This is a genomic window from Microbacterium sp. SLBN-111, from assembly GCF_049739645.1.
Classification (GTDB): domain Bacteria; phylum Actinomycetota; class Actinomycetes; order Actinomycetales; family Microbacteriaceae; genus Microbacterium.
In genome coordinates this window covers 401,065-515,489 of sequence record NZ_JBMGQH010000001.1, presented here as the reverse complement: position 1 = coordinate 515,489, position 114,425 = coordinate 401,065, and the positions used below count along the sequence as shown (strand labels likewise).

103 protein-coding genes, 4 pseudogenes and 1 riboswitch (2 of these 108 only partly in view) are annotated in these 114,425 nt (G+C 70.6%); of the genes and pseudogenes, 73 read left to right on the top strand and 34 right to left on the bottom strand.

Annotated elements, in window-relative coordinates; genetic code table 11:
- Positions 1-1,041, top strand: partial view of an O-antigen ligase family protein gene (locus tag RKD05_RS02380; protein WP_424707812.1) — the 3' portion only. 711 nt of this gene lie to the left of the window's left edge; the window shows 1,041 of its 1,752 coding nt (coding positions 712-1,752); its start codon lies beyond the left edge, outside the window; the stop codon is at positions 1,039-1,041.
- Positions 1,042-1,260: 219 nt separating this feature from the next.
- A complete protein-coding gene (gene ligD, locus RKD05_RS02375; RefSeq protein ID WP_424707810.1) occupies positions 1,261-2,286 on the top strand; it encodes a non-homologous end-joining DNA ligase in 1,026 nt (341 codons plus the stop codon).
- A gap of 11 nt (positions 2,287-2,297) precedes the next feature.
- Here the strand turns inward: ligD and RKD05_RS02370 are convergent, their stop codons facing one another.
- The 3 genes and pseudogenes from RKD05_RS02370 to RKD05_RS02360 all read right to left on the bottom strand — a co-directional run bounded on the left by RKD05_RS02370 (position 2,298) and on the right by RKD05_RS02360 (position 5,857).
- Positions 2,298-3,341, bottom strand: a complete 1,044-nt coding sequence (locus tag RKD05_RS02370; RefSeq protein ID WP_424707809.1) for an ATP-dependent DNA ligase — start codon at positions 3,339-3,341, stop codon at positions 2,298-2,300.
- A gap of 4 nt (positions 3,342-3,345) precedes the next feature.
- Positions 3,346-4,525 (bottom strand): annotated as a pseudogene (locus RKD05_RS02365) (AI-2E family transporter).
- Between the two features lie 90 nt (positions 4,526-4,615).
- On the bottom strand, positions 4,616-5,857 hold the full coding sequence (locus tag RKD05_RS02360) for an acyl-CoA dehydrogenase family protein (RefSeq protein ID WP_424707808.1): 1,242 nt from the start codon (positions 5,855-5,857) through the stop codon (positions 4,616-4,618).
- A 198-nt stretch (positions 5,858-6,055) separates the two neighbouring features.
- Between RKD05_RS02360 and RKD05_RS02355 the strand changes: the two genes are divergently transcribed.
- A complete protein-coding gene (locus tag RKD05_RS02355; protein WP_424707807.1) occupies positions 6,056-9,235 on the top strand; it encodes an Ig-like domain-containing protein in 3,180 nt (1,059 codons plus the stop codon).
- Between the two features lie 60 nt (positions 9,236-9,295).
- Here the strand turns inward: RKD05_RS02355 and RKD05_RS02350 are convergent, their stop codons facing one another.
- Genes RKD05_RS02350 through RKD05_RS02335 form a run of 4 tightly spaced genes read right to left on the bottom strand, consistent with a single transcriptional unit; the run spans position 9,296 to position 12,646 of the window.
- Entirely contained in the window at positions 9,296-10,246 is a 951-nt protein-coding gene (locus RKD05_RS02350) for a sugar kinase (protein WP_424707806.1), read from the bottom strand.
- On the bottom strand, positions 10,243-10,869 hold the full coding sequence (locus tag RKD05_RS02345; protein WP_424707805.1) for a bifunctional 4-hydroxy-2-oxoglutarate aldolase/2-dehydro-3-deoxy-phosphogluconate aldolase: 627 nt from the start codon (positions 10,867-10,869) through the stop codon (positions 10,243-10,245). Before RKD05_RS02345 ends, RKD05_RS02350 begins: the two co-directional genes overlap by 4 nt.
- Entirely contained in the window at positions 10,866-11,627 is a 762-nt protein-coding gene (locus tag RKD05_RS02340; RefSeq protein WP_424707803.1) for an SDR family oxidoreductase, read from the bottom strand. Before RKD05_RS02340 ends, RKD05_RS02345 begins: the two co-directional genes overlap by 4 nt.
- On the bottom strand, positions 11,624-12,646 hold the full coding sequence (locus tag RKD05_RS02335; protein WP_424707801.1) for a zinc-dependent alcohol dehydrogenase: 1,023 nt from the start codon (positions 12,644-12,646) through the stop codon (positions 11,624-11,626). The genes RKD05_RS02340 and RKD05_RS02335 overlap by 4 nt, the downstream gene beginning before the upstream one ends.
- Before the next feature lie 148 nt (positions 12,647-12,794).
- Here RKD05_RS02335 and RKD05_RS02330 point away from each other — a divergent pair, with 148 nt between their 5' ends.
- From RKD05_RS02330 to RKD05_RS02315, 4 genes are all read left to right on the top strand, one after another.
- Positions 12,795-14,162, top strand: coding sequence for an ABC transporter substrate-binding protein (locus tag RKD05_RS02330; protein WP_424707799.1), 1,368 nt, complete (start codon positions 12,795-12,797; stop codon positions 14,160-14,162).
- A gap of 128 nt (positions 14,163-14,290) precedes the next feature.
- A complete protein-coding gene (locus tag RKD05_RS02325) occupies positions 14,291-15,133 on the top strand; it encodes a carbohydrate ABC transporter permease (RefSeq protein WP_424707798.1) in 843 nt (280 codons plus the stop codon).
- The gene (locus tag RKD05_RS02320; protein ID WP_424707797.1) at positions 15,120-16,064 is read left to right on the top strand and encodes a carbohydrate ABC transporter permease; all 945 of its coding nucleotides are present in this window, start codon (positions 15,120-15,122) and stop codon (positions 16,062-16,064) included. The genes RKD05_RS02325 and RKD05_RS02320 overlap by 14 nt, the downstream gene beginning before the upstream one ends.
- Before the next feature lie 2 nt (positions 16,065-16,066).
- Positions 16,067-16,390, top strand: a complete 324-nt coding sequence (locus RKD05_RS02315) for an L-rhamnose mutarotase (RefSeq protein ID WP_424707796.1) — start codon at positions 16,067-16,069, stop codon at positions 16,388-16,390.
- 50 nt (positions 16,391-16,440) lie between these two features.
- On the opposite strand, the gene RKD05_RS02310 is transcribed toward RKD05_RS02315, so the two are convergent.
- Positions 16,441-17,205 (bottom strand): FadR/GntR family transcriptional regulator, encoded by a 765-nt coding sequence (locus RKD05_RS02310; protein WP_424707795.1) that lies wholly within the window; start codon positions 17,203-17,205, stop codon positions 16,441-16,443.
- A 4-nt stretch (positions 17,206-17,209) separates the two neighbouring features.
- Complete coding sequence (locus tag RKD05_RS02305) at positions 17,210-18,400, bottom strand: mandelate racemase/muconate lactonizing enzyme family protein (protein WP_424707794.1); 1,191 nt, start codon at positions 18,398-18,400, stop codon at positions 17,210-17,212.
- A gap of 114 nt (positions 18,401-18,514) precedes the next feature.
- Here RKD05_RS02305 and RKD05_RS02300 point away from each other — a divergent pair, with 114 nt between their 5' ends.
- The 4 genes from RKD05_RS02300 to RKD05_RS02285 are packed head-to-tail and all read left to right on the top strand — an operon-like array spanning position 18,515 to position 21,981.
- Positions 18,515-19,483, top strand: coding sequence for an aldo/keto reductase (locus tag RKD05_RS02300; RefSeq protein ID WP_424707792.1), 969 nt, complete (start codon positions 18,515-18,517; stop codon positions 19,481-19,483).
- A gap of 49 nt (positions 19,484-19,532) precedes the next feature.
- A complete protein-coding gene (locus tag RKD05_RS02295; protein ID WP_424707790.1) occupies positions 19,533-20,381 on the top strand; it encodes a fumarylacetoacetate hydrolase family protein in 849 nt (282 codons plus the stop codon).
- A complete protein-coding gene (locus RKD05_RS02290) occupies positions 20,378-21,136 on the top strand; it encodes an SDR family NAD(P)-dependent oxidoreductase (RefSeq protein WP_424707789.1) in 759 nt (252 codons plus the stop codon). Before RKD05_RS02295 ends, RKD05_RS02290 begins: the two co-directional genes overlap by 4 nt.
- Complete coding sequence (locus tag RKD05_RS02285; protein WP_424707788.1) at positions 21,133-21,981, top strand: amidohydrolase family protein; 849 nt, start codon at positions 21,133-21,135, stop codon at positions 21,979-21,981. The genes RKD05_RS02290 and RKD05_RS02285 overlap by 4 nt, the downstream gene beginning before the upstream one ends.
- A gap of 535 nt (positions 21,982-22,516) precedes the next feature.
- Here the strand turns inward: RKD05_RS02285 and RKD05_RS02280 are convergent.
- A complete protein-coding gene (locus RKD05_RS02280) occupies positions 22,517-23,185 on the bottom strand; it encodes a TetR/AcrR family transcriptional regulator (protein ID WP_022880416.1) in 669 nt (222 codons plus the stop codon).
- 95 nt (positions 23,186-23,280) lie between these two features.
- On the opposite strand from RKD05_RS02280, the pseudogene RKD05_RS02275 reads away from it, so the two are divergent.
- The 3 genes and pseudogenes from RKD05_RS02275 to RKD05_RS02265 all read left to right on the top strand — a co-directional run.
- Positions 23,281-23,424 (top strand): annotated as a pseudogene (locus RKD05_RS02275) (MFS transporter); the annotation flags it as partial.
- Positions 23,411-23,923, top strand: a pseudogene (locus RKD05_RS02270) (MFS transporter); the annotation flags it as partial. The pseudogenes RKD05_RS02275 and RKD05_RS02270, both read left to right, overlap by 14 nt.
- 85 nt (positions 23,924-24,008) lie before the next feature.
- A complete protein-coding gene (locus tag RKD05_RS02265; protein WP_424707787.1) occupies positions 24,009-24,884 on the top strand; it encodes an MFS transporter in 876 nt (291 codons plus the stop codon).
- On the opposite strand, the gene RKD05_RS02260 is transcribed toward RKD05_RS02265, so the two are convergent.
- From RKD05_RS02260 to RKD05_RS02245, 4 genes are all read right to left on the bottom strand, one after another.
- Positions 24,885-25,109, bottom strand: coding sequence for a hypothetical protein (locus tag RKD05_RS02260; RefSeq protein WP_424707786.1), 225 nt, complete (start codon positions 25,107-25,109; stop codon positions 24,885-24,887).
- Between the two features lie 127 nt (positions 25,110-25,236).
- Positions 25,237-26,793 carry an FAD-dependent oxidoreductase gene (locus tag RKD05_RS02255; RefSeq protein WP_424707785.1) on the bottom strand — a complete coding sequence of 519 codons (1,557 nt, stop codon included), beginning with the start codon at positions 26,791-26,793 and terminating at the stop codon, positions 25,237-25,239.
- Positions 26,786-28,849, bottom strand: coding sequence for a molybdopterin oxidoreductase family protein (locus RKD05_RS02250; protein WP_424707783.1), 2,064 nt, complete (start codon positions 28,847-28,849; stop codon positions 26,786-26,788). Before RKD05_RS02250 ends, RKD05_RS02255 begins: the two co-directional genes overlap by 8 nt.
- A gap of 8 nt (positions 28,850-28,857) precedes the next feature.
- Positions 28,858-30,246: an MFS transporter gene (locus RKD05_RS02245; RefSeq protein WP_424707781.1), complete on the bottom strand. Its 1,389-nt coding sequence runs from the start codon at positions 30,244-30,246 to the stop codon at positions 28,858-28,860.
- Between the two features lie 480 nt (positions 30,247-30,726).
- Here RKD05_RS02245 and RKD05_RS02240 point away from each other — a divergent pair, with 480 nt between their 5' ends.
- From RKD05_RS02240 to RKD05_RS02220, 5 genes are all read left to right on the top strand, one after another.
- Positions 30,727-31,275 carry a DUF6932 family protein gene (locus RKD05_RS02240; protein WP_424707779.1) on the top strand — a complete coding sequence of 183 codons (549 nt, stop codon included), beginning with the start codon at positions 30,727-30,729 and terminating at the stop codon, positions 31,273-31,275.
- Positions 31,265-32,245, top strand: coding sequence for a hypothetical protein (locus RKD05_RS02235; protein WP_424707778.1), 981 nt, complete (start codon positions 31,265-31,267; stop codon positions 32,243-32,245). The genes RKD05_RS02240 and RKD05_RS02235 overlap by 11 nt, the downstream gene beginning before the upstream one ends.
- Before the next feature lie 723 nt (positions 32,246-32,968).
- Complete coding sequence (locus RKD05_RS02230) at positions 32,969-33,355, top strand: hypothetical protein (protein WP_424707776.1); 387 nt, start codon at positions 32,969-32,971, stop codon at positions 33,353-33,355.
- Positions 33,352-34,413 carry a protein kinase domain-containing protein gene (locus RKD05_RS02225; protein ID WP_424707775.1) on the top strand — a complete coding sequence of 354 codons (1,062 nt, stop codon included), beginning with the start codon at positions 33,352-33,354 and terminating at the stop codon, positions 34,411-34,413. Before RKD05_RS02230 ends, RKD05_RS02225 begins: the two co-directional genes overlap by 4 nt.
- A 412-nt stretch (positions 34,414-34,825) precedes the next feature.
- Complete coding sequence (locus tag RKD05_RS02220) at positions 34,826-35,062, top strand: hypothetical protein (RefSeq protein WP_424707773.1); 237 nt, start codon at positions 34,826-34,828, stop codon at positions 35,060-35,062.
- A 140-nt stretch (positions 35,063-35,202) separates the two neighbouring features.
- Here the strand turns inward: RKD05_RS02220 and RKD05_RS02215 are convergent, their stop codons facing one another.
- On the bottom strand, positions 35,203-35,412 hold the full coding sequence (locus RKD05_RS02215; RefSeq protein WP_424707772.1) for a DUF1653 domain-containing protein: 210 nt from the start codon (positions 35,410-35,412) through the stop codon (positions 35,203-35,205).
- 1,283 nt (positions 35,413-36,695) lie between these two features.
- Here RKD05_RS02215 and RKD05_RS02210 point away from each other — a divergent pair.
- Positions 36,696-36,908: a hypothetical protein gene (locus RKD05_RS02210; protein WP_424707770.1), complete on the top strand. Its 213-nt coding sequence runs from the start codon at positions 36,696-36,698 to the stop codon at positions 36,906-36,908.
- A 294-nt stretch (positions 36,909-37,202) separates the two neighbouring features.
- Here RKD05_RS02210 and RKD05_RS02205 read toward each other — a convergent pair whose 3' ends face one another.
- A complete protein-coding gene (locus tag RKD05_RS02205) occupies positions 37,203-37,976 on the bottom strand; it encodes a hypothetical protein (RefSeq protein ID WP_424707768.1) in 774 nt (257 codons plus the stop codon).
- 262 nt (positions 37,977-38,238) lie between these two features.
- On the opposite strand from RKD05_RS02205, the gene RKD05_RS02200 reads away from it, so the two are divergent.
- A complete protein-coding gene (locus tag RKD05_RS02200; protein ID WP_424707766.1) occupies positions 38,239-38,406 on the top strand; it encodes a hypothetical protein in 168 nt (55 codons plus the stop codon).
- 11 nt (positions 38,407-38,417) lie between these two features.
- Here the strand turns inward: RKD05_RS02200 and RKD05_RS02195 are convergent, their stop codons facing one another.
- On the bottom strand, positions 38,418-38,786 hold the full coding sequence (locus tag RKD05_RS02195) for a hypothetical protein (protein ID WP_424707765.1): 369 nt from the start codon (positions 38,784-38,786) through the stop codon (positions 38,418-38,420).
- A gap of 77 nt (positions 38,787-38,863) precedes the next feature.
- On the bottom strand, positions 38,864-39,364 hold the full coding sequence (locus RKD05_RS02190) for a small multidrug efflux protein (RefSeq protein WP_424707763.1): 501 nt from the start codon (positions 39,362-39,364) through the stop codon (positions 38,864-38,866).
- Positions 39,365-39,514: 150 nt separating this feature from the next.
- On the opposite strand from RKD05_RS02190, the gene RKD05_RS02185 reads away from it, so the two are divergent.
- Positions 39,515-40,678, top strand: coding sequence for a sensor histidine kinase (locus tag RKD05_RS02185; protein WP_424707762.1), 1,164 nt, complete (start codon positions 39,515-39,517; stop codon positions 40,676-40,678).
- Positions 40,675-41,277 (top strand): response regulator transcription factor, encoded by a 603-nt coding sequence (locus RKD05_RS02180; protein WP_424707760.1) that lies wholly within the window; start codon positions 40,675-40,677, stop codon positions 41,275-41,277. The genes RKD05_RS02185 and RKD05_RS02180 overlap by 4 nt, the downstream gene beginning before the upstream one ends.
- A 4-nt stretch (positions 41,278-41,281) precedes the next feature.
- Here the strand turns inward: RKD05_RS02180 and RKD05_RS02175 are convergent, their stop codons facing one another.
- Both RKD05_RS02175 and RKD05_RS02170 read right to left on the bottom strand, forming a co-directional pair.
- Positions 41,282-42,115: an ADP-dependent NAD(P)H-hydrate dehydratase gene (locus RKD05_RS02175; RefSeq protein ID WP_424707758.1), complete on the bottom strand. Its 834-nt coding sequence runs from the start codon at positions 42,113-42,115 to the stop codon at positions 41,282-41,284.
- Positions 42,099-42,824 (bottom strand): histidine phosphatase family protein, encoded by a 726-nt coding sequence (locus tag RKD05_RS02170; protein ID WP_424707756.1) that lies wholly within the window; start codon positions 42,822-42,824, stop codon positions 42,099-42,101. Before RKD05_RS02170 ends, RKD05_RS02175 begins: the two co-directional genes overlap by 17 nt.
- 129 nt (positions 42,825-42,953) lie before the next feature.
- Between RKD05_RS02170 and RKD05_RS02165 the strand changes: the two genes are divergently transcribed.
- The 4 genes from RKD05_RS02165 to RKD05_RS02150 are packed head-to-tail and all read left to right on the top strand — an operon-like array spanning position 42,954 to position 44,755.
- Positions 42,954-43,580, top strand: a complete 627-nt coding sequence (locus RKD05_RS02165) for a GyrI-like domain-containing protein (protein WP_424707754.1) — start codon at positions 42,954-42,956, stop codon at positions 43,578-43,580.
- 29 nt (positions 43,581-43,609) lie between these two features.
- Positions 43,610-44,092, top strand: a complete 483-nt coding sequence (locus RKD05_RS02160) for a nucleoside deaminase (RefSeq protein WP_424707752.1) — start codon at positions 43,610-43,612, stop codon at positions 44,090-44,092.
- Positions 44,089-44,409: a putative quinol monooxygenase gene (locus tag RKD05_RS02155; protein WP_424707750.1), complete on the top strand. Its 321-nt coding sequence runs from the start codon at positions 44,089-44,091 to the stop codon at positions 44,407-44,409. Before RKD05_RS02160 ends, RKD05_RS02155 begins: the two co-directional genes overlap by 4 nt.
- Positions 44,410-44,428: 19 nt before the next feature.
- A complete protein-coding gene (locus RKD05_RS02150; protein WP_424707748.1) occupies positions 44,429-44,755 on the top strand; it encodes a hypothetical protein in 327 nt (108 codons plus the stop codon).
- A gap of 16 nt (positions 44,756-44,771) precedes the next feature.
- Here RKD05_RS02150 and RKD05_RS02145 read toward each other — a convergent pair whose 3' ends face one another.
- Together RKD05_RS02145 and RKD05_RS02140 are read right to left on the bottom strand one after the other, a co-directional pair.
- The gene (locus RKD05_RS02145; RefSeq protein WP_424707746.1) at positions 44,772-49,235 is read right to left on the bottom strand and encodes a polysaccharide pyruvyl transferase family protein; all 4,464 of its coding nucleotides are present in this window, start codon (positions 49,233-49,235) and stop codon (positions 44,772-44,774) included.
- Positions 49,216-51,783, bottom strand: a complete 2,568-nt coding sequence (locus RKD05_RS02140; protein ID WP_424707745.1) for an ATP-binding protein — start codon at positions 51,781-51,783, stop codon at positions 49,216-49,218. Before RKD05_RS02140 ends, RKD05_RS02145 begins: the two co-directional genes overlap by 20 nt.
- A 203-nt stretch (positions 51,784-51,986) precedes the next feature.
- Here RKD05_RS02140 and RKD05_RS02135 point away from each other — a divergent pair, with 203 nt between their 5' ends.
- The 11 genes from RKD05_RS02135 to sucD all read left to right on the top strand — a co-directional run bounded on the left by RKD05_RS02135 (position 51,987) and on the right by sucD (position 61,273).
- The gene (locus RKD05_RS02135; RefSeq protein WP_424707743.1) at positions 51,987-53,165 is read left to right on the top strand and encodes a glycosyltransferase; all 1,179 of its coding nucleotides are present in this window, start codon (positions 51,987-51,989) and stop codon (positions 53,163-53,165) included.
- Positions 53,162-54,448 (top strand): oligosaccharide flippase family protein, encoded by a 1,287-nt coding sequence (locus tag RKD05_RS02130; RefSeq protein WP_424707741.1) that lies wholly within the window; start codon positions 53,162-53,164, stop codon positions 54,446-54,448. Before RKD05_RS02135 ends, RKD05_RS02130 begins: the two co-directional genes overlap by 4 nt.
- Complete coding sequence (locus RKD05_RS02125) at positions 54,445-55,278, top strand: dolichyl-phosphate beta-glucosyltransferase (protein WP_424707739.1); 834 nt, start codon at positions 54,445-54,447, stop codon at positions 55,276-55,278. The genes RKD05_RS02130 and RKD05_RS02125 overlap by 4 nt, the downstream gene beginning before the upstream one ends.
- Entirely contained in the window at positions 55,275-55,598 is a 324-nt protein-coding gene (locus RKD05_RS02120; RefSeq protein ID WP_424707737.1) for an STAS domain-containing protein, read from the top strand. Before RKD05_RS02125 ends, RKD05_RS02120 begins: the two co-directional genes overlap by 4 nt.
- Positions 55,595-56,962, top strand: a complete 1,368-nt coding sequence (locus RKD05_RS02115; RefSeq protein WP_424707735.1) for a PP2C family protein-serine/threonine phosphatase — start codon at positions 55,595-55,597, stop codon at positions 56,960-56,962. The genes RKD05_RS02120 and RKD05_RS02115 overlap by 4 nt, the downstream gene beginning before the upstream one ends.
- Positions 56,959-57,390 carry an ATP-binding protein gene (locus RKD05_RS02110; protein WP_424707734.1) on the top strand — a complete coding sequence of 144 codons (432 nt, stop codon included), beginning with the start codon at positions 56,959-56,961 and terminating at the stop codon, positions 57,388-57,390. The genes RKD05_RS02115 and RKD05_RS02110 overlap by 4 nt, the downstream gene beginning before the upstream one ends.
- On the top strand, positions 57,377-57,742 hold the full coding sequence (locus tag RKD05_RS02105; protein WP_424707732.1) for an STAS domain-containing protein: 366 nt from the start codon (positions 57,377-57,379) through the stop codon (positions 57,740-57,742). The genes RKD05_RS02110 and RKD05_RS02105 overlap by 14 nt, the downstream gene beginning before the upstream one ends.
- A complete protein-coding gene (locus RKD05_RS02100; protein ID WP_424707731.1) occupies positions 57,739-58,104 on the top strand; it encodes a response regulator in 366 nt (121 codons plus the stop codon). The genes RKD05_RS02105 and RKD05_RS02100 overlap by 4 nt, the downstream gene beginning before the upstream one ends.
- Positions 58,101-59,111 carry an endonuclease/exonuclease/phosphatase family protein gene (locus tag RKD05_RS02095; RefSeq protein ID WP_424707730.1) on the top strand — a complete coding sequence of 337 codons (1,011 nt, stop codon included), beginning with the start codon at positions 58,101-58,103 and terminating at the stop codon, positions 59,109-59,111. Before RKD05_RS02100 ends, RKD05_RS02095 begins: the two co-directional genes overlap by 4 nt.
- 83 nt (positions 59,112-59,194) lie before the next feature.
- Entirely contained in the window at positions 59,195-60,358 is a 1,164-nt protein-coding gene (gene sucC, locus RKD05_RS02090) for an ADP-forming succinate--CoA ligase subunit beta (RefSeq protein WP_063256432.1), read from the top strand.
- Positions 60,359-60,370: 12 nt separating this feature from the next.
- Entirely contained in the window at positions 60,371-61,273 is a 903-nt protein-coding gene (gene sucD, locus RKD05_RS02085; protein WP_022880382.1) for a succinate--CoA ligase subunit alpha, read from the top strand.
- A gap of 393 nt (positions 61,274-61,666) precedes the next feature.
- Here the strand turns inward: sucD and RKD05_RS02080 are convergent, their stop codons facing one another.
- A complete protein-coding gene (locus RKD05_RS02080) occupies positions 61,667-63,118 on the bottom strand; it encodes an NCS2 family permease (RefSeq protein ID WP_424707729.1) in 1,452 nt (483 codons plus the stop codon).
- A 65-nt stretch (positions 63,119-63,183) separates the two neighbouring features.
- Between RKD05_RS02080 and RKD05_RS02075 the strand changes: the two genes are divergently transcribed.
- The 9 genes from RKD05_RS02075 to purH all read left to right on the top strand — a co-directional run bounded on the left by RKD05_RS02075 (position 63,184) and on the right by purH (position 73,634).
- Positions 63,184-63,621 carry a nitroreductase family deazaflavin-dependent oxidoreductase gene (locus RKD05_RS02075; RefSeq protein WP_424707727.1) on the top strand — a complete coding sequence of 146 codons (438 nt, stop codon included), beginning with the start codon at positions 63,184-63,186 and terminating at the stop codon, positions 63,619-63,621.
- Positions 63,622-63,721: 100 nt separating this feature from the next.
- On the top strand, positions 63,722-66,379 hold the full coding sequence (gene nirB / locus RKD05_RS02070; protein ID WP_424707725.1) for a nitrite reductase large subunit NirB: 2,658 nt from the start codon (positions 63,722-63,724) through the stop codon (positions 66,377-66,379).
- A complete protein-coding gene (nirD, locus tag RKD05_RS02065) occupies positions 66,376-66,774 on the top strand; it encodes a nitrite reductase small subunit NirD (RefSeq protein ID WP_424707723.1) in 399 nt (132 codons plus the stop codon). The genes nirB and nirD overlap by 4 nt, the downstream gene beginning before the upstream one ends.
- A complete protein-coding gene (gene cobA, locus RKD05_RS02060; protein ID WP_424707722.1) occupies positions 66,771-68,003 on the top strand; it encodes a uroporphyrinogen-III C-methyltransferase in 1,233 nt (410 codons plus the stop codon). The genes nirD and cobA overlap by 4 nt, the downstream gene beginning before the upstream one ends.
- On the top strand, positions 68,000-69,139 hold the full coding sequence (locus RKD05_RS02055; RefSeq protein ID WP_424707721.1) for a uroporphyrinogen-III synthase: 1,140 nt from the start codon (positions 68,000-68,002) through the stop codon (positions 69,137-69,139). The genes cobA and RKD05_RS02055 overlap by 4 nt, the downstream gene beginning before the upstream one ends.
- Positions 69,136-69,819 carry a sirohydrochlorin chelatase gene (locus tag RKD05_RS02050; protein ID WP_424707719.1) on the top strand — a complete coding sequence of 228 codons (684 nt, stop codon included), beginning with the start codon at positions 69,136-69,138 and terminating at the stop codon, positions 69,817-69,819. The genes RKD05_RS02055 and RKD05_RS02050 overlap by 4 nt, the downstream gene beginning before the upstream one ends.
- Before the next feature lie 69 nt (positions 69,820-69,888).
- Positions 69,889-71,361, top strand: a complete 1,473-nt coding sequence (locus RKD05_RS02045; protein ID WP_424707718.1) for a DUF6350 family protein — start codon at positions 69,889-69,891, stop codon at positions 71,359-71,361.
- Positions 71,362-71,366: 5 nt separating this feature from the next.
- Positions 71,367-71,966, top strand: a complete 600-nt coding sequence (gene purN / locus RKD05_RS02040) for a phosphoribosylglycinamide formyltransferase (RefSeq protein WP_424707716.1) — start codon at positions 71,367-71,369, stop codon at positions 71,964-71,966.
- A gap of 57 nt (positions 71,967-72,023) precedes the next feature.
- Positions 72,024-73,634 carry a bifunctional phosphoribosylaminoimidazolecarboxamide formyltransferase/IMP cyclohydrolase gene (gene purH, locus RKD05_RS02035; RefSeq protein WP_424707715.1) on the top strand — a complete coding sequence of 537 codons (1,611 nt, stop codon included), beginning with the start codon at positions 72,024-72,026 and terminating at the stop codon, positions 73,632-73,634.
- A gap of 380 nt (positions 73,635-74,014) precedes the next feature.
- Here the strand turns inward: purH and RKD05_RS02030 are convergent, their stop codons facing one another.
- Positions 74,015-74,530, bottom strand: coding sequence for a DUF1697 domain-containing protein (locus tag RKD05_RS02030; protein WP_424707714.1), 516 nt, complete (start codon positions 74,528-74,530; stop codon positions 74,015-74,017).
- A gap of 18 nt (positions 74,531-74,548) precedes the next feature.
- The gene (locus RKD05_RS02025; RefSeq protein WP_424707712.1) at positions 74,549-75,976 is read right to left on the bottom strand and encodes a dihydrolipoyl dehydrogenase family protein; all 1,428 of its coding nucleotides are present in this window, start codon (positions 75,974-75,976) and stop codon (positions 74,549-74,551) included.
- A 258-nt stretch (positions 75,977-76,234) separates the two neighbouring features.
- Here RKD05_RS02025 and RKD05_RS02020 point away from each other — a divergent pair, with 258 nt between their 5' ends.
- The 6 genes from RKD05_RS02020 (at position 76,235) to RKD05_RS01995 (ending at position 83,604) form a co-directional block, all read left to right on the top strand.
- On the top strand, positions 76,235-77,260 hold the full coding sequence (locus tag RKD05_RS02020) for a LacI family DNA-binding transcriptional regulator (protein ID WP_063258642.1): 1,026 nt from the start codon (positions 76,235-76,237) through the stop codon (positions 77,258-77,260).
- A 38-nt stretch (positions 77,261-77,298) separates the two neighbouring features.
- A complete protein-coding gene (locus tag RKD05_RS02015) occupies positions 77,299-78,582 on the top strand; it encodes an extracellular solute-binding protein (protein WP_424707710.1) in 1,284 nt (427 codons plus the stop codon).
- Position 78,583: 1 nt separating this feature from the next.
- Positions 78,584-79,558: a carbohydrate ABC transporter permease gene (locus RKD05_RS02010; RefSeq protein ID WP_424707709.1), complete on the top strand. Its 975-nt coding sequence runs from the start codon at positions 78,584-78,586 to the stop codon at positions 79,556-79,558.
- Complete coding sequence (locus tag RKD05_RS02005) at positions 79,555-80,382, top strand: carbohydrate ABC transporter permease (protein WP_424707707.1); 828 nt, start codon at positions 79,555-79,557, stop codon at positions 80,380-80,382. The genes RKD05_RS02010 and RKD05_RS02005 overlap by 4 nt, the downstream gene beginning before the upstream one ends.
- Before the next feature lie 2 nt (positions 80,383-80,384).
- Positions 80,385-81,452 carry a glycosidase gene (locus tag RKD05_RS02000; RefSeq protein WP_424707705.1) on the top strand — a complete coding sequence of 356 codons (1,068 nt, stop codon included), beginning with the start codon at positions 80,385-80,387 and terminating at the stop codon, positions 81,450-81,452.
- Positions 81,453-81,594: 142 nt separating this feature from the next.
- Positions 81,595-83,604 carry a hypothetical protein gene (locus RKD05_RS01995; protein ID WP_424707703.1) on the top strand — a complete coding sequence of 670 codons (2,010 nt, stop codon included), beginning with the start codon at positions 81,595-81,597 and terminating at the stop codon, positions 83,602-83,604.
- A gap of 67 nt (positions 83,605-83,671) precedes the next feature.
- Here the strand turns inward: RKD05_RS01995 and RKD05_RS01990 are convergent, their stop codons facing one another.
- Positions 83,672-84,544 (bottom strand): LysR family transcriptional regulator, encoded by an 873-nt coding sequence (locus tag RKD05_RS01990; RefSeq protein WP_063258636.1) that lies wholly within the window; start codon positions 84,542-84,544, stop codon positions 83,672-83,674.
- Between the two features lie 81 nt (positions 84,545-84,625).
- On the opposite strand from RKD05_RS01990, the gene RKD05_RS01985 reads away from it, so the two are divergent.
- The 16 genes and pseudogenes from RKD05_RS01985 to RKD05_RS01910 all read left to right on the top strand — a co-directional run bounded on the left by RKD05_RS01985 (position 84,626) and on the right by RKD05_RS01910 (position 101,547).
- Positions 84,626-85,858 carry an MFS transporter gene (locus RKD05_RS01985; protein WP_424707702.1) on the top strand — a complete coding sequence of 411 codons (1,233 nt, stop codon included), beginning with the start codon at positions 84,626-84,628 and terminating at the stop codon, positions 85,856-85,858.
- 277 nt (positions 85,859-86,135) lie between these two features.
- Positions 86,136-87,653, top strand: a complete 1,518-nt coding sequence (locus tag RKD05_RS01980; RefSeq protein WP_424707700.1) for a DNA-3-methyladenine glycosylase 2 family protein — start codon at positions 86,136-86,138, stop codon at positions 87,651-87,653.
- On the top strand, positions 87,650-88,147 hold the full coding sequence (locus tag RKD05_RS01975; protein ID WP_424707699.1) for a methylated-DNA--[protein]-cysteine S-methyltransferase: 498 nt from the start codon (positions 87,650-87,652) through the stop codon (positions 88,145-88,147). Before RKD05_RS01980 ends, RKD05_RS01975 begins: the two co-directional genes overlap by 4 nt.
- A gap of 747 nt (positions 88,148-88,894) precedes the next feature.
- Positions 88,895-90,784, top strand: a complete 1,890-nt coding sequence (locus tag RKD05_RS01970; protein WP_424707697.1) for an ABC transporter ATP-binding protein — start codon at positions 88,895-88,897, stop codon at positions 90,782-90,784.
- Positions 90,781-92,599 (top strand): annotated as a pseudogene (locus RKD05_RS01965) (ABC transporter ATP-binding protein). Before RKD05_RS01970 ends, RKD05_RS01965 begins: the two are co-directional and overlap by 4 nt.
- A 240-nt stretch (positions 92,600-92,839) precedes the next feature.
- Entirely contained in the window at positions 92,840-93,877 is a 1,038-nt protein-coding gene (gene mpaB, locus RKD05_RS01960; RefSeq protein WP_424707695.1) for a daptide biosynthesis RiPP recognition protein, read from the top strand.
- Positions 93,874-95,121 carry a daptide-type RiPP biosynthesis aminotransferase gene (mpaD, locus tag RKD05_RS01955; RefSeq protein WP_424707693.1) on the top strand — a complete coding sequence of 416 codons (1,248 nt, stop codon included), beginning with the start codon at positions 93,874-93,876 and terminating at the stop codon, positions 95,119-95,121. Before mpaB ends, mpaD begins: the two co-directional genes overlap by 4 nt.
- Entirely contained in the window at positions 95,118-96,320 is a 1,203-nt protein-coding gene (locus RKD05_RS01950; protein ID WP_424707691.1) for an iron-containing alcohol dehydrogenase, read from the top strand. Before mpaD ends, RKD05_RS01950 begins: the two co-directional genes overlap by 4 nt.
- The gene (mpaA1, locus tag RKD05_RS01945) at positions 96,317-96,454 is read left to right on the top strand and encodes an MpaA1 family daptide-type RiPP (RefSeq protein ID WP_022878247.1); all 138 of its coding nucleotides are present in this window, start codon (positions 96,317-96,319) and stop codon (positions 96,452-96,454) included. The genes RKD05_RS01950 and mpaA1 overlap by 4 nt, the downstream gene beginning before the upstream one ends.
- Before the next feature lie 56 nt (positions 96,455-96,510).
- Positions 96,511-96,633, top strand: a complete 123-nt coding sequence (gene mpaA2, locus RKD05_RS01940) for an MpaA2 family daptide-type RiPP (RefSeq protein ID WP_022878248.1) — start codon at positions 96,511-96,513, stop codon at positions 96,631-96,633.
- Between the two features lie 61 nt (positions 96,634-96,694).
- Positions 96,695-96,817, top strand: a complete 123-nt coding sequence (gene mpaA3, locus RKD05_RS01935) for an MpaA3 family daptide-type RiPP (RefSeq protein ID WP_022878249.1) — start codon at positions 96,695-96,697, stop codon at positions 96,815-96,817.
- A 67-nt stretch (positions 96,818-96,884) separates the two neighbouring features.
- Entirely contained in the window at positions 96,885-97,688 is an 804-nt protein-coding gene (mpaM, locus tag RKD05_RS01930) for a daptide-type RiPP biosynthesis methyltransferase (RefSeq protein WP_424707690.1), read from the top strand.
- Entirely contained in the window at positions 97,678-99,348 is a 1,671-nt protein-coding gene (mpaP, locus tag RKD05_RS01925; RefSeq protein WP_424707688.1) for a daptide biosynthesis intramembrane metalloprotease, read from the top strand. Before mpaM ends, mpaP begins: the two co-directional genes overlap by 11 nt.
- The gene (locus tag RKD05_RS01920) at positions 99,345-100,064 is read left to right on the top strand and encodes an ABC transporter ATP-binding protein (protein ID WP_424707686.1); all 720 of its coding nucleotides are present in this window, start codon (positions 99,345-99,347) and stop codon (positions 100,062-100,064) included. The genes mpaP and RKD05_RS01920 overlap by 4 nt, the downstream gene beginning before the upstream one ends.
- A complete protein-coding gene (locus RKD05_RS01915; protein WP_424707684.1) occupies positions 100,061-100,789 on the top strand; it encodes an ABC transporter permease in 729 nt (242 codons plus the stop codon). The genes RKD05_RS01920 and RKD05_RS01915 overlap by 4 nt, the downstream gene beginning before the upstream one ends.
- Positions 100,786-101,547 (top strand): hypothetical protein, encoded by a 762-nt coding sequence (locus RKD05_RS01910; protein WP_424707683.1) that lies wholly within the window; start codon positions 100,786-100,788, stop codon positions 101,545-101,547. Before RKD05_RS01915 ends, RKD05_RS01910 begins: the two co-directional genes overlap by 4 nt.
- A gap of 133 nt (positions 101,548-101,680) precedes the next feature.
- Here RKD05_RS01910 and RKD05_RS01905 read toward each other — a convergent pair whose 3' ends face one another.
- Positions 101,681-102,523 carry an endonuclease domain-containing protein gene (locus RKD05_RS01905; RefSeq protein WP_424707681.1) on the bottom strand — a complete coding sequence of 281 codons (843 nt, stop codon included), beginning with the start codon at positions 102,521-102,523 and terminating at the stop codon, positions 101,681-101,683.
- A 213-nt stretch (positions 102,524-102,736) separates the two neighbouring features.
- Positions 102,737-103,189, bottom strand: a complete 453-nt coding sequence (locus tag RKD05_RS01900; protein ID WP_424707680.1) for a GNAT family N-acetyltransferase — start codon at positions 103,187-103,189, stop codon at positions 102,737-102,739.
- 229 nt (positions 103,190-103,418) lie between these two features.
- Here RKD05_RS01900 and RKD05_RS01895 point away from each other — a divergent pair, with 229 nt between their 5' ends.
- Positions 103,419-105,638 carry an NADP-dependent isocitrate dehydrogenase gene (locus RKD05_RS01895; protein WP_424707679.1) on the top strand — a complete coding sequence of 740 codons (2,220 nt, stop codon included), beginning with the start codon at positions 103,419-103,421 and terminating at the stop codon, positions 105,636-105,638.
- A 351-nt stretch (positions 105,639-105,989) separates the two neighbouring features.
- Here the strand turns inward: RKD05_RS01895 and RKD05_RS01890 are convergent, their stop codons facing one another.
- Positions 105,990-107,390, bottom strand: a complete 1,401-nt coding sequence (locus RKD05_RS01890; RefSeq protein WP_424707678.1) for a L,D-transpeptidase family protein — start codon at positions 107,388-107,390, stop codon at positions 105,990-105,992.
- Positions 107,391-107,535: 145 nt separating this feature from the next.
- Positions 107,536-107,922 (bottom strand): YrdB family protein, encoded by a 387-nt coding sequence (locus tag RKD05_RS01885; protein WP_022877718.1) that lies wholly within the window; start codon positions 107,920-107,922, stop codon positions 107,536-107,538.
- Positions 107,923-108,016: 94 nt separating this feature from the next.
- Positions 108,017-108,102, top strand: a riboswitch (ZMP/ZTP riboswitch).
- A 58-nt stretch (positions 108,103-108,160) separates the two neighbouring features.
- Between RKD05_RS01885 and glyA the strand changes: the two genes are divergently transcribed.
- The 3 genes from glyA (at position 108,161) to RKD05_RS01870 (ending at position 111,223) form a co-directional block, all read left to right on the top strand.
- Positions 108,161-109,435 (top strand): serine hydroxymethyltransferase, encoded by a 1,275-nt coding sequence (gene glyA / locus RKD05_RS01880; RefSeq protein WP_424707676.1) that lies wholly within the window; start codon positions 108,161-108,163, stop codon positions 109,433-109,435.
- Positions 109,436-109,650: 215 nt separating this feature from the next.
- Positions 109,651-110,535, top strand: coding sequence for a bifunctional methylenetetrahydrofolate dehydrogenase/methenyltetrahydrofolate cyclohydrolase (locus tag RKD05_RS01875; RefSeq protein ID WP_424707674.1), 885 nt, complete (start codon positions 109,651-109,653; stop codon positions 110,533-110,535).
- Positions 110,536-110,734: 199 nt separating this feature from the next.
- On the top strand, positions 110,735-111,223 hold the full coding sequence (locus RKD05_RS01870; protein ID WP_424707672.1) for a cytochrome C5: 489 nt from the start codon (positions 110,735-110,737) through the stop codon (positions 111,221-111,223).
- 50 nt (positions 111,224-111,273) lie between these two features.
- Here RKD05_RS01870 and RKD05_RS01865 read toward each other — a convergent pair whose 3' ends face one another.
- The 4 genes from RKD05_RS01865 to hpaE all read right to left on the bottom strand — a co-directional run.
- Positions 111,274-112,074, bottom strand: a complete 801-nt coding sequence (locus RKD05_RS01865; RefSeq protein WP_424707671.1) for an HpcH/HpaI aldolase family protein — start codon at positions 112,072-112,074, stop codon at positions 111,274-111,276.
- Entirely contained in the window at positions 112,059-112,844 is a 786-nt protein-coding gene (locus RKD05_RS01860; RefSeq protein ID WP_424707669.1) for a fumarylacetoacetate hydrolase family protein, read from the bottom strand. Before RKD05_RS01860 ends, RKD05_RS01865 begins: the two co-directional genes overlap by 16 nt.
- Before the next feature lie 122 nt (positions 112,845-112,966).
- Entirely contained in the window at positions 112,967-114,112 is a 1,146-nt protein-coding gene (hpaD, locus tag RKD05_RS01855; RefSeq protein ID WP_424707667.1) for a 3,4-dihydroxyphenylacetate 2,3-dioxygenase, read from the bottom strand.
- 1 nt (position 114,113) lies between these two features.
- Positions 114,114-114,425, bottom strand: partial view of a 5-carboxymethyl-2-hydroxymuconate semialdehyde dehydrogenase gene (hpaE, locus tag RKD05_RS01850; protein ID WP_424707666.1) — the final stretch only. 1,185 nt of this gene lie beyond the right edge of the window; 312 of the gene's 1,497 nt are visible here — the last part of the coding sequence; its start codon lies off the right edge, out of view; the stop codon is at positions 114,114-114,116.

The window sequence follows — 114,425 nt, the reverse complement described above, 5'->3', positions numbered from 1 at the left end:
GCGGTGCCGTTCACCCGCGACCGGCTCCTGGGCGCCGACGGGTTCGCCCGAAAGACGATCGGCGACCGGCTCGTGATCTGGCGCGATGCGCTCGATCTGGCGTGGGCCCACCCGTGGACGGGGGTGGGACTGAACGGATACATGGATGCCATCACCTCGCACTTCGATGACGCGTGGTACTCCAATGTCACCCCCGATCACGTGCTCGACTCCCCGCATGATCTGCTCGTTCAGGCGGCGGTGGTCGCCGGCATCCCGGGTGTCGTGCTCGTCCTCGTGGTTGCGGCGCTCGTGTCCGTCAGCGGTGTCCGCGCCGTTCGCCGAGCGAGGGGCGCGCGACGTGATGCCCTGATCGGAGCGATGACCGTCCTTGCGGGCGCATCGATCGGTCTCCTCGCGAGCCCGACCTCGCCGAAGACGCTCCTGCCCCTGGCTGTCGCACTCGGCGTGCTCGTCGCTCAGGAACCGTGGTCGCGCGAGTGGCCGACCCTACGCACGCTGGGTACCGTCGCGGTCGCTGCGTGGATGGTCGCGTTGCTGGCATGGACGGTGGGCGACGCGTTCGTGTTGAGGGGCGTTTCCGCGGCTGTCCGGGGCGACGCGGTCGCGGCGGACTCCGCCTTCTCGTCGGCCACGTCCTTACGCCCGTGGGACGTCGACATTCCGCTCGTCGCGGCGCAGATCACGGGCGGTGCGCTCGAGCAGGGGATGGTCGGGGCGAGCGACAGCGCAAGCCGATGGAGCACGGAGGCCGCGTCGCGACTTCCGTCCTCGGCTGCGGCGCAGGAGGCAGCCGGGATGGTGGCTCTGCAACGCGGCGAACTCGCCGCGGCGGGGGCGCATCTGCGTGCCGCTCGCGCGTTGTCGCCCGCGAACCCCCGTATCGCCCACGAAGAGGGACTCGCCGAGCTGGCCGTCGGCGACTACGCCTCAGCGCGGGATGCCTTCGAGCGTGTGTTGCAGCTTCAGCCTGACCGCGAAGAGTCCCGGCACGCTTTGGCGGAGGCATGCCGTCGACTTCCTGCGGGTTCCTGTCCGTGAGGTGTCCGTGTCCGGAACCGCGTGCTCAAGCGGGGATGGGCCTCCCGAGGGGCGGGCTGGACACGGCGTCCCGGCGTGCTGGACAGTGCGTGAGGTGCCATGATTTGTCGCCTCGCCGCGCCCGGAGGCGACAGATGTTGGCGCCTCACGCAGCAAGGCGAGACCTCAGGGGCGGGCAACGGGGCAGACATGGCCCGCCCCGACCGTTAGCGTCGGGGCATGGCATCCCCGCGTATCACGCTCACCGTTCCCGGGCCCGACGGCGATCGCGAGATCGGCGTCTCCAACCCCGACCGCGTGCTGTGGCCCGAGATGGGCATCACGAAGCGCGAGCTCGCGGAGTACCTCATCGCCGTCGCCGAGCCGTTCCTCGCGGCCAACGGCAACCGCCCGGTCTCACTCGAGCGCTTCCCGGACGGCGTGGGCGGAGAGAGCTTCTTCTCGAAGAACCCGCCGAAGGGGTCGCCGTCGTTCGTCGAAGCCGTGACCGTGACGTACAACAGCGGGCGGCGGCATCCACAGCTCGTCCTGACGGAGATCGGCTCGGCGGTCTGGGCGGCGCAGATGAACACGATCGTGTTCCACCCGTGGGCCTCGCTCGCGAGCGACCCCGACCATCCCGTCGAGCTGCGGATCGACCTCGACCCGCAGCCCGGCACCGGGTTCGCCGAGGCGGTCGTCGCCGCGCACGAGCTTCGCAAGGTGCTGCGCGAGGCCGGTCTCGAAGCGTGGGCCAAGACGAGCGGCAACCGTGGTCTGCACGTCTTCTGCCCCATCGAGCCGACGCACGAGTTCCTCGATGTCCGGCACGCGGTGATCGCCGCGGCGCGCGAGCTGGAACGACGGATGCCGGATGCCGTCACCACCCACTGGTGGAAGGAGGAGCGCGGCGAGCGGATCTTCGTCGACTTCAACCAGGCCAACCGCGACCGGACGATGGCCGGGGCGTACTCACCGCGAGCGCTCCCCGCCGCGACGGTGTCGACACCGGTGACCTGGGACGAACTGGATGCCGTGGATCCCACGGCCTTGACGGTCCGCTCGGTGCCCGAGAGGTTGGCATCCGTCGGCGATCCGTGGGCGGACTTCGGCGCCGCACCCGGCCGCATCGACACGTTGCTCGAATGGTGGCAGCGCGACCTCGACGCGGGGCTCGGCGAGCTGCCGTTCCCGCCGGAGTTCCCCAAGATGCCGGGGGAGCCGCCGCGCGTGCAGCCGTCGCGCGCGAAGAACCCGGCGGAGTAGCCGCGTCGGCGTCAGTCCAGGACGTCGCCCAGGTCGTACGCCCCGACGGTCTCGAGCTGTTCGAAGGTGCACGAGGTCGCGTCGCGGTCGGGACGCCAGCGTTCGAACTGCACCGTGTGGCGGAAGCGCATGCCCTCGAGCTGGTCGTAGCGCACCTCGAGCACGCGTTCGGGGCGGAGCCGGACGAACGACACATCCTTGGATGCCGAGAACCTCGAGCGATCGGTCTCGCCGACGACCGCTTCGCCCTCGGCATCCCGCTCGACGAGCGGCGCGAGCTCGTCGATGAGTTCGAGGCGGCGCTTGTCGGTCCACGCGGAGACGCCGCCCACACCGTGCAGACGCCCGGCTCCGTCGAACAGCCCGACGAGCAGCGACCCGACGCCCTGACCCGACTTGTGGATCCGGTATCCCAGCGCGACGACGTCGGCCGTGCGGGCGTGCTTGATCTTGAACATCGTGCGCTTGTTCGGTGCGTACGGCTGCGCGAGTGGCTTCGCGACGACGCCGTCGAGTCCGGCGCCCTCGAACTCGGCGAGCCAGCGGCGCGCGAGGTCGGGATCGTCGGTGGTGCGGGTCACGTGCACGGGGTGCGGCACGGATCCGAGGAGGTCGACGAGCTGCGCCCGGCGCTCGGCGAACGGCTCAGGGGCCAGGTCGCGGTCGCCGCGGGCGAGGAGGTCGAACGCGATGAACATCGCCGGAGTCTCCTCCGACAGCAGCTTCACGCGCGAGGCGGCGGGGTGGATGCGCTGCGAGAGCGCCTCCCAGTCGAGGCGCTGCGCGCCGGACTCGCCGCGGGCCACGACCACCTCGCCGTCGATGAGGCACGGCTCCGGCAGGAGCCGGGCGAACGCCTCGACGAGCTCGGGGAAGTAGCGGGTCAGCGGCTTCGCGCCGCGGCTGCCGATCTCGACGTCGGTGCCGTCCCACGACACGAGCGCGCGGAACCCGTCCCACTTCGGCTCGTACGACAGTCCGCCGGCGACCTTGCCCGGTTCGGGCACGTCGGGCACGGCCTTCGCGAGCATCGGCGCGGGGATGTCGTACGGCATGGCCTCAGCCCTCGCTCTCGTCCCCGGCCAGCGGCACGGGGTTGCGGCGCCTCTTGCGCCTTGCCCACTCGGCGGGCTGGTCATCACCGTTCCAGACGGTGATGATGCCCCACGCGACGGCGGTGAGCGGCACGGCGAGGAGGGGTCCCGAGGATGCCGCCGATCGCGGTTCCACCGGCCAGGACGACGAGCACCACGAAGGAGTGCAGCTTCATCGAGCGGCCCATGAGCACCGGCTGCAGGAAATTGCCCTCGAGCTGGTTCACGAGCACGACGATGCCGACGACGATCAGCGCGACGACCCACCCGTTCGTCACGAGGGCGACGAGGGCGGCGAGGATGCCGGCGGTCACGGCCCCGACGATGGGGATGAACGCGAGCAGGAACACGAGCACCGCGAGGGGCAGCGCGAGCGGGACCTGAAGAATGAGCAGCCCGATACCGATACCGATCGCGTCGACGGCGGCGACGGAGGCCGTACCGCGCATGTACGACCCGAGGACGGTGACCGTCTTGTCGCCGATACGGCGCGCGCGGTCGTAGTCCGAACCGTGGAAGGGGCGGAGGACGAACTCCCACATGCGCGGGCCGTCCTTGAGGAAGAAGAACAGGATGACGACCATCAGCACCAAACCGGTCACGAACGACGCGACCGCGCTGACACCCGCGAGGGCACCGTTGCCGAACTGGGCGCTCGTGACGAAGTCGCCGATCGCCTTGACCGCCTGGTCGACCTGCTCCTGCGAGATGGCGAACGGCAGCGTGTGGTACCAATCCTGGGCCTGCTGGAAGCCCTGCGTCGCCTGCGTACTGAGCTTGGGCCACTGGTCGATGACGGCGCTCACCACGAGCCACCCGAGGAGCCCGAGGACGACGACCACCGCGAGGAGCGTCAGCAGGGTGGCGATCACCGCGGGGACGCCCTTGCGGCGCAGCCACATGGTCACCGGCCCGAACGCCGAGGCGAAGATCAGCGCGAGGATCAGCGGGATGATGACGAGCGTCAGCTGCTGGATGCCCCAGATCAGCCCGGCGGCCAGCAGCACGACGACGATGATCTGCACGGCACGCACGGCCAGGCGGCCGAACCCGTCGGCCCAGAGGCTGCGGGGTGGCGTCTGCACCGCCTGGGCGACGGTGGTCGCGACGTCACGAGCGGCGGGATGGCGAGAGAACAGACCCATGGTCAGAAGGTAGCGAACACCGCCGACATGGAGCCGCCGGTTGCGCACGACCCCGGCGGTGGTTACGCGCCGGGGGCGTGGCATCCGGGATCAGACGAAGGCGCTCATCCCGGTGATGTCGCGGCCGAGCAGCAGCGCCTGCACGCTCTCGGTGCCCTCGTACGTGTGGATCGCTTCGATGTCGGCCATGTGCTGCATGACGCCGTTCTCGAGCAGGATGCCGTTGCCACCCAGGAGGTCGCGCGCGATCGCCGCGATCCGGCGGGCGGCGCGGGTGTTGTGGTACTTCGCGAGCGAGGCCTGGGTGGGACGCAGCCCGCCGGAGGTCTCGAGGTCGGCGAGCCGACGGCAGAAGAGCTGCATGGCGGTGAGTTCGTCGAGCATCTGCGTGAGGCGTTCCTGCACCATCTGGAACTTCGCGAGGGGCTTGCCGAACTGCATGCGCTCGGTGGCATATGTCCGCGCGGCCTCGTAGCAGGCGGTCGCGTGGCCCAGCGCCGACCACGCGACGCCCGAACGCGTGGCGAAGAGCACGGTCGACGCGTCCTTGAAGGTGTGGGTGCCCGGGAGTACGGCATCCGCGGGAAGACGCACGTCGTCGAGCGCGATGTGGGCCTGGTGGATGCCACGCAGCGACACCTTGCCGGTGATGACGGTGCCCGTGTAGCCCGGGGTGTCCTGCTCGACGAGGAAGCAGCGGACCTGATCGTGGTCGGCGTCGCCCTCGGCATCCACTCGCGCCCAGACGAACGTGATGCCGCCGGAGGCGCCGTTGCCGATCCACTTCTTGGTGCCCGAGAGCGACCAGCCATCATCGGTGCGGGTCGCGGTGGTCTCGAGCGAGACGGAGTCGGAGCCGTGATCCGGCTCGGTGAGTGCGAAGGCGCCGAGCACCGTGCCCTCGGCGAGGGGTTTCAGCCACCGGGCCTGCTGCTCGGGGGAGCCGAACAGCGCGAGCGTGCGGAGCGCCAGGCCACCCTGCACGGCGAGGGCCGTCGCGAGCGAGCCATCACCCCGCGAGACCTCCATGTTCACCAGGCCCGCCGCCAGGGGAGTGGATGCCGGGAGCTCGGGGTGCTCGATGCCGTCGGTGAACAGCTCGAGCTCGCCCATGCGCCGGAGCAGCTCGACCGGGTAGGTCGCGGCATCCCATTCGCCCTGCATGCGGGTCCCGACCTCGTCGACGAAGGTCTTGGCGCGATCCCACGCGTCGCGGTCGGCGTCGGGGATGTCGGCGAACACGGCGTAGTAGTCGGTGTCGCGGCGGCCGAGGAGGTCGTACGAGGCGATGCGCTCGCCGGGGAGCGCGCGGGTCTGGGCGTCGGTGCTCATGAACTCAGTATCGCTCATGGTGGTACTGAGTGTCACGCGCCGCGTACGCGCGGGGAGAGCGCGTTCAGACAAGCTCTTGCATTCTCATACGTCATTCATATGATGTTTAGCGTGCAGCCGCACACCCCGTTCACAAGGCCGTGATCGAAACCGCGAGTCGCGCGTCCGGGACATCCCCTTCCTCGACAGGACCCCCCCGTGAAGACAAGCCACCTCCGTGGCGGCGCACTGGCGGTGATCGGAGCCCTCGCGGCCTCCCTCGCCCTCGCCAGTCCCGCCGTCGCCGCTCAATCTCGAACTCTCCACGTCTCGCCGGACGGCTCGGGTTCCGTCTGCTCGCCAGGCAAGCCCTGCGACCTGCCGACGGCGAAGGACCGTGTTCGCGACCTCGTCGCCGACGGCCGTTCCGACGTCGTCGTCGAGCTCGCCGACGGGGAGTACCGGATCGACGAGCCGCTGCAGTTCCGCCCCGAAGACGCCGGCGGCGACGGCGGTTCCGTGCGGTGGACCGCCGCCGCCGGCGCCCACCCCGTGATCTCGGGCGCCGACCGGGTGTCGGGCTGGCGCGTGCACGACGGCGACGCCGGCATCTGGGTGGCCGACACTCCGCAAGGTGTCGACACCCGCCAGCTCTACGTCAACGGCGTCTACGCCCAGCGCGCGCAGCGCCAGGTCGCCGGCGCCGATCTCGCGCTCGACGAGTCCGGGATCACGCTGAAGAACCCCGACCTCGCGTTCCTGAACGACGTCCCGCAGCCCGACCGAATCGAGTTCGAGGCGAAGGGCGACTTCACCTACCGGTATTCGCCGGTGGCAAGCATCGCGAACTCGAAGCTGACGATGGTCCAGCCGGCGTGGGAGAACAACACCTGGGGATGGGACACCCCGCAGTTCGCCCTCCTGGGCGGCTCCACCTACTGGCTCTCGAACTCCCTGGCGTTCATCGACCAGATGAACGAGTGGTACATCGACCCCGATGGCGGGAAGCTCTACTACAAGCCGGGCGCCGGGGTGGACCCCAACACCCTCGACATCGAACTGCCGCGGGTCGAGGTGCTCCTGAGCATTGGCGGCACGTACGACCAGCCCCTGAAGAACCTCGCGTTCCAGGGCATCACGTTCACGGGCACGTCGTGGCTCGGACCGAGCACCGACGGGTACGCGACGCAGCAGAACGGCTCCTACATCAAGGGCCACTACGACTACCGACCGGCCGACGCGTTCACCAGCTGCTCGCGCGGATGCGAGCAGTTCGAACGCGCACGGACCGGGTGGTACCAGCAACCGGCTGCGGTGCAGGTGTCCGCGGCATCCGGTGTCCGGTTCGAGGACAACCTGTTCGTCGGGCTCGGGTCGTCGGCGCTCGGTATCGGCAACGACACCAACGCCGCGCTGAGCGGCGTGGGTCTCGGTGCGCAGAACATCCAGGTCATCGGCAACCGCTTCACCGAGGTGGGCGGTCACGGCGTGTTCGTGGGCGGAAACCGTCCCGAGGCGCACCACCCCGACGACGCGCGGATGATCAACCGCGACATCACGGTCGAGCAGAACACCGTGACGCGCGCGGCCGTGGAGTACAAGGACAACTCCGGCATCCTCAGCACGTACGTGACCAACGCGCGCATCCAGAACAACGAGGTCGCCAACGTCGCGTACGACGGCATCGACACCGGTTACGGCTGGGGCATGAACGACGCCGGCGGATCGGGGGAGTACACCAAGCGCGGGTACTACAACTGGAACACGCGCTATGAGACGCCCACGACGCTGAAGGACAACCTCGTCGCCGGCAACCTCGTGCACAACACGAAGTCGCAGTTCGCCGACGGCGGGTCGATCTACAACCTGTCGGCCAGCCCCGGATCGGTGACGGAGCGGAACTACCTCTACAACGTCTCCGGCGTCGGGCTCTACCTCGACGAGGGCACGCGCTCGACGATCTACCGGCAGAACGTGCTCCAGGGCACGAACCCGTGGGTGTTCACCAACGCCTATAACGCCACGAACACGAGCGACAACCTCATCACGCAGAACTGGTACAACTCCGGCGGCACCCAGACGCCGAACCTCGAGGCCAACCGCAACCGGCTCGTCGACAACGTGCAGGTGTCGGGACTGAACTGGCCGGATGCCGCGCGCCAGGTCATCTGCCAGGCCGGGGTCGCTCCCGAGCGGCGGACCGCACTGAATGCCACCTTGTTCACCGAGGACGCCGCGTGCGGTGACACGGGCGAGCAGGTGGGTGCGCCGTTCACGACCACGGCGGCGTCGGCGAGCAGCTCGCACTTCGCCCAGTCGGACGGCCACTTCGCCATCCGCGCGCAGGGCGCGGACGTGTGGGGCGGCGGCGGTCAGCGCGACGACGCGTACGGCTCCATCTTCCAGAAGGACGCGGTGAACGCGGCGTCCAGCGTCTCCGCGCGCGTCGACACCGTCGGCGACGCGAACGCCTGGGCGAAGTCGGGCGTGATGATCCGCAACGACATCGATCAGCCGGGGGCGTCCGCCGGGTACGCGCTCGTGGCCGTGACTCCGCGCAACGGCGTCGTCTTCCACTGGGATGCCAGCGGCGACGGCTTCGTCGAGAGCTCGGCCGCGGCGAACGTGAACACGTTCCGCCCGGTGTGGGTGAAGCTCGACCGCAGCGGTGACCGGGTGAGTGCCTGGTACTCGTTCGACGGGACCAATTACGCGCAGATCGGCTCGACGGTCACCTTGACGGGGGCAGCCGCGGTCCAGGACGCCGGGATCTTCTCGTCGTCGCACGATGCGGGCCGCTCGGCTCTCAACGTGTTCAGCGACCTGCGGATCGACCGCGACGACGTGAAGCCCACGGCGACCCTCGTCGCGCCGACCGCGGCGGGTCCGTCCCGCACGCTCGACCTCCGGGTCGACGCGACCGACGACCGCGGTCTGTCCCAGATCGTGGCCAACGTCTACCAGGGCGGCACGCTCGTGCAGAGCACGCAGACGGCGGTCGACGGCGCGCGTACGGCGACGCACACGGCGTCGGTGTCGCTGCCGGACGGGCAGTACGAGCTGAAGTACAACGCGCACGATCGTGCGGGCAACGTCTCGGCGACGGGAACGTTCGCGTTCACGATCGACGCGACCGCGCCCACGGTAACCGTGAAGGACGGCAAGAACTTCACCGTCGCCACCGGGGAGTCGTACGACCGGGTGAGCTTCAAGCTCTACGACGCCGGCCGCATCGACCGGGTCGAACTCAACGGCGTCGTGAAGGATCTGGCGAACGCGCCCTGGTCCGACGTGAACTTCGTGGCACCCGGCGTCTTCGGCGCGGTCCGCGGAGAGAACACGCTCGTCGTGTTCGACGTCGCCGGCAACAGCCAGACGACGGTGTTCACGCTGAACTGACGAACGACCGTGCCCCCTCGTTCCGCGGAGCGAGGGGGCACGGTCGTGTCCGGCGGCGAGTCAGCGTACGACGGGGTCGCCGTCTCCCGCCGCGAGGAGCTCCAGTTGGCGGCGGTGCGGAAGGCTCTCCCAGTCGCCGCGGCCGAGGCACGCGAATGCGCCCGCCGCCACCGCCGTGTCGATGCGGCCCTCGAGAGGGGCGCCGCGCAGGCTCTCCGCGAGGTATCCCGCCACGAAGGCGTCTCCCGCGCCGACCGTGTCGACGGGGTGGATGGGCCACGCCGGTCGGTGCAGCAGCCGTCCCTCGGCGAGGACCGTGGCCCCCTCCGCGCCGCGCTTGAGCGCCACCGTCGACGGACCCAGGGCCGCAATGGCATCCACGAGCCCGTCGTCGGGCATCTCGCCGACGAGGAGCGCCGCCTCCTCGCGGCCGGCGAACACCATGTCGGACTGCGCCGCGAGCCGCCGGTAGACCGCGGACGCATCGCGTTCACGCCACAGCGAAGGCCGATGGTTGACGTCGAACGAGACCGTGGCGCCGGTCGCGCGCGCGGTTGACATCGCCGCGTCGACGGCGGCGGACGCGGATGCCGAGAGCGCGGGGGTGATCCCGGTCACATGCAGGACCGTCGCGGGGGTGAGCGCCGCGAGGTCGAGGTCGTCGGGGTGCAGTCGGCTGCCGGCACTGCCCGCTCGCCAGTACTGCACGCCGACCCGCCCCGGAGCGATCTCGGTCTTCATCATCGAGCCCGTGGATGCCTCGGCGTCGACGGTGACGCGGAGCTCGACGCCCTCGGCCCGCAGTTCCCTGCGGATCCGCCGCCCCGCGACGTCGTCACCCAGGCGTCCCATCCACACCGCGCGACCGCCGAGCCGCGCGACGCCCACGGCCACGTTGCTCTCGGCGCCGCCGAACGACAGGCGGTAGTCGGTGGCGTTCTCGCCCTCGGCGGGGTCGGCCGGGCGGAACAGCGCCATGGTCTCGCCGAACGTGACGACCGCGGCGTTCACGATGCCGCCCGCAGCTGCATCGCCGCTCGGCTCCGCTCGGCGACGCGCGACAGGTCTCCTGCCGCGATCTCGGCGCGCGGGGCGAGCCAACTGCCGCTCACCGACGGCACCGCGGGGTGCGCGAGGTAGTCGGCGGCGTTGTGCGGTCCGACGCCGCCGCTCGGCACGAAGCCGGTGCCGGCGAACACCGCCGCGAGGGCGTCGACGGCGGCCCGACCCCCGAGGAGGTCGGCCGGGAAGAGCTTCACCGCGGACAGGCCCGCGCGTCGGGCGCGCTGCACCTCGGTCGCCGACGCCACACCGGGCAGGACGTGGAGTCCCCGCGTCCGCGCGTGGTCGACGACGTCGTCGTCGAATCCGGGGCTCACGACGAACGTCGCGCCGGCGTCGGCGACGCGGTCGACCTGCGCGACCTCGAGCACGGTGCCGGCCCCCACGGCGAACCCCGGCGGAGCCGCCGCGGTCATCGCGGCGAGCACGTCCAGCGCACGCGGCGTCCGCAGCGTGATCTCGGCGCAGTCGACTCCGCCGTCGTGCAGGGCGTGCGCGAGGTCGACCGCGAGCTCGGGACGGTCGCACACGATCACCGGGACGATGGGGAACGCGCGTAGCCAGTCGCTCATCGGCCGAGCCACCCGCCGTCGACGGGGAGCACGATGCCGTTCACGTAGTCCGAGGCGGCGGATGCCAGGAACACCGTGGCCCCGGCGAGATCCGAGCCCTCGCCCCAGCGTCCCGCCGGAATCCGCTCCAGGATGCTGCGCGAACGGTCGGCATCCGCGCGCAGCGGAGCGGTGTTGTCGGTCGCGATGTAGCCGGGGGCGATCGCGTTGACGTTGACGCCCCGCGCGGCCCACTCGTTGGACAGGGCCTTGGTGAGTCCCGCGATACCCGACTTCGCCGCCGCGTAGCCGGGGACGTTGATGCCGCCCTGGAAGCTCAGCAGGGAGGCCGTGAACACGATCTTGCCGGACCCGCGCTCGAGCATGCCCGCGGCGACCGCCTGGGTCAGCAGGAACGGGCTCGTGAGGTCGACCTCGATCACGCGCTCCCACAGAGCGGTCGGATGTTCGACCGCGGGGGCGCGCTCGATCGTGCCCGCGTTGTTGACGAGGATGTCGATCCGGCGACCGCGCAGGTCGTCGATGAGCGCGAGCACCGCGGTCCGGTCGGAGAAGTCGCATGCGAACGACGTGAACGTCCGTCCGCGGTCGCGTACCGCGGTCGCGACGGCGCTGTCCTCTCCGGCCTCCTTCGTGCTGACGGCGATGACGTCGGCGCCCGCCTCCGCGAGCGCGGATGCCATGGCCAGGCCGATGCCGCGGCTCGCGCCGGTGACGAGGGCGGTGCGACCGGTCAGGTCGAACAGGGCGGCGCTCACCGGTCGCCGCCCACCGCGACGAGCAGCTTCAGTGCCTGACCGGCTTCCAGCGCGGCGAACGCGTCGGCGGTCTTCTCCAACGGCACCACATCGGTGATCAGCGTGTCGGTGGGGATCGCGCCGTCCGCCAGGAGCTCGACGGCGGTCTCGAAGTCGCGGCGCTGGTAGACGCGCGCGCCGAGCAGGCGCAGCTCGCGCCAGAACACGCGTTGCAGGTCGATCTCGCGGGGCTGCGAGTGGATGGCGACCACGACGATCGTGCCCCGGACCTTCGCCAGCGCGGTCATCCCCCGCACGGCGGCGGCCGCACCCGACACCTCGAACACCACGTCCGCGCCGGCCCCGCCGGTCCACTCCTCGACCCAGGCGACCTGGTCGGTCGCGCGGGGGTCGAGCGTGCGGAACCCGAGGTCCTCGATCGTTCCTCGGCGCCCGGCATCCGGCTCGATGACGACGACATCGGCTCCGGCGTGCCGGGCGACGCTCGCGATGAGCACGCCGATGGGGCCGCCGCCGATGACGACCGCGGTGTCTCCCGCGGATAGCTCGGAGCGGCGCACGTCGTGGACGGCGACGGCCACCGGCTCCACGAGCGCTCCCTCGCGCAGGTCGAGGTCGTCGGGCAGGCGGACGACGGTGGATGCCGGGACGTTCCAGAGCTCCTGCAGAGCGCCGGGGGAGTCGATCCCGATGAAGTCGAGGTTCTGGCAGATGTGCTCGTTGCCCGCGCGGCAGGCGGGGCACGTGCCGTCCCAGTCCAGCGGCATCACGGTGACGCGGTCTCCTGGCATCCATTCGTCCACCCCGTCGCCGACGGCGGTGACGACGCCGCTCATCTCGTGGCCGAAGACGAGCGGTCGCTGGACGCGGGCGTCCATGTCGCCGTGGAAGACGTGCAGGTCGGTGCCGCAGAGGCCGGTGTAGGCCACGCGGATCTGGACCTGCCCCGGGACAGGTGCCTCCGGCGGAATGTCTACGGGGTCGACGGTTCGAGCCGAGATGTAGTGAAGTGCGCGCACGGCGGGTCCTCTCCAGTGAGAGCGGATGGAATCGGCATCCGCTCCTTCACTGTACGGGGGTTTTCCTCATAGGTCACATGTATGATCTAATGAGAGCGCGCCGCATCGCGGTGAGTCGTCAACGACGTCGACCATGTGAGGACTGGAAATGGCAACACAGCACCGTCGCTTCATCCGTTTCGCCCGATTCGGAGCCTTGGCCCTGGCGGGGGTGACCGCGGTCGCGCTGAGCGCCTGCAGCCCCGGTGCCGGTGGCGGAGACACCTCCCTCGGCTTCACGCAGGCCGAGCAGGAGGCCGGCAGCCCCATCACGGTATGGGTGGATGCCACTCGCGAGCCGATCATCGATGCCTTCAAGAAGGCGCACCCCGACGTCCAGATCAACGCCGAGACGTACGACGGCAACGCCAGCGGTTCGGCGAGCCTCCAGACGCGCATCGCGCTGTTCGACCAGGCCGGTGAGGGCTGGCCCGACGTGGTGTTCTCGACGCAGAACAACGACGCGTCGTGGGCCTCGAAGGAGTCCAACGGCCAGCAGGCGTTCGCCGCCCCGGTGAACAAGGGCTGGTTCGACGACGACTTCCTCGCCGGGTTCACGCCGGGATCCCTCGACCCCCTGACCATCGACGGCACCACCTACGGGCTGCGCAACGACCTCGCCCAGGTCGTGTTCTGGTACGACAAGTCGCTGTTCGACCAGTTCGGCTACCAGGTGCCCACCACGTGGGAGGAGTACGAGCAGCTGAGCGACCGCGTCGCCCAGGAGCACCCCGGCTACCTGCTGGGCTCGGTCGGTGACGGCTTCCTCGGGTCGTACGTCTACTACTGGGGTGCGCAGGCGCCGATCTTCCAGCTCGACGGCAACGACTTCACGTCCGACTTCGGGGCCGAGAACTCGAAGAAGATGACGGACCTGCTCGACCACATGGTGGCGAACAAGACACTGTCGACCGCCTCGGTGTTCGGTTCCGACTTCATCCAGCAGGCGCAGGGCAAGGTCCTCGGCATGCCGGGACCCGTGTGGTTCACGGGCGCGCTGTTCCAGAACCCGGACAGCCTCAACGTCCCCGCTGGCCAGCTCGGGGCGGGCACCCCGCTGCACTGGGAGGGCGAGGACGTCGGGACCGGCAACGTCGGCGGCGGCACGTGGCTCGCATCGAGCCACTCGAAGAACCTGGATGCCGTGAAGACCTTCATGGAGTTCGCCACCAGTTCCGACGAGTACCAGGTCGACCTCGCGCCCGGATACCCGGCGTACGCTGCGGCGGGCGAGAAGTGGATCGCCAAGCAGGCCGCGGACGGCTACTTCGTCGGCGACTTCGAGAAGAACGTGATCGACGCCGCCGGTCAGGTGTGGAGCGGATGGGGCTTCCCGAGCTTCAGCGCCGAAACCGCCTACAGCAAGGTCGTGCTGCCGGCGCTCGCCGCGGGCAAGTCCATCGGTGACGTCACCGCCGACTGGCAGGCCGAGATCCTGAACGAAGCCCAGGTGCAGGGCTACACCGTCACTCGCTGACCCTGCTCGATCCCACGAAAGGCCAGGCCATCGTCACTTCCACGATGACGCCCCTCTCCGCCGGCGCGGAAACGCGCCGGCGGGGAGGCGAGCAACGGCGTCGAAACCCGAACCGTTCCCAGTCGGCGATGGCGTACGCCTTCAGCTCGGGGTACGGCATCCTGCTGCTGCTGTTCGGCCTCGGCCCGGCCCTGTACGCGGTGTATCTCGCGTTCACCAAGGCGGGGAGCTTCGCCGGCTTCGACAACTTCGCCCGCGTCTTCGGCGACTACCGCTTCTGGCCGGCGGTCCAGCACGTGTCGGCGTACCTGGTGATCTGGTTGATCTTCCAGATCGTGTTCGTCGTGCTGCTCGCGCTGATCGTGCACAACTTCGCGTCGCGGTGGCTCTCCACCTCGGTGAGGTTCGTCTACTACATCCCGGGAGCGCTCGCGGGAGCGTCCAGCGTCCTGCTGTGGCTGTTCCTGCTCGATCCCAGCGTGAGCCCGGTGTCCGGCATCCTGCGAGGCCTCGGTTTCGACTCCTTCGTGGCCACCGTCTCGCTCGACAACCTGCCCGTGATCTTCACGATCGTCTCGTTCTGGACGGGCGCCGGCCAGTGGATCGTCATCATGTACGGCGCCCTGAACAACATCAGCCCCGAGATCATGGAGGCGTCCCGCATCGACGGCGCCGGGCCGATCCAGACCGCCTGGTACATCCAGCTGCCGCTGCTGCGGAAGTGGATCTCGTACATGGTCGTGATGTCGATCGCCGCGGGAAGTCAGCTCTTCGTCGAGCCGCGCGTGCTCTCGCAGGCGAGCAAGGGCGTCGTCCCGCAGGACTACTCGCTGAACCAGCTCGCCTACCTCTACGCCTTCCGGCAGAACGACTTCAACGGTTCGGCCGCGATCTCCCTCATCCTTCTGGCCGTCGCCCTGATCCTGGCTGCCTTCTTCGTCTTCCGAGGAGGACTCTTTGAGCGCGACTGAAACCGCGACCCTGCTGCGCGCCGACGAGCGCGCCCTGGCCGCCCGTACGCGTCGCCGGCGCTTGACGCCCGGCGAATGGCTCGGTCGAGCCCTCGTCGTCGCGATCGCCCTGTTCTTCGTCGTGTTCTTCCTGCTGCCGCTCGTCTGGCTGCTGCTGGCGCCGACGAAGACCCCGCGCGAGCTCCTCCTGAACGGCCCCTTCGATTTCGGGGCCTTCTCGACCCTCGCCGACAACTGGAATGCCCTGATGGCCTTCCAGAACGGCATCGTCTGGACGTGGCTCGGCAACGCCGCGCTGTACACCGGCGGCGCGCTGATCCTGACGCTGCTCGTGACCATTCCCGCCGGTTACGCCCTCGCGATGATCGACTTCCGGCTGCGGCGCACGCTGCTGGCGGTGACCCTCGTGGTCATGCTCATCCCGAGCACGGCCCTCGTGCTGCCGACCTTCCTCGAGTTGAGCGCGGTGCGGCTGATCGGCAATCCGCTCGCCGTGATCCTGCCCTTCTCGTTCTTCCCCTTCGGCGTGTACCTGACGTACATCTACTTCTCCACGAGCATCTCGAAGGACCTCCTGGATGCCGCCCGCATCGACGGCGCGGGGGAGTGGCGGGTCTTCTGGCGCGTCGCCATGCCGCTGGCGACCCCGGTCATCGCGCTCGTCGGCTTTTTCAACGTCGTGGGGAACTGGAACAACTACTTCCTGCCGTTCGTCATGGTGCCGGGGCGTCGCGCTCCGATCCAGGTCGGCCTGGCCGAGCTGCTCTCCAACGTGCCGCTGTTCAACCCGACGTCGGCGGGGTCGGTGACGATCGAGCTCCCCGTGCTCGCGCTCGCGACGCTGGTGTCGGTGCTGCCGGTGCTGATCATCTTCCTGTTCTCGCAGCGCTTCCTCGTGACCGGCATGACCGCCGGCGGGACGAAGGAGTGAGCGTGCTGCGGGTGGGGATGATCTGCCGCATGGTGCCGGAGAAGCGCGAGGAGTACCTCGCCCTCCACCGCGCGGTGTGGCCCGGCGTGGAGCAGACACTCCGCGAGGGGAACATCCGCAACTTCACGATCTTCGTCCGCGGGGACGTGCTGTTCGGCTCCTACGAGTACGTCGGCGACGATCTCGCCGCCGACGACGCGAAGATGGCCGCCGACCCGGTGACGCAGGAGTGGTGGGCCCTCACCGGTCCCTGTCAGGTGCCGTTCGACGACGACGGGTCGGAGCCGAACTGGCAGATCATGACCGAGGCGTGGCACCTGGACTGACCCCGATGCCGGTGCGCTGAGCGCTCCCGAGCGGTGACCGTCGGGTGCGCTCAGCGCTCGCGCGCGGTCGGGAAGCGGCGGCGTTGCCACGCGTCGAGGATGTGCGCCCGCATCGCGGCTTCGGCCGCGACCGGGTCGCCGGCCGCGATGGCGTCGTGGACGCGCCGGTGCTCCTCGAGCGTGATGTGGAACGCGTCGGTGGACTGGTTGCCGACGAAGCGCGCGGACTGGCGCGCGCGCGAGAACAGGATCTTCGTGATGCTGCTCGCCAGCTCGTTGCCGGACAGCGTCATGACGAGGAAGTGGAAGTCGAGGTCGGCGTCGGGGAAGACCTCGGGGTCTTCGACCGACTCCTCCATACGCGCCAGGGATGCCGTGATCTGAGCGATCTGCTCCGGCGTGCCGTGCTGGGCGGTCGCCGCGGACATCGACCCTTCGAGGGCGGCGCGGATCACCGAGATCTCGTCGAGCACGCCGAGCGAGGAATCGTTCTCCAGCAGCACGGCGAGGACCACGGGATCGAGGACGTTCCACGACGTCTTGGGCTGCACGGTCGTGCCGCGACCGGGGGCGACGCTGATGAGCCCCTTCTCCTCGACTCGCTTCACCGACTCGCGGATGACCGTCCGGCTGACGGCGAAATGCTGGGCCAGCTTCTCCTCGGGCGGCAGCGTGTCGCCGGGGGGAACGTCACCCTTGACGATCGCCTCGACCAGGTCGTGCACCACGGCGACCCCGAGCCGGGCGGTCGGCGTGCGCGGCGTCGAGCTGCGCAGGGCCGACGTGATGCCGGTGGGCGCGGTCTCCTCACTCATGCGGTCAGCCTAGTCGCGCGTGATCTGGCCTTCGGGCCGCTCGTCGCGGTCGGCTTCGGGCACGAGCCGGAGTCCCGCGCGGTCGGGGCGCACGTGCGGCCCGGCGCCGACGAGCCAGCTCGCCCCGCGGTCGCCGCCCTCGGCGATGAGGGCCTCGTCGACGCTCACGCCGTGTCCGGGAGTGTCGCCGAGGACGATGCCGCCGTCGGCGAAGTGCTGGTCGATCCGCAGACCGAACGGTGCTCCGAGGTCCTGCACCTCGGCGCTCAGGTGGTTCGGGGACCGCGAGAGCGGCGTGGGCCACGGCCTGGTTCGCGGTCACCCCGACGGGGCTGATCGGAAGGTCGCGCCCGTGCGCGAGGATGGCGACGCGGAGGAAGTGCGTCACGCCCCACGTGCACCCCACCTGCACGACGTCGACGCCCCCGGCATCCATGATCGGACGGAACTGCTCGAGGCCCGAGAGGTTCTCGCCCGTGGCGACGGCGGCGCGGATGCTGCGGGAGAGCCGTGCGTGACCCTCGGCGTCCCACCGCCGCAGGGGCTCCTCGACCCACGTCAGGTCGATGTCGCGCTCGAGCTCGCTGATGTAGCGAACGGCCTGCTTGAGGTTCCACGACTCGTTCGCGTCGAACATCACCGCCGGTCGGCGGGAGTTGCGGCCCATGGCGTCGCGCACGATGTGCAGGCGACGACGGTCGGCGTCGAGGTCGCGCCCGCCCTTGAGCTTGCCGCTGCTGAAGCCGAGGTCGGCCATCTGCGCGTAGAACGCGGCGAGCTCCTCGTCGGAAAGGGCGATGTCGAGGCCGGAGGCGTACCCGGTGACGAAGCGGTCGCGACCCCCGAGCAAGCGCCACAGGGGTTCGCCGGCGGCCTTGGCCTTGATGTCCCACAGCGCCATGTCGAACGCGCCGATGCTGCCGAACGTGGCGCCGGCGTGACCGGCCTTGAAGACCCGGGCGAGCATGCGGTCGTAGAGTGCGGTCACTGCACGCGGGTCCTGGCCCTCGATGGCGGGGAAGAGACGGGCGAGATCGGCGACGTGCCCCGTGCCGACACCGGTGATGCCGGCATCGGTGTCGACCAGCACGACCGCTTCCTCGGTGATGCCCGACGCGATGTGCCCGTTCACGTCGCCGATGGGGCGTCCCCATTCGCGGAACGTGCGGAGCACGCGGTAACCGGTGACCTTCATATCGCCCTTGACTTTCCTGCTGGAGGGGCTCAACACGAACCCTCAAAGAACATACATCATATGTTACTGTTTCGATCGGAGCGACAGATACGACGTTCCCTGACGGAGGCGAAGATGCAGACGCGATCGACGGCGAGGACGCCGGTCCTGACCGAGATCGGTTTCGGCGGGGCGCAGATCGGGAACCTGTCCCGCGAGGTCGACGACGCCACCGCGCGCGGAGCCGTCGACGGGGCGTGGGAGGCCGGCATCCGGTACTTCGACACGGCCCCGCACTACGGACTCGGACTTTCCGAGCGCCGGCTCGGCGCGGCTCTGCGTGATCGTCCGCGCGACGAGTACGTCCTGTCGACGAAGGTCGGCCGGCTCCTCGTCGACTCGCCCGACACCGCCGACCACCCAGACGACGACGGGTTCGCGGTGCCGGCGTCGGTCGTGCGACGGTGGGACTTCTCGCGCGACGGCATCCTGCGCTCGGTCGAGGAGAGCCTGACCCGCCTCGGGCTGGACCGCATCGACATCGCGTACCTGCACGATCCGGATGAGCACTGGGATGCCGCCTCGACCACCGGCGTCGGCGCGCTCATCGAACTGCGCGACCAGGGCGTTGTGTCGGCCATCGGCGCGGGCATGAACCAGGCGGCGATGCTCGCCGACTTCGTCGAGAGGTGCGAGGTCGACATCGTGATGGTCGCCGGCCGGTACACGCTGCTCGACGACGCGGCGGCCGATCGGCTGCTGCCCCTCGCGGCCGAACGCGGCGTCGGGGTGGTGGCGGCGGCCGTGTACAACTCCGGGCTGCTCAGCGTTGCCCGCCCCGCACCCGGCGCGAGCTACGACTACACGAGCGCCCCGGATGCGCTGATCGAACGCGCGCACCGGATCGCCGACGTCTGCGAGCGCTACGGCGTGGATCTGCCCTCGGCCGCGCTCGCGTACCCGCTGCGGCGTCCGGAGGTGGTGTCCGTCGTGGTGGGCGTGCGGTCGCGCGCGCAGGCCGAATCGACGCTCCAGCGCTCCCTCGCCACGGCACCCGAGGAGATGTGGCGAGAGCTTTCCGCGGCGGGACTCGTCGCGGCATGACGCGAGCGCGAACCGCGCACGCCACGACCGGACGGAAGGACGCTGACGCATGAGATTCGCACGACGGGGAGCCCCCGGCTCCGAGCGGGTGATCGTCGAGATCGACGGCGGGAGCTACCTCGTCCCTCCCGAGCTCGGCGACCTGAATGGCCGCTTCCTCAAGGACGGTGCGCTCGAGCGCCTGGCCGGGATGGATGCCTCGACCCTCAGCCCGTACGACCCCACCGGCGACGAGCGGTGGGCGGCTCCGATCGCCCAGCCCGGCAAGGTCGTGTGCGTGGGGCTGAACTACCGTGATCACGCGGCCGAGACCGGCGCCGCGATACCTGCGGAGCCCGTCGTGTTCATGAAGGACCCCTCGACCGTCGTCGGACCCTTCGATGACATCCTCATCCCGCGCGGCTCGGTGAAGACGGACTGGGAGGTCGAGCTCGGCGTCGTCATCGGCCGCGCCGCGCGCTACCTCGACTCGGTCGAGAGCGCCGCCGACTGCATCGCCGGGTACGTCCTCTCGCACGATGTCAGCGAGCGCGAGTTCCAGCTCGAGCGCGGCGGGCAATGGGACAAGGGCAAGAGCTGCGAGACGTTCAACCCGTGCGGACCGTGGTTCGTCCCGGCATCCGAAATCCGGGATCCGCAGGCGTTGCGGCTCTGGGCGAGCGTCAACGGCGAGACGCGTCAGGACGGCACGACGGCCGACATGGTGTTCTCCGTGCACGAGATCGTGCGGTACCTGTCGCAGTTCATGGTGCTTCGACCGGGCGACCTCATCAACACGGGTACCCCGGCCGGAGTGGGGCTCGGGATGCCGACTCCCGTCTACCTCCGCGAGGGCGACGTCGTGGAGCTCGGGATCGACGGACTCGGCACCGCCCGGCAGCGGATGGTGCAGGCATGACCGCCGGGCCGCTCGACGGACTCGTCGCCGTGGTCACCGGCGCGGGGTCGGGCATCGGCCTCGCTACCGCCGAACTGCTGCGCGATCGCGGCGCCAAGGTGTGGAGCCTCGACGCGGCGGAGGGCGATGCCGTTCCCGGCATCCCTCGCCTTCGGTGCGATGTGCGTGACGCCGCGTCGGTCGCCGCGGCGGTCGCCGAGGTGGCCGCCGCTCACGGCCGGATCGACGTGCTGGTCAACAACGCCGGGATCAGCGCCGTCGGAACCGTCGAGGCCTTCGACGAGGCCGAGTGGGCGCGCGTCCTCGACGTCAACGTCGTCGGAATGGCCCGCGTCAGTGCCGCGTGCCTGCCGTGGCTGCGGCGCTCGGAGCACGCCGCCATCGTCAACGTCTGCTCGATCGCGGCGCTGAACGGTCTGCCCGAGCGCGCCCTGTATTCGGCATCCAAGGGAGCCGTCTACGCACTCACGCTGGCCATGGCCACCGACCACGTGCGCGAAGGTATACGGGTGAACGCCGTCAGCCCCGGAACCGTCGAGACGCCGTTCGTCACGCGGATGCTGGAGGGCTTCGCCGACCCGGTCGCCGAACGTCGGGCTCTCGAAGCGCGGCAGGCGACACGGCGGCTGGTGCAGCCGGAAGAGGTCGCGCGGGCGATCGCGTACCTCGTCGACCCGGATGCCACGTCGACCACCGGCACGATCCTCGATGTCGACGGCGGCGTGACGCGTCTGCGCGTGCGAGCCGAGTCATGATCGACTCCCACGTCCACCTCTGGGACCCCGGCGTGCTGACCTACGAGTGGCTCGAGGGGTCGCAGCTGCGACGCCCGATGCTGCCCGCGGAGTACGACCGCGGGGGAGTCGGGGTCGACGGCGCGGTGTTCGTTCAGGCCGCGGACGGCCCGTCCGATCCGGTGGCCGAGGCGCGGTGGGTCGACGGGCTCGACTGGCCCGAGCTCGTGGCGATCGTCGCGAATGCCGACCTCGGGTCCCGTGCCGTGGACCTGCAGCTCGAGGCCCTCGCGGCGATTCCCCGCGTGACGGGGGTGCGGCATCTGCTGCAAGACCTGGCCGTCGACGCCTTCCCCGCGCTGGCGCCCGGACTCGCCGCGCTTGCCGCCCGCGGAGGGACGTTCGACGCGTGCCTCCGCCACGCGCAGCTGCCGGCGCTGATCGCGCTGTTGCGCGGGGTGCCGGAGCTGACGGTCGTGGTCGACCACGTCGCCAAGCCGCCGATGGGCGAGGGCATCGACAGTGCCGCCGGGGCGGCGTGGGCGCGGTCGCTCGCGCTGCTGGCGGAGCGGCCGAAAACTTTCGTGAAGCTGTCGGGACTCACCGGCGAGGCGCGCGACACCGCGGAGGTCGAGCGTCACGCCCCCGCGTTCCTCGCGCACACCGTCGAGGTCTTCGGCCCGGAGCGGGCGATGATCGCCAGCGACTGGCCCGTGAGCTCGCACTTCGGAGCCGGCGGTTCGTTCGCGGACTGGGTGGAGCTGGTGCGGGCCGTGGTCCCGGCCGAGGGCTGGGACGAGGTCGCCGAGGGCGCCGCCCGGCGCGCCTACCTGCCGGGCGGACAGCCCGCGCTCGCCCGCGGCTGACGGCGGCTGCGGGGGTTTCGGTCGCGTCGGCCTGCGGCCGCTGGGGTTTCAGTGTCCAAGACACGCGGACCGTGCCGAGTGGCATCCGCGTGTCTTGGACACTCAACTCAACGTCGCCGCCGCGAACACCGAGTGTCCAAGACACGCCGCATCGCGCGGCCGCCCAGCGGCGTGTCTTGGACACTCAACCTGACGGCGCGGGCGTGAGGGGCGCGGGGGAACCCGGGAGGCGCGCCGGCGTTCACGTGCGGCTGACGCGTGGGGTGCGGCCGCTGGGGTTTCAGTGTCCAAGACACGCGGACCGTGCCGCGTGGCATCCGCGTGTCTTGGACACTCAACTCAACGTCGCCGCCGCGAACACCGAGTGTCCAAGACACGCCGCAGCGGGACACCGCCGCAGCGCGAACGCCGAGTGTCCAAGACACGCCGCACCGCGCGGCCGCGCAGCGGCGTGTCTTGGACACTCGACGGGGGAGGACCGCCGCAGCGTGCGCGCCGGCGCTGCCACAGGCACCCGCGCAGCGACCCCGTGCCCCTACTGCGGCAGGCTCGCGCGCAAGCGCCGGGTCACCTCGGCCGCCGGCATGCGGCGGGGGAAGGCCGCGACGATGAGGTCGTCGCCGGCGGCGTCCTCGCCGTCGGGGTGCACGCCGTAGCGGCGGAGCACGTCGTCGAGGGCACGGCGGAGAGTGGATGCCGGCACCCGAGCGCCGCGCATGAGGCGGCGCAGCACGTGGTTGTGCACGGCGGTGACGAGGGCGGCGAAGCCGACGGCATCCAGGGGGTCGAGGCCGGGAAGCGACTCGCGCAGGTACTGGTCGAAGAGGCGTTCGTACTGGAACACCGTGACGATCTCGCGGTCGCGCAGCGCGGGTTCCTCGCGCACGATCGCGTACCGGCGCCGCGCGAGCTCGGGGTCGGCGGCGAAGTGCCGGAACACGCGCATCGACGCGTCGCACACCGCGGCCCACGGGTCGGGGTGCGGCTGCGACAGGAACGTGCGCGTCTCGTCGAGGAGCACCTCGTGGTCGGCGAACACGACGTCTTCCTTGCCGCCGAACTGCCGGAAGAAGGTCGACCGCGACACTCCCGCCGCCTGCGCGATCTGCTCGACTGACGTCTGGTCGTAGCCGCGCTCGGCGAAGAGCGCGATCGCGGCGGCCACGACGGCGGTGCGGCCGGGAGGGGCGGGGGCGTCGGTCATGACGGGAAGCCTAGGGGAGCCGCGGCCTCTCGACAGTTGTCGGGTGCCTCGCCGCGGAGAGTGTCGTACGTTCGGGCGGCGGGGTGGGCGGACCGATGGGAGAACGCATGGCACATCGGACCGGCGCCAGCGGTGGGGCGTGGGCGCCGTTCGCCCACCCCGCGTTCCGCAACCTGTGGCTCGCGCAGCTGGGTTCGAACATCGGCAGCTGGATGCAGTCGGTCGGTGCGCAGTGGTTCCTCCTCGAGGCGACGCACTCGTCGGCGCTCGTGGCGTGGGTGCAGACGGCATCCCTTCTTACCCGTTCTGCTGCTGTCGCTGGTCGCGGGCGTTCTCGCCGACGGCGGCGATCGGCGGCGCCTGCTGATCGTGCTGTCGGCGGCATCCACGGTCGCCGCGAGTGCCCTGTGGGTGCTCGAGGCAGTGGGCGCGCTCGCACCGTGGTCGCTGCTGCTCATGACGTTCGTGCTCGGATGCATCGCCGCGCTGTCGAACCCGGCGTGGCAGGCGATCCAGCCCGATCTCGTGCCGCGCGCCGAGATCCCGGCGGCCGCGTCGCTGTCGGGTATCACGGTCAACGGCGCGCGGGCGATCGGTCCCGCGCTCGCGGGCGTGCTGGTCAGCCTCGGCGGTCCCGCGTTGGTGTTCGGGCTCAACGCCGTTTCGTTCGTCGGCGTCGTCGCGGTGCTCGCGAGATGGAGACCGGATGCCACGCCCCCGCGCCCCGCGCGCGAGCGGTTCCTGCCGGCGGCGGCCGCGGGCATCCGCTACGTGCGGTCAGCGCCGGGGGTGCGGCGAATACCTGCTGAGGTCGGGGTTGTTCGTGATCCCCGCGTCGGTGCTCTGGGCGCTCCTCCCCGACGTCGCGAACGCGCACCTCGGCCTCGGCTCGGCCGGGTACGGTCTGCTCCTCGGCGTGCTGGGCGTGGGCGCGGTGCTCGGGGTGTTCGTGATGCCGGTGCTCCGGCGGCGCCTGTCGGACTCGTGGATCCTCGCCGGCTCCGCCGCGGTCTACGCCGTGGGCCTCGCGGTTCCCGCGACGGGGTCGCTGCCCGCGGTGGTCGTGGCGTTCGTCTTCGTGGGCACCGCGTGGATCGCCACGGTCACCAACCTCAACGCCGCGCTGCAGCTGACGCTCGCCTCGTGGGTGCGGGCGCGCGGGATGGGCATCTACCTGCTGGTGTTCATCGGCGGACAGGGCGTCGCGTCGTTCTTCTGGGGCGCGCTCGCGCAGGCGATCGGGTCGCTCGCGTGCTTCCTCATCGGTGCGGCGCTGCTGGCGCTCGTCGCCGCGAGCGTGCCCCTGTTGCCGCTGCTCCCGTCGACCGGGCGCCTCGACCGAACGGTCGTCGCGCTCGCCTCGGCGGCGCCGACGCTCGTCTTCCTCCCCGGTCCCGCGGACGGTCCGGTCGCGATCACGGTCACCTACACCGTGCAGCCGGGCGACGAGACGGAGTTCGTCGCGGCGATGGCGGCGGTGGAACGCTCACGCCGCCGCACCGGCGCGAGCGACTGGCGCCTCGACCGCAGTGGGGAGCGCGAGAACGTCTACCGCGAGGAGTTCGTCGTGCCGTCGTGGGGCGAGTTCACGCGCGCGTCGGTCGAGCGGTGGACGGGGTACGACCGGGAGGTCCTGGATGCCGCGATCGAACTGACCGTGGGGGAGCCGGTCGAGGAGCACTACTTCCCGGTCCGCTGATCACTCGCCGGGCGGCGGAGTCACGCCGAGGTCCTCATCCAACTGCTCCTCGTCGAGCGCGTCGCCGGGGACGGGCGTGCGGAACGGGGGCGTCGCCGTCGAGGCGGGAAGCGTCTCTCCCTCGGCGCCGTCGTCGAACAGCACGTCGACGTCGTGGTCGATGTCGATCTCGCGCGGGTCTTCCTCGGTCCCGTCCCGATGCACGGGCAGAAACGGATCGCTCATCGACACGGTCGTGTCCCCTCTCGGCGGTCGTGGTCCGACGCGGCTCAGCCTAGTTCCGGGGCGCCCCGAAACGCCCGGGGTCGCAACGAGTCGGAGGTGACCCCGCGTGGACCACCCTGGGACGCGCTCACACCCCCACGCCCTCCCGCGCGAGCAGCTCGCTGATCCGCCCGACGCATCCGCCGCAGCCGGTTCCCGCACGCGTGGATGCCTTGACGCAGGCGACCGTCGGCTCGCCGGCCGCGACCGCCTCGCGAATGGCGCCGGCGCTGACGCCGTTGCACCAGCACACCGTGGCATCCGCCGCGAAGGGGTCGCCGACCGCGGGCATCCCGACGTCCGGCGCGTCCAGCCGGAGGAACGACGACCGGTCGGCCGGCAGCTCGGACCCGCGTTCGAACAGCAGGGTGAGTTCGGCGCCGGTGCGTGGCATCCCGACCGCGACGAAACCGGTCAGAACGCCGTCGGCCGTCACGAGTTTGACGTACGCGCCGCGGGCCGGGTCGGCCCACAGTGTGACCTGGGGTCCGGAGCAGGAGGGGGCGTGGGGGAACGGGTCGGCGTCGACCGCGCCGCCGGCGACGACGTCGATGCCCTCGGCTTTAAGCATCACGACGCCCGGGCGTTCGGCGGCGCCGGGCCCAGCGACCCCCGTCGACAGCAGCGCGGCCAGCTGGTCGGCCTGGCGCCAGCCGGGGCCGATGAGTCCGCTCGGGCCGCCCGTGACGCGGCCCTCCGACGACGGATCCGCGACGTGCGCGCAGTCGCCGATGGCGAAGACGTCGGGGTCGGTCCACGTCCGCGAGTCGGCGTCGACGAGCACGCCGGTCGCGGTGGCGAGGCCGGCGAGGGATGCCACCTCCGTCCGCGCCGCCACCCCGCACGACAGCACGAGCAGGTCGCCCGCGAGCACCCGGCCGTCCGCGCAGACGAGGGCGTCGAACCACGCGCGTCCGTGGTCGTCGTAGCGGAAGTCGATGCTCTCGGCCCGGGCGTGGTGCTGCATCTCGACGCCCGCCGCGACGGCCGCGGCGGCGAGCACGCGCCCGCCGTTCTCATCGAGCGTGCGATTCATCGGCGCGGGGGAGTGATACGCCACGGTCACCGCCGCGCCCGCCTCGGCCGCGGCGAGGGCGAACTCCATGCCGAGCACTCCGGCGCCCAGCACGACGATCCGCTGCCCCGCCCGCACGGCCGCGCGCACCTGCTCGGCGTCGGCGAGATCGCGCAGCGCCACGACCCCGCGGGGGAGCGGCGCCGCACCGTGGTCGAGCGCGGCGGGTGCCCCGGGCGCGGCCCGGCGATCCCGGTGCGCACGTTCGAGCCCGGCCAGGGTCGGCACGTTCGCGCGGGCACCGGTGGCGAGCACGAGTCGGTCGTATGGCATCCCCTCGCCGTCGTGGAGGCGCACCGCGCGGGAGTGGCGGTCGATCCCGACCACAGCGCTGCCGAGATGGAACCGCACGCCGGCGTCTTCGGCGACGCGGCGGTCGGCGAGGTCGAGGCGCTCGCGGCCGGCGCGGCCGACGGCGTATTCGGCGAGCAGGACGCGGTTGTAGACGTCGTGCGTCTCGGCGCCGACGACGGTGAGGTCGATGCGTCCGTCGCGGACCGCGGGGAGCAGCCCCTCGACGAGTCGCGCTCCGACCGGTCCGTATCCGACCAGAACCACCCGCTCAGACATGCGCGCTCCCCTCGATCGACAGCCGCACGCGCGTGCGTTTGAACTCCGGCATCGCGGACGTCGGGTCGACGATCGCCTCGGTGAGCCGGTTGGCGCACTCGTCGCCGGCGTAGTGGAACGGCAGGAACACGGTGTCGTGCCGGATGTCGGTCGTCACGCTCGCCCGCGCCCGCACGGTGCCGCGCGCGTTCGAGACCGCGACGAGATCGCCTTCCCGGATGCCGAGCCCCGACGCCGTCGCCGGATGGATCTCGAGCCGCGCCTCGGGGCGCGCGGCGTTCAGCTCGGGCACCCGTCGCGTCTGCGTTCCGGATTGGTACTGCTGCAGGTAGCGGCCGGTGACGAGGGTCAGTTCGCCGCCGCCGTCGGTGGGCGTCGGGGGCGTGGCATCCACCGGGATGAGACGCGCACGGCCGTCGGGGTGGGCGAAGCGTTCGGTGAACGGACGCGGGGTGCTTCCGGAACGGAACGGCCAGTACGCCTCGACGCCGGTGTCGAGCAGCGCGTGCGACAGGCCCGAGTAGTCGGCGATGCCGCCCTCGGAGGCGCGAGCGAGTTCGTCGAACACCTCGGCCGGTTCGGTCGGCCACGTGGATGCCGCGCCCAGGCGCCGCGCGAGCTCGGCGAGGATCCACAGCTCGCTGCGGGCGCCGTCGGGTCCGGGCAGCGCGCGACGGCGGCGGAGCACACGGCCCTCGAGGGAGGTCATCGTGCCCTCCTCCTCGGCCCACTGCAGGACCGGCAGCACGATGTCGGCCAGCGCGGCGGTCTCGGAGAGGAAGAAGTCGCACACGATCAGCGTGTCGAGGGCCTCGAGTCCGGCGCGCACGGCCTCGACGTCGGGAGCGGACACGACGACGTTCGATCCCGCGACGAGCAGCGTCTTCACCGGCCCACCGAGTTCGCCGAGGAGGGCGGTGGCCGGGATGCCGGCATCCGGGATCTCGTCCGGGTCGATGCCCCACACCCCGGCGACGTGCCGGCGGGCGTCGGGGTCGCGGATCGAGCGGTAGCCGGGGAGCTGGTCGGCCTTCTGCCCGTGCTCGCGGCCGCCCTGGCCGTTGCCCTGCCCGGTGAGCGTGCCGTAGCCCGAGCCCGCGCGGCCGACGAGTCCGAGGACGAGCGCGAGGTTGATCGCGGCCGTGGCGGTCGCTGTGCCGTCGACGTGCTGCTCGACGCCGCGTCCGGTGAGGATGTACGCGCCGCCTTCCGCGAGCCGCCGCGCGGTCTGTCGGAGCAGCGCCACGGGGACGCCCGTCGTCGCGGACGTCCGCTCGGGCCACCACGCGGCGACGCTGCGCCGGACGGCGTCGTACCCGGTCGTGCGCGCATCTATATAGGCGTCGTCGGCCAGCCCCTCGGCGAGCACGATGTGCGTCAGGCCGAGGAGGAGCGGCAGGTCGGTGCCAGGCGCGGGCTGCAGGTGGAGGCCGGCGCCGTCCTCGGTGAGGCGCGCGGTCGCCGACCGGCGCGGGTCGACGACGATCAGTCCGCCGTTCGCGCGCGCCCCGGCGAGGTGCGCGAGGAACGGCGGCATGGTCGCCGCGACGTTGGAGCCGAGCAGCAGGATCGTCCGGGCGTCGTCGAGGTCGGTAACGGGGAAGGGCAGGCCGCGGTCCATTCCGAAGGCCCGATTGGATGCCGCTGCCGCCGACGACATGCAGAAGCGACCGTTGTAGTCGATCCGTGAGGTGCCGAGGGCGACGCGGGCGAACTTGCCGAGCAGGTACGCCTTCTCGTTCGTGAGTCCGCCGCCGCCGAAGATCGCGTTGGCGTCGGGTCCCTGGTTGGCCCGGGTGTCGCGGAACGACGAGGCCGCGGCATCCAGGGCTTCGTTCCACGTGACCTCGGCGAGGGTTCCGTCGGGGCGCCGCATGAGTGGCATCCGGAGTCGGTGGGGGGATGCCAGGAGCTCCGCCGACGTCCAGCCCTTGGCGCAGAGTCCTCCCCGGTTGGTGGGGAAGTCGCGGCCGGTGACCGCCGTCTCGCTGTCGTGGAGGACGGTCATCGCGCACTGCAGCGCGCAGTAGGGGCAGTGGGTGTCGGCGGAGCTCATGGTGTGCATCAGATGCGGACGCCGGTCTTCTTCGACATCGTCAGGTAGACGCCGGCGGTGATCGCGAGGAAGACGACGTACGCGCCGATGAACCACGTGAGCGCGGGGACGTACGAGCCGAACGAGGTCTTCGACAGGCCGAGCAGCTGGGGGATGAAGAACCCGCCGTACGCGCCGATCGCCGAGATGAGTCCGAGGGCTGCGGCGGCCTTGCGCTGCGCGCCGACGCCGTCCTTCGCGCGCAGGGCGAAGATCGTCGGGATCATGCGGTACGTCGAGCCGTTGCCGATGCCCGCGGCCGCGAACAGCACGAGGAAGCAGAGCAGGAAGATCGCGAAGTTCTGCAGCGGCAGGGTGAGGACGACGCTCAGGATGCCGAGACCCATCGCCGTGAACGCGCCGATGGTGATGCGGGTGCCGCCGAAGCGGTCGGCGAGCTTGCCGCCGTAGGGGCGGGCGAGCGATCCGACGAGGGCTCCGAGGAACGCGAGGGTCACCGTGGCCGTGCCGATGGTGAAGCCCTTGAAGTCGGGGAACGTGTCGGCGAGCAGCTTCGGGAAGACGCCCGCGAAGCCGATGAACGAGCCGAAGGTGCCGATGTAGAGGACGGCGAGGATCCACAGGTGCGGCTCTTTCAGAGCGGCGAGGGATGCCGCGATGTCGGCCTTCGCAGCCGAGAGGTTGTCCATGCGGAAGTACGCGCCCGCCATGGCGACGAGGATCAGCGGAACCCAGATGAGCCCCGCGAGAGGGAGGTTCAGCGTCGCCGCGGCACCGACGGTGATGACAATCGGCACGAGGAACTGCGCGACCGAGGCGCCGAGGTTGCCGCCGGCGGCGTTGAGTCCGAGCGCGTAGCCCTTCTGCGCGGCGGGATAGAAGAACGTGATGTTCGCCATCGAGCTGGCGAAGTTGCCGCCGCCGAAGCCCGCGAGAGCGGCGATGAGGAGGAGTACGCCGAAGGGCGTCTGGGGGTTGCTGACGGCGATGGCCAGCCCGATCGTGGGGATGAGCAGGAGACCGGCCGACACGATCGTCCAGTTACGGCCGCCGAAGCGCGGAACCATGAACGTGTAGGGGATCCGCAGAGTCGCCCCGACCAGGCTCGGCATCGAGATGAGCCAGAAGATCTCACCCGTCGACAGCTGGAAGCCTGCCGCAGGCAGCGACACGACCACGACCGACCACAGCTGCCACACCACGAACCCGAGGAACTCGGCGAAGATCGACCACCGCAGGTTGCGGGCGGCGATGGCCTTGCCCACGGTGTTCCACTGCGCGGGGTTCTCGGGGTTCCAGTTGTCGATCCAGCGGCCGGGGCGGTGTTGTAGCTCTTGCGCTGGCGTTGCTGCCGGGGGCGGCGTTGCGGTTTCGGGGCGCGGGTCGGTGACGGTCACGGGGGATCCTCCGGTCGGCAGTGGGGGAGGTGCAGCGCCCCGCATCGACGAGGCGTGCCGTCAGCGTAGGAAGGGGGCGTTACCCCGGACCGCGTCGGGTGGGGCGGCGGGGTAACGATGTGCTCACCGTGGGAGGGAGCGGGGGAGAGGGGGAGTTTACGTGGGCGTTACATGAGTGAGATGCGTCCATCCATTGCGCTTGCCACAGGGCGGCGAGCAGACCGGACCGCCGGAGATCGCACGCCGGAAACAAATCGCACGGCGTCTCCGCTCGTCGCCGAACGCGCGGGCGGGACCGCCGGATGGGTGTACACCGTCGATGCGACTCGACGCCACTTGGAGCTTGCGGCCTCTCGGACCTGATCGCGCACTCGGTTGGTTCATTGTCGGGGGTAACGCCTACAGTCAGTTTCTATGGCGAACGAGCAAGGCGACGGCGCGCGAGGGGCGTCTGCGCTCGGCGATGAGTACACTCGCAGCGTGGTGGACGAGGGAGTGAGTCGTGGTGAGCGACTGCCGCCTCTTGATCCCTTCCTGGGTTACCTACCCCCGCAGCAGCAGCCCTACCTTCTGACCTGGGGCGAGGTGCATGAGATGTTCGTGGTGAAGGCGCCGTACCGCGAACGACGACAACGAATTTTTGCAGCGCTTCAGCTCTTCGCGGAGTCTGTCTGGGAGATCGTGCCGGACGCTCGCTTGTGGATAAACGGCGGTTTCACAACGCACAAGGACTGGGGCGCTCCCGAGGATGTCGATGTCGTGATTCTGGGCAACGCCCTCTCGCCTCAAACGAAAGCGGCGCTCCTTCACCAGGGCCTGCTGACAATGGAACAACTCGGTTTCCAAGTCAACTCAAAGACAATGCACATCCCTTCCCTCAAGCCCTTTGGTGGGCTGGTTGACGCGTACCTCGCGGATGTCAAGTTCGAGGATGTTTGGCGTGCTCAGTGGTCGCGCGTGAAAGGCCCCGACGGGAAGATCATCGATGGGCTCAAGAAGGGTTTCGTGGAGGTGATTCGTGGACTCTGACGTCGAAATGACTCGGGCGCTTCGTCGTTCCATCCGTGAGTTGCTAGCCGAACCGGATGGTGACCTTGAGATCTCGTCACTGCTTCGCGCAATCGCAGACAGTCCGGACCTATGGGATGTCGCGCAGCAGGAGCTTGCGCCGCGTACTGGCCATCTCGACTTGCATATCGAGGGCGCCGGGACAGATCAGCACCGAACGGTAGCAAAATCCTTTGGTACTTTCGTGTCCGCGATGGCCGATGCTGTCAAGTACACCATGCGCGAGATCTCGAACATTTCGCGCTCGCCGGACGAGCTGCTGATTGAGCCTGGGCCGGGCTCAGTTCGGGCTGTTTTCATTGCGCCGACACGCGTTCATTCTGGTGCAATCGAGATCAGGGAAACGTTAGATGAGGTCCTTCCGGAAGAGGATTCCTACTCCGAATCCCTCCGTCGCACTGCCGTCGTTCTAGCAAACGCCGCAATAGCCGGCGTTGACTCGGAGGCCGTCGATGGCGCTCTCGCCGCGATCCCGGCGCCCGCTCGTCCTGAGTTGCGCCGCGCACTGTCCGAAGTAGTGTCAGAGGGATGGGCGCTGAGCGGTTCATTCAGTCAACGTGGTCTGCCTACCATGCCGTTATCTTTGTCGCCTGGAAGCGCGAAGTATCTTCGCGATCGTTTGGAGGAAGCGGTTACGCAGACAGAGCAGTGGGAAACGACTGGCGTGCTCGACGGGCATACATGGTCGTCCAACACAATGCGCTTCATTCCTTCAGATCGCTCGATTCCCATTACTGCCTCTTTCGACAGCGCGCGAGTGCAACTCGAAGTTGCTCGCTTGGATGCGGAGCCGGGCAAGAGGGTCCGCGCTCTTTTCCGTGTGTTGGTTACAAAGTCTCAGGCCAGGCCATCAGGGCGCCGGAGCTACGCGCTGATTGATATCGAAGAAATTGCTGGCGAGCCAGTGGCTATGGAGTTGGACGGCATCTAGACGAGGTGCTCTCGTAACGCATGACGCGACGCGGAACCTTTCCGTATTTCGCGCGCTACTGTGCGTTCTCCATGGCGGGCCGCGAACCGTAGAACGCCGAGGATGTCGATCGGTCACAACCGGACTTCGAAGCGCGCACTCCATCATCGATCAACCCGGCTCGTCCCCGCTTCCCAAGAGGAGTTTGCGACTGCACGTCCGGCGATGAAGGTCGTACGAAGGTGACGGAGTGCTGATTCCGCACCCAGCGAGACGCTCGTCGCGCCGACCAGGTTGCGCGGCAGAGTAGGGGGCAGCCCTGGCGAAGTTGTGTCTGCGGTTGCGGTCATAGGGAACTGTTCCGCGATGGTTTGCGCGAGCGTCGCGCGGAACGCCTGTGCAAGCGGGGCGTCGGACACGCGCGTGCGATTTGCGGGCGACGTCCGTTGAGCTCCTGCTCGAGGCTCTGAAAGATAGGCAGTTTGCGAGCCGACTTGGCCGGGGTTCCCCGGACAGCCCCTACGCAGCGTGGCGCGAGCGCTACGGCCGTCAAGCTTCTCCGGTGACGGACTCAGCCCAGGCGACCAGCGTGAAATCGAATAACCGCAGCCGTTCAAGGTCGCCAACTCGGCGGCAAAATGCGACGATCAACTGGTGAGATACATCGGCGTGTGCATCAGAGGTAGCGAACTCAACTTGGCGGTTGTCGATCGTCAGTCGGGCGAGGATGGGTATGGTCGGGCTGTGCCAGAAGCTTTCACTCGAGAGACCTACCCAGGAGACGTGTCAGACCCAGCAGCGCTGCTCGAGCTGACGTTGAGGATTAGACAGGATCTCCGTGACTGGAGCGTTCATGGAATAGTACTGCTCGAAACGACTAAGTATGCAAATTGGTCGTATAGTCAGGCGCAGCAGCGCGTGCTTTGTGTCGCGGCGGTCATGTTAGCCGCAGCCGAAGAGGGGATTCATTACGAAGTGAGTAGGGCTGCGATTGCAGGTGCTCATGTATTGAGCCCAAAACTAGAAAACTTCTCGCCAGATGTCATTGGTCTTGGTTCGGCTCCGAAATACTGGACAACGGGTGCGCGAGAGGCTTACGCCGCCGCCGCCTTTGCCGCGCGCGACCGATGACGTACCGGCGACTATCGCTCGATTTCGAATCAATTGCTAGCATGCCGGAGGGGAGCAACGAGGTCAGACTGGTTCACGATGAGATTCTCGATACCTTCAGAGTGGCCAAGCGATTGGATCGTTCCATGGTTGAAGCGAGCGTTCTCCCTGAGGCAAGCACTTTGCAAGCTATCGATCATTCAAACGTCGTCAAAGTGGTGTCCGCGGCTCGAGTTGACGGATACGACCCGACCATGGACGTGATCGAGATACACACGCCGTATTATCCTCGCGGCAGCATCGCGGACGCCCTGATGCGTGGAGAGGGCTTTCCGGGTCAGTCGTCGCTGAACATAGTACAGGCGGCGTTGCGGGGTTTGCGTGAACTGCACATGACTCATCTGGTCTTGCACAGGGACATCAAGAGTGGAAACGTCCTTCTTGACGACGCGCCAGTGCACGGGCTTATCGCGGACATTGGTGTTGCGGGGAGGATGGACGACGCCGGATGCGCTCCGGCAGTCAACAATCCAACGCTCTACAGCCCTCCGGAATGGCGTGGCGGCGTCCTGGGTGTCAGTGCAGACCTTTATTCGCTGGCGTTGGTTCTCCGGGAACTCGTTGGTGGCCGCTTCGATTACGGTGCCTACAGCAGGGGCGACGTTCTTGCTCGGTTGGAGCGAGGCATGCGAGCTCTTCCTGATAGTGCTCTCTCCCTTCCTGTGTGGGCGCCCTTGCGATTGCGACGCATTTATGGCAAGGCCATCGCGCTCGATCCGCGGAAGCGCCACGGGAGCGCGCGTGAGTTGGCCGAGGACCTTGCGAAGTTGACGCTCTCAATCTGGGTGGAGGCGGAGCCGAATCGTTGGACTGTTCGCGGCAGCAGCCGCTCCGGGTCTCGACTTTATGCCGTCACCGCAAATACCCGACCTGACGGAGTCATGCTTAGCATGACCCGGCAGAGTGGATCTCAATGGCGTCGGGTGGCCGGATACCCAGATAAGTTAGTTCCCGCGTTGACACATAAAGATGCCGTGGGGTTCTTTACGCGTGTCGGTTCTCTCGCCGAGACGAAGTAAGCCTACCTGCACCGTTCGCCGAGTCGGTGAGGTGCTCCTTATCTCGCGATGGTGAGTGCTGGTTTTCGTTAGCGGTTTCGGCACTCGGCCACGTCGGTTCGCTGGAACCTCGCAAAGTTGGCCGATGCCGTGACCCGCAAGATCTTGGTGGCTCACTCGATTCGATGCGCCATGGCGGGGTCCAGCTCACGCGCACACCCGGCTACGACCCCTTCCTTGCGTCCAGCGGCGATTGGGGTGGGCCAATCCCCATCGTGCTTGGCGTTCAGCTTTCGGCGCGCATCATCGACACCCACGGAACGACCCCGATCACGCCGCCTGTGCTGAGCCGTGACGCGCTCGATACCACCGAGCGGCGGTGGATCGAACACACCCACGCGTCCGAGGGGAACCTTCTCGCCTGCGCGAGGTCATGGCGACCGCGCCGCAGATGATCGGGTACTCGCTGGTCGATCCGCCAGCCTGGCTCCCCACGTGGGTCCTCGAGAAGTTCTTCGAATATGTGGACATCCCCAGCATGCTGCTCGTGACCCTGTTGATTGTGATCGTGGGGTTCTTCGCGCTGCCGACCTCCGGAGTGTTAGCGATTCTGTTGGCTCCTGATGGGGGCGCTGCGATCGTGCAGCGTGGCTCCATTCGGGGAGTTTGAACCCCGGCTGCCGTCCGTCCCGCCGCGCCCGTGTTCAAGGAGGGCCCATAGTCCCTTGGTCTCACGGACCGCCTCGAATGGGTCGGTCGCGAACCCGCGCCGCGTTGGGCCTGCCATTGTCGGACCCTGCCTTCGAGGATTCACACGACCCGCCGAAACCGCGGCCCCGCATACCCGTCCCGCTCGACATCCCCGACGAACATCTCCACCGGCCGCAGCCAGAACGAGTAGTCGTCGTAGAGCTTCCGGTACGACACGAAGACCTCTTCGGTCTCCGAGTGCCGCGCGATTCCGAACACCTCGTACCGCTGGCCTTTGAAGTGCTCGTAGATGCCGGGTTCGATCTCCATCACGCCTTCTCCCTCGCTCAACGCGAACTGCACCGAGTCTGTCAGCCGGGCGAACCTTGGCACTGCGCCCACCGCCTGTCGAGGCTCTCGGTGACCCCGAAGGGTCGTCATACGTTCTCGCGCGGACCGCAGGGAGGACACGATCGTGGTGGATCGCATCGAGCACATCTGGGGCACGCGCACACCGTTCGCGCGAGGGCGCGGTGGCCGGTCCGCGTCGACCTGAAGTTCGCCGACGGCCTCACCGAGGGCGACGTGGACTGCTGGGTGCAGTCGGCGTGCGTCCTCGGCAGCAACGGGTGCGGCACCGATATCGCTGTGAAGGACGGGCAGATGGTCGGCGTCGGCGGACGCGCAGTCGACATCGCCAATCACGGGCGCCTCGGACCCGGGGGCCTTTTCGGCAGCTGGCAGGGCGTCGCTAACGCCGACCGACTGACACGCCCGCTGATCCGGGAGAACGGCGAGCTGGTCGAGACCGACTGGACACCGCGATGTCGCGCATCGTCGGAGGCATTCGACTCCGTACTCGGCGCTTCGCCGGGGGCTTCCGGGGTCTCGCCCACGTCCAGATGCCCACGCTTCACGACAATCCGGCCCGCTGACATGATCCTGGGCGCCACCACGAACCCCGCGGTGTCGCCCCTCGGCTCGCACGCGACGTTTGTCACAGTAGTCGGAGCCATCGCGGCGATCAGCGTCGCCCTGTCGAATAGCCGCGGTGAGGGTGCGGAGCATCGGCAGCTCCAGGCAATCAATGAGGCGATATCGGGCCTTGCGAGCGGAAGGGCGGCCGATGCGATTGCCCGAGGAGCTCACGTGAGGGTGACACAGAGGATCCGCAGCGCCCGCGTGCCGAGGTAGGGCGTGGACCTTCGTTCGCCGGATATTGACAATGGCAGCGCTCGGCGGAGTTGGCATCCTGGTCGCGCCAACGCTGCCGACGTGGTTAACTCCTGAATCTCTTGTTGCCGTATCGTCCTCATCGCCGCGTTGATTGGCGGCGAGACTTCAACCTTCTCACGACGTGATGAGGCACGCTTCAGCCGGCACGATTGAGTCCTCCCGCAGAGGGCGAGGAAGCGTAGACGTCCGCGAACGGGAGGTGCTCGCGGAGTCGTACGTGGCTGACAGCTCACGACGTTCTCTTCGTCCTGCGCTTGAGGGCGGCCTCAGCTCGACGGTAGGAGCGGTGGCCCTGCCAGCTCGATGCTGGGGCTGCTCACTGCGATGTGCTCCGGCGGCTCTAGGCGTCCCGCGAGCGAGCCTGTAGCGTTCGGCGCATGGCCGAGGACTTCACGAAGAAGATCATGCGCGGGATCAGCGACGCGATGCACGAGCAGATGGCGCAAGCCGTCGCCAATGCCGTGCGCGAAGAAGGTCTGACCTCCGCCGACCAGGTCGAGATAAGCACCGAAACGGACGACCCGAGCATGCCGGTCGACGTCGCGCGTGTGCGGCGCCGCGCCAATCAACTGCTCGGCCTGAACCGGTAGCGGCAAGGTTCCCGGCGCGACACCGCAGCTGAGCATTCCGGCCCCTCACGTCTGCGCCTCACACAGCTGCAATCGACCGCCGAGGGATGCCAGAGGATCAGAGCGAGCGAAGGCCTGTCCCGTCGGAACGAGATGTGCGTGCGTCGTACAGGTGCGAGACGAGGTCTCACCTGCTCACCAAGCGAGAACAAAGCGCATCCAGACACGACCAAAGCCCGCCGACCCGGTCGGACTTCAATCGATAGCGCCGGTGCCCGGCATTCCTCACGCTAGGAGCGGAAGCGCCTGAAAGGCTCAGCGGTGCGGTGTGTCCTCGGTCGGCCAGTGCTCCGCGCGTGGTTCAAGGTACCTCCGCAGGAGCGTCGCTGGCGGGTCAACCGCCAAGGCATGACCAGTGTTCGTCACCTTCGCCCCGAGTTCCGCCACATAAAGCCCCATCGCGCTCAGGGCAGCATCCACTGCGACGTTTGGGATGACGAGCGTCTCGCCCTCACGTACCCCCCATGCTTCTGGGGCCTGCTTCACGAAGCGGGGTGTCGGCCGCGGTCCGCTGTGCGCGAGCGAGTTTCGCAAAGCCGAGACATGCCGCAGAAGTGCTTCGTGATCTGGGTCGAGCGTGCTCTCGAAACCAAGCTCACAAAACCAACCTTCGAAAGAAGCGACGCCGTTTGGGCGTGGATCAGCCCTGAGACGATCCTTCACGCGATCTTGGATCATCTCGCGTGCATTGCGGTTGGGCACAAGTACGGCCAGTACGTCCTCTGCGAATGCCTCGAGCGCCGTCCAGTTCGCGACGAGGATCAGACGGTTGATCGAGAGGAGTGTGTCGTAGACGGCTTCTACCGTGGCGTGTCGGAACTCGGCGATGTACTCCGGCAGATCCGCTCCATCGGCTGGAGTGACAACTAGATCTCCGTTGGCTACGTCGAGAGCCAACCGTGCACCGTACCGCGCGAACGCGCGTGCGCGCATTGCCCTGATCGAATCTTCGATGAAGGCGTCGATCCGCGCGTGAACCCCGACCATCTGAAGGATCGTTTCGATGTTCTCGCTGCTCGCCTCAACCACGCCAAGAGGCTACCGACGCCGGACGCGATGTCGCGCCTTTCGGTCGCCGCGTGAAGAGTCGTGTCGCGGCCTTCCATTGTGGCGGGGTCGCGCGCACGATCGCGAGATGCCCCGGCGTTGATGATCTGCACCCACTTCGCTCAGACCGCGGTGATCTCGATGAGTTCGGCGCAGCTATTGTTCGTCGTTCTCGGCCAGCGGCTGGAAGATTTCTCGAGCAGCTCACGACACGCGCAACTCACCGCGGCCCGGTCGAGCCGTCGTGCTGACGCTGCTGAAGACCCCGCACCCTCCGGCCGGTGCCACCACGCTGATCGTGAGTCTCGGCATCCTGACCCAGCCCGTTCAGCTGCTCGCGATGGCGGGGGCGATCGTGCTGGTGACGCTCGCCGGGTGGGCGTTGAACGCGGGACTACTCGGGGGACGGTAGCGCCTGAGCCGCTACCGCGCCCAGCTCGCGCGCGGGGGAACCTCGTCCCAGTGCCACTGGTACTCCGCGCCGGGTTCGTCGGGCTTGAAGATCGGCTGGCCGCGGATGCAGAGCCCGTAGAACCAGGTCGTCCTACAGGCCTCGCACTGCGTGAAGAGCACGATCGTGAACTTCAAGTCGGACTCGGCCAGCGCGACCATGTCGTGAAGGGGGACGTCGCCGCGGAGGACGCGCATCCGGCCGTCATCCAGGCGCTCGCCGAGGTGGGCTTCGGTCAGTCCGATGTCCAGGACGCGCTCTCCATAGCTGTCCCGGTACGCCGGGACCGTCGTGCAGACCTCGCAGTCCGGCCATGGTGTCTCGGGTGCACGCGTTGCCATGACATGAAGTCTCCCCGCGAGGGACGCGCGGCTGAACCCCTTGCGGATCGGGCGTCGAGGCGCACGAACGGAAGGCATCACACGGCGACCCGCACCACGCCGGTGACGATCAGCGTGATCAGAGTGGTCCACAACGCAACGGCCGCAGCCTGCCAGGCGAGGACGCGCATGGGCGGTACACCCGTGGCGGTCAGCGCCGCGGCGGTGAACTGCGTCGGCAGGAGCAGCGGCCCGAGCAGGCTCACGCCTGCGGTGCCGTAGCGGTGGTAGGCCCGCTCGAACTTCGCTCGGCGCCCGGACGGCTCCGCACCGCCCGCGCCGCGACGGGTGGTGAGGGCAGTGCGCACGCGCGAGCTGACGAGAATGACGACGGCGACGCACGCCAGGTTTCCGAGGGCACCCGCGATCGCGGCGGTGAGGGGGAGGATGCCGCCGACGATGCCGATCGCCGCGGCCCCCTCGCCCTCGATGAACGGCACCGCGCCGGCCAGCGCCACGACGAGGGGCTGTACGAGATCAGGCACGCGGGCCACGAGGTCTTGAAAGCCGAGAACGAGGTCGGAAACGGGGTTCGACATGACGACTCCTGGAGGTGGAGCGCGGCCTGTTCCGCGCTGATTCCACCCCATCCGCGAGACCTCGATCGCGGCAGTGTCGCGGTGTCACCGGTAGCCGGGAGGATGCGCCGAGCAGGGCGTGACATCTGTCACGGCCGTACAGTGGCCCGGGTGAGTACCCCCGCCGCCCGCACCGCGTACGCCCGCGATGTGAGCGCGACGTGGTGGTACACGGCATCCTCGATTCTGTTCTTCGTCGTCCTGGGTCTGATGCTCTGGGCGGTTCCGGTCGTCCTCGAACCCGCACCCCTCGCCGTCACCGCATACGCGCTCGGTGTCGCGGGGACGCTCGCGGCATCGGTGCTGCTCCTGGTTCGCTACCGGCGGGAACCCGTCGAAGACGACAACGCATCTCGGATGCCATGGCTCCTGGTTCTCGTCGGAATCGCATCCGCTGTGCTCCTCGGCTTCGGTGCGGGGTCAGTGATCCTCGGTACGTGCTTCGCGGCGTCGGTCGTGTGCCTGGTGCGGTGGCGCAACGGCATCCGGATCCGCCTGGTCGCGCTGCTGCTGGTCGTCATCGTCACGGTCTGGTACGTCGAGAGCGTCCATCTCTCCGGCGACCGTGGCGGTAACCAGACCTTCGGTCTCGTGCTGTTCGTCGCGGTGCACCCCGCTCTCACCGCGGCGTCGTTGTGGTGGTGGGACATCGTGCGCGAACTCGATCGCGCGCGCCGGGCCGAAGGGAAGCTCGCGGCAGCGCAGGAGCGCCTGCGCCTCGCGAGCGACCTGCACGACCTGCAGGGCCACCACCTGCAGGTGATCGCTCTGCAGCTCGAGCTCGCCGAGAAGATGATGACGCGCGACCCCGATGCCGCCGTCGCGCAGGTACGTGCCGCGCGAGCGAGCGTGGATGACGCCCGCCGCGGAACCCGTGACCTCGCCGCGCGCTTCCGAGGGGTGCCGCTCCCCGACGAACTCGCGAACGCCGCCGACCTGCTGCGCGCGGCGGGTCTCGCCGTCGACCTGTTCGTCGACAGCGAAGCCGACCGCGCGCCGGCGGACGTGCTCGGACCCGTCGTGCGCGAAGCGACGACCAATGTGCTCAAGCACGGCGGTGGGGTCTCGGCATCCCTCTCCCTCATCCGAACCGCGGAGACGTGGGTGCTCGTCGTCGAGAACGACGCGCCTGCCGAGGCCTCGCCGGGAAGCGGCGGCGCCGGTCTCTCGGGGATCGCCGAGCGCGTCGGAGCGGTGGGCGGAACGATGGATGCCACTCGCCTCGACGACCGGTTCCTCCTCAGTGTGCGCATACCCGAAGAAGGTGCCGCATGATCCGCGTGCTCATTGCCGATGATGAGGACATGATCCGCACGGCTCTCGCCGCCCTCCTACGCCTGGAGGACGACCTAAATGTCGTCGCCGAGTGCCGCGACGGGGAGACGGCGCTCGCCGAAGCCGAACGCCTGCGGCCCGACGTCTGCCTGCTCGACCTCGAGATGCCCGGGCTGGACGGCATCGACACCGCGGCACGAATCCTGCGGCGTGTGCCTTCGCGCTGCGTCATCGTCACCCGCCACGCCCGCCCCGGAGTGCTGCGTCGGGCGCTCGGGGCGGGGGTGAGTGGCTTCCTTCCGAAGTCACGACCCGCGGATGACGTGGCCGCGGTCATCCGCGAAGTCGCCGCCGGACGCCGCTACGTCGACCCGGAGATCGCGGCCGACGCGCTGAGCGACGAACGCAGCCCGCTCACCGACCGGGAGCTGGACGTGCTCCGGGCTGGCGCCCGCGGCGAGACGGTCGCCGAGATCGCGGCCGCCCTCCACCTCTCGGGCGGGACCGTGCGCAACCACGTGTCATCGGTGCTCGGCAAGCTGGGGCTCGCGAGTCGTCAGCAGGCGACGATCCACGCCCGCGAGCGCGGCTGGATCTAGACGCTCAGCTCTCGTGCACGACCGCGGTCAGCTCCGGCAGCAGGTCCCGCGCGAGGAAGCCGATGCCGACCCGCTCGGTCAGCCGGTCGCCGGCGCGGGCGTGCGTCCACCCGCCCCACACCGCGGCGCGTTCCGGCTCCATGCCGAGCGCCGCGAAGCCGGTGATCGCGCCCGACAACACGTCGCCGCTCCCGGCGGTGCCGAGGCCCGAGCTGCCCGGCTCGGCTTGCCACGTGCGTCCGTCCCGGTGCGCCACCGTGCCGAAGCAGTGCACGACGGCCTCGTAGCGTTCGGCGATCTCCCGGATGTCGGCGGCGCGGTCGTCGGTGAGGTCGCGTTCGAGAAGCAGCGCGGCCTCCTCCTCGTTGGCGTTGAGGATCAGCTCCGCGGGCAGGATGCCGCGGTCGACCGACCCCAGGATGCCGAGCGCGAACGCATCGAGCACGAGCCGGTCGATGTCGGCCTCGGCGATGGCGTGCAGGGCCGCGCGGGTGGCATCCGGATCATCGAATCCGGGGCCGAGGAGCACGGCATCCGCGGATTCGAGGGTGGCGCGCAGAGCGTCGTCGACGGACGCGGAGCCGGTGGGGAGGGAGTGGACGCCGGCCTCGGGCATCGCCGGCCCCAGGTAGGGCGCGATCTCGGCGGGGACGGCGAGGGCGGTGCGCCCCGCGCCGACGCGCAGCGTCGCCTCACCCGAGAGCAGCACGGCGCCGGGGGAGCGCGGCGATCCGCCGACGACGACCACCTGCCCGCGGGACTTCTTCGACCCGGCCGGGTCGGGGCGACCCCACTCGCGGAGCAGCGCCAGAGTGACCTCTTCAGGCGTGGTGGACATCGTCGCCTCCCGAGTGCACGGTGATGTCGGCGCCCTCGGCCGCGAGGTGGTCGACGGACGAGAACGTCACGAGCTTCCAGCCGCCGTCGGTGCGCACGAGCTCGGTGACCGAGGCGTTGCGGACCGTGTGGCTGGCGCTGAACGCGAGCAGTTCGGCCTCGGTCATCCGCAGCAGCACGTACAGCACGAGCATGATCACGGCGTCGTGCGCGACGACGAGCACGGTGGCGGGCGACGCGTCGAGGCGCTCGCCGAGGAACGACCGGAGCCGCAGCGTGACGTCGGCCCACGACTCGCCGCCCGGGGGCCGGTGGTAGAACTTGCCCAGGTGGCGCCGGCGGGCCGCTTCTTCCGGGTGCAGTTCCTGCACTCCGCGGGTGGTGAGGAGATCCAGGATGCCGAGCTCCCGGTCGCGCAACCTCTCGTCGATGAGCGTGGGGACCGACATCGGCCGATCGCCGAGCGCGAGCGCGAGCGTCTGCCGCGCGCGCCAGTAGGGCGACACCCAGTACTCGTCGACGGGCACGTCGAGGGAGTCGACCCACGCCCGCAGCGCCGTCGCCTGCTCCACGCCGACGGGGGAGAGTTCCACGTCGCTGTCGCGGGTGTCGAGCGCGATCACGGGGGAGCCGTCGCGCTCGGCCCTCGAGGCCGCGACGTTGCCTTCGCTCTCGCCGTGTCGGATGAGCCAGAGTCGTTCCACTGCCATTGCGGCACGGTAAGCCGCCGAGCGCGGTGCGCGCGCGGGCGTTGACAGGAAACGGGGCATCGACCAAGGCGCGTGCCACTACCTCGGATCGCGGTGGCCTGCCAGGCTGGCGAAGCGAGGGGAAGAACCATGACGGCCAAGATCGACTTCAAGAAGTCTCTCGACAGTTATCGGGCCAGGGTCGGCGAGTTCAGCATCGTGGAGATTCCCGACCTGCGATATCTGATGGTCGACGGGCACGGTGACCCCAACACCGCGCCGGCCTACACGCAGGCCCTGCAGGCGCTGTACCCCGTCGCGTACAAGCTGAGGTTCGCGAGCAAGCGCGAACTCGGCCGCGACTACGTGGTGCCCCCGTTGGAGGGTCTGTGGTGGGCGGACGACATGGATGCCTTCACCGTGGCGCGAGACAAGTCGCGGTGGGACTGGACGATGATGCTCCTGGTCCCCGACTGGATCGACGAGGCGATGTTCCATTCCGCCGTCGAGACCGTGCGCGCGGCAGGATCCGCCGACCGGCTGGAAGACGTGCGGATGGAGACGCTCAGCGAAGGACTGTGCGTGCAGACGCTGCACCTCGGTTCCTTCGACGATGAGGCAGACGTGCTGGACGAGCTGCACCACGCGTTCATCCCCGGTCAGGGCCTCAGCCTGAGCGGGAAGCACCACGAGATCTACCTGAGCGACGTCCGCCGAACCTCTCCCGACAAGCTCCGCACCATCCTCCGGCAACCCGTCCGCAGGACTTCGGTGTAAGCCGGGCGGCATCCTGCCATCATCGATCCATGGCCGACGACCTCGCCCCGACCGACCTCGCCCACCTCCGCCGCGCGATCGAGCTCTCGATCCTCGCGCGCGACCACGGCAACCACCCGTTCGGCGCGGTGCTCGTCACCGGTGACGGCCGCGTGCTCGAGGCCGAGAACACCGTGCTCACCGACCGTGACGTGACGGCGCACGCGGAGACGAACCTCGTCCGTCTGGCCTGGAGAGAAGTGGATGCCACCGACCTGGCGGCATCCACTCTCTATACGTCGTGCGAACCGTGCGCGATGTGCGCCGGGGCGATGTTCTGGGCGGGCATCGGGCGCATGGTCTACGCCCTCTCGGGACGCGGACTCATCGCGCTCGCCGAGTCGGAGGACGGTGGTCGCGAACTCGACCTGCCGTCGCGCGAGGTGTTCGCGCACGGTGTGCCGGTGGTCGCGGTGTCGGGGCCGCACCTCGAGGACGAGGCCGCCGAGCCGCACCGGGGGTTCTGGGGATGATCGTCCGGGTGTCGGAGGCGCACGTCCGGGAGGGCATGGAGGACGAGTTCCTCGCGGTGCTGCGCGAGCTCGTCGCAACGTTCCCCGGCCGGTATCGCGGGCTGCTCCGTCACGACGTGCTCGTCGACCTGGCCGACCCGGGCCGCGTGCAGTACGTCAGCGAATGGGCGGACGAGGCCGCGCTCGTGGCTTACGCGGGCGCGGACTGGCGGGCGCAACCGGTCACGTTCCCCGACGAGGAGCGGTTCCTGCGGCGGCCGCTCGCGCTGCGGCACTTCGCGTCGCGCCTAGGTAATCATCCGGTGTTAGAGACCTAGGCGCAGCAGCATGGGCAACATGATCGAAGCACGCCCCGCACGACGGTGGTCGGCAGTTGCGCCGGCGATAACGGTGGCGATCCTGCAAGCGGTCGTCACTGTCGTGGTTTATGTCATGTGGGCGGTCGACGCGATTCACGTCGTAGGCTGCTGCGGGTTCGCGCGGAGCGAGACCCACCGTCTCATCTTCTTGATACCGACGGCGATTGCGTGGCTGGGGACCCTGGCATCCATCCCCATCGGATATCGACTTCAGAAGTCGTCCGCGTGGGTACCCGCTGCCGGAATCGTGATCGTTGTCGGCGCTTATATCGTCTCGAGGATCGTCGGGTACGCCGGCACTTGAGTCCTGCCGGCGCCGGTCACGCGCCCTCCACCCACCCCCGGGCCCGCGCGAAGCTCGCGCGGGCCTCGGCGCGCAGCTCGGCGCTCCGGGCGTCGACCGCCGCCCCCACGGCATCCCGTCGCTCGATCAGGTCGACGAGACCGTCGGCCAGCGCTGGAACTTCGAAGGGCTGGTTGATGTCGATCGTCCGCTCATCCAGCCCGAGCGTCCTCGCGAGTTCGCGTACCTTCACGTCGTACGCGAGCACGAACGAGGGCACCCCCAGGATGGATGCCATCACGATGGCGTGCAGCCGCTCGCTGACCAGCACGTCGCTGTCGCGGATGAGGCGGGCGGCATCCACGTGGGTGCGGGGTTCGTGGCGCACGAAGGGGACGGATGCCAAGCGCCCGGCGAGGGCGTCGAGCACCTCGACGTCGTCGTGGTCCTTGAACCCGATCTGCATCGGGAGGGAATGCACTTCGATCGGATGCCGCGCGTGGACGGTCTCCAGGGCGGCGGCGAGCCGGTCGAGGAACGGCTCCCACGCGTCCGGGTTCTCGATGTCGAAGTTGAGGTTCAGAGCGACCCGCACGGCACCGTCCGGCCGGGGAGCGGGGGAGTCGTCGGCCGGCTGCAGCAGGAACTCCTCGTTGGTGGAGAACACGGCATCCGGGACGAGGGTCGCGTCGATCCCGATCTCGCGGCAGGTGTCGAACGACTTCTGGTCGCGCACCGTGATCAGGTCGACCTGCGACAGGATCCGGCGCGCCAGCCACAGACCCGTCTTCGTGCGCAGCGGGCCCACGCCGATGTTGAGCATCGCGACGGGCTTGCGGGCGATACGCCGCGCGAAGGTCACGACGCCGAGGATCATCGCGAGCGTCGAGTAGGGGTTCCGCCCGGTGGACGCGTACAGCTCCTTGATGATCGAGCCGCCGCCGAACACGAGGAGGTCGGCACCCCGCAGTGCCCGCAGCAGCCGCAGGCGGTCCGCACTGGTGTCGATCACCTCGACATCGAACCGCGGGCGCAGCTGGGTGCGCGTGAAGTCCGGGTCGTAGCTGTTGACGAGGTAGCGGTGCTCCGCGCCGAGCTGCGTCAGGAACGTCTCCAGAAGCAACTCGTCGCCGATGTTGTACTGCCCGTGGGTGCCGAGGAACACGATGCGGCGGGACGGTGCGGTCATGATCTCGGCTCCTGGGGTGGCGGGTCGGTCGGGTCGTCGTCGGGGTCGTCTTCGTCGCGATCCTCGTCCTCGTCGTCGTCGTGATGCAAGCGCGCGCGCCAGCGCACGAGGACGAGGCTTCCCGCGATGAGGAGGAGCGTCAGCGCCACGCCGACCCAGCTCGACCCGACGACACCTCCGGCGGGCGGTTCGAGGTCGGTGACATCGGCCGCAGCGAGGTTCAGCAGCTCGTCCTGCGTGAGGTTCGCGTGCTCGGGGTTGGCGGCCGGATCGACGTAGCCGTCCTTGCCACCGGCGCTCTCGGTGCGCTCCGAGCACTCCAGGGCGTTCGGGTCGGTGATCTTCTCGACGTTCGCGGGGAGGGCGAGCGACTGGTACGTCTCCTCGGGGACGAGCATGACCCCCTCGAAGAGCATCGGATTCGTGTCGGTCTTGTCGATCGCGAACGTGTGCTTTCCCGCCGCGGCATCCACGACCCCGAGGTCTTGAAAACTGAACCCCGAGTTGACCGGCACGAGCGCGTCGGGGATCTGCTGTTCGAGATCGGCGACGGACATCCCGGAGGTGTCGGCAGCCACACGGCCGGGCTTGTAGACGTCGTCGACGGGGAAGAGCTTGACGTTCTCCGGCGGTGACCTCAGCTCGAACGATTGGTCGTACGACAGCGACGGCGAGGTGATGTGCAGCGTGTTCGCAGTGTTGGCCGTGCGCATGAGCACGTGGTACTTCCCGGGCTCTTTCACCGTCACGGGCACGCTGATCTCGGTCGCTCGCGGAAGCCCGATGAACGATCCGCGCAACGTCCCGAAAACGCCGGGCGTGATCATCCCGGTGCGATTCCACTTCGTATTCGAGAACAGCAGGAACGACCGGAACATCGGCGACAGGTAGTAGTTGGATGCCACGACATCGGGGTTGAACGCGAACATCCGCGTGTCCGGGCCGGCGATGGCGTCGGGATGGTCGAGCAGCCAGAGGTCGAGGGCGGAGGTGGCCTCGTCGTCGGTGAGCAGATGGATCGGCGCTCCCGGCGGGAGAGCCGTGGGGTCGTAGTACGGGCGTGTACTCGAACGTGTAGCAGCGACTCAGATTGCGGCGATTGAAGACGAGGTTGAGGTACGTCTGCCAGCTCGAGTCCACCAGGATCGTCTCGCGATCGGCGTGCGGCTGATCGGTGATCTCGTACAGCGCGTAGCTGTCGTTCTGGAACCGGAGCTCGACGTCGCCCTGGAGCCGCGCGAGGCCGGGCTCGACGTAGCTCTCGACGTTAGGGAGGTATTCCGCGCCGACGCCGTTGTTCGAGTGGATCTTGCGATTCACGACGATGTATTTGATCTGGATGTCGCGGGCGACGTTGATCCACCAGTCCTGCTGGTAGTACAGCCCGCGGAGGATCAGGAAGAAATCGAACTTGTTCTTCACATCCCCGGTGAGGCCGTAGTAGTAGCTCGGTTTGTCGAGGTAGTAGATGAAGAACTTGTCGATGAATTTGTGGTCGATACCGTTGGCATCCTGAACGAGCTTCGCGGTCTCGGTGGGCGGGAGGACCACGGTCTTGCCCTCGGGGAGAGTGTTCAGTTCCTGCTTGAGTTCTTGCAGGTCGTGCAGCGGGAAGGGGGCGAGGAAGCCCGCCATGTTCCCCGAGCCGAACACCGACCGGTACGGATTGTTCGACCAGAACGGCGTGAAGAACACCGCCCCGATGCAGGCGGTCGCGAGCAGCGCGATGAGCAGTTCGCTGCGGGCGCGGGTCCGCGCGGGATCCTTCGGCCGCGACGACGCGGGAGCCATGGGCTTGCGCGGCCCGCGGCGCCGGCGCGGAGCGAGCCACCGACCGCTCACGACGTCGATGAACAGCGCCAGCGTCAACGACATGACCAGCGGCGCGAGCATGAACAGGATCAGCTGGAACCGGTGCGGGAAGCGCAGGATCTGCACGACCGTGCCGGCCGCGGTCACGACGAGGTTGCCGATTGCGGAGTGGCTCTCGTTCGCCGTGATCGCGATGGCCGCGAGCGTGCGGTGGAAGGTGGGGAACCACAGCGGCTCGCCGTAACCGATCGTCGCCCAGAGGGCGAAGACGATCGCGACGATGAGCACGCCGAGCAACTGCCGGTGCGGGCGGGAGCGGAAGAGCCTCCGGCGCACCCAGGGGACCGCGAGCGGCACGAACAGCAGCAGCGTGTACACGGCGTCGGGATAGCGGGGCACCTTCGCGAGGTAGTCGCCGAAGAGGATCTTGTCGGTGATCCCGGCGAGGTCCCACGAGAGTTCGTGCAGCCACGAGACCGAGGCATCCTGAATGAAGTAGAAGTCGCCCGGCACGGTGTCGGACAGATTCGACACGCCCGCGAGCGCCACGTACTTCACGAACAGCGCGTAGGGGATCAGGGTGATCAGGCCGTAGATGACGACGGCCCAGACGATGCGCCCGGTCGTCGTGAGCGACCACCGGCCAAACCAGGCGCGCAGGCGTCTCCACCGGCCCCCGTTCAGGACCAGGGTGCGGATGCGTCCGGGCAGCCGGTGCAGGCGGCGGGGACCGCCCGTGCGGATCCACTTGCCGATCTCGCCCACGAGGAGCGTCACGATGGTGATCGCGAAGAACAGGCTGAACAGCACCAGGTAGTGGATGGCCGGGTTGAACAGCGTCGCGAGCGCCGCGATCACCATCCAGCGCTTCCATTTCCGGCCGGCGAACAGCAGCGCGTACAGCATCCACAGCGACGAGATCGTCATGAGGACGAGGCCCAGCACCAGCGTGTAGAAGTGCGTGATCTTGGCGTAGACCATGATCAGGTAGATCAGCGAGACCGGAAAGAACGTCGCGAGGTAGATCGCCTGCGACGACAGCGACGTGAAGACCTTGTCCATGAACCGGGCGACGGTCAGGTACGCCGACCAGAACAGGGCCGGGATGACGATGAGGATCGCGAACGGCAGGACCGCGTAGTACCGCAGCCACGTGGTGAGGAATGCGTAGCGGACCCGGAACTCGTACCCGTTCACGAGCTCGTTGAACTGCCCGGCGGCCTGGTCGAGCAGCTGGCTGTGCCAGTTGAAGAACGGGACGAGCTCGTCGCCCGCGATGACCGCGTCGCCGCGGAGCACCGAGGGGATGGCGAACAGCACGTCGCGGAAGATCACGAGGGAGCCGACGAAGTACACCGCCCCGACGACGAGGGCGATGGTCCGCGTCGACAGGCTCCGCGCGCGTTCGGGGCGCGGGTGCTCCGCGTGCGCGTCGGGGAGCGGGTGATCCGTTTCGGGGGGAGAAACGGATGCCGCGCGCTCAGCGCGCCGAAAGGGCACGAAGCTCCCTCTCGGCGTCCTCCACGACCAGCGCCGCGGCGTCCCGGACCGCGGCGAGGCGACGGGCGTCGAGCGCCTGCTCGTCGGAGCCCCGCTCGATCCGCGCGCACGCCTCCGCGAGCGTCGTCGCGCCCAGCGCGAGGCTCGCCCCGCGCAGGCGGTGGGCGAGTGCTCGCGCCTCGTCGGCCGAGCCGCGGTGCACCGCGTCGGCGATCGCAGCCACGTCGTCGGGGTTCCGATCCACGAAGGTGCGCAGGACGTCGGCCTTGACCTCCGGGCCCAGGTCGTTGAGCAGCGTGAAGCGGTGCGGGGCCGCGGCGGCCGGTTCGACATCCTGGGCGGGGGTGTTCAGCTCCGCGGTCTCGAACGCGAAGCGGAGGTCCTTCATCGTGAAGGGTTTGGTGACGTAGCCGTTCATGCCCGCCCGGAGACAGTCGTCGCGGTCCTGTTCGGTCGCTCCCGCCGTGAGCGCGATGATGTACGGCTGCGTGATCGTGTCACCGGCGGCGCGGATCGCCCGGGTGGCCTCCAACCCGTCCATCACGGGCATGTGGATGTCCATGAGGACGATGTCGTAGGCCTCCCGCCCCACCGCGTCGACGGCATCCGCGCCCGTGCCGACGACGGCCGAGCGGTGCCCGAGTCGGCTCAGGATCTGCGTCGACAGGAGCTGCAGGGTCGGGTTGTCCTCGGCGACCAGCACGTTCAGCGAGCCGGTACCCGGAAGACCGACGGATGCCGCGACGACCGGCGCGGAGTCGTTCCGGGCCGGGCGAGACTCGACGGGCGTGCGGGGCGCGGAGGGGTCGCGGCCGACCCGGACCACGGCGCGCGGGGAGTCCGCCGGCGGGGTCGTGGCGGCCAGGGCGATCTCGAACGAGAACGTGCTGCCTTTTCCCACCGTGCTCTCGACGTGCATCCGGCCGCCCATCATGCGCACGAGCGCGTCGCAGATCGACAGTCCCAGCCCCGTGCCGCCGTGCGTGCGGGTCGTGGACTCGTCCGCCTGGGTGAACGGCTCGAAGATCCGCTGCAGAGCGTCGGACGGGATGCCGATGCCGGTGTCGGTGACCGCGAAGTGCACGGCATCCGGACCGTCGCCACGGGTGACACGGACCCGCACCCCGCCCGCGGCGGTGAACTTCACGGCGTTGCCGAGCAGGTTGACGAGCACTTGCCGCAGCCGTGTCGCGTCCCCCAACACATAGGTGGGAACGGCGGCCTCGTAATCGGCGCTGACGGTGAGGCCCTTGCTCTCGGCGGCGAACGACAGCACCGTCACCGTCGAGGACACCAGGCGGCGGAGGTCGAAAGGGGCCTCCACCAGGTCGATCGCGCCCGCCTCGATCTTCGAGAAGTCCAGGATGTCGGTGACGACGTCCAGGAGCAGGGAGCCGCTCGCGGCCGCGCGGTCCGCGTAATCGCGCTGCACGGGGTCGAGGTCGGTGCTCGCGAGGAGCTCGTTCATCCCGAGGATCGCGTTCAGCGGCGTCCGCATCTCGTGACTCATCGTCGCGAGGAACGTGCTCTTCGCCGACGTCGCCGCGAGCGCGGCATCCCGGGCGCGTTCGAGACTCACGCTGAGCTCTCGCTCGCGGCGCCGCAGACGCTCGGCCTCGACGACCGAGGCCAAGAGCCGCACGATCCCCGCGGCGAGGGTCGCGAACGCCAGGAACTCGATAATCCCGCCGCCGTCGTCCAACTCGTTGAAGACCAGGATGACCAGGGCGCCGGTCGTGAAGATCGCGGGCACGTACACGACGACCCGGAGTCCGCCGCTCGCGGCAGGTCGTCGGGTCGGGGCGCACCACGACACGAGGGCCAGCAGCAGAGCGGCGGCGGGCCAGAGCGCGTCGACTGGCGAGGGGGAGCGGGCCTGCCCCAGGGCCAGCGTCGGCCCCACGGCAAGACCGCCGACGAAGAGGAGGAGTGCGGCCGCGAGGCTCAGCCACCAGCTCGCCGACGGACGCCGGTTGAGCGCCGAGAGCAGCGCGACGAGCACGCTCACGTACAGCAGCGACGGGATCAGGTACGCCAGGCTCAGCAGGGTCGCCTGCTCCTCCACACCGGTGAGGGCAGTGAGGAAGAACGCGACGCACAGCAGGCCCAGGGTGCTGATCAGCGCGTCGAGCCACGTCGAGAGCGCCAGGCGCGCGAACCGATCACGGACCAGGAGGCCGAGGCATCCGAGGAGCGCGAGGAAGAACAGCAGGTTGAACGCGGGGACGAGCCACCGGAGAGTGCTCCCGGGCAGTCCCGCGGTCGCCTCGACGGCGTCGGCGAGCACGAGGATGCCGAGCGCGACCGCCATGACGCTCCACGCCGCGCGTTCCCGCGGCACCCGGACGACGCGCGCGATCACGAGGCCGCACGCGGTCGCCTCGACGAGGAGACGCGCCACGACGAACCACACGAGCGCGGGTCCTTCGTCCGGCAGCAGCCAGAGCGACGCGGCGTAGGCCGCCGTGACGACCAGCGCGAGCGCGAACGCGGTCCACAGCGGAGTGCCCTGTCCTGGCTCCAGACCGAGGAGGTTTCGTCGCGTCATCGTGGCATCCTGCCTGCCGCGCCGAACTTCCCAGCGGGCGCGATGGCACCACGTTGCAGGAGCGCTCTCAAGATGTCAACAAAATCGCTTGGCGGGGTGATCGTGAAGGTGACAATGGTGCCCGCCATACGAGTACTGTCATCCTCACGCGGTGGGGGGAAGCCATGGTGCCGAGACAGGGAGCAGGGTCGCTCGATAGGGCTTTGCGCCTGCGCATCGGCGTCGTCACGGCGTTCCCGCCCGGCCGGAACAGCCTCAACGAATACGGCTATCACCTGGTCCGCCACCTCAGCCGACTCGAAGAGGTCAGCGACGTCGTCGTCTATAGGGACGAAACGGATGCCGGAGAGCCCGCGCCCCTCGACCGCGTGGCGTTCGAACCGAGCTGGACGTTCAACGACGTGCGCACGGTTCCGCGCGTCGCCCGAGCCGTCGCCCGCACCCGACCGGACGCCGTGATCCTCAACCTGCAGTTCGCGACGTTCGGCGACAAGCGGGTGCCCGGCGCGCTCGGGCTGCTCCTCCCCGCGCTGCTGCGCGCCCGGGGCGTGCCGACGCTGGTGATCCTCCACAACCTGGCCGACAACGTCGACATGCAGGACGCGGGCTTCGCCGGGTCCGCCTTCACCGCGCGGCTCATGACCCTCGCGGGGCGGATTCTCACCCGTGCGCTCCTGCGCGCGGACATCGTCGCACTCACGATCCCGCGGTACGTCGAGTTCCTCCGCGACAGCTACGGCGCGACGAACGCGCTGCTCGCCCCGCACGGCAGCTTCGAGGAGATCGCGAAGCCCTCGTTCGGCGTTCCGCCGGGGCGCCGGACCATCATGGCGTTCGGCAAGTGGGGGACGTACAAGACGGTCGACCTGCTCGTCGAGGCCTACCGCATCCTGCTCGCCCGCGGATACGACGACCTGCGGCTCGTGCTCGCCGGCACCGACAGCCCGAACTCGCCGGGCTACATGGCCGAGGCCGCGGAGCGGTACGCCGACGTCCCGCACATCGAGATGCCGGGCTACATCGCCGAGGAGGAGGTCGCGCCCCTCTTCCTCTCGGCATCCGTCGTCGCCTTCCCCTACACGTCCACGACGGGAAGCTCCGGCGTGCTGCACCAGGCGGGGGAGTACGGGCGCGCCGCCGTCCTGCCGCGCATCGGCGACCTCGTCGACGTGATCGAGGAGGAGGGCTTTCAGGGCGTGTACTTCGAGCCCGGCGACGCGGGAAGCCTCGCCGACGCGCTCGCCCTGGTCCTCGACGACCCGGAACGCCGGGAGGAGCTCGGCCGACGCAACTTCGCCGCCGCGAGCGGCGTGCCGATGTCGGAGGTCGTCCAGTGGCACATCGCCCACATCGACCGGTTGCGGACGCGGAGGCGGACGTGACCGAGGAACGGCGCGCGCCGGCCGCGGGGGCCGGCCGACTGGTCGCCGGCGGGTCGATGCTCGCGGGCGCGATGCTCGTGGCCAACACCGGCAACTACGCCCTCAACCTCTTCCTCGGCCGGGTCCTGACTCCGGCGGAGTTCTCCGATGCCAACCTCATGGTGACGCTGCTGTTCACCCTGACCTCCGTCGCCCTGTGCCTCCAGATGGTCGCCGCCCGCTTCGTGGCGCGCGCGGACGCGTCCGGATTCCCCGGCGACTCCGACGCCCTCGTGCGCCGGCTGCGGCGCCTGGCGCTGTGGTCGGGGGTGGTCGCGGGGGTGGCGCTCGCCGCCGGCTCCCCGCTGTGGTCGGAGCTGTTCCGCACGGCGTCGCCGTGGCCGTTCGTCGTGCTCGCCGTCGGCGTGCCGTTCTGGCTCGTGCAGGCCGTCGGCCGCGGCACGCTGCAGGCGCGGCTCGCTTTCCCCGCCCTGGCGTTGTCGTTCCTCATCGAGATGGTCACGCGCGTGGGGCTCGGGATCGCTCTGGTGTGGGCCGGGTTCGGCGTCATCGGCGCGACGGTCGCGCTGAGCGTGTCGTTCGTCGTGACGTGCGCGGTTGTGAGCGCGGTGGCCCGTGCGAGCAACGGCCCGGTGAGCGGCGCCATCGACCCGCGCGAGGTGCGGGCCTACGCGGGAATGGTGTCGATCCTGCTGGTCGGGCAGATCATCGCGAACAACAGCGACATCCTCGTGTCCAAGGCGGTCTTCGCGCCGGCCGACGCCGGTGTGTACGCCGCGGTGGCCCTCGTCGGTCGTGCCGTGTTCTTCCTCGCCTGGTCGGTCGCGACGGTGGTCTTCCCCGTCGCCGTCCGTCGCCACGCCGCGGGCGAGGATGCCTCGAACGTGCTGCGGAACGGCATCGTCATCGTCACGGCCATCGGTCTCGTCTGCGCGGTCGGCGGCTTCTTCTGGGGCGGCCCCGTGCTCGGCGTGGTCCTGGGACCGGCGTACGCGGAACTGTCGGTGCCGATCGCGGCCTACGCGCTGACCACGACGCTCTTCGCGATCGGCAACCTCGTCGCCAGCTACCACCTGTCGCGGTCGCGGACCCGGCCCTCGTGGATCCTCCTCGGCGCGGCGGTGCTGCAGGTCGTGCTCCTCCTCGTGTGGCACGGGGACATGGCATCCCTCATCGCCGCCCAGGGAGTCGCGATGAGCGTGCTGCTGATCGTGCTGGCCGGGAACGCGCTGGTGTCGGCCGCGAGCGGGCGGCGGATCGCCGCGGAAGGGGGAAGCGCGTGAGCGAACCGACATCGGCCTACCGGGCCTACAAGACCTGGGTCCTGGAGCCGTTGACCGAGGACCCCGCGGTGAGCGTCGTGATCCCCGCCTACAACGAGGAGTGGCGGATCCTCCCCACGATCGGCGCGATCGCGACGCACATGAGCGCGCGGGGCGAGCCGTGGGAGCTCATCGTCTCGGACGACGGATCGACGGATGCCACGGCCAGCCTCGTACGCGACCTCCGCTTCGCGAACCTGCGCCTGCTGACGGCCCCGCGCAATGCGGGGAAGGGGGACGCCGTCCGCCGGGGCATGCTGGCCGCGCGCGGACGTCTCGTGCTGTTCGCCGACGCCGACCAGTCCACGCCGATCGAGCAGTTCGACCGCCTGGCCGCGCGCGTCGCCGACGGATTCGACGTCGTCGTCGGCTCCCGCGCCGTCGCGGGGGCGGCGGTGAGCAACAAGAGCTTCGCGCGCCGGGTGCTGAGCGGCGGACTGCACGTCCTGGTTTCGCGGGTGTTCGGCATCGACGTCGCCGACACCCAGTGCGGATTCAAGCTGTTCACGGCGCCCGCGGCTGAGCGCCTCTTCTCGACCCAGGTCGTCGACGGTTTCTCGTTCGACCTCGAGGTCCTCTACCTCGCGCACAAGCTCGGCTACCGTGTGACCGAAGAGCCGGTCGACTGGTACGACGCCCCCGGATCGACGGTGGATGCCATGAGGGTGACGCTGCAGTTCCTCCGGGACCTCGTCCGCATCAGGTATCTGGACCTGCGCGGGGCGTACCGCGCGGAGCGACGCCACCCGACGTCGCTCACCCCTTCGGACGTCGGAAGGACCCCGCGATGATCGTCAGGACCGAGATCGAACCCACACGCCGCACCGTGCACCTGGCGGGGCGCTTCGACGCTCACGAGGCGCCCGTGTTCCGCGCCGCGGTGCACCCGCTCGTCACCGCCGAACACCCCGTCGTGCTGATGGACCTGTCGCAGGTGGCGTTCCTCGACTCCACGGCGCTCGCCGAACTCGTGCGGCTCCAGAAGCAGGCACGCGCGTTCGGTGGAGAGGTCGTGCTCGTCGACCCCGCCGACGCCGTCCGCGTCATCCTGGAGATCACCGACCTCGCCGAGCTGTTCACGATCCGCTCCTCCGGCGACGATCCGTCATGAGGACCGACGAGACGGGCGCCCGCGCGGGTGTCGGCGTGCCCGACTCGCTCGCGAGCGCGCTGGACGTGCTCGCCTCCGCCGCCGCACGTGCGGACGGGGAGGAGCGCGATCGCGTCGCCCTCGCGGAGCGGGTCGTCCGCGACGCCGTCGCCGAACTGCAGGCGACGCAGCTCGCCCTGACCGAGGCGCTCATCGCGAGCCAGGACCGGCAGCTCGCCGTCGAAGCCCTCGCCCGCATCAACCTCCGCGGCGCGGCGAGCGACGACACGCTCGCGCTGCTGCTCGACCGCGCGCTCTCGATCACGGACTCCCGGCAGGTCGTCCTGTTCGAGCGGGGCGAGGTCGCGCTGGTCCGCGGCGACCACGCCGACCTGGACGCCCACGTCCGCCTGGTCGAGGACGTCCTCCGGTCCGCCGCGGACGACGCCGTCCGTGCCGTCGCGGCCGACACCGCGGTCGTCGCCGTGCTCGACCCCGAGGGGGAGGACGACCAGCACATCGCCTTCTTCCGGTCGAGCGACCGCCCGTTCTCGACGAGCGACGTGCCGCTCATCGAGGCGATCGTGTCGGCGATCGGCATCATGCTCGCGTTCCGCGAACTGCACCGGCACGAGTTCGAGAGCGCCGCCGTGGAGCGCGAGCACCAGTTGGCATCCATCCTGGCCCAGTCCGTCATCTCGACCGAGCCTCCGCCGTCGACCGGGGTCGATGTCGCCGCCCGCACGGTGCCGGCGGCGCTCACGGGTGGGGACTTCTACGTCTTCGGGCGCTCGACCGGTTCGCTGTGGTTCGCGGTGGGAGACGTCGCCGGCAAGGGCCTCCCCGCCGCGATGCTCATGACCCGCGCCGTCGCCGCGTGCCGCATCGCCTTCCTCACGCGCCCCGACGACTCCGTCGTCGACGTGTTCCAGCGCATCGAGGACGAACTCTTCGACCATCTCGACGACGTGGGCGTCTTCATCACCCTGGCGGTCGGCGTGCTGCAGGAGGACACGGGGGAGGTGTCACTCGTGAACGCCGGGCATTCCCCCGTCCTCCGGATCGGTGCTGATGCCGAGACGGTGAAGGCCTCCGTCCCTCCGCTCGGTATCGTCCGTGGGCGCGTGCCGCGGGTCTGGTCCACCGTGCTCGGTCCGGACGACGTGCTCGTCATCGGGTCCGACGGACTGGTCGAGCAGACCGACCCGGACGGCGAGCAGTTCGGCTACGAGCTCTTCGCCGACCTGTGCGCGTCGGCGGACCGCCGTGACTCGGCGGACTTCGTTTCCACCGTGTTCGACGCCGTGCAGGACTTCGCCCGGGGCGCGGCGCCGTCCGACGACGCGACGCTCATGGTCGTGCGCCGGGAGAGGACGTCGGCATGACCGAGATCGTCCGCTCGCGTCTGAAGCTCGAGCCCACGGCCCTCGCGACCCGGCGCATCGGCGACTGGCTCGCGGCCTCCCTCGCGCACCTCGACACCGCCACGGCGTCCGCGCTCGCCGCGCGCGCCGAGCTCGCCGTCCACGAGGCGTGCATGAACGTCATCGAGCACGGCGCCTTGCCCGCCGGGTCGACGATCGACCTCGCGCTTGAGGTGACGCCGGGCGAGCTCGTCGTCCGGCTCGTCGACCGGGGTGCGCCGTTCGACCCGTCGGGGGTCGCCGCGCTTCCCGCCGATCCGGAGCGCGAGCGCGGCTACGGGCTGACCATCATCCGCTCGCTCACGACCGCCGTGGCGTACCGGCGGGTGGGCGAGAAGAACGAACTGGAATTGCGCATGGAGATCGGGGGCGACGATGCACAGCGCTGACTCGACGGGCCGCAGCGCCCTGAGGATCGATGTGGTCTACGTGGATGCCGTATACGCGCTGGTGGCGCTCGCCGGTCGACTGGATGCCGTGGAGGCTCCGCGCGCGCGGCAGGTGTTCGACGGGCCGCAGGTGTCGGCGGCCTCCCGCCTCACGATCGACCTGACCGACGTCGAGTTCGTCGACAGCGCCGGGCTGGCCGTGCTCGCCCGGGCGCGCCGGGATCGCGGACTGACGGGCGGATCGGTGACGCTCATCCGGCCGCGATCCGACGACGCGATGCGCGTGTTCCGCTTGACGCAGTTCGACCAGATCTTCGTCATGCGCGACTCCGCCGAGGAGGAGGATCGGTGAGCGACGCCCTCGTCGTGGACGACGACCCCGTCACGCGCCTCGTCCTCACGCACATGCTCCGGGCGCAGGGCTGGACGACGGATGCCGCGACCGACGTCCCCGAAGCCGCAGCCCTCCTCCGCGAACGCGCATACGCGCTCGTCATCTCGGACTTTCAGCTCCCCTCGGGGACGGGGACCGAACTGCTCGACGTCCTGGGGGAGTCGGCATCCACGAGGTTCGTCCTGCTCACGGGGATCATCGAGTACTCCGCCGTCCCGGTCGAGGCCTCGCAGCGGCTGTCGGCGCGGCTGACCAAGCCCGTCAGCTCCGAAGCGCTGCGGGAGGTCCTCGGCCGCATCTTCGCCGAAGGGCCCGCGTGAGCCGTCGTGCCCGCCCGGCGCCCGCGCGGATCGGCTGGGCGGTGATCGCCGCGTGCGCGGCGGTGACGAGCGCGCGGGTCTGGCCGCTGCGGCTGCTCCCCGTCGCGATCGGGGCGCGGGCCGTTGAGCGTCGTGTGCTCGTGGCGGCGTACCCGGTGGTCGCGCTCGCGCTGGCGACTCGGCGCCGTGGGCTCGCGGCGCTTGCGGCCGTCTTCGCCGTCGTGCACCTGGTCTCGCGGGTGCGCAGCCGCGGGTCGCGGTCGCCGCGGCCGATCCGGGAGGACTCGCTGCGGGTGCGGCTCGTCACGGCGAACGTCCTGTGCACCAACCCCGACGTCGCCCGCCTCGCCGACGACCTCGTCGCGGAGGATGCCGACATCGTGATGGTGCAGGAGGTCACGCCCGAAGTGCTCGCGGTGCTGCGGACGTCGCGCCTGTGGTCGGCGTACCGCCATCATCGGGTCGCGGAGCGTCCCGGTTATCACGGTGCGGCGACGTTCTCCCGGTTCCCGGTGGTGGCGCACGAGGTGCTCGACGTCGCGGGATCGCCGATGCTCCGCACAGACCTCGCGACCCCGCACGGTCCGCTCCTCGCGGTCAACGTGCACACCGTGGCGCCGCTCACCCTCGGGCAGGCACGACGGTGGCAGCGGCAGATGGACGGGCTCGCCGCGCTCGCTCTGTGCGCCGGCGGCGCGATCGTGATGGCCGGGGACTTCAACGCCACCGGCGACCACCGCCCCTTCCGCCGAATGCTGCGGGGACGCCTGCGGGATGCCTTCGACGCGGTCGGTCGCGGATCAGGGGCGACGTGGCCGATCGGGCACCGTCTCCTCCCGCCCCTGCTGCGGCTCGACCACGTCGTGGTGAGCGACGACGTCGAGGTGGGAGCGCTCTCCACCGCGACCAGCATCGGCAGCGATCACGCCCGGCTCGTCGCCGAGCTCGGCATCCGGAATCCCCTCCGTTCGAAGGGGCAACCGTCCGGGCCGTTCAGCGCCGTCTAGTAGGGTTGTCGCTGGGCAAGATCTCTTGATATCGAGAGATCTGCGCCTCCTCCCACCACCGATCGCCCAGCGAAGGATCATCCGTGGATCTCTACGAGTACCAGGCCCGAGACCTGTTCGAAAAGTACGAGGTGCCGGTGCTCGCCGGCATCATCGCCGACACCCCTGAGGAGGCGAAGGCGGCCGCAGAGAAGCTCGGCGGTGTCGTCGTCGTCAAGGCTCAGGTCAAGACCGGAGGCCGCGGCAAAGCCGGCGGCGTGAAGGTCGCGAAGAACCCCGACGAGGCCTTCGAGGCGGCGCAGGCCATCCTCGGCCTCGACATCAAGGGCCACGTCGTCAAGCGCGTCATGGTCGCCGCGGGTGCCCGCATCGCCAAGGAGTTCTACTTCTCGGTGCTGCTCGACCGCGCCAACCGCTCCTACCTGTCGCTGTCCAGCGTCGAGGGCGGCATGGAGATCGAAGAGCTCGCCGTCGAGCGTCCCGAGGCGCTCGCCCGCGTCGAGGTCGACCCGCTCGAGGGCATCTCGCCCGAGAAGGCGCTCGAGATCGCCAAGGCCGCGAAGTTCGACGACGAGCTGGCCCCCAAGGTCGCCGACGTGTTCGTCAAGCTCTACAACGTCTACAAGGGCGAGGACGCCACGCTCGTCGAGGTGAACCCCCTCATCCAGTCCGAGGACGGCGACATCATCGCCCTCGACGGCAAGGTCTCGCTCGACGAGAACGCCGGCTTCCGTCACCCCGAGCACGAAGAACTCGAAGACAAGGATGCCGCCGACCCCCTCGAGGCCAAGGCCAAGCAGCACGACCTCAACTACGTCAAGCTCGACGGCCAGGTCGGCATCATCGGCAACGGCGCGGGTCTGGTCATGTCGACCCTCGACGTCGTCGCGTACGCCGGTGAGAACCACGGCGGTGTGAAGCCCGCCAACTTCCTCGACATCGGCGGCGGCGCCTCGGCCACGGTCATGGCCGCCGGCCTCGACGTCATCCTCGGCGACGAGCAGGTCAAGAGCGTGTTCGTCAACGTCTTCGGCGGCATCACCTCGTGCGTCGCCGTCGCGGAGGGCATCGTGAAGGCGCTCGAGATCCTCGGCGACGCCGCCACCAAGCCGCTCGTGGTCCGTCTCGACGGCAACCAGGTCGAAGAGGGTCGCGCGATCCTCGCCGCCGCCAACCACCCGCTCGTGACCCTCGCCGCCGGTATGGACGAGGGCGCCGACAAGGCCGCCGAACTGGCCAACGCGTAAGGGACAGAACAGATGTCGATCTACCTCAACAAGGACTCCAAGGTCATCGTCCAGGGCATCACCGGCGGCGAGGGCACCAAGCACACCGCCCTCATGCTCAAGGCCGGGACGCAGGTCGTCGGTGGCGTCAACGCCCGCAAGGCCGGCACGACCGTCACCCACAAGGACGCCGCCGGCAACGACGTCGAGCTCCCCGTCTTCGCCTCGGTCGAAGAGGCCATCCGCGAGACCGGCGCCGACGTGTCGATCGCGTTCGTGCCCCCGGCCTTCACGAAGGACGCGATGGTCGAGGCCATCGACGCCGAGATCCCGCTGCTCGTCGTGATCACCGAGGGCGTGCCCGTCGGCGACACCGCCGAGGCGTGGGCGTACGCGAAGTCGAAGGGCGAGAAGACCCGCATCATCGGCCCGAACTGCCCCGGCATCATCACGCCCGGTGAGGCGCTCGTCGGCATCACGCCCGCGAACATCACCGGCAAGGGCCCGATCGGCCTCGTGTCGAAGTCCGGCACCCTGACGTACCAGATGATGTTCGAGCTGCGCGACCTCGGCTTCTCGACCGCCATCGGCATCGGCGGCGACCCGATCATCGGCACCACGCACATCGATGCGCTCGCCGCGTTCGAGGCCGACCCCGAGACCAAGGCGATCGTCATGATCGGTGAGATCGGCGGCGACGCGGAAGAGCGCGCGGCCGCGTTCATCCAGGCCAACGTCACGAAGCCGGTCGTCGGCTACGTCGCGGGCTTCACCGCCCCCGAGGGCAAGACCATGGGCCACGCCGGTGCCATCGTCTCCGGCTCCGCCGGTACCGCCCAGGCGAAGAAGGAGGCCCTCGAGGCCGCCGGCGTGAAGGTCGGCAAGACGCCGTCCGAGACCGCCGCCCTGATGCGCGAGATCATCGAAGCGCTCTGACGCTTTCGCTTTCGGGCCCGGATGCCATGGCATCCGGGCCCTTTGCGTTGGTCGGTGGTGCGTCGGTTCAGTGTCCAAGACACTCGGACTGAGCCGCGGGACGTCCGCGTGTCTTGGACACTGAATCTGGGGGTTCGGCGGCGCGCGCCGTGTTCCGGCGTCGAGTGTCCAGGACACGCCGTCTCGGGTCGTGCGCATGCGGCGTGTCCTGGACGCTCGCCGGGGTTGCGCGGGCGGCGGGGCGAAACGGCGGGATCGCGAACGCCCACGATCGGGTCGAACGCTCACGATCGGGGCGACCGGTGTGTGAGCGCTCGACCGGATCGTGAGCGCTCGGCACCCAGAAGAAGGGGCCTGGATGCCGCGGCATCCAGGCCCCTTCTGAGCACAGAGTCAGCCGAGCAGCGACTCCACGGGGCCGCGGGCGAAGAAGACGACGAAGCCGGCGGCGACGATCCACAGCAGCGGGCTCACGCGGCGGGCGCGGCCGGACAGCGCCTGGATGACGACCCAGCTGACGAAGCCCGCGCCGATGCCGTTGGCGATCGAGTAGGTGAGCGGCATGACCGTCACCGTGAGGAACACGGGGATGAGCACGGACAGGTCGCCGAGGTCGAGGTGCCGGATCTGCCCCATCATCAGGGCACCGACGATCACCAGCGCGGCGGCGGCGATCTCGCTGGGCACGATGCTCGTCAGCGGCGTGAAGAACATCGCGAGGAGGAACAGCCCTCCGGTGACGACGTTCGCGAGGCCCGTGCGGGCGCCCTCGCCGATGCCGGAGCCCGACTCGATGAACACCGTGTTCGACGACGCGGAGGTCGCGCCACCGGCGACCGCGCCGATGCCCTCGATGATCAGGGCCGAGCGCAGACGCGGGAACGTGCCGTCGGGGGCGGCGAGCCCGGCCTCGCGGGAGAGGCCCGTCATCGTGCCCATGGCGTCGAAGAAGTTCGTGAAGACCAGCGTGAACACGAGCATGAGCGCGGCGAGCACGCCGATGCGCCCGAACGAGCCGAAGAGGTCGACTTGGCCGACGAGCGAGAGGTCGGGGAGGCCGACCCACTGCGTCGGGAGGGTCGGGACGCTGAGGCTCCACCCGCCGGGGTTGTCGGTCGAACGCGCCCCGAGCTTCGCGATCGCCTCGACGATCACCGCGATCACCGTGCCGCTGAGGAGGCCGATGAGCAGCGCCGCCTTGACCTTCCGCACCATGAGGACGGCGGTGATGAGGAGCGTCAGCACGAACAGCGCGGTGGGGATCGTGGCGATCGAGCCCTGCACGCCGAGGCCGACCGGCGGCGACGACAGACCCGTCGAGGTCACCAGGCCGCTGTCGACGAAGCCGATGAACGCGATGAACAGGCCGATGCCGACCGTGATCGCGGTCTTCAGCGCGAGGGGCACGGCCTCGAAGATCATGCGGCGCAGACCCGTGACGGCGAGCAGCACGATGATGAGGCCGTTGATGACGACGAGGCCCATGGCCTCGGGCCACGTGACGCCGCCGACGATGCCGACGGCGAGGAACGAGTTGATGCCCAGACCCGCGGCGAACGCGAACGGCAGGCGGGTGACGAGGCCGAACAGCATCGTCATGACACCGGCGGTGAGCGCGGTGACCGCCGCGACCTGGGGGAAGCCGAGGGCGTTGCCGGCGACGTCGGGCGTGCCCGACAGGATGATCGGGTTCAGGATGACGATGTAGGCCATCGTCACGAACGTGACGACGCCACCGCGCACCTCGGCGCCGACGGAGGATCCGCGGGCGGTGATCTCGAAGAAGCGGTCGAGCGCGTTCTTCGGGGCGGGGGCAGCGGTGGTCTCGGGAGCGGAGGTGCTCATGGGGCTCCAGAAATGGGGGGAGGGGACGGGGCCGGAGGCGGGGGAACGGGCATATCGTGGGGGACATGCCGCTCTCAGGACAGTATCTGCCCAGCACCAGCGAATGGGCCCGTTCGCAGGCCGAGACCTTCGAGGCCACCGGGGGTCAGGAGGGCGCGGATCTGCGGGGCGTTCCCATCATCGTCCTCACCACGGTCGGGGCCAAAACCGGTGGTCTGCGTAAGACGGCCCTCATGCGCGTCGAGCACGACGGTCGGTATCTCGTCGTGGCATCCAAGGGTGGCGCTCCCGAGCACCCCGCGTGGTTCTACAACATCGTGAAGAACCCGCGGGTCGAGCTGCAGGACGGCGACGTCAAGCGCGAGTACGACGCGCACCAGGCCGAGGGCACCGAGCGCGACGAGTGGTGGGCCCGCGCCGTCGCGGTCTGGCCCGACTACGCCGAGTACCAGAAGAAGACCGAGCGCCGCATCGAGATCTTCGTCCTGGAGCCGGTCGAGTAGACGAATCTCACACGGCGGGACGGATGCCGTGAGAGAAACGTTCCCCGGGGGTAACGCGGGCGGGACGCCGGGGGAAACCTCGGCTGCTTAGCGTCGGGGCATGGCCCGCTCGCATCCCGCAATCGACCCGAAACGCGGCGCTGACCGCGTCGCAAAGTCCGACGCGTACGGTGACGACGTGCTCCACCCCGCGTCATCCGGTTCCGTCGTGGTGATCGGCGCGGGCATGGTCGCCCACCGCTTCGTCGAGAGCCTCACCAGCCGCGACACCGACGGCCGCTGGTCGGTGACCGTCCTGGGTGACGAGCCGTGGGGGCCGTACGACCGCGTCGGCCTCACCGGATTCTTCGGCGGCAAGACTGCGGAGGACCTCGCGCTCGACCCCGCGGTCCTCGCCCACGACCGCGTGACGGTGCGCACCGACGCCCGGGTCACGCGCATCGATCGCGACGCCCGCACCGTCACCACCGCCGACGGCACCGTCTACCCGTACGACCGGCTGGTGCTCGCGACGGGGTCGTTCGCGGCCCGGCTCGCGCTCGACGGCTTCGACCACCGCGGCTGCTTCGTATACCGCACGCTCGGCGACGTCGCGGCGATGCGGGAGTGGATCGCCGCGCGCTCCGCGCAGCTCGGGCGCCCCCTCCGCGGCGCGGTCGTGGGCGGCGGCCTGCTCGGTCTCGAGGCCGCGGGAGCGTTGCAGTCCGAGGGCGTCGCGCCGTTCGTGCTGCAGTCGAACGAGCGGCTCATGTCGGCGCAGCTCGACCTCGGCGGCGCGAAAGCGCTGGAGCGGCTCATCGAGGCGCGCGGCATCCAGGTCCGTACGTCTTCGGTCACGACCCGCGTGGATGCCGACGTCTCCGGGGCCGTGTGCGGACTCGAGCTGCGTGACGGCACGTGGGAGGCCGTCGACATCGTCGTGTTCACGGTCGGGGTGCGTCCGCGCGACGAGCTCGCGCGCACGGCGGGGCTGCGCGTCGACCCGCGCGGCGGCGTCGTGATCGACGCGGGCTGCGACACGTCCGACCCGGCGATCCTCGCGATCGGCGAGGTCGCGAGCTTCGAGGGGCAGTGCATCGGTCTCGTCGCCCCCGGGTACGCGATGGCCGAGGTCGCCGCGACCCGGCTCCTCGGCGGCGACGGCGCCTTCCCCGGGTTCGACACGTCCGCGAAGCTCAAGCTCTCCGGCGTCGACGTCGCGAGCTTCGGCGACGCCTTCGCCGAGACGCCGAACGCCCTCGACGTCACGTACGCCGACCCCGTGTCGGGCGTCTACAAGAAGCTCGTGCTGAGCGACGACGCGCGGACGCTGCTCGGTGGCATCCTGGTCGGCGACGCCTCGGCGTACACGACGCTGCGTCCGCTCGTCGGTCGCGCGCTCGGCGGCGACCCGGCCGCCTACCTCCTGCCCGAAGGTCTCGCGCCCGCCCCGCAGGGCGACCTGCCCGCCGACGCGATCGTCTGCTCGTGCAACGGCGTCACGGCCGGCGCGATCCGCGGGGCCGTCACCGAACACCAATGCGCGGATGCCACCGAGGTCAAGGCCTGCACGAAGGCGGGCGCGGCGTGCGGTTCGTGCTTCACGCTCGTGAAGAAGCTCGTCGCGACCGAGCTCGCGGCATCCGGCAAGGAAGTGTCGAACGGGCTGTGCGAGCACTTCTCGTTCACCCGCGCGCAGCTGTTCGACGCCGTGCGCGTCTCGGGCCTGCGCACCTTTACGTCGATCGTGGAGCGGTTCGGCACCGGCCGCGGCTGCGACATCTGCAAGCCGGCGCTCGCGAGCATCCTCGCGAGCCTCTACTCGGAGCACGTGCTGCAGGGCGAGCTCGCGACGATGCAGGACACCAACGACCACGTCATGGCGAACATCCAGCGCGACGGCAGCTACAGCGTCGTGCCGCGCATCCCGGGCGGCGAGATCACGCCCGAGGGACTCGTCGTCATCGGCGAGGTCGCCCGCGACTTCGGGCTGTACACGAAGATCACCGGCGGCCAGCGCATCGACCTGTTCGGCGCGCGCCTCGACCAGCTTCCCGACATCTGGCGCCGTCTGGTCGACGCGGGCTTCGAGTCGGGGCACGCGTACGGCAAGTCGCTCCGCACGGTGAAGTCGTGCGTCGGCTCGACGTGGTGCCGCTACGGCGTGCAGGACTCGGTCGGCATGGCCGTGCAGCTCGAGCTGCGGTACCGGGGCCTGCGCTCGCCGCACAAGCTCAAGTTCGGCGTCTCGGGCTGTGCGCGCGAGTGCGCCGAGGCCCGCGGCAAGGACATCGGCGTGATCGCGACCGAGGCCGGCTGGAACCTCTACGTCGGCGGCAACGGCGGCTTCACCCCGCGGCACGCGGTGCTGTTCGCCGAGGGACTGGACGACGACGGACTGCTCCGCGCCATCGACCGCTTCCTGATGTTCTACATCCGCACGGCCGACCGGCTGCAGCGCACGGCGCCCTGGGTCGAGGAGTACGAGGGCGGCCTGGAGGCACTCAAGGGCGTGGTGTTCGACGACACCCTCGGCATCGCGGACGACCTCGACGCCGCGATGGCCTCGCACATCGACGCGTACGAGGACGAGTGGGCCGCGACCCTCGCCGACCCCGAGAAGCTCAAGCGCTTCCACAGCTTCGTCAACGCGCCCGCGACGCCCGACCCGTCCCTCGCGTACGTCGCCGAGCGCGGGCAGGTGCGCCCCGCCACGGCGGAGGAGCGCTCCTCGGGCGCCGTCCTCATCGGCGGCACGACCCTGGCGGTGCGCTCATGACGATCCTGGATGCCGAGACCCCGGATGCCACGACGGTGACCGCCCCGACCTGGACGCGGATCTGCCTCCTCGACGACCTCTCCGTCGAGCGCGGGGCCGCGGCCCTCCTCGGCGACCGGCAGATCGCGCTGTTCCGCACGTTCGACGGGCGCGTCTACGCGACCGACCAGATCGACCCGTTCAGCGGTGCCGCCGTGCTCTCGCGCGGCATCGTCGGAGACCGCGGCGGTGTTCCGACCGTCGCCTCCCCGATGTACAAGCAGGTGTTCGACCTGCGCACGGGAGCCTGCCTCGACACCCAGGGCAAGGACCCGCACGACCTCCGCGTGTACCCCGTCGCCGTCCGCGACGGCGAGGTGTTCGTGAAGATCACGACCGAAGGAGACCCCCGATGATCGCTCTCGCAGGACTCGATCTCACCGACCGGCTCGTCGTGTGCGTCGGGGCCGGTGCCGTCGCGGAACGCCGCATCGACCGACTCCGCGCGGCCGGTGCGCGCGTGCGCGTCATCGCCCCTGTCGCGACCGCCGGGATCGCCGAGCTCGCCGCGGCCGGTGAACTCGACTGGCATCCACGGTCCTTCTCCGACGACGACCTCGACGACGCCTGGTTCTGCCACACGGCCACCGGCGACGCGGCCGTCGACGCACGCGTGGTCGCCGCGGCCGAGCAGCGCCGCGTGTGGTGCGTCAACGCCGGACACGGCGGCAAGGGCACCGCACGCCTCGCCGCCGAGACCACCAGCGGCGATGTCATGGTCGGTGTCGTCTCGACCGCCGGCGCCGATCCCCGTCGCAGCGTCGCCGTGCGCGACGCGATCGCCCAGCGCCTCGCCGAAGGCGCCCTCCCGCTCCGCCGCCGACGTCGCCCGCTCGTGGGGAGTGTGGCGCTCGTCGGCGGCGGCCCCGGCCCCGTCGACCTGCTCACCGTCCGCGCCCGGGCGCTGCTCGCCGAGGCCGACGTCGTCGTGCACGACCGGCTCGGACCCACCGGCGTCCTCGCCGAACTCGGCGACGACGTCGAGATCATCGACGTCGGCAAACGCCCCCAGCACCACCCCGTCCCGCAGGACGAGATCAACGCCCTCCTCGTCGAGCGCGCCGCGCGCGGCCTCCGCGTCGTGCGGCTCAAGGGCGGCGATCCGTTCGTCTACGGGCGCGGCGGCGAAGAGGTGCTCGCGTGCCGGGCAGCCGGCATCCCGGTCGAGGTCGTGCCGGGCATCAGCAGTGCGATCGCCGTTCCGCAAGCCGCGGGCGTTCCCGTGACCCATCGCGGGGTCGCGGGTACCCTTCACATCGTGAACGCCCAGGAGACGCCGAGCGCCGCGACCCTCGCGGCCCTCCGCGACGACGCTGCCACCGTCGTGGCGCTCATGGGCGTGAGCGCCCTGCCACGGTTCGCCGCCGCCGCGCTCGTCGCCGGGGCTCCGGCCGACCGCCCTGTCGCGTTCGTCGAGAACGGCCACACGCCCGCGCAGCGCACGATCCGCACGACCCTCGGGACGGCGGTGGCGGATGCCGAGACCCACCGCCTCGCGAACCCTGCGGTGCTCGTGTTCGGCGAGGTCGCCCGCCCCGACCTGCTGCTCCCCGTCCCGGCCGTGCACGGCGAGGGAACCGGGTGACCGTTCCGCAGCGGACGATCTCGACGGTGCTGCAGGGCTGCACCGTCCTGCTCCCCGTGGACCGCCGGTCGGGGGAGCTGTCGGCGGCCCTCGAACGCCACGGCGCCCGCGTGCGGGTCGCGCCGGCGCTCACGATCGTCCCGCACGTCGACGACGACGAGCTCATCGCGCAGACCCGGCATCTGGTCGACGATCCGCCGGACGTCGTGGTCGCCACGACCGGCGTCGGGTTCCGCGGCTGGATGGAGACGGCCGACGAAGCGGGCCTCCACGACGCGCTCGCCGCCGTGATCGAGCGCTCGCGCATCGTCGCGCGCGGCCCCAAGGCACGCGGCGCGATCCAACAGGCGGGGTTCGAGGCCGACTGGGTCGCCGAGTCGGAGACGGCCGCCGAGCTGCGCGACTTCCTGCTCGCCGAGGGCATCGAGGGTCTGCACGTCGCCGTGCAGCATCACGGCTCCGGCGCGGACGGTCTCGACGAGGCGTTCGCCCAAGCCGGTGCGCGCGTGACGAGCCTCACCATCTACCGCTGGGGGCCGCCCCCGGACCCGGCCCTCGTCGCGGCGTCGGCGCAGCTCGTCGCGCGCGGCGAGATCGACGCCGTGCTGTTCACGTCGGCCCCGGCCGCGCGCGAGTGGCTCCTCGCGGCGCGGCGCGCGGACGCCCTCGACGACGTCGCCGCGCGCGCCCGCGCCGGACACGTGCTCATCGCGGCGGTGGGGCCCATCACCGCGGGACCGCTCGTCGAGGCCGGGATCACGCCGCTCGTGCCGGACCGCGGCCGCCTCGGCGCGCTCGTGCGCGCGGTGGTCACGCACTACGGCGGGACTCACGCACCGGTCATCCGGACGACCGCGGGGGTGCTCGGCATCCGTTCGTCCGGGATCGTGCTCGACGGCACGTTCCTGCCGCTGCCGCGCACCGGTGTGGAGATCCTGCGCGCGCTCGCGCGAGAACCCGGCGCGGTCGTGTCGCGCGCCGACCTCGTCGCGGCGCTGCCGACCGCCGAGGCGAGCGGGCACGCGGTCGAGGTCGCGGTGGCGCGGACGCGCGAGGCGCTCGGGGGTCTCGATCTCATCCGCACCGTCTACAAACGGGGCTATCGGCTCGACGTCGTTGACGAGGAGGACTCATGACCGCGGTGCTCGTCGCCTGCGCCCACGGCACGCGTTTCGAGGAGGGGCGCGTCGTCATCCGCGAACTGCTCGACGTGCTGCGGGCCACCGCTCCCGACGGGGTCGAGGTGCACGAGGCGTACGTCGACGTGCACGAGCCGTACGTCACCGATGTCGTCGCGGCCGCGCGCGAGCGCACGGACGACATCGTGATCGTCCCGCTGCTGCTCTCGACGGGGTACCACACCGAGGTCGACCTGGTGGAGGCCGCCGGGGGACTCCCGATCGCGCCCGCGCTCGGCCCGCACCCGGTCCTCGCCCAGATCCTGGCGGACCGCGTGCGCGAGGCCGGCGCCGCTCCCGACGACACCGTCGTGCTCGCGGCCGCCGGGTCGACGCGTCCCGGCGCGGTCGTCGACGTCGAGCGCATGGCCGAGCTGCTGGCGGATGCCGGGATCACGGCGCCCGTGATCGCCGCGTACGCCGCGGCGTCGGAACCCCGCATCGACGCCGCGGTCGCGGCCGCGCGCGCCGAGGGGCGCCGCACGGTCGCGGCCAGCTACGTCCTGGCCCCCGGGCACTTCTCGCGCGTGATCGAGCGAGCGGATGCCGATGCGACCTCGGCCCCGATCGGCGCCGATCCGCGGCTGGCCGAGGTGGTCTGGGAGCGCTGGCGCGCCGCGCGCGCTGTTCGCGCGTGAGGCGGGATGGGGGATGCCGCCGCGCCTGAGCGGGCGGACAGGGAAGCGCGGGTAGGGTCGCAGTCGCTCATGCATCGTCTCCTCGTCGCCCTCCTCGCCGCCCTCCTCGCCGCCCTCGACGCGCTCCTGGCCGCCGCGGTCGGCATCGCCGTCGTGCTCGCCCCGCTCACCCTCATGTGGGTGGTCGCGCTCGGGAACGCCGATTGGTCCGCGCTCTGGCCGTCCGCCGCGGCGGTGTGGCACCTCGGTCACCTCGTCCCGATCACCGTGACGCTGCCGGACGCCTACCTCGCGGCCACGGGCGTCGACCCGTCGCTCGCAACGTTCACGCTGTCGCTCGCGCCGCTCGCATTCGCCGGATTCACCGGACTGTTCGCCGCCCGCTCCGGCATCCGCGCCGCCGAGGCCGGCGCCGCGCTCACCGGATGGCTGTCCGGTTCGCTCGTCTTCGCCGCGATCGCGGCCCTCGTCGCCTTCACGTCGGAGGCTCCGCTGGTGTCGTTCGAGACGTGGCAGGCGATCCTCTTCCCTGCGCTGATCTTCGCGGTCCCGTCGCTCATCGGCGCTTTCGTGGGCGCCTGGCGCGTCGGCGACGATGAGGGTCCCGTCGACCGCCTCCGCGCCGCGCGGGACCGGATGCCGTCGGCCTGGGCGCCCGTCCCGTCCCTCGTGCTGCGCGGCGTCGCGCTCACGACCCTCGGCCTCCTCGCTGTGGGCGGTCTCGTCGTGGTCGCGGGCCTCCTCGCGCGCGGGACCCAGATCATCACGCTCTTCCAAGCCAGCAACGTCGACGCGGTCGGCGCCACGGTCCTCGCCCTCGGGCAGCTCGTCTACCTCCCGACGCTCGTGCTCTGGGCCGTGGCATTCGCGGCGGGCCCCGGTTTCGCGCTCGGCACCGACACCGCGGTCACACCCGCCGCCACGCAGGTTGGTGCGGTTCCCGGCATCCCGATCCTGGGCATCATCCCCGACACGTCCTCGTCGTGGCTGCTGCTGCTCGCGCTGCTGCCCGTCGCCGTCGGTGCGCTGACCGGGTGGATCCTCCGTTCGTGGATGCCAGAACCCGCCGGACACGAGCCGGTGGCGCCGCGCCTCACCGTGGCCGTCGCGGTCGCCGCGCTCACCGGCGGCGTCGGGGCGTTGATCGCGGTGTTCGCGAGCGGTGCGATCGGCCCCGGCCGGCTCACCGAGACCGGGCCGCAGCCCGGCCCCCTCGCCCTCGCGCTCGGACTCGAGGTGCTCGTGGGCCTCGCGATCCTGCTGCTCTCCCCGCGGGTGCCCGGACGTCCCCCGGTGGCGCCTCGCGCGACGCCCGCGGACGCACCTCGCGAGCGGGAGACGGTTCCGGCGTTCCGCGACCGCCCGGCCGAGGTGTTGTTCGCGCCGGCGCCTGTCGTCGAACCCCCGCGCGCCGATCCTGCGCCGGTCGGCCTGGACACCGACGCCGACGTCCAAGCGCGGATCCGCGACGCCTGGGCGCGCATCGACGGAGCGGACGACTCCGACCCGGCCGGTGGCCGCGGCGCGCGCCCCGTAGACTGACCCCCGTGCTCACGGTCGCCGTCCTCATCTCCGGCACCGGCTCCAACCTCCGCGCCCTGCTCGAGGCGGCTGCCGCCCCCGACTTCCCGGCGCGCGTGATCGCGGTCGGTGCCGATCGCGAAGCCGACGGCTTCGCCCACGCCGAGCACTTCGGCATCCCGACCTTCCTCGTGCCGTTCGATGCGTTCGAGACGCGCGCCGAGTGGGGCGCGGAACTCGGCGCGCAGCTGCGCGTGTGGCAGCCCGACCTCGTCGTCCTCAGCGGCCTCATGCGCTTGCTGCCCGCTGACCTCGTCGCCGAGTGGGAGCCGCGCATCATCAACACGCACCCCGCGTACCTGCCCGAGTTCCCGGGCGCGCACGGGGTCCGCGACGCCCTGCGCGCCGGTGTCGAGCAGACCGGCGCGAGCGTCATCGTCGTCGACTCCGGCGTCGACACCGGGCCGATCCTCGCGCAGGAGCGCATCCCCGTCCTCCCCGGCGACGACGAAGAAGCGCTGCACGAGCGCATCAAGCCCGTCGAGCGACGTCTGCTCATCGACGTCGTGCGCCGCATCGCCGAAGGAGACCTCGACCTGGATGCCACGGCATCCCGCCACCCCTGAACCCCCGCGGGCGGTCGCCCGCGTTCCGCACCCCCACGAGACACAGGAGCCGCAGCCATGGCCGGACCCCGCCACGACCCCGCCGACTACCGTCCCCGTGACGTCGTCCCCATCCGCCGCGCCCTGGTGTCGGTGAGCGACAAGACCGGCCTGCTCGAGTTCGCCGAGGCGCTCGCCGCGGCCGGCGTCGAGATCGTGTCGACCGGTGGCTCCGCGACGCTGCTGCGCGACGCCGGGCTCGCCGTCACCGACGTCTCGGCCATCACCGGCTTCCCCGAGTCGCTCGACGGACGCGTGAAGACGCTGCACCCCAACGTGCACGCGGGTCTTCTCGCCGACCTGCGCCTCGCCAGCCACGAGACGCAGCTCGACGAGCTCGGCATCCTGCCCTTCGAGCTCGTGGTCGTGAACCTCTACCCGTTCGTCGAGACCGTGGCATCCGGAGCCGAGGGCGACGACGTCGTGGAGCAGATCGACATCGGCGGCCCCGCGATGGTGCGCGCGTCGGCGAAGAACCACGCGAACGTCGCGATCGTCGTCTCGCCCGAGTCGTACCCCGCGATCGTCGAGTCGCTGCAGCGCGACGGCGGCACGTCGCTCGTGCAGCGCCGCGAACTCGCCGCGCGCGCCTTCTCGCACACCGCCGCGTACGACACCGCGGTGTCGACGTGGTTCGCCGAGGGCACCATCGGCGACGACATCGACCTGCCCGCGCACCTGACGATCCAGGCGGAGCGTCTGTCGACGCTGCGGTACGGCGAGAACTCGCACCAGCGCGCCGCGATCTACACGCGCGTCGGCGGCCACGGCATCGCGCAGGCGACGCAGCTGCAGGGCAAGGAGATGTCGTACAACAACTACGTCGACGCCGACGCCGCGCTGCGCGCCGCGTTCGACATGGTGAAGCCCGCCGTCGCGATCATCAAGCACGCGAACCCGTGCGGCATCGCGGTCGCCGCCCCCAACGCGCTCGACCCGATCGCCTCGGCGCACCTGCGCGCGCACGAGTGCGACCCTGTCTCGGCGTTCGGCGGCGTCATCGCCGCGAACCGGACCGTGACGCTGAAGATGGCGGAGAACCTCCGCGACATCTTCACCGAGGTGATCATCGCGCCCGACTTCGAGCCCGCGGCCCTCGAGGTCTTCAAGCTCAAGAAGAACCTGCGCGTGCTGCAGCTCCCCGCCGACTGGCGCCAGGAGCCGATGGACGTACGCCTCGTCTCGGGCGGTCTGCTGCTGCAGGATGCCGACCGGTTCCCCGCCGACATCGAGTCGGTCGCGAAGGATTGGGAACTCGTCTCGGGCGAGCGCCCCGCCGACGAGGACATGACGAACCTCATCTTCGCCTGGAAGGCGTGTCGCGCCGTGAAGTCCAACGCGATCGTGCTCGCGAAGGGCTCGGCGACGGTCGGCATCGGTATGGGCCAGGTCAACCGCGTGGACTCGTGCCGCCTCGCGGTCGAGCGCGCGGGCGATCGCGCAGCCGGTTCGATCGCGGCATCCGACGCCTTCTTCCCCTTCGCCGACGGCCCGCAGGTGCTGATCGACGCCGGGATCTCGGCGATCATCCAGCCCGGCGGTTCGGTGCGGGATGCCGAGGTCATCGACGCCGCGCGCGCCGCCAGCGTCACGATGTTCTTCACCGGCGAGCGTCACTTCTTCCACTGACGCGCGGTGTTCCCGGCGCCCCCGCGACTTCGGTTGCGGGGGCGGCGGCGTTCGTGCGGGCGGTGGGTGCTGCCATAAACGCTCGCTGTCGGCATAAACGCGCTGTCCGCGCGTTTATGCGGCCGGACAGCGTTTATGTGTGGGGGCGGGGTGTGCGATGGGGTGTCGCGCGCTCGGCACCGGGGCTCGGCGCGGCGGTGCGGGCGGTGGGTGCTGCCATAAACGCTCGCCGTCGGCATAAACGCCCTGTCCGCGCGTTTATGCGGCTGGACAGCGTTTATGCGGCTCTCCCGTGCACCGCGCACCGCTGGGCGCCGACGCGGCGGCGCCGGCCGCCGTCGCAGCACTGGGCGCCGACGACCCGGCGACCGAGCGGGGCGTCAGGCGCTCAGGTCGATGAGTTTCGCGATCGTGTTGGCGTTGCGGGCCGTGCCCGTGACGCCGAGGCGCTTCTCGAACCAGCCGGCCTGCAGTTTCGAGCCGCCGATGCCCTCGGGATAGCGCACGAACACCTCGCGGCCGTCGAGCACGGCCTCTTCCGGGATGCCATCGGGCACCTCCAACGCGACGGTGGGCGCGGCGTCGAGGAACACCGTCTGCACCCACCGCCCCTCGGCGGCATCGGCGAACGGGTTACGGGCGTGCGCCTCGGCGAGCTCGGCGTGCGAGCGCACGATCACCGGAAGGTCGTGGCCGAACGCCGCGCGCACGGCATCCCGGATCGTCCCGGCGATCTCGTCGGGGGAACGGCCGCCGTCGTCGAGCACGACGTTCCCCGCCACCTGCAGGGTTACGACACCATCGAGACCCGCGGATGCCAGCACTTCGCGCAGCAGGGGCATCTTCATGGCCGTGGGGCCACCGACACCGCGGATCAGCGCGACCGTCCTGCTCACTTTCGCGCCCCTCGACGCTCAGGCGGAGTCGCGGCCGAGCGTTTCGAGGAGGCGCAGCCAGACCTCGCTGACCGTGGGGTACGACGGGACGGCGTGCCACAACCGCTTCACCGGCACCTCGCCGACGATCGCGATCGTCGCGGAGTGCAGCAGCTCGGCGATCTCGGGGCCGACGAAGGTCGCGCCGACGAGCACCCCGCGGTCGAGGTCGACGATCGCGCGGGCCTGGCCGACGTACGCGTCGGACTGCTCGCTGGACCCCGCGACGTGCGCCAGGTCGTAGTCGAGCACTCTGACGTTGAGGCCGCGCTCCTCGGCCTTCTTCGCGGTGAGGCCCACGGATGCGACCTCCGGGTCGGTGAACGTGACCTGGGGAACGGCGTCGTGGTCGGCGGTCGCGACGTGGGCTCCCCACGGGCTGTCGTCGACCTCGCCGCCTCGCGCGCGTGCGGCGATCACGTCGCCCGCGGCCCGGGCCTGGTACTTGCCCTGGTGCGTGAGGAGCGCGCGGTGGTTCACGTCGCCGACGGCGTACAGCCAGTCGAAACCGCGCACGAGGAGCGTGTCGTCGACGTCGAGCCACGACCCCTCCTCGAGGCCCACGGTCTCCAGCCCGAGATCGGTGGTGCGCGGAACACGGCCGGTCGCCACGAGCACCTCGTCGGCGGTCACCGTGGTGCCGTCGGACAGCTCGAGCACGCGGCGCCCGTCGTCGTCGCGGCGGGCGGCCGTGGCATCCACGCCCGTCTTCACCGTGACGCCGCGTGAGCGGAGGGAATCCGCGACGAGCTCGCCGGCGAACGGCTCGGTGCCGCCCAGCAGCCCCGAGCGCGCGACGATCGTGACGTCGGCACCCAGGCTCGCGAACGCGGTCGCCATCTCGGCGCCGACGACGCCCCCGCCGAGGATCGCGAGCGACCCCGGGATCGTCTGCGCCGAGGTCGCCTCCCGGCTCGTCCACGGCTCGATGTCTGCCAGGCCCGGGATGTGGGGGAGAAGCGCCGCGGACCCCGTGCACACCGCGACCGCGTGGCGGGCGACGAGGTCGGTCGTCGTGCCGTCGTCGGCGGTGACGCGCACCATCTTCTCGCCGGTGAGGCGGCCGTGGCCGCGGACGAGCTCGATGCCCGCGCCCTCGAGCCACGACACCTGCCCGGCGTCGTTCCAGTTGCTGGTCATGGAGTCGCGGCGACGGAGGACCGCGGCGATGTCGAGATCACCGGTGACGGCCTGCTTCGCGCCGTCGACGTCGCGGGCGGCGCGGAGGGCGGCGCCGCTGCGCAGCAGCGCCTTCGACGGCATGCACGCCCAGTACGAGCACTCGCCGCCGACCAGCTCGGATTCGACGATCACGGCAGTGAGACCCGCCTGCACGGCACGGTCGGCGACGTTCTCGCCGACGGGGCCGGCGCCGATGACGATCAGGTCGAATTCGCGTTCGCTCATGCCCCCACGCTATCGATCCCCGCCGACACGGGGGAGGGGTTGCGGCGTGCGGCCCCGGGCGATCGGTTCGGGGTGCGAACGGGGCACCGGGGCGCGCAACGCACGCCCCGGTGCGCGATACGCGCCCCAGAACCTAGAAGGCCGACCGGGTGTCGCCCGGTCGTCGCTCGCGCGCGGGGTTGACGCATCCCCTGAACCGGTTTAGGCTCGATCTCACTGAACCGGTTTAGACCGACGGATGCCACGACGAGGTGCAACATGACGAATGAGACGCGACCCACGATCGCCGACGTCGCGCGCCGCGCGGGGGTCAGCAAGGGCCTCGTGTCGTTCGCACTGAACGGCCGCGCCGGAGTCGCCCCCGACACCCGCGACCGCATCCTCTCGGTCGCCGCCGAGATGGGCTGGAGCCCGAGCCTGCGCGCGCGGTCGCTCAGCGTCGGACGGGCCTTCGCATGCGGTCTCGTCATCGGCCGCAGCCCCGACGTCATCGCCGCCGACCCCTTCTTCCCGTCGTTCATCGCCGGTGTCGAGGACGAGTTCTCCGTCTCGGGCCAGGTCCTCGTGCTCGCGGCCGCCACCCCGGGTCGCCATGAGGACGAGACCTACCGCGGACTCGCCGCCGACCGCCGCGTCGACGGCGTGATCCTCTCCGACCTCCGCGCCGACGATCCGCGGATCGACCTCGTCGCGAGCCTGGGCATCGCGGCCGTGACCCTCGGCGTCCCCGACGTCGACAGCCCCTTCACCTCGGTCTCGGTCGACGACGGCGCCGGCATCCGCCTCGCGGTCGACCACCTCGCCGACCTCGGCCACACCGACATCGCGCACGTCGCAGGCCCGTTCGCGATGCTGCATGGACGCCACCGCGCAGCGGCGTTCGAAGCTGCGGCGCGGGCACGTGGCATCCGGGCCCGTGTCGTCGAGACGGACTTCAGCGCCGCCGACGGGGCGCGGGCGACCACGGCGCTCCTCGACGCCGAGGTGCCGCCGACGGCGATCGTGTACTCGAACGACAACATGGCCGTCGCGGGGCTCGGCACGGCGCAGCGCCGCGGCCTGTCGGTGCCCCGCGACCTCTCGATCACCGGTTTCGACGACACCGAACTCGGCCGGCACCTGTTCCCCGCGCTCACGAGCGTCTCCACCGACGCGCGCGGCTGGGGAGCGGCCGCGGCGCGCGCTCTGCTCGCCGCGATCGGCGGAGCCGCCGCGGAGGCCCAGACCCTCGCCGACCCCGGTCTGCAGGTGCGCGACTCCACCGCGCCGCCGACCCGAAGCTGACACCCGCGGGCCCCCGCCCGCCCCACAAGGAGGAAGACATGCGACGACGCATTCTCGCCACAGCAGTAGCCGCCACCGGCATCCTCGCCCTCTCCGCGTGCAGCGGAGGCGGCGGGGGAGCATCCGGAATGGATGCCAAGGGCCCCATCACGATCTGGTACTCGAACAACTCCGCGGAGATCGCGTGGGGCCAGCAGATGGTCGAGGCCTGGAACGCCGACCACCCCGACCAGCAGATCACGGCGCAGGAGATCCCCGCGGGGTCCTCCAGCGAAGAGGTCATCGGCGCGGCGATCACCGCGGGCAACGCCCCGTGCCTGGTGTTCAACACCTCGCCCGCGGCGGTGCCCGGGTTCCAGCGCCAGGGCGGTCTCGTGAACCTGTCGGACTTCCCCGACGGCGAGCAGTACATCAAGGACCGCAGCGGCGACCTCGCCGACCAGTACCGCTCTGACGACGGCGGCTTCTACCAGCTGCCGTGGAAGAGCAACCCGGTGATGATCTTCTACAACAAGGACCTGTTCGCGAAGGCCGGCCTCGACCCCGAGAAGCCGCAGCTGTCGACGTACGACGAGTTCCTCGCCACCTCGCAGAAGCTGAAGGCGGCGGGCGTCTCGGACTACGCCATCAACCCGGCACCCACGAGCGAGTTCTTCCAGTCGTGGTTCGACTTCTACCCGCTGTACGCCGCGCAGACCGGCGGGAAGCAGCTCGTCGAGGACGGCAAGGCCACCTTCAACGACGCCGACGGTCAGGCCGTCGCGAACTTCTGGCGCACGATCTACACCGACAAGCTCGCAGGCAACGAGCAGTACCAGGGCGACGCGTTCGCCGACGGCAAGGCCGCGATGGCGATCGTCGGGCCGTGGGCCGTCTCGGTCTACAAGGACAAGGTGAACTGGGGCGCCGTGCCCGTCCCCACCGAGAAGGGCACCGCGGCCGACCAGACGTGGACCTTCAGCGACGCGAAGAACGTCGGCCTCTTCACCGCGTGCCAGAACAAGGGCACCGCGTGGGAGGTGCTGAAGTTCGCCACCAGCCAGGAGCAGGACGGCAAGTGGCTCGAGGAGACCGGTCAGATGCCGCTCCGCACCGACCTGACCACCACGTACGCCGACTACTTCAGCGCCAACCCGGCCTACCAGCAGTTCGGCGACCAGGCCGCGCGCACCGTCGAGGTGCCGAACGTGGTCAGCTCGGTCGAGATCTGGCAGGCGTTCCGCGACGAGTACTCCAAGGCGGTCATCTTCGGCGAAGAGGACGTGAACACCTTCCTATCCAACGCCCAGACGCAGATCGACCAGCTCGCGGCGGGGAAGTGACATGACCGTCGATCTCACCCGCACGCCCGGTCGGACCGGGGGCGACCCCGGCCGGTCCGGTCGTGCGGGGGGAGCGACGGATGCCGGGAAGAAGCGGCGCCGCCTCCTCGGGGCGCAGCCGCTCGGCATCCTGTTCTCCGCTCCGTACCTGATCTTCATCGCGGTCGTCTTCGCGTACCCGATCGGGTTCGCGGTGTGGATGTCGTTCCACGACTACTTCTTCACCGCCCCGGGCGCGAACGTCGCTCGGCCGTTCGTCGGGCTCGACAACTACGTCACCGCGCTCAGCGACCCGGCCGTGTGGCGGTCGTTCGGCAACGTCGGGATCTTCCTGCTCATCAACGTCCCGCTGACGGTCGTGCTCTCGATCGTGCTGGCCACGGCGCTGGACCGGGTGGTGCGCGCCCGCGCGTTCTTCCGCGTCGCGTTCTACGTGCCCTACGTCACGGCATCCGTCGCGGTGGTCGCGGTGTGGCTGTTCCTGTTCTCGAACTCGGGGCTGATCAACAACGCCCTCGGCCCGCTCGCGCCGAACCCGTCGTGGCTGGTCAACTCGGCGCTCGCGATGCCGACCATCGCGCTGTTCGTGACGTGGAAGGGGCTCGGGTTCTACATCCTGCTGTACCTCGCGGCGCTCCAGAACGTGCAGCGCGAGCTGTACGAATCGGTTGCGGTTGACGGCGGTGGACGCCTCCGGCAGTTCTTCTCGGTGACCGTGCCGGGCGTGCGTCCGGCGACGTTCCTCGTGGTGCTGCTGGCCACGATCACCGGCGCGAACCTCTTCACCGAGCCGTACCTGCTCACCAACGGCGGCGGCCCCAACGGCGCGTCGACGTCGCCCGTGCTCCTCATCTACCAGAAGGGCATCGAGCAGCAGAACCCCGACGTGGCCGCGGCCATCGGGGTGGTGCTGATCATCTTCGTGCTGATCATCGCGGCGCTCCAGCGCCGGTTCGTGGGGAGGGAGGAATCATGAGAACCAAGGTCGTGACCTACGGCGTGCTGACGCTCGGCGCCCTGGCGTTCCTGTTCCCCTTCTACTACATGGTGGTCGGCTCGCTGCAGACGAACCCCGACACCTCGATCGCGGGGGCGTTCCCGCACCCGTCGAACCTGACGCTCGAGAACTACACCGCGATCGACGGACGCATCAACCTGCTGAAGGGCCTCGTGAACTCGGGGATCTTCACCGGGGGAGTGATCCTCGGCACCGTCGTGTTCGGGGTGCTCGCCGGGTACGCGCTCGCGGTGCTGAAGTGGCGCGGCCGGTCGGCGACCTTCGCGCTCGTGCTGCTGGTGCAGGTGATCCCGTTCCAGCTGCTGATGATCCCGCTGTACGTCATGATCGCCCGCGACTACGGGCTGAGTGACAGCTACCTGGGCATGATCCTGCCGTTCTTCATCAACTCCACGGCGGTCGTGATCTTCCGGCAGTACTTCCTGCAGCTCCCCAAGGAGCTGTTCGACGCCGCCCGTATCGACGGAGCGAACGAGTTCCGGCTCCTCTGGAGCGTCGCGCTGCCGCTCGTGCGCCCCGCGCTGCTGACCGCGGTGCTGCTGACCTTCATCGGTCCGTGGAACGAGTTCCTGTGGCCCTTCCTCATCACGAAGGACGCCACGATGCAGCCGCTCGCGGTGTCGCTGGCGAACTTCATCTCCACGATCGCGGCATCCACGACCAACCCCTTCGGCGCGATGATGGCCGGCGCCGTCGTGCTCGCCGCCCCCGCGGTGGCGCTGTTCCTGATCTTCCAGCGCTACTTCACCTCCAACGACCTCGGATCCGGAGTGAAAGGATGACAATGACCCCCGATTCCCCCGTCCCCTACCGCCTCACACGTGTGGGTGTGGTGATGACCCCCGAGCCCGGGAACACCGACGAAGCCGAGGGCGTGCTCAACCCGGCCTCGGGCCGCGGCCCCGACGGCGAGCTGTACCTGCTGCCGCGCCTCGTCGCCGAGGGAAACGTGTCGCGCGTGGGCCTCGCCCGCGTCGTCGTCGAGGACGGTGTGCCCGTGGCCGTCGAACGCGAGGGCGTGGTGCTCCAGCCCGACCGCGGGTGGGAGCGCGGCGCCGACAACGCGGGAACCGAAGACCCGCGCACGACCTGGATCGCAGCCCTGGGCATGCACGTCATGACGTACGTCGCCTATGGCCCCCTGGGGCCGCGCACCGCCGTCGCCGTCTCCGAGGACCTGCGCGACTGGCGGCGTCTCGGACCAGTGCTGTTCCGGTACCAGGACGACCTCGACATGGACCTGAACCTGTTCCACAACAAGGACACGGTCTTCTTCCCCGAGACGGTCACGGCCCCCGACGGCAGCGAGGCGTTCGCGGTGCTGCACCGGCCCATGTGGGACCTCGGCGAGACCAAGCCCGGGCAGGGCGTGCGGGTGCCGGCCGGCGTCGAGGACGAGCGGCAGTCCATCTGGATCAGCTACGTGCCCGTGGCATCCGTCCGGGAGAACCTCGCGAACCTCGCGCTGTGGGAGCAGCACCGGTTCGTCGCGGGACCTGCGTTCCCGTTCGAGGCCGTGAAGATCGGCGGGGGACCGCCGCCGCTGCGGATCCCCGAGGGCTGGCTCGTGCTGCACCACGGCGTGACCGGCGTGATCGACAGCGCGTTCTCGCAGCAGCAGAAGGTCAACTACGCCGCGGGTGCTCTGATCCTGGATGCCGATGACCCCAGCCGCGTGATCGCCCGGACGCCCGAGCCGCTGCTGGCCCCCGAGACCGACGACGAGCGCAGCGGCATCGTGCCGAACGTCGTCTTCCCGACCGCGATCGAGGAGATCGACGGCCGCCACTTCGTGTTCTACGGCATGGCCGACTCGAAGATCGGCGTCGCCCTGCTCGAGCGCACCGACTGAGACCCGCGCCGCGTCCGGCGCCGTGAGGGTCCGGGCGCGGCGCGGTCACAACTCCTGCGGGATCGCCCTCACCACCGCCCTCGGGTGGACGGCGGGCGGTTTCGCAGGAGTTGTGCCCCACCCCCATCGAAAGGATCCCCCCATGAACGCACGATGGAGTGCGCGCGGCCTGGCCCTCGCGGGCGCGGTCGCCCTGGCGGTGCCGCTGAGCGCCGCACCGGCGTCGGCGCTGGCCCCGGCCGCCACCGCCCCGTCCGCCACGGCCCCGGCCGCCCCGCTGACCAACCTCGACCACCTCGACTTCCTCCTCGGTTCGCCGACGCCGGCTGGCGTCGAAGGGCACAGCACCTACCGCCTCGCCGAGGAGCCGACGCTCCTCGCGCCGTGGACCTACGCCGACGCCCGCGACGGCGGGACGTTCGAGCGCATCGGCGGCGGCGCCCTCGACCCCGCGACCGGCGACTGGGGTCAGGGCGCCTACAACGCCGACGACACCACGCGCGCCGCGGTCGTCTACCTGCGGCACTGGAAGCAGACGGGCGACGCGGACAGCCGCCACAAGGCGTATGAGCTGCTCCGCACGGTCGCGTACCACCAGACCACCGACGGCCCCGACGCCGGGAACGTCGTGCTGTGGATGCAGCCGGACGGTGAGCTGAACCCCTCTGCGGAGCCGGTGGAGCTGCCGGATCCGTCCGACTCCGGCCCGAGCTACTGGCTCGCCCGCACCGTGTGGGCGCTCGGTGAGGGGTACGCGGCGTTCGCTGACGACGACCCCGACTTCGCTGCGTTCCTCAAGGACCGCCTGGCCCTGTCGCGCGGCGCGATCGAGCGCGAGGTGCTGTCGAAGTACGGCCAGTACGTCGAGGCCGACGGCAAGAGGGTGCCCGCGTGGCTGATCGTGGACGGGGCGGATGCCTCTGCCGAGGCGGTCCTCGGACTGACCGCCGCCGTGCGGGCCGGGGACGACTCCTCGACCACCGCGGCACGGGAGCTCGCCGAGGGCGTGGCGGCCATGGCATCCGGGACCTCCCGCGAATGGCCGTACGGCGCGGTGCTCCCGTGGGCGCAATCGCCCGCGATGTGGCACGCGTGGGGCTCGCAGATGCCCGCGGCGCTCGCCGTCGCGGCCGACGTCCTCGACGACCCCGCGCTGGCGGGTCCGGCGATCGCCGACGCCACCGGCTTCACGACGACGCTCCTCACCGCGGGCGGGCCGGACAACGGCTGGTTCCCGAGCCCGACCGACCGGGTGCAGATCGCGTACGGCGCGGACTCCCGCGTGCAGTCGCTCGTGGCGCTCGCGGACACGACCGGATCGAGTGCGTTCGCCGACCTCGCCGGCATCCAGGCCGCATGGTTCTTCGGCGGCAACCATGCCGGCGCGCGCATGTACGACCCCGCGACCGGCGTGACATTCGACGGGTTGCAGCCCGACGGCACGGTGAACCGCAACAGCGGGGCGGAGTCGACCATCCACGGCCTGCTCACCGCCCTCGCGCTCGACGCGCATCCCGCGATCGCCGCACGGGCGACGGCGCTCACGTCCGTCACCGACCGCGTCGGCCTGACGTTCGTCCAGGCGGAGGATGCCACCTCCACCGACGGCACCGTGTCGACGCCGACGTCGTGGACGGGCGAGTCGAGCTGGTCGGGCGACGCCCTCACCCTGAAGCCCGGACAGAGCGCGACGTGGGGCATCGGTCCCGCGGACACGAAGCGCTGGGTCGAGCCGGTCGTGTTCTCGCAGCCGGGGGAGCAGTCGCTCTCGCGCTGGCGCGGGAACGGCGTACTGAAGGTCACGGGTCCCGCGCAGGGCATCTCGCCGACCCCCGGTGCGCTGCTGCCGCACGCGCTCACCGCCCCCGTGTCCGAGCGGCAGACGGAGCTGAAAGTCACCGCGCAGCGCGGCGACCTCGTGCTCGACGGGCTCATCGTGCGGCCGTTCGTGTCGCGTCTCGTCCTCGAAGGCGCCGGGAGCCGCAGCGAGCTCGTGCAGTCGAGCGCGCCGGGTGCCGAGCGCACGACCGTATCGGGCGGCGGAACGGTGCGCGTCTACGACGCGCGCGGCCGGCTGCTGCGCACGACGGCGTTCGACGGCGAGATCACGGTGCTCCTGCCCTCCGGCGGCTTCGCGGTCGCGGAGCGCTGAGCGCCGACGTTGCCTGACCGCGGCGCCGACCTCGCGGGGGTCGGCGCCGCGGTGGCATCCGACGCGCTCACCCCGGGGCGTGGATCGCCTCCACCACCGCCTGCACGTGCCGGCGGTGCACGGCGGCCGCGCCGACGGTGAGCGAGACGGTCCACGGCGGGAGGTCGTCCGCGACGGGGCGGACACGGCATCCGGTCGTCGGCACCACGTCCGGGATCACGGCGACGCCGAGCCCGGCCGCGACGTACTCGGGCACCGCCGCGAGCTCGCCCACCTCGGCGAGCACGTGCCGCGCGATGCCGAGGCGGTCGAGCTCCCGGTCGAGCTGCACGCGGTTGCCGAACCCGGGGAGCACATCGATCCAGTCGTCGTCGGCGAGGTCGGCGAGGGCGACCGGTCCGTCGACGCGGGCGAGCGGGTGCGCCTCGGGCAGCACGGCCATGTAGGGGAACGACGCGAGGTGCCTCGACACGGCACCGGATGCCGGGGGCAGAGCCGTCAGCGCCAGATCCAGACGATCGCGATCGAGTTCGTCGAAGAGCCCGCGCGAGCCGGTGGTCGAGACCGTGACCCGCACGTCGACCAGCGGGTGCGTGCGGCGGAGACGGGCGAGGATCTCGGGCAGGTCGATCACCCGCAGGCCCGCGAAGGTCCCGATGCGCACGAGACCGCGGACTCCGGTCCCGGACTCGGATGCCACCCCGCGGAGCGCGTCGAGATCGGCGAGCAGCACGCGGGCGAGGGGGAGGAGCGCGTCGCCCGCGGCCGTCGGGCGCACGAATTTGGTGGAGCGCTCGAACAGGCGCACGCCCAGGTCGCGCTCGAGGCTCGCGAGGCCCGCCGAGACCGTGGATTGCGCCGCGAACAGCCGAGCGGCTGCGGCCGTGACGTTGCGTTCGTCGGCGACCGTGACGAAGTACTCGAGCAAGCGCGTCTCCATGGGGCGATGATAGAGCGAATCGATCGCTATGATCGAAAACGTTCGTTTCCCTCGATGCGAAGTCCGCGGCATCCTGAGGTCATGACTTCCTCGATCACCCTTCCGGTCGCCGCCCCCGCGGCATCCGCGCGTCTCTCGCACCGGACCGGGTTCTGGGTCACGGCCGCCACGTTCCTCGCGCTCATGGCCTTCAACACGGTGCCGACCCCGCTCTACGCGCTGTACCAGGCGCGGGACGGCTTCCCCACGTTCCTCATCACGGTGATGTTCGCCGCGTACTCCATCGGCGTCATGGTGTCGCTGTACCTGGCCGGGCACCTCAGCGACCGGCTCGGTCGCCGCCCGCTCATCCTGGCGGCGACGGTCCTTGAGATCGCCGCGGCCCTGGTGTTCGTGCTGCGCGCCGACGCCGCCAGCGTCATCGCCGCCCGCCTCGTCGCCGGGCTCGGCATCGGCCTCCTCACGGCCTCGGCCACCGCGCACCTCTCCGACCTGCGGCGCGTGTCGCACCCGGCATCCCCGGGATTCGCCGCGACGGTCGCGGGTGTCGCGAACATGGGCGGCCTGGCCCTCGGCCCGCTGATCGGCGGCCTCTTCGCCGAGTTCACCCCGGCACCGCTCGTGCTGCCGTACGTCGTGTTCCTCGTCGGTTTCCTCGCCCTCGGCCTCGCGTACGTTTTCGTGCCCGAGACCGTCGAGGTCGATCGGTCCTTCCGGTACCGGCCGCAGCGGGTCCGCATCCCCGCGGACGGACGCCGCGCCTACTGGGCCGCGGGGACCGCGGCCTTCGCCGCCTTCGCCGTGACGGGGCTCTTCGGTTCGGTCGCCCCGACGTTCCTCGCCGGCCGACTCGGCGTCACGGATCACCTCGTCGCCGGGGCCGTGTCGTTCTCGGTCTTCGGTGCCGCTGCGGTGTCCCAGGTCGTGTTCGCGGGCCGCTCGACCCGCGCGCAGCTGCGGCTGGGACTCGTCGCCATGATCGCGGGACTCCTGAGCCTCGCCGCGGCGGACCTGCTGACCTCCGGCATCCTGTTCGTGGTCGGCGGCATCGTCGCGGGCGCCGGCGTCGGCCTGCTCTTCCGCGGAGCCCTCGCGACGGCCGGGTCGCTCGCCGACCCCCGCACCCGCGGAGAGATCACCTCCGGCGTCTTCCTCCTCGCCTTCGCCGGAATGACCGTGCCGCCGCTGGCCGTCGGCGTCGCGCTCCTCGCCCTCCCGCTGGTGCCGGTGTTCCTCGGCTTCGTCGTGCTGGTGTTGGCCCTGTCGATCTGGGGCGGCCTGGTGATCCTCCGCGAGACCGCGCCGCTCGCGTGACGCCCCGGCCCGCGCGGCACCCCTGAGTGTCCAAGACACGCGGATGCCACGCGGACCCGTCCGCGTGTCTTGGACGGTGAATATTCAGGGTGCCGCCGAGTGCGCTCGTGGCCCGGGGCTGATCCGTTGAGTGTCCAAGACACGCGGAGCCGCCTCGGCCCCGTCCGCGTGTCTTGGACACTCAACAGCGGACGGGTCGCGCGCTCGCCCCACCGGCCCCACCCTCGTGTCCGATTTCCGCCGGTGCATGTCGGTGGGGGATGGCAGGGTGGATGCCATGACCCTCACAGCCGCCGACGCACGGGGCTTCGCCGAGCGCTACCGCGTGATCCAGTCGCGCGACCGGCGCTTCGACGGGCAGTTCGTCACGGCGGTGCGTTCGACCGGCATCTACTGCCGTCCGAGCTGCCCCGCGCGAACGCCGAAAGAGGCGAACGTCACGTTCTACGCGACCTCGGCGGCGGCGCACGAGGCGGGCTACCGCGCGTGCAAGCGCTGCCTGCCCGAGGCCGCGCCGGGATCCCCGGCGTGGGACGTCCGCGGAGACGTCGCCGCCCGCGCGATGCGCCTCATCGCCGACGGCGTCGTCGATCGCGAGGGCGTCCCCGGCCTCGCGCGGCGGCTCGGCTACTCCTCCCGCCACCTCGGACGCCTGCTCACCGCCGAACTCGGCGCGGGGCCGCTCGCGCTTGCGCGGGCGCAGCGCGCCCACACGGCCCGGGCGCTCCTCGTGGGCACCGACCTACCGGCATCCGATGTCGCGTTCTCGGCGGGGTTCTCGAGCGTCCGGCAGTTCACCGAGACGATCGGCGAGGTCTTCGGCCTGTCACCGACCGCCCTCCGCGCCAGGCGATCCCGTGCGGCGGGCACCGTTCCGGTCGGCGAGATCGACCTCGCGCTCCCCGCGCGCGGGCCCATCGACACCGTCGGTCTCTTCGGCTGGATGCGCGCGCACGCGATCCCCGGCGTCGAGGTCGGCGGCGACGCCTCCTTCGGGCGGGTCATCCGGATGCCGGGCGGTCCGGCGTGGTTCGAAGTGCGGCGCGACGCCGACGCCCGGCTGCGCCTGCGCGCGCGGCTCACCGCCCTCGCCGACCTCGGCACCCTCATCGCGCGCGTCCGGCGTCTGTTCGACCTGGACGCCGATCCGCTCGCGATCGACGAGGCGCTCGCCCGGCATCCCGAACTCGCCCCCGCGGTCGCCGCGATCCCGGGCGTGCGGGTGCCCGGAGCGATGGATGCCGCCGAGATGCTGCTCCGCGCGATGATCGGCCAGCAGATCAGTGTCGCCTCGGCGCGCACCATGCAGGGGCGGCTGTCGGCAGAGCTCGGCGAGCGCACCGAGATCGGTGGCATCCCGATGACGCTCTTCCCCGACCCCGCGGTCATCGCCGAACACGGCTTCGACGTGCTGCGCGGGCCGACCGCGCGCCGCCGCGCGATCGTCGAGGCCGCCGCCGCACTCGCCGACGGCTCGCTGCCGCTCGGGCCGGGCGACGACGGTGCCGAGCAGCGGGCGCGCCTCCTCGCGATGCGGGGGATCGGCCCGTGGACCGCCGACTACGTCCGCATGCGGGTGACTGGCGACCCCGACGTGCTCCTGCCCGGCGACGTGGCCGCTCGCGCCGGCGCCGCGGCGTTGGGGCTCCCGTCCGATCCGCCCGGTTTCACGGCCTGGTCCGTACGCGCGGCTCCGTGGCGCAGCTACGCCATGGCCCACTACTGGTACGCCGCCCCCGTCACGCAGGCGTGGCGCACCCCGACCCCCTCGACCGAAAGCGAACCCGCACCGTGAGCACCGCGACCCTCCAGTTCCTCGACACCCCCGACGGGCCGTTCGCGATCCTCGCCGATGACGCCGACCGCGTGCTCGTCGCCGGATGGACGGACGACACGGATGCCGTGCTCGCCCGGCTGCGCCCCGCCCACCGCCCCGCCGGGATCGTGTCGGGCGAGACGCGCGCGGCCGCGGCCGTCGCGGCGTACTACGACGGTGACCTCGCCGCGATCGACGACGTCGAGGTCGTGCAGTTCGGCACCCCGCTGCAGCAGCGGGGATGGGCCGCGCTGCGGAGCATCCGGCCCGGGGAACCCCTGACCTATACCGGATTCGCCACGGCCCTGGGCTCGCCCGCGGCCGTGCGCGCGGCGGCATCCATCTGCGCCCGCAACGCGCCTGCGCTCTTCGTGCCGTGCCACCGCGTGCTGCGCGGCGACGGCACGATGGGCGGCTTCGCGTGGGGCGTCGACGTGAAGCGCCGCTTGCTGGAGCGCGAAGCCGCGGCCTGACCCCGCCGTGGCGCCCGGCCCGCCGCGCAAGCTCAGTGATCCGCGCAACCTCAGCCGGATGGGGCTGGATGCCACTGACTTTGTGCAGATCGCGGAGGTTGTGCCGCGGGCCTCCGGCGCCCGGCCCGCCGCGTTACCTCAGTGATCCGCATCACCTCAGCCGGGTGGGGTCGGATGCCGCTGACTTTGTGCAGATCGCTGAGTTTGTGCCGCGGGCTGACACCCCGGCGCACGCGGGCGCTTGGCCCGAAGCGCAACGTCAGTGATCCGCATCACCTCAGTCGGATGGGCTGGATGCCACTGAGCTTGTGCAGATCGCGGAGGTTGCGCCGCGGGCCCCGCGGCGCCCGACGCGCCGCGGAACCTCAGTGATCCGCATCACCTCAGCCGGGTGGGGTCGGATGCCGCCGAGCTTGTGCAGATCGCGGAGTTTGTGCCGCAGCCCCCGGCGCCCCCACCCCGCGCCAGCCTCCCGCAGAATCCATCCTTGCCCCCAGCTGACTCTCAGGCATATCCTGAAAAGCTGCCGCGCCCCGCCCCCCGGGCTTCTGCGGCTGCGCACCGAACGAGGAGGATGCCATGGACCAGATCGACTCCACCGTCGTGCGTGCCGCGTTCTCCGCCGTCGCCGCGCGGCGCCCGTAGCGCTCCGACCGCTCGCGCATCGCACGTCCCGGCGGACTCCGCCGGCCCTTGGCATCCCCTTCCCGCGCCCATCCGGCGCGTCGCTTCGACCCCACGAGGATCATGACCACCGCAGAAAACCGCCCTCAACTGTCGACGCTCCGTTCCCTCGCGCGCCTGCTCCCGATCGCCCGGCCCGTGATCCCCCGGCTCGTGCTCGGCGCCGTCAGCGCGCTCGGCGCGAGCGTGCTCGCGCTCGCCATCCCGCTCGTCCTCGAGCAGCTCGTCGCCGGTCCGATCGGCTCCGGCGACCCCGCGCAGTTGGCGTGGGGCGCGGTGCTCATCCTCGGCCTCGGGCTCGCGGAGGCGGGCATGGTGTGGCTGCGGCGCTGGTTCGTGCTGGCGCCCGCGACCCGCGTCGAGTACGACCTCCGCCAGTCGTTCTACTCGCGTCTGCAGCGCCTGCCCGTCGCGTTCCACGACCGCTGGCAGTCGGGGCAGTTGCTCTCGCGCATGATGCAGGACATCAGCATGCTGCGCCGCTGGCTCGCGTTCGGTCTCATCCTGCTGGTCGTCAACATCCTCACGATCGCGATCGGCGCGGTGCTGCTGTTCCGCTGGCACTGGCTGCTCGGGACGCTGTTCCTCATCGCCTCGGCGCCCCTCTGGTACGCGGGCTACCGCTTCGAGAAGCGCTACGGCGCCCTCACGCGGCAGAGCCAGGACCAGGCCGGCGACCTGGCGACCTCGGTCGAGGAGAGCGTGCACGGCATCCGTGTCCTGAAGGCCTTCGGCCGCGGGAAGCACGCGCTGCAGAAGTTCACGCGGCAGGCCGAGTCCCTCCGTGAGACCGAGCTCGGTAAGGCGCGCGCCGTCGGCTGGATCTGGTTCTGGCTCGTGCTGCTGCCCGACATCGCGTTCGCGGTGTGCCTGGGCGCGGGCATCGTGCTCACGCAGCTCGGTCAGCTCCAGGTCGCCGAGCTCGTGGCGTTCTTCGCCATGGCGACGGTGCTGCGGTGGCCGATGGAGTCCATCGGCTTCCTGTTCTCGTTCCTGCTCGACGCGCGCACCGCGACCGACCGCATCTTCGAGGTGTTCGACGAGCAGAACACGATCGTCGACCCGGCCGAGCCGCGCACGATCGCCGCGCCCCGCGGCGAGCTCGTGCTCGAGGGCGTGCATTTCCGGTATCAGGATGCCGCGGACTCCGAGCCCGACCTCCTCGACGGCGTCGACCTGACGCTACGGCCGGGGGAGACCATGGCGCTCGTGGGTCTGACCGGTTCCGGCAAGACGACGCTCACGACCCTGCCCGGTCGCCTGTACGACGTCACGGGTGGCCGCGTGCTGCTCGACGGCGTCGACGTGCGCGAGCTTCGGCTCGCCGAGCTCCGGCGTCACGTCGGCATGGCCTTCGAGGATGCCACGCTGTTCTCGCAGACCGTCCGCGCCAACGTCCTGCTCGGTCGGGAGGACCTCGAGCCGGGGTCGCCCGAGGCCGAGGCCGTGCTCACCGAGGCCCTCCAGGTCGCGCAGGCGCACTTCGTCCACGACCTCCCCGACGGCCTCGACACCGTGATCGGCGAGGAGGGGCTGAGCCTGTCCGGCGGTCAGCGTCAGCGACTCGCGCTCGCGCGCGCGGTCGCGGCGCGCCCCGCCGTGCTCGTCCTCGACGACCCGCTGTCGGCCCTCGACGTCGACACCGAGGCGCTCGTCGAGGATGCGCTCCGCGAGGTGTTGAGCGAGACCACGGCGCTCGTCGTCGCGCACCGTCCCTCGACGGTGACGCTCGCCGACCGGGTCGCCCTGCTGCAGGACGGCCGCATCGCGGCCGTCGGCACGCACTCCGACCTGCTGCGTGAGAGCGAGGCGTACCGGCACGTGATCTCGAGCCTGGAAGAGGCGGAGGCCGAGCGCGAGGCGCAGACCGGCGCGATCCCGATCCTCCGTACGGACGGCTCGGGCCTGGCATCCACTGACGAATCCCAGCCCGCGAAGGAGGCGACCCGATGAGCGCGACCACCGTCACCGGGACGAGCGGCGAAGACCGCTCGGACTACACGCGCGACGAGAGCCGCGCGATCCGCCAGCGTTCGCTGCGGCTCCTCGGCTCGCTCGTGTCGCCGCTGCGCTGGCAGCTCGTGCTCGCCGCCGCGGTGCTCGTCGTCTCGACGGCGCTGCGCGTCGCCGGGCCCGCGCTGATCGCGATCGGCATCGACACGGCCCTGCCCGCGGTGATCCAGAACAACGACTGGATGCCGACGATCCTCGTCGTCGCGATCTACCTCACCGCCGGCATCGGCGGGGCCGTGCTGATCGGATGGTACGTCGTCGTGGCGGCGCGGTTGACGCAGGCGATCATGCTCGACCTGCGCAAGCGCATCTTCCTCCACACCCAGCGACTGAGCCTGGAGTTCCACGAGTCGTACACGTCGGGCCGCATCATCTCGCGTCAGACGAGCGACCTCGACACGATCCGCGAGCTCCTCGACGGCGGGCTCAACGAGCTCGTGTCGGGCGTGCTGTACGGGCTGTTCACGCTCGGCGCGCTGTACCTCCTCGATTGGCAGTCCGGGCTCGTGCTGACGGTCATGGGTATCCCGCTCTACCTGCTGATGCGCTGGTTCTACCGCCGCTCGCAGGTCGTCTACCGGGAGTCGCGCGTCGTCAGCGCGCAGGTGATCGTCAAGTTCGTCGAGACGATGACCGGCATCCGCGCCGTGAAGGCGTTCCGCAAGGAACCGCGCAACGACGAGGAGTTCGGCGACCTCGCGGGCCAGTACCGCGACGTCAACATGCGCTCGATCCGGCTGTTCGGAACGTTCGAGCCGGCGCTGATGGCGGTGGCCTCGGTCTCGGTGGCCGTGGTGCTGCTGTGGGGCGGCGGTCGTGTGATCGGCGGAGCACTCGAGATCGGTGTGCTCGCGGCCGCGGTGCTGTACGTGCGGAACTTCTTCGCCCCGCTCCAGGAGGTCGCGTTCTTCCTCAACTCGTACCAGTCGGCGACGGCGGCGCTCGAAAAGGTGTCCGGCGTGCTGGAGGAGGAGCCCACGGTTCCCGATCCGACCGACCCGGTCGATCTCTGGAGCGCCCGCGGTCACGTGCGGTTCGACGAGGTCACGTTCGGGTACTCCGACGACCGCGTCATCCTGCCGAACTTCACGCTCGACATCCCCGCGGGGCAGACGATAGCCCTGGTCGGCACCACACGGTGCCGGCAAGTCGACGCTCGCGAAGCTCGTGTCGCGGTTCTACGACCCGACGCGCGGGGCCGTGACCCTCGACGACGTCGACCTCCGCCGTCTGCACCCGAAGGACCTCCGCCGCGCGATTGTCATGGTCACGCAGGAGGCGTACCTGTTCAGCGGAACGGTGGCCGACAACATCGCCCTGGGCAAGCCCGACGCGACGATGGACGAGATCCGCGCGGCCGCCCGCGCCGTCGGGGCCGACGGGTTCATCGAGAAGCTGCCCGACGGGTACGACACCGACGTGAACAAGCGCGGCGGACGCGTGTCGGCGGGCCAGCGGCAGCTGATCTCGTTCGCGCGCGCGTTCCTCGCCGACCCCGCGGTGCTCATCCTCGACGAGGCGACCGCGTCGCTCGACATCCCGAGCGAGCGGCTCATTCAGGACGCGCTGCAGACGCTGCTCGCCGACCGCACGGCGATCATCATCGCGCACCGCCTGTCGACGGTCGCGATCGCCGACCGGGTGCTCGTGATGGAGCACGGCCGCATCATTGAGGACGACACCCCGGCCGCGCTGATCGCCGGCACCGGCAAGTTCGCGCAACTGCACGCGTCGTGGCGGGAGTCGCTCGTCTGACGGAACGGGAGGGATGCCACGGCCTCAGGGTCGTGGCATCCCTCATTTCCGACCCCATTTCCGGTCGAATCTGACGCTCGCCGCACGCGCTGGTGATCGCGTCGAAGCGGCCGGGTGATTCGGTCGTTCGCACCCTGGCACTCGCACGAGTGCATGTATACATTTTCTCTCGGTCCCCCGCTTCGCGGAGGGCCTCCGCGCTCCGGAAGTGCGCGGAGCTGTAGCGAGGGGGATGTGTCGGTGACACGAGGGGCAGTCGACGCGCGAGACGCGCGGATCGTCGGCGAATGGATCACGGGGCGCCACGCGTCGCTCCGGCGGGCGGTGTTCTGCGCACCGGGCGCGCCCGTCGAACCGGCCGCCGCGGCGGTGACGGTGGACGATGTCCTGCTCGTGCCGTCAGACGCAGCCGTCGAGACCGCGGCGCACGTCGTCCGCTTCGACGGCGCCTTCGACGAGGTGGGCGACGTCCTCCACGTCGCCGGGTACGCGGTCGAGTTGCAGCACTATGCCGCGGCCGCGTACGTCGAACTCGTCGGGCCGACCGCGATGCGCTTCCTCGACGCCGACGGGTGGCGGGCGTTTCTCGCCGACGCCGACCTCGCGCGCGCCTCCGGCGTCTTCACGTCGCCGATGATCGACCCGCGGCTTCGTCTCGCGGATGCCGACGTGCTCGACGATCCGTTCGCGTCGGCCCCGCCGCGAGCGGTGCACGTGCACGCCGACGGGCGGCTCACCGCAGGGGCGCAGGGTGGGGCGATCGGTGTGGCGGACGACCTCGCGGGTGCGCTCGTGTCGCCGCGTTACCGGTGGGAGGCTCTGGCCGGCATCGCCGTGCCCGCGGACCTGACCAGCGACCTCGCCGCCCGGCCGTGGCTCGGGCGCTTCGTGCACGCGGCGGAGCTCGCGGCGATCCTCGGGCTCGCGGCATCCGATCTCTGCATCGACGGGTTCGGCTGGTCGGCGCTCCCCGACGCGGGTGAGGGCGGCGGCGGGGTCGTTCGCGCCGACGACCCGTTCCTCGTGCGCACGCCCGACGGCGTCCTGCTCATCGACCTCCGCACGCGCCGGCGTCAGCGTCTGCCCGAGCGGACCGTCCGGGTCGTCGCGACACTGCAGGCGTCCACCGACGTGGCCGTGGCGGCGGATCGTCTCGCCCGCACCGAGCGGCTGTCCGCGGAGGCCGCGCGAGCACTGTGCGCCGAGGCGGAGCGGCTGCTCGGGGTGCGCCCCGGCGTGCCGGCGGCCGATTCCGCGGCCGTCGGGGCGGGGGCGTGACGCCCGTCTGGTCGGCGATGTCGCCCGCGGACCGCGCGTTCGCCCCGGACCGTGTCGCGGTCTCGGCGCGAGGGCACCGCGTGCGGTTCGCCGACGGATCCGACCGGCTCTGCGCCACCAGCGGACTGTGGAACGTCCCGCTCGGCTACGGTCACCCCGGTATCGCCGAGGCGGTCGCCGGCGCCCTGCACGAGGCGTCGTACCTCACCCTCTTCCGCGGCGTGCACCGGCCGGCGCGGGAGGCGGCCGCGGCGCTGATCGACCTCGCCGGTGCTGACCGCTACCGCCGCGTGATCTTCTCGACCTCCGGTGGCGCGGCCAACGACGCCGTGATGAAGCTCGCACGGCAGTTCCAGATCGAGCGGGGCGAACCGGCCCGCACGCTCGTCGTCGGGCTCCGCGGCAGCTACCACGGCACGATGTACGGCAGCCACGCGCTGAGCGGCGACGCCCTCGGCCAGGGGGCTTACGCACTCGATCGCCGGGCGGTGCGCCACGTCGACGCCACCGACCCGGGGGAGCTCACGGCCCTGCTGCGGCGCGAGGGTGCCCGCATGGCCGCGATCGTGATCGAGCCGGTCCTCGGCACGGGAGCGCACCCCGTCGCGGAGGCGTTCCTCGAGGCGGCGCTGGACGCGCGCGACGAGCACGGCTTCCTCGTCGTCGCCGACGAGGTGGCCACGGGTTTCGGGCGCACCGGCCCGCTGTTCGCGTCGGGGGAGTGGTCGCGGCCGCCGGATCTGCTCGTGCTGTCCAAGGCCCTCACCAACGGCGCGCTCGGTGCCGCGGCCGTGCTCGTCGGTCCCCGTGTCGTCTCGGCGTTCGCCGACCGGCGCGCGACGTTCGTCCACGGCGAGACCCAGGCCGGAACCCCCGCGGTCGCGGCGGCGATTCTCGCCGTGGCGGACGAGTTCCGACGTCCGGAGATCCTCTCCGCCACGAACCGCGTGGGCCTGGGCGCCCGGGCGCTCGCCGACGCGCTGGTCCGCGACGGCCTCGCCGTCGAGGTCCGGGGGCGCGGCGCATTCCTGGCCGTGGCGCTGGCCGACAGCGACGACGCGCGACTCTCGCCCGAACGGATCCCGGATGCCGTCGCCGCCATCGCCGCGGCCGGTGCGATCGTGCATCCCGGGGTGGATGGCATCCAGCTCATCCCGGGCTACGGGTACGACGACGCCGCGTTCGCCGAGCTGGACGCCGCGATCCGTGCGGGTCTGACCCGTGTGACGGAGGCGGCCGCGTGAGCGCCGTCCCGCGTCGCCGCAGGTCGACGCTCGTCGCCGGGTCGGGCATCGCCCGCGCCGCGTGCGCGCGCGTGACGACCGGACGCCGGACCGTGGTAGTGGTCGACGCGCGCCTTGCGCCGCTGGCCGAGGGCCTCGCGCGTCCCGTCGCGGTCGTGCCGATCGAGGTCGGAACGGTGGATGCCGCAACGGTCGCGGCTCTCGCCGACCGCCTGGCCGACGTGCGGGCGGAGTCGGTGGTGGCCGTCGGTGGGGGAACGGTCCTCGACGCGGTCGCCGTCGCAGCCCTGGGCCCCGCGACCGTGGCGTGGGCGCTCCAACGGGCCGAGGGCGCGGCGGTCGTGCCGCTGCCCGCACCCGGGCACCGGCCGATCGAGGTCGTCGCCGTCCCCACGACCGTGGGCACTTCGGCGGAGACCAACGCCGTCGCGATCGTCCGCACCCGCGCAGGCGCCCGGGTCCTCGTCGGCGAAGCCGTGCGGCCGCGGTACGCCGTCCTCGACGCGACGCATTACGCGACGCTCGACGCGACCGACGTCCGCGCGGGATGCCTCGAGGCCCTCCTGCGTCTCGCGGGGGTCAGCACCGCCGACCGCGCCCACCCGCGCGCACATGCGCACGCCGTCGCGATCGCGCGCGCTCTGCTGGCCGCGGGCCACAGCGCCCTGACGCCGGCGTGCCGTCTGCGGATCGCGCGTCTGAGCGCGGCGACGCAGCGTAGCGCCGCCCTGCGCGGGCGTGCGCCCTTCAGCCCCCGCCACTGGTATCTCGCCAACGAGGTCTCCTTCGTCGCCCGAACGACGAAGATGCGGGCGACGGCCTCGGTCGTCTCCCGCGTGTGGCAGCGCATCGAGGACGGCGACACCCGCTGGGGTTCGGCCGAGCCGTTGGAGGCGTTCTGGCGCGAGGCGACCCGCGACGCGCGGCTTCCCCTCGCCCCGGCGGCCGGCATCGACGCCCTCATCGCGCGCTGGGGACTGCCGCTCGCTCCGCGACCTCACGCGGAGGCCCGGGAGGCCATGGCCGTCCGGGCGGAGCGGTGGTGGGGCGGTCGGGGGACGGCGCTATCGGGCCTCTCGGCCCCCGACGTGCGGGACGTCCTCGATCGGGCGCGGTGGGACCCGAACCCACCCGCCGAGGCGTCCCGCCTCCGCCCCACGCACACGTCGACACCCGCGGGGGGAGGTGAACACATATGACGAGTCTCACGATGAGCCCTCCGCTGCAGTTCGAGGAACTGGACGCGCTCGAGGCACCGAGCTGGGAGAGCTTCTACCAGGGAGTCCTCGCCGGACTCACGGTCGTCGGCATCGGCGTCGCGATCGCGACCTGAGACATCCCGGACGCACGCCGTCAGCCCTCACCCTCACCGAAGGAGGTGACTTGCACATGACTTCCACCCTCGACTTCGTCGAGCTCGACGCGCTGGACGCCCCCGACGACGGATGGGACTGGTTCCGCGGCTTCAGCTACGGCGTGGCCCTCGGATTCATCGCCCTGGCCGCCACCTGAGCCATCCGTGGGAGGCCGGGGTCCCGGCATCCCTTCCTTCATGCACCCGAGGAGGTGACTCATGTCCAACGATCTCGCACTTCGCTTCGAAGAGCTCGACGAGCTCGACGCGCCCCTGGAGTGGTGGGAGCACGCCGGCTACATCATCGCCATCATCGGCGCGACGGTCGCCATCGCCACCTGACCCGTCGAGGGGGAGACGCCGGGCGCGTGTCCCCCTCGACTTCCGCATCCCCCCAGAAGGAGGTTCCATGACCGCCCCGCTCACCGACTCCGTGCGTCGCCGCCTGGCCGACGCCGGGTGCGTCGCCGCGCCCGGCGACGTCTACGCCGGCGCCGGCGCCCGGTTCTACGACGACCTCGTCGGCCCCGACCGGTCCGAGATCCGCGAGGTGCTCGACATCGCGCGCCGCGTCGGACCCGACGTGCTCGACCTCGCCGCCGGAAGCGGACGGATCACGCTTCCGCTCGTGCGGACCGGCAAGCGCGTCACGGCGCTCGACCTTTCGGCCGACATGCTCGCGCGCCTGCGCGCCGCGCTGCCCGCCGGAACGACCTGCGACGTCGTCGTCGCCGACATGTGCGACGTCGACCTCGGCCGCGATTTCGACCTGATCGTCCTCGCCGCGACCTCGATCACGTTGCTCGGGGCGACCGACCGACGGCGGCTCTTCGCGACGGTACGCCGCCACCTCGCGCCGGGCGGGTCGTTCGTGCTCTCTGTCGCGGGCACCGGCGCGCTGTCCGCGCTCCGCGAGTCCGCGGACCGCGAGATCCCGGTCGGCGCGACCGCCTATCTGCAGTCGCAGCAGGTCGAGCCCGACGGAGCGCGCAGGGTCGTGAATTGGATGCCACTCCCGCTGCCGCATCCGCCCGGCCGGGTGCCCGTGCTGACCACACGCCTGCACATCCTCGACGAGGCGATCGTGACCGGCGAGCTGCGTGACGCGGGGTTCGCGCCGCCCGAGGTGATCCCGGTTTTGACGCACGGCATCCGCTCGGGCGAGGGCATGGTGCTGCTGCGCACCCGGATCGGGTCCGCGGATGTCGCGTGACACCCTCGCCCCCGACGACGCGGCTCCTCGGCTGGCCGACGCCGTGCGGATCGAGCCGGCGGCGAGCGGGGAGCACTGGCTCGTCAGCGTGGACGGCGTGCCCGTTTCGCGCGCCTCGTCGACCGTCGCCGCGACGCTGCGCGCGATGGACGGGCGGGCGAGTCTCGACGAGCTGCGCCGACGCTTCGCCCCCGAGCAGACGCCCGAGGAGTTCGCCGCGCTCGCGGACCGCTTCCGCCGGGCCGGGCTCCTCCGCGGCTCGGAACGCCGGACCGCGGGGCGCGTCACCTATCGCCCGCCCTTGACGATCCAGTTCGCGACGCTGCGCGCGCCGCGCCTGTTCGACCGTTTGCACCGGCTGGTCCGCCCGTTGCTGCAGGGGTGGCTGGCGTGGCCCCTGGCCGCGCTGATCGTGGCGGGCCTCGTCGCCCTCGGCGTCCAGGCCCCGGACGTGGTCGCCGCTCTGACGTCACCGCTGCCGCTGGTCGACGTCCTGGTCGTCGCGCTGGTGCTCGTGGCCGCCACGCTCCTCCACGAGGCGGCGCACGGCGTGACCCTCGCGCACGGCGGCGGGCAGCCGCGACGCGCCGGGGTGATGCTGCTCTACCTCGGGCCGGCGTTCTTCGTCGACGTCACGGATGCCTGGCGGCTCCCGTCCCGCGCGTCCCGCGTCCGGGTCGCGCTCGCCGGACCGGCCGTGCACGCGGCCCTCGCGGGCGCGGCGGCACTGTGCGCGCTCGCCGCGCCAGATCCGGACGTGCGACGGGCGCTGCTCGTCCTCGGCTGCGCGTGCGCCGCCGTCGTCGCGATCAACCTCGTCCCGTTCGTGCGGTTCGACGGCTACATCGCGCTCATGAGCGCGCTGGACGAACCGAACCTGCGTGCACGGACGATGGCGGATGCCGCGGACGCACTGCGTCGCGGTCTGTTCGGGGGCGCGCCCGGGCCGCGGGCTCTCGCCCGGTGGTGGAGCGTCCCCTTCGGCATCCTGAGCGCCCTCGTGCCGATCGCGCTCGTCGTGGCCGCGATCGAGCGGACCGTGCATGCGCTCGCGGGAACGGGACCGGTCGGTGCGCTCATCGTGCTCGTACTCCCGACGGCCGTCGTCGTCGCGGTCGGGGTCGGCGTCGTCCGATGGGTCGTCGCCGGGTGGTCGCGAGGACGCGGGCGGGTCCGGTTCGTGCTGATCGGCGTCGTCGTCGTCGCGGCCGTCGTGGGCGCCGCCGCGGCCATCCCCGTGGACGACACGCGGACCCTCGGCTTCACGTCCGCCGGCGACCGCATAGAGCTGGTCGTCCCCGCGGGAACACCGGCCGACGCGGACCTCACCGCCGCCCTCCCGGTCGACCTGACGACGAGCGGCATCCTCGCCGACGCCGTCGTCGCCCGGGGAGTCGCCCGCCCCGCGCCCCCGCGGACGATCACCGCGCCGCTCACCGCGTTCTCGCCGGTCGACGCGCGCGGGCTCGAGGTGGAGGCCCGGGCGATCGGCACCGTCGACGCACGCGTCGCGGCGCTCCCCGCGTCGGGCCGCGCCGTCGTCCACCTCGGTTCGCGTTCGCTCCTCGAAGCCGTGTGGTCGACGCACGTCGTCGACCCCGCGTCCGTCCTGCTCTCCCTTTTCGACCCCCCGACGTCCGACACGAAAGATCCCCGATGACCGACCACGCCCTCGAGGTGCGCCACCTCACCAAGACCTACGGCTCCCGCACCGCCGTCGACGACGTGTCGTTCGCGGTTCGTCGCGGCAGCATCGTGGGGCTCCTCGGCCCGAACGGAGCTGGAAAGTCCACGACGCTGCGGACGATCGTCGGGCTCTCGGCCCCGACCCGCGGCGAGGCCCTCATCGACGGGATGCCGTTCGCCCGCCTCGCGCAGCCGTCGGCGCACATCGGCGTGCAGATGGACGGCTTCGGCTTCGAGGTCGGCATCACCGCGCGCCGACACCTCGAGATCGCGCGCCTCGCCGTCGGCGCCCCGCGGCGCCGGGTCGACGAGGTCCTCGACGAGGTGGGACTCGCCGCCGACGCGCGCCGGCGCGTGAAGACCTTCTCGACCGGCATGGTGCAGCGGCTGGGCCTCGCCACGGCGCTCATCGGATCGCCGCGGACGCTCGTGCTCGACGAACCCTCGAACGGCCTCGACCCCGACGGCATCCGGTGGCTCCGTCGCCATCTCCGCGCGTTCGCGCGGGCCGGAGGCACCGTGCTCGTCTCGAGCCACCAGCTCGCCGAGCTCGAGAACACCGTCGACGAGGTCGTGATCCTGAAGCAGTCGGTGCTGTACTCCGGCGCCCTGAGCGATCTCGTCCCGGGCGACGGGGGAGCCTCGCTCGAGGAACGCTACTTCGACCTCGTCGAGGGGCGCGACGCGTGATCGGCGTGATCCGCTCCGAGCTCCTCCGCGCGCGCAGCGGTGCGAACACGCTCGCGGTCCTCCTGCTCGGTGCGTTCGTCCCGGTGATCGTCCTCACCAGCGACGACACCCTCGGGCGCATGACGTCGATGGATGCCACCACCGCAACGCAACTCCTCCTGGCGCCGCTCGCCTGGTCGTTCGTCGTGGCGGCGTTCGCCGGTGCCTTCGGGGTGACGCGGGAGTTCTACTACGGCTCGATGGGCCGCACGATCGCGCAGATCGGCTTCCGGCGCGCATTCCTGGGCAAGGGGATCGCGGCGATCGGGGTCGCGGTGGTCCTCACGGCGGGGATCGCCGCGGCGTGGTGCGGCGTCGCGGCCATCGTCCTCGGCGTGAACGGCTTGGCGTTCGTCCCGAGCGTCGGGGCGGCGCGGACCGTGCTCGGGGCGCTCCCCGGTGCCGTGCTCGGCGCGCTCCTGGGAGCCGCGGTCGGATGGATCGTCGGTAACTACTACGCCGCGGCGGCCATCGTGCTGGCGGGACCGATCGCGTTCGAGATGGCGTTCCTGGGGTCTGCGCCCGAGGTCGCCCGCTTCTCGCCGGGGCTGACGCTCGCGGCGCTCGCGTCGCCGAGCGACCACCCGGTCCTCCTCGAGCCGTGGGCCGGTTTCGCCGCGGGGCTGGGCTGGACGCTCGTCCTGACCGCCGCGGCGTGGGTCGTCGGACGTCGGCGGTTCCGATGAGCGCGTCCCCGACACCGCCGCGCGGGCTCGGGCGTGCTCTGCGCGCGCAGGCCCGTGCCGCGGCCGGCGATCTGCCCCTGGCGGGGGTCTGCGTCGCGGCGCTCGTGCTGTCCGCCTCGATCGGCGCGAGCATGCCGGGCGACGTGGCCGCCGCGCCCGACGCGGCGAAGGACGCGATCGCGGCGCCGCTGTCGACGGTCCTCGCGGTGTACGCCGCGGTGATGGCGGCAATCTACGGCTCGTTCCGCTACACGGTCGACCGACGCGGGGGAGTCGTGGCCCAACGCGCGACCCTCCAGCCGCGGCGGTGGGCCCTCGCCGCGCGGATCCCCTTCACCGCGCTCGGCGGTGCGCTCGTCGGGGTGGCGGCCCTGCTCGGCGGCCGCGCGGCCGTCGCGGCGGCCCTGGGCCTGCACGGTCTCGAGCCCGCGGCCGTCGGTGCCGTCCCGGTCGTCGGCGCGGCCGCTGCCGTCTGGGGGCTCGGCATCGGGTTGCTCGTGCAGGCGCACCTGCCGTCGCTGTTCGTCGCCCCGCTGTCGCTCAGCGCGGCGCTCCTGGTCGCCGCGCCGTGGCCCGCGGTCGCGGCGTGGTTCCCGTTGCCGACGATCCTGCGAGCCGCCGGCCTCGACCTCGCCCCGCTCGGGATCATCGCCGCCGTCGGCCCGGAACCGGCCGGGGCCACGGCCCTGGCCACCGCGTGGATCGCCGCCGTCCTCACCGCCGGCGCGGCCTCGTTCCTCCGCCGCGACCTCCGCTGACCCCGCCCGCGCTCCGGGTACGCGCTCGCGCGAGCCGCGGCGCGAAGTTCGCAGAATCCCGCGGAACTCGCAGGATTCAACGCCGATTCTGCGAACTTCGTGCGATCCTGCAAGTTTCGTCGCGGCCTGGGCGCTAGAGGTGCAGCCCGGCCGCCACGGCGCGCGCGATCGTCCGCTCGACGCTTGCCCAGTCGTGCACGATCTGCGTGTAGGAGAACCGGAAGACGGTGTAGCCACGCAGCCGTAGTTCGGCGTCGTGAGCGATGTCGGCGCTGCGCTGCGCCGACGAGGAGTGAAATTCCCACCCGTCCACCTGCACCACCAACCGGTCTCCGATGACGTGGTCGACCGGCCGCCCCGCGATCACGACCTGCTGGCGCACGCGCAGGCCCATCCCGCGGATCCGCGTCGTGACATACGTCTCCAGCCCCGAATCGGAGAGTCCGCCGACATTCTCGGCGAGTTCGCGAGCGGCGGGCCCCGGCCACGCCACACGGCGGAGCGCCGCCGGATCCAGTCGTTCGGCCCGCGCGGCCGCCTCCCAGATCACGAGCGCGTCCTCTCGACCCACACAGAGCGCGATGTGGGCGAGCGAATCCTCCACCGACTCGAGCAGGGTGTCCTTCCCCGTCGGCGCGATCGGTTTCGTCCAGTGCACGCGGCCCGAGAACCCCGGCGGCAGCCCGGTCGCCGCAGACCCTGGGGTGCGGTGCAGGTGGACGGTAGGTGGGAGACCTGGCGGCATCCACCACCCGCGCACGCGGGCAGCGGAGACGCAGGCGACTCTCGCGCCCGCGCGCGCGGCCGCGACGAGCGGCTCCGGCGGGGTGCCCGCCACGATCCAGTGGCGGCGGACGATCTCCACGCCCCCGCCGCGCGCCGCTCTTCTCACCGCGTCGACGGAGTAGCCCGCATCCGCTGCGGCGCGACGGGCAACGATTCCGCCCCGGCCGATGACCCATTCCCGAAGATCCACGTCCCGAGCGTGCCCGACCGTCGCTCCCCGCTCTGTGGGCTCAGAGCCCAGATGGGGATAGCTGTGCGAAGCGCCCGGGTGTGGAGGAACGGCCGCGAGCTCACGATGTTCGCAGAATCCCCCTTTCTTCGCAGGATTCCGCCCGGATTCTGCGAAGAAAGCGTGATTCTGCGAGATTCGCGCCGCCGCAGCCCCGCGCCCCGCCGCGCGCCGTCAGATGTGGACGCGGGCGACGGTCTCGCCGTACTCCGTCTCGCCGACCGGCTCGAAGCCGGCGCGGAGGAAGAACGCCTCGGGGCCGCCGACGCCGGGTTCGTAGATGACGTCGACGTGGTCCATGCCGCGACTCCGCGCCTCTTCGAGCAGCTGGCCCAGGGCGAAACGGCCGACGCCGCGCCCCTGGTCGTCGGCGTCGACGTTGATCCGCCACAGCACCGACCGGAAGTGCTCCTCGTGCGCTTCGGGGTCGAAATTCGCGCTCACGAAGCCGACGACCTCGTCGCCGTCCAGCACGACGCGTTGCCACGAGGTCTGGGGATCCATCACCGTGGCGGCGATGCCGTAGCTCACCGGAGCGAGGAACTGCTCCTGCCCGGGCTTCAGGGACAGGTTGTTCACCGCCACGATCGTGGAGGCGGAGAGTTCGACGAGACGAAGGTCGGCCATGCGCCCAGGCTATCCGCCCCGCTGATCCGCGCAACATTCTGGATGCCATCGCTCTGGCATCCACTCGATAAACGCGATCCACGGCGCGAAACGCGACGTGCCGCCGTTTCCTGGCGCGAATCGCGTTTATCGGGCAGGAGAGGGCGCGAACTATCTCGACATCAAGAGACTTTGCGCCGGTGCGATAGGCTGAAGCGCAACCCTGGCCGCCTCTACGGAGAGATTCGACGTGCCCGATTCCACCATCATCTACACGTACACCGACGAGGCGCCGGCGCTTGCTACGGCGTCTTTCCTGCCCATCGTGCAGGCCGTCACGACGCAGGCGGGAGTCGATGTCGAGACCCGCGACATCTCGCTCGCCGGCCGCATCCTCGCCGCCTTCCCGCAGCGCCTCACGCCCGAGCAGCACGTGGGCGACGCGCTCGCCGAGCTCGGCGGCCTCGCCACGCTTCCCGAGGCCAACATCATCAAGCTGCCGAACATCTCGGCATCCATCCCGCAGCTCAAGGCCGCGATCGCCGAGCTGCAGGCCCAGGGCTACGACATCCCCGACTACCCCGACGACGCGTCGAGCGTGGAAGACAAGGACGTGCGGGCGCGGTACGACCGCATCAAGGGCTCCGCGGTCAACCCGGTGCTGCGCGAGGGCAACAGCGACCGCCGCGCCCCGCTCGCGGTGAAGAACTACGCGAAGAAGCACCCGCACCGCAACAAGCCCTTCGCCGAGGGCTCGAAGACCCGCGTCGCGACCATGGGTCACGACGACTTCAAGAGCAACGAGAAGTCCTGGGTCGCCGCCCACGACGACGTGCTCACCATCCGTCACACCGCCGAAGACGGCACGGTCACGGTGCTGAAGGACAACCTGAAGGTCCTCCCGCGCGAGATCGTGGATGCCACGTTCCTCTCGGCCGCGGCCCTCGACGCGTTCCTCGCCGAGACGGTCGCCCAGGCCAAGGCCGACGACGTGCTCTTCTCGGTGCACCTCAAGGCCACGATGATGAAGGTCAGCGACCCGATCATCTTCGGCCACGTCGTGAAGGCGTACTTCGCCGACGTGTTCGCGCAGTACGGCGACAAGATCGCCGCGGCGGGTCTGAACCCGAACAACGGCCTCGGTGGCATCCTGTCGGGCCTCGGCTCGGTCGAGGGCGGCGACGAGATCGCCGCGGCGTTCGAGAAGGCCGTCGACGCCGCCGCGCGCGTGTCGTACGTCAACTCCGACAAGGGCATCACGAACCTCCACGTCCCCTCGGACGTGATCGTGGATGCCTCGATGCCCGCGCTCATCCGCAACGGCGGCAAGCTGTGGGGCGCCGACGGGGGAGAGGACGACACGCTCGCCGTGATCCCCGACTCCTCGTACGCCGGTGTGTACCAGGCCGTGATCGACGACGTCATCGCCAACGGTCCGCTGAACCCGGCCACGATCGGTACCGTCCCGAACGTGGGCCTCATGGCCCAGGCCGCTGAGGAGTACGGCAGCCACGACAAGACGTTCGAGATCGCCGCCGCCGGCCGCGTCGAGGTCGTCGACGGCGACGGCAACGTCGTCATCGAGCACGACGTCCAGCCCGGTGACATCTGGCGCGCCACGCAGACGAAGTACGTCGCGATCGTCGACTGGGTGGGCCTCGCCGTCCGCCGTGCCCGCGCCACGAACGTCCCGGCCGTGTTCTGGCTCGACGTCAACCGCGCCCACGACGCGCAGATCATCGCGAAGGTCTACCAGGCCCTCGCCACGATCGACACGCACGGCCTCGAACTCCTGATCCTCCCGCCGGCCGAGGCCACGCGCTACACGCTTGCGCGCCTTCGCCACGGCCTCGACACCATCTCGGTGACCGGCAACGTGCTGCGCGACTACCTCACCGACCTGTTCCCGATCCTCGAGGTCGGCACGAGCGCCAAGATGCTCTCGATCGTGCCGCTGCTCGCGGGCGGTGGACTGTTCGAGACCGGTGCGGGCGGCTCCGCGCCGAAGCACGTGCAGCAGCTCCTCGAAGAGGACTACCTCCGCTGGGACTCCCTCGGTGAGTTCTTCGCCCTCGCCGCCTCGCTCGAGCACTACGCCGGCTTCACCGGCAACGCCCGCGCGCAGGTGCTCGCCGACACGCTGGATGCCGCGACCGGCACGTTCCTCGAGAACGACAAGTCGCCCGGCCGCGCGCTCGGCACGATCGACAACCGCGGCAGCCACTTCTACCTCGCCCTGTACTGGGCGCAGGAGCTGGCGAAGCAGACGACGGATGCCGACCTCGCCGCGGTCTTCGCGCCGGTGGCCGAGGCCCTCGCCGCGAACGAGTCCACCATCGTCGAGGAGCTCCTCGCCGTGCAGGGCCACCCGGCCGACATCGGCGGCTACTACCGTCCCGACACGGCGCTTGTCGAGAAGGTCATGCGTCCGTCCGCGACGCTGAACGGCATCATCGACGCCCTGCGCTGATCGCCCGACCCGAGAGGGGCGGATGCCACTGGCATCCGCCCCTCTTCCGTTCCTGCCCCGGCGGCATCCTGCGGGGCCGACCGCCCGGACCCTGCGCGGTACACAACGAAGGAGTTGTGCCGGCCGGCGCGCGTGTTTCCGGCCGTGCGGAGCTGCGGGCTGGGTGTTTTCCTTCGTTGTGTCCGCCGCCTCGCTGCCGAGGCCACGGGCGGGTACAACTCCGGCACAACCCGGCCCGTCCCGCCGCCCGAGGGTGCGAGCGCCCGGCTGCGCAGGAGTTGTGCGCGGCGGCGCCCGGCGCACGAAAGAGGGGCCGGATGCCGTGGCATCCGAGCCCTCTCGCGAAGCGGCTCAGTAGTGGACCGACACCTCGGTGCCGCGGTAGGCCCAGTCGTAGACCTCCTTGGCCGCGGCGATCGTCATGTTGATGCAGCCGTGGCTCATCGGCGTGCCGAAGTTGTTGTGCCAGTACGTGCCGTGGAAACCCTCGTCGCCGTTGAAGTACGACACCCAGGGCACGTCCTTGGTGCAGTAGTCGTAGCCGGGGACGCAGCCCATGTCCTGCATCTCGGTCTTCCAACCGATGCGGAAGTTGCCGGTGTGGGTGGCGTGCTCACCGGCACCCGACGAGATCGTGTACGTGCGGTACACCTGACCGTTCTGGTACAGCGTCGTCGTCTGCGTGCTGAGGTTGACGTCGATGTGGCGCTCTGTCTTGGTCGTCTGGAACGGCGTCTCGGTGACGGTGAGGGCGAACTTGCCGTTCGCCTGGGCCAGCTGCGCGGCGAAGGCGGCGGCGATGCCCGACGTGTCGCCCAACGAGCGTCCGGTCTGTCCCTCGGTGAGGGTCTTGATGACCTCGCCGCCCGTGTCGACGATGACATCCGCGTTGACGGCGCCGCGGTCGACCTGGCCCGCGAGCCCGTCGACCACCTTCTGGATGCCGGCCTGATCGGCGGTGACCGGGAAGTCGCCCTTGCCGTCGGAGGTGACGGTGAGCCACGACGCGGCGGTCGCCCGATCGACGGGCACCGTGCGCTCGTCGCCGATGTAGAAGCCGATGGTGTCGAGGATGCCGTTGAGGGCCGTCACGGCGGCGTCGGCCTTCTCCGTCGTCACGGCGGCGTCGACGGAGACGAGGCTCGCCTGGACCGTGGTGGTCGGGGTGCCGGCGTCGAACGCGGACTGCAGCGCCGCGGTCACGGGGGCGATGTCGATGCCCTCGCCCGCCTGGGCCGGGGTCGACACGTACTTCTGCGAGGCCGAATCGAACGCGACGGTCGCGTCGACCGGAGCGCGGTAGGCGCCCGGCGCGCGCTCGCGCAGCACCGCGGCCGCGGTGGTCGGGTCGACCTGGATCTGGACGCCGGTACCGGCGGGGAACCACGACGCCGGCTTCCACATGGGGTTGTCGGCGAACGCCTTCTCGGCGATGGCAGTGGCGTCCACGGTGGCGCCGAGATCGGCGCCGCTGACGGTGACCTCGCCGGCGGGGCTCTCCACGGTCACCTCGGTGTTCGCGAGGTGCGCCGAGATCGCCTGCGCCGCGGCTCCGGCGGTGAGGCCGCCGATCTGCACACCCGCGACGGAAGCGCCGGGGGCGATGAGCACGAGCGACGCCGCGATCAGGGCGACCGCGGTTGCGCCCGCGGGGATGCCGATCCAGAGTCCCGAGCGGTTCTTCCGCTTCGCGGGCTCGGCAGGAGCCCAGGCGTAGGTGACGCCGTCGGTGCCGTTCGCGCCGTCGGTCATAAGTGAACCCCCCGAGAAGTCAGTCTTCTCATGCTAAGCGGGTACCCTTCGGCGCAGCCGTGAGGTTTGTCACGTTCTGATTACGCCGACGGCACGTCGCTCGGAAAGCGCAGAGCGCGCCCCGCGAGAGCAGTTCTTCGGGGGCTCAGCCCAGGCGTCGACGGCCGTTGAGAGCGCCGAACGTCACCGCGACGATCGCGAAGATCAGCCCGATCCAGGCTTGCCCCATGCTCCACCACGCGATGGTCGCCGCCGCGTACACGAACAGCTCCACGATCGCGCGGACGAACGGGTGCACCGCGAGCACCGCGCGCGGCGACACGAACAACGCCCACACGAGCAGCGCCAGCAGGGGCGCGCCGATGCCGGCGACGATGTTCCACGGGAACGGCCAGCCGGTGAAGCCCCAGATCGCGAGCGTCACGAACGCGACGACACCGCACAGCACGCTGCCGATCTCGACCGCGGTCGGGCGCGGGCGCATGCCGGGGGCGAGGGGCGCCTGCGCGCTGACGTGGGGAGTGTCGGTCACCCCGCCATTTTACGCGGGCGGGGGAGGTCGGCATCCGGGATACCTCACGGGCGAGGCGTTCTCCCGGGCGCGTCGCGGGGGAAACCGGGTAGGGTGAGGGCGTCGCGACTGGCGTTGAGGTGGGGAACCACCGGGGAGCGACCGCTTGACGGTATTCGACCGCACGCCTGGGTCGGTGCGGTAACTCCGCGGACTCGCCCGAGCCTGCGGCATCCGGAACCATCGTCAAGGAGATCGCATGACCGATCCGTACTTCAACGCCCCGCTCTCGGAGGTCGACCCCGAGATCGCCCAGGTGCTCGAGCGCGAGCTCGATCGCCAGCGCGGCTATCTCGAGATGATCGCGTCCGAGAACTTCGTCCCGGTCTCGGTACTGCAGTCGCAGGGGTCGGTGCTGACCAACAAGTACGCCGAGGGCTACCCGGGTCGCCGCTACTACGGCGGCTGCGAAGAGGTCGACGTCGCCGAGGAGCTCGCGATCGAGCGCGCGAAGGCGCTGTTCGGTGCGGGTTTCGCCAACGTCCAGCCGCACTCGGGCGCCTCCGCGAACGCCGCCGTGCTGCACGCCATCGCCCGTCCCGGCGACACGCTGCTCGGCCTCGCCCTCGACCAGGGCGGCCACCTGACCCACGGCATGAAGATCAACTTCTCCGGCCGCCTGTACGACATCGTCGCGTACGGCGTCGATCCCGAGACCTCGATCATCGACATGGACGAGGTGCGTCGCCTGGCGCTCGAGCACAAGCCGAAGGTCATCATCGCGGGCTGGTCGGCGTACCCGCGCCAGCTCGACTTCGAAGCCTTCCGCGCGATCGCCGACGAGGTCGGCGCCTACCTGTGGGTCGACATGGCGCACTTCGCCGGTCTCGTCGCCGCGGGCGTCCACCCGAGCCCGATCCCGCACGCCCACGTCGTGTCCACCACGGTGCACAAGACGATCGGCGGCCCCCGCTCCGGTCTGATCCTCACCAACGACGCCGACCTGGCCAAGAAGATCAACACCGCGGTCTTCCCCGGTCAGCAGGGCGGTCCGCTCATGCACGTCATCGCCGCCAAGGCGACCGCGTTCAAGCTCGCGAAGACGCCCGAGTTCAAGGAGCGCCAGGAGCGCACGCTCCGCGGTGCGTCGATCCTCGCCGACCGCCTCACCCAGGACGACGTGAAGGCCGCAGGCATCGCGGTCCGTTCGGGCGGCACCGACGTGCACCTCGTGCTCGTGGACCTGCGGGAGGCCGAGATCGACGGCAAGCAGGCCGAAGACCTGCTGCACGAGATCCACATCACGGTCAACCGCAACGCCGTCCCCAACGACCCGCGCCCGCCGATGGTCACGTCGGGTCTGCGCATCGGCACCCCGGCCCTCGCGACCCGCGGCTTCGGCGACGCGGAGTTCACCGAGGTCGCCGACATCATCGCCCTGGCCCTGCTGCCGGGTGCCGACCTCGAGGCGCTGCGCACCCGCGTGGCCGCGCTCACGGCGGCGTTCCCGCTGTACCCCGGCCTGCAGCAGTGATCCCCGCCGGGGGCCGGCGTCGCGCGTTCCGCGGCGCCGGGCCCTGGCATCCGGTGTCCGCCGTCCTCTCGGTTCGGGCACCCCCCTCGCGAGAAACGCGATCCGCGGCGGGAAACGCCACGCCAGCGCGTTTCCTCCCGCGAATCGCGTTTCTCGGCAGACAGCACCGAGCACCGAGCACAGCGCACCGACTTACACCCAGGAAGAGGGATGCCATGACGGCGACGATTCTCGACGGCAAGGCCGCTGCCGCGGCGATCAAGGCGGAGCTCGCCGAGCGGGTCGCCGCGCTGCGTGAGCGCGGGGTCGTCCCGGGCATCGCCACCGTGCTGGTCGGCGCGGACCCCGCGTCGCAGCTCTACGTGGGGATGAAGCACAAGCAGTCCGAGGCGATCGGCATGAACTCGATCCAGGTCGAGCTGCCCGCCGAATCCACGCAGGAAGAGGTCGAGGCGGTCATCGACGGTCTCAACGCCGACCCGTCCTGCCACGGCTACATCGTGCAGCTGCCGCTGCCGAAGCACCTCGACACCGACGCGATCCTCGAGCGCATCGATCCGGCGAAGGATGCCGACGGCCTCCACCCCACGAACCTCGGGCGTCTCGTGCTCAACGTCAACGCGCCCATCACGACGCCGCTGCCGTGCACGCCGCGCGGCGTCATCGAACTGCTGCTCCGCAACGACTACGACCTGAAGGGCAAGGAGGTCGTCGTCGTCGGCCGCGGTGTCACGATCGGCCGCTCCATCGGGCTGCTGCTCACCCGGCGCGAGATCAACGCGACCGTGACCCTCACGCACACCGGCACGGTCGACCTGGCGAAGCACCTGCGTGAGGCCGATGTCATCGTCGCCGCCGCGGGCGTGAAGCACATCGTGCGCGCCGAGGACGTCAAGCCGGGTGCCGCGGTGCTCGACGTCGGTGTCACGCGCGAGGTCGACCCCGAGACCGGCAAGAACCGCGTGTACGGCGACGTGCACCCCGATGTGGCCGAGGTCGCCGGCTTCCTCTCGCCCAACCCGGGCGGTGTCGGCCCCATGACGGTGGCGCTGCTGATGACCAACGTCGTCGAGGCCGCGGAGCGCGCCGCCGGCCTGTAATCCGCGGACTCGGCGTCCCGCGCTCCGGAGAGTCGGGGCCCTCGGGACGCCGGGTCCCCGCCCGCAACGGCAACGACCGGATTCTTCCGGATCCCGGCACGACCGCGGACGGTGAACCGTCGACCCACGCCGCCTGAACAGACGAAGCGCCGTGCGCAACGGGGAGGCGGAGACCGCGGAGACGTGTCAGAGTTTGTTCATGACTGCCTCCGTGCTGAACGACCTCCTCCGCCGCGTCACCGACAGCGGCCTGCTCGACGAGCCGACGATCGACGAGGACACCGTCGTCGGTCTCGCCCACCTGGATGCCGCGGGCGTCGAGGTCGAGGTCGACCTCGACCCCGAGATCGAGGACGTCGACGACCCCGACGTCGACGCGATCGTGGCGTCGCTGTCCGACATCCTGTCGGTCAGCGAGGACCGCTGGCGTGCGATCGTGGACGAGGTCGCGACCGAGATCGAGGACGCTCTCGAGGACGACGAGATCGACAGCGAGATCGACCTGCGCACCGACCTCGAGGCCGTCGGCGTGGGGGTCTTCGCCGACGCGATCATCGTGGTCTTCGCCGGCGCGACGTCGTTCCCCGACGCGCTCGTGCACGTCCAGCTCACGCCCGAGCTCGAGGTCGAGGACATCGAGATCGTCAGCGACGACGATGAGGACGACGAGGACGACGACGAGGACTGACTCGTGACGAAGGGAGCCGGACGCGAACGTCCGGCTCCCTTCGCGTGCGGTCAGTAGCTCCCGCGCGGGGTCGGGGAGGGGCGGACGAACCGCGCGGCCAGGGCCTCGGACGCGCGCGCCAGCAGGGCGACGTCGGCTCCGACGGCGACGAAGTCCGCGCCCGCGTCGAGATACGCCTCGGCGACCGCGGGGTCGAACGCGTTCACCCCGACCGGGATGCCGGCGGCGTGGGCCGCGGCGAAGACGCGGTGCACCGCCTCGACGACATCCGGATGCGACTGCTGCCCCAGCAGGCCGAGGGACGCCGACAGGTCCGCGGGGCCGACGAAGATGGCATCCACCCCCTCGACGGCCGCGATCTCGGCCGCGGCCTCGACTCCGGCCACGGTCTCGATCTGCACCGTCACCGACACGTGCTCGGCGGCGTCGGCGAGGTAGCCGTCGACGCGGTTCCACCGGGCGCTGCGGGCCAGGGCGCTGCCGACACCGCGGATCCCGGCGGGCGGGTAGCGCGTCGCGGCGACGGCGGCGCGGGCTTCCTCCGCCGAGCCGACCATGGGCACGATGATGTTCTGCGCGCCGATGTCGAGCACCTGCTTGATGAGCACCGGGTCGTTCCACGGCACCCGGACCACCGGGGTCACGGGGTACGCGGCCGCCGTCTGGAGCTGCGCCAGCACCGACTCGAGCGACAGTGCGCTGTGCTCCATGTCGACCAGCAGCCAGTCCAGCCCCGACCCGGCGGCGATCTCGGTCGCGACCGTGCTCCCCGTGCACACCCACATACCGGCGAGCGGACGATCGGATGCCGCGAGGGCGGCGCGGAAAGTGGGGGTCAGACGAAGCGACACGTGAGGGTTCCCATCGGTCCGAAGTCGCACGACACGTCATCGCCGCGCGACACCCACATCGGGCGCGTGAACGATCCTGCCAGGATGATCTCGCCCGCCTCCAGGCGCGCGCCGTGCTGGGCGAACTTGTTGGCCAGCCACGCGACGCCGGTCGCCGGGTGGCCGAGGACCCCCGCGGCGACGCCGGTCTCCTCGACCTCGCCGTTCCGGCTGAGGACGCCCGGCACCCACCGCAGGTCGATCTCGTCGGGGCGCTTGTGCACGTCGCCGAGCACCATCGCGCCGTAGGCGGCGTTGTCGCTGATCGTGTCGACGATCGTGCGCCCCTCCAACTCGATGTGCGAGTTGAGCACCTCCAGGGCGGGGACGGCGTAGTCGATCGCGGCGAGGGCGTCGTCGAGCGTGCAGTCAGGGCCCTCGAGCGGCGCCTTCAGCACGAACGCGAGCTCGACCTCGACGCGCACGTTCGAGAAGTGGTCCACCGGGATCTCGTCGCCGGAGCGATACACGGTGTCGTCGAACATGACGCCGTAGTCGGGTTCGGTGATCCCCGTCGCCTGCTGCATCGCCCTCGACGTCAGGCCGATCTTCCGCCCGACGAGCGTGCGACCGGCGGCGACCTGCGTATCGCGCCAGCGGCCCTGGATCGCGTAGGAGTCCTCGACCGTGGCATCCGGGTACCGCGCGGTGATCCGCGGGATGACCGCGTGCGTGCGGTCGGCCTCGGCGAGTTCGGCGGCGATGTCGTCGATCTGTTCGTCGGTGAGCATGGGTTCCTTCCGAAGCGTCGCGTCGGGCGCGTTGCCGGTGCCGGTGGGGCGTGTCCCACTTTGTGCCGTTTCGGGGCTCGTCTGCTGCACGAAGTGGGACATGCCTGGGTGGGAGGGAGGGTTTACAGCTGGTTGCCGAGCTTGAACTCGGGACCGGATGCCTCGGGGGCGCGGGTGTACGAGAAGCCGTCGGCGCCGATCGTCACGGCCATCTCGCTCGAGTCCGTACGGGCACGGACCGGCTGCGGGATGCCGTCGAGGTCGAGCACGAGCGAACCGTCGGTGTACCACGACGGGACGACGGGGTTGCCCCACCAGTCGCGGCGCTGGTTGTCGTGGACGTCCCACGTGATGACGGGGTTGTCGGGGTCGCCGGTGTAGTAGTCCTGCGTGTACACCTCGACGCGGTGCCCGTCGGGGTCGCGCAGGTACAGGTAGAACGCGTTCGAGACGCCGTGCCGGCCGGGGCCGCGCTCGATGGCATCCGATCGGCGGAGGGCGCCGAGCTTGTCGCAGATCGCCAGGATGTTGTGCTTCTCGTGAGTAGCGAAGCACACGTGATGCATGCGGGGCCCGTCGCCGCCGGTCATCGCGGTGTCGTGCACGGTGGGCTTGCGGCGCATCCACGCGGCGTACACGGTGCCCTCCTCGTCCTGGATGTCCTCGGTGACGCGGAAGCCCAGCGCCTGCATGAAGCTCACCGCGCGAGGGACGTCCGGCGTGATCTGGTTGAAGTGGTCGAGGCGCACGAGCTCGCCGGGAGAGTGCAGGTCGTACCGCCACGACAGGCGCTCCTGGTGCTCGGTGTCGAAGAAGAACTCGTACGGGAACCCGAGGGGGTCGACCACGCGTACCGAGTCCCCGATGCCCTTGGTGAAGCCGTTCGGTGCGCGGCGGACGTCGCAGCCGAGTTCCTCGTAGAACGCGACCGCCTTGTCGAGGTCTTCCGTCGACCGGACGCGGTACGAGAACGCGGCCACGGCGGCGACCTCGCCGCGACGCAACACGAGGTTGTGGTGGATGAACTCCTCGGTCGATCGGAGGTAGATCGCCTCGTCGTCCTCCTCCGTCACGTGCAGCCCGAGCACGTCGACGTAGAACTCGCGGGATGCCGCGAGGTCGGTGACGACGAGCTCCATGTACGCGCAGCGGAGGATGTCGGGCGCGGGGGAGGCGGGCGCCGGAATCGGATTGTCCGCCCGGATCGGCGCCTCCTGCGACACGAAGAACCCCGAGGAGGTGCGGGTCATCTGGCTGCGGTCGGTCATCTCAGGCTCCCTTGCCGAAGGTGGGGTTGTGGGCGGGACCGAGCGTGATGTGCACGGCCTGCTGGTCGGTGTAGAAGTCGATCGAGCGGTATCCGCCCTCGTGGCCGAGGCCGGACGCCTTCACGCCGCCGAACGGGGTGCGGAGGTCGCGGACGTTGTTGCTGTTCAGCCACACCATGCCGGCCTCGACGTTCTGCGCGAACAGGTGCGCGCGCTTCAGGTCGTTGGTCCAGACGTAGGCGGCGAGGCCGTACTTCGTGTCGTTCGCCAGGGCCAGGGCCTCTTCGTCGGTGTCGAAGGGCGTGATGGCGAC

What these genes read in the sequence shown, in the direction of transcription:
- RKD05_RS02155 (WP_424707750.1), top strand. Translation starts at nt 44,089, where the DNA reads ATGATCGTCCGGGTGTCGGAGGCGCACGTCCGGGAGGGCATGGAGGAC.
- RKD05_RS01970 (WP_424707697.1), top strand. Translation starts at nt 88,895, where the DNA reads ATGACCACCGCAGAAAACCGCCCTCAACTGTCGACGCTCCGTTCCCTC.
- RKD05_RS02120 (WP_424707737.1), top strand. Translation starts at nt 55,275, where the DNA reads ATGATCGTCAGGACCGAGATCGAACCCACACGCCGCACCGTGCACCTG.
- RKD05_RS02225 (WP_424707775.1), top strand. Translation starts at nt 33,352, where the DNA reads ATGACGTACCGGCGACTATCGCTCGATTTCGAATCAATTGCTAGCATG.
- RKD05_RS02190 (WP_424707763.1), bottom strand. Translation starts at nt 39,364, where the DNA reads ATGTCGAACCCCGTTTCCGACCTCGTTCTCGGCTTTCAAGACCTCGTG.
- RKD05_RS02220 (WP_424707773.1), top strand. Translation starts at nt 34,826, where the DNA reads ATGGCGACCGCGCCGCAGATGATCGGGTACTCGCTGGTCGATCCGCCA.
- RKD05_RS02000 (WP_424707705.1), top strand. Translation starts at nt 80,385, where the DNA reads ATGACCCCCGATTCCCCCGTCCCCTACCGCCTCACACGTGTGGGTGTG.
- RKD05_RS02195 (WP_424707765.1), bottom strand. Translation starts at nt 38,786, where the DNA reads ATGGCAACGCGTGCACCCGAGACACCATGGCCGGACTGCGAGGTCTGC.
- RKD05_RS01990 (WP_063258636.1), bottom strand. Translation starts at nt 84,544, where the DNA reads ATGGAGACGCGCTTGCTCGAGTACTTCGTCACGGTCGCCGACGAACGC.
- RKD05_RS02370 (WP_424707809.1), bottom strand. Translation starts at nt 3,341, where the DNA reads ATGCCGTACGACATCCCCGCGCCGATGCTCGCGAAGGCCGTGCCCGAC.
- RKD05_RS01980 (WP_424707700.1), top strand. Translation starts at nt 86,136, where the DNA reads ATGACCCTCACAGCCGCCGACGCACGGGGCTTCGCCGAGCGCTACCGC.
- hpaD (WP_424707667.1), bottom strand. Translation starts at nt 114,112, where the DNA reads ATGACCGACCGCAGCCAGATGACCCGCACCTCCTCGGGGTTCTTCGTG.
- RKD05_RS01875 (WP_424707674.1), top strand. Translation starts at nt 109,651, where the DNA reads ATGACGGCGACGATTCTCGACGGCAAGGCCGCTGCCGCGGCGATCAAG.
- cobA (WP_424707722.1), top strand. Translation starts at nt 66,771, where the DNA reads ATGATCGCTCTCGCAGGACTCGATCTCACCGACCGGCTCGTCGTGTGC.
- RKD05_RS02015 (WP_424707710.1), top strand. Translation starts at nt 77,299, where the DNA reads ATGCGACGACGCATTCTCGCCACAGCAGTAGCCGCCACCGGCATCCTC.
- RKD05_RS02160 (WP_424707752.1), top strand. Translation starts at nt 43,610, where the DNA reads ATGGCCGACGACCTCGCCCCGACCGACCTCGCCCACCTCCGCCGCGCG.
- RKD05_RS02280 (WP_022880416.1), bottom strand. Translation starts at nt 23,185, where the DNA reads ATGACCGACGCCCCCGCCCCTCCCGGCCGCACCGCCGTCGTGGCCGCC.
- RKD05_RS02210 (WP_424707770.1), top strand. Translation starts at nt 36,696, where the DNA reads ATGGCCGAGGACTTCACGAAGAAGATCATGCGCGGGATCAGCGACGCG.
- RKD05_RS02325 (WP_424707798.1), top strand. Translation starts at nt 14,291, where the DNA reads ATGGCGTACGCCTTCAGCTCGGGGTACGGCATCCTGCTGCTGCTGTTC.
- RKD05_RS02180 (WP_424707760.1), top strand. Translation starts at nt 40,675, where the DNA reads ATGATCCGCGTGCTCATTGCCGATGATGAGGACATGATCCGCACGGCT.
- mpaM (WP_424707690.1), top strand. Translation starts at nt 96,885, where the DNA reads ATGACCGCCCCGCTCACCGACTCCGTGCGTCGCCGCCTGGCCGACGCC.
- RKD05_RS02005 (WP_424707707.1), top strand. Translation starts at nt 79,555, where the DNA reads ATGAGAACCAAGGTCGTGACCTACGGCGTGCTGACGCTCGGCGCCCTG.
- nirB (WP_424707725.1), top strand. Translation starts at nt 63,722, where the DNA reads ATGGCCCGCTCGCATCCCGCAATCGACCCGAAACGCGGCGCTGACCGC.
- RKD05_RS02170 (WP_424707756.1), bottom strand. Translation starts at nt 42,824, where the DNA reads ATGGCAGTGGAACGACTCTGGCTCATCCGACACGGCGAGAGCGAAGGC.
- mpaA3 (WP_022878249.1), top strand. Translation starts at nt 96,695, where the DNA reads ATGTCCAACGATCTCGCACTTCGCTTCGAAGAGCTCGACGAGCTCGAC.
- RKD05_RS02285 (WP_424707788.1), top strand. Translation starts at nt 21,133, where the DNA reads ATGATCGACTCCCACGTCCACCTCTGGGACCCCGGCGTGCTGACCTAC.
- RKD05_RS01985 (WP_424707702.1), top strand. Translation starts at nt 84,626, where the DNA reads ATGACTTCCTCGATCACCCTTCCGGTCGCCGCCCCCGCGGCATCCGCG.
- RKD05_RS01900 (WP_424707680.1), bottom strand. Translation starts at nt 103,189, where the DNA reads ATGGCCGACCTTCGTCTCGTCGAACTCTCCGCCTCCACGATCGTGGCG.
- RKD05_RS02360 (WP_424707808.1), bottom strand. Translation starts at nt 5,857, where the DNA reads ATGAGCACCGACGCCCAGACCCGCGCGCTCCCCGGCGAGCGCATCGCC.
- RKD05_RS02215 (WP_424707772.1), bottom strand. Translation starts at nt 35,412, where the DNA reads ATGGAGATCGAACCCGGCATCTACGAGCACTTCAAAGGCCAGCGGTAC.
- RKD05_RS01890 (WP_424707678.1), bottom strand. Translation starts at nt 107,390, where the DNA reads ATGACCGACGGCGCGAACGGCACCGACGGCGTCACCTACGCCTGGGCT.
- nirD (WP_424707723.1), top strand. Translation starts at nt 66,376, where the DNA reads ATGACGATCCTGGATGCCGAGACCCCGGATGCCACGACGGTGACCGCC.
- purH (WP_424707715.1), top strand. Translation starts at nt 72,024, where the DNA reads ATGGCCGGACCCCGCCACGACCCCGCCGACTACCGTCCCCGTGACGTC.
- RKD05_RS02300 (WP_424707792.1), top strand. Translation starts at nt 18,515, where the DNA reads ATGCAGACGCGATCGACGGCGAGGACGCCGGTCCTGACCGAGATCGGT.
- RKD05_RS01870 (WP_424707672.1), top strand. Translation starts at nt 110,735, where the DNA reads ATGACTGCCTCCGTGCTGAACGACCTCCTCCGCCGCGTCACCGACAGC.
- RKD05_RS02150 (WP_424707748.1), top strand. Translation starts at nt 44,429, where the DNA reads ATGATCGAAGCACGCCCCGCACGACGGTGGTCGGCAGTTGCGCCGGCG.
- RKD05_RS02110 (WP_424707734.1), top strand. Translation starts at nt 56,959, where the DNA reads ATGACCGAGATCGTCCGCTCGCGTCTGAAGCTCGAGCCCACGGCCCTC.
- RKD05_RS02020 (WP_063258642.1), top strand. Translation starts at nt 76,235, where the DNA reads ATGACGAATGAGACGCGACCCACGATCGCCGACGTCGCGCGCCGCGCG.
- RKD05_RS02025 (WP_424707712.1), bottom strand. Translation starts at nt 75,976, where the DNA reads ATGAGCGAACGCGAATTCGACCTGATCGTCATCGGCGCCGGCCCCGTC.
- mpaA2 (WP_022878248.1), top strand. Translation starts at nt 96,511, where the DNA reads ATGACTTCCACCCTCGACTTCGTCGAGCTCGACGCGCTGGACGCCCCC.
- RKD05_RS02050 (WP_424707719.1), top strand. Translation starts at nt 69,136, where the DNA reads ATGACCGCGGTGCTCGTCGCCTGCGCCCACGGCACGCGTTTCGAGGAG.
- RKD05_RS02115 (WP_424707735.1), top strand. Translation starts at nt 55,595, where the DNA reads ATGAGGACCGACGAGACGGGCGCCCGCGCGGGTGTCGGCGTGCCCGAC.
- RKD05_RS01920 (WP_424707686.1), top strand. Translation starts at nt 99,345, where the DNA reads ATGACCGACCACGCCCTCGAGGTGCGCCACCTCACCAAGACCTACGGC.
- RKD05_RS02330 (WP_424707799.1), top strand. Translation starts at nt 12,795, where the DNA reads ATGGCAACACAGCACCGTCGCTTCATCCGTTTCGCCCGATTCGGAGCC.
- RKD05_RS02075 (WP_424707727.1), top strand. Translation starts at nt 63,184, where the DNA reads ATGCCGCTCTCAGGACAGTATCTGCCCAGCACCAGCGAATGGGCCCGT.
- RKD05_RS02105 (WP_424707732.1), top strand. Translation starts at nt 57,377, where the DNA reads ATGCACAGCGCTGACTCGACGGGCCGCAGCGCCCTGAGGATCGATGTG.
- RKD05_RS01910 (WP_424707683.1), top strand. Translation starts at nt 100,786, where the DNA reads ATGAGCGCGTCCCCGACACCGCCGCGCGGGCTCGGGCGTGCTCTGCGC.
- RKD05_RS02255 (WP_424707785.1), bottom strand. Translation starts at nt 26,793, where the DNA reads ATGTCTGAGCGGGTGGTTCTGGTCGGATACGGACCGGTCGGAGCGCGA.
- RKD05_RS02305 (WP_424707794.1), bottom strand. Translation starts at nt 18,400, where the DNA reads ATGAAGGTCACCGGTTACCGCGTGCTCCGCACGTTCCGCGAATGGGGA.
- RKD05_RS02165 (WP_424707754.1), top strand. Translation starts at nt 42,954, where the DNA reads ATGACGGCCAAGATCGACTTCAAGAAGTCTCTCGACAGTTATCGGGCC.
- RKD05_RS02140 (WP_424707745.1), bottom strand. Translation starts at nt 51,783, where the DNA reads ATGACGCGACGAAACCTCCTCGGTCTGGAGCCAGGACAGGGCACTCCG.
- ligD (WP_424707810.1), top strand. Translation starts at nt 1,261, where the DNA reads ATGGCATCCCCGCGTATCACGCTCACCGTTCCCGGGCCCGACGGCGAT.
- glyA (WP_424707676.1), top strand. Translation starts at nt 108,161, where the DNA reads ATGACCGATCCGTACTTCAACGCCCCGCTCTCGGAGGTCGACCCCGAG.
- RKD05_RS01860 (WP_424707669.1), bottom strand. Translation starts at nt 112,844, where the DNA reads ATGCTCACCGACGAACAGATCGACGACATCGCCGCCGAACTCGCCGAG.
- mpaP (WP_424707688.1), top strand. Translation starts at nt 97,678, where the DNA reads ATGTCGCGTGACACCCTCGCCCCCGACGACGCGGCTCCTCGGCTGGCC.
- RKD05_RS02290 (WP_424707789.1), top strand. Translation starts at nt 20,378, where the DNA reads ATGACCGCCGGGCCGCTCGACGGACTCGTCGCCGTGGTCACCGGCGCG.
- RKD05_RS02250 (WP_424707783.1), bottom strand. Translation starts at nt 28,849, where the DNA reads ATGAGCTCCGCCGACACCCACTGCCCCTACTGCGCGCTGCAGTGCGCG.
- RKD05_RS02045 (WP_424707718.1), top strand. Translation starts at nt 69,889, where the DNA reads ATGCATCGTCTCCTCGTCGCCCTCCTCGCCGCCCTCCTCGCCGCCCTC.
- RKD05_RS02310 (WP_424707795.1), bottom strand. Translation starts at nt 17,205, where the DNA reads ATGAGTGAGGAGACCGCGCCCACCGGCATCACGTCGGCCCTGCGCAGC.
- RKD05_RS01995 (WP_424707703.1), top strand. Translation starts at nt 81,595, where the DNA reads ATGAACGCACGATGGAGTGCGCGCGGCCTGGCCCTCGCGGGCGCGGTC.
- mpaA1 (WP_022878247.1), top strand. Translation starts at nt 96,317, where the DNA reads ATGACGAGTCTCACGATGAGCCCTCCGCTGCAGTTCGAGGAACTGGAC.
- RKD05_RS02295 (WP_424707790.1), top strand. Translation starts at nt 19,533, where the DNA reads ATGAGATTCGCACGACGGGGAGCCCCCGGCTCCGAGCGGGTGATCGTC.
- RKD05_RS02345 (WP_424707805.1), bottom strand. Translation starts at nt 10,869, where the DNA reads ATGAGCGACTGGCTACGCGCGTTCCCCATCGTCCCGGTGATCGTGTGC.
- RKD05_RS02175 (WP_424707758.1), bottom strand. Translation starts at nt 42,115, where the DNA reads ATGTCCACCACGCCTGAAGAGGTCACTCTGGCGCTGCTCCGCGAGTGG.
- sucD (WP_022880382.1), top strand. Translation starts at nt 60,371, where the DNA reads ATGTCGATCTACCTCAACAAGGACTCCAAGGTCATCGTCCAGGGCATC.
- RKD05_RS02080 (WP_424707729.1), bottom strand. Translation starts at nt 63,118, where the DNA reads ATGAGCACCTCCGCTCCCGAGACCACCGCTGCCCCCGCCCCGAAGAAC.
- RKD05_RS02260 (WP_424707786.1), bottom strand. Translation starts at nt 25,109, where the DNA reads ATGAGCGATCCGTTTCTGCCCGTGCATCGGGACGGGACCGAGGAAGAC.
- RKD05_RS02010 (WP_424707709.1), top strand. Translation starts at nt 78,584, where the DNA reads ATGACCGTCGATCTCACCCGCACGCCCGGTCGGACCGGGGGCGACCCC.